This window comes from Pseudoalteromonas sp. CR1, from assembly GCF_019392235.1.
GTDB lineage: Bacteria > Pseudomonadota > Gammaproteobacteria > Enterobacterales > Alteromonadaceae > Pseudoalteromonas.
This window is the reverse complement of record NZ_JAHXRM010000005.1, coordinates 115,344-212,401: the sequence shown is the minus strand read 5'-3', so window position 1 is coordinate 212,401 and position 97,058 is coordinate 115,344. Positions and strand designations below refer to the sequence as shown.

Below are 97,058 nucleotides of genomic sequence, written 5' to 3'. Positions count from 1 at the left end.
AATCAACATGAAAACTTGTATTAACTGCAATTAATCAACAAGCATAATAGTAGACGCTCTGTTTTGAATTAAGTTCATTAAAAGATCAAATTATTCTAAATAAACTGATCTTTAGCTCATAAACCATTAAATGCTAAAAATTAGCTATAAAAAAAGCCAGTTCAAAGTGAACTGGCTTAATCATTACTAAATAAGTAACTAAATGGGGGAAATCAACATGAAAACTTGTATTAACTGCAATTAATCAACAAGCATAATAGTAGACGCTCTGTTTTGAATTAAGTTCATAAAAAGATCGAATTAATTTAAATAATACCAATCCGCTTATTTAGTGATCTATTTTGAGGATAGGTAAACGTGTTGATAGCTTGGCAAAAAACTAGTTATTTAGTTGTTCTCGGCCATTACTCCTGCATTGCTCTACCTTCTGCACCCATGCAGTCGTAAATAAGAATTTTTTAACGCAGATAGCGACACTTTTGGCCCCACAAAATGATTAAGCATTATTGCGGATTGGTATAACTTCAGCCCCAGCTAATGGGCAACTAAAAAGAAGCATAAAAAAAGCCAGTTCAAAATGAACTGGCTTAATCATTACTAAAAGTTAGTAACTAAATAGGAAATCAACATGAAAACTTGTGTTAACTGCAATTAATCAACAAGCATAATAGTAGACGCCCTAGATTTGAATAAGTTCAAAAAAGATCGCACTAATTTTAAAATAAATTAACTTTTTATAAGTGACAACATTTGTTGCTCATCAAACTGTGTAAAACTCATTGATTTATCAGTAAATAGGGCATCAACAAGTGCTTGTTTGTCCTCTTGCATTTTAAAAACTTTTTGTTCAATTGAATGACTCATTATCAACTTATAAACAAAAACAGGATTTGTTTGCCCAATACGGTAGGCTCGATCGGTGGCTTGCTTTTCTACCGCAGGGTTCCACCATGGATCGAAATGAATAACGGTATCTGCTTGTGTTAAATTAAGCCCAGTACCACCTGCTTTTAAGCTAATTAAAAATACAGACGTTTTCCCACTGGTAAACTCATCAATGACTTTATCGCGATGGCGAGTTTGGCCTGTTAATAAACTAAAGTTAATGTTTAGCTCATTCAATTGTTTAGCAATTAAATCTAACGCGGACGTAAATTGGCTAAATATAATTACTTTACGCCCTAGGCTCAACATTAAAGGGAGGTGAGTAGACAACCATTCTAATTTTGCAGAGCCTGCTTGTGTATCGGGCTCAATAAGCTTTGGATGGCAACAAATTTGCCTAAGCTTTAGTAAAGCCTCTAAAAAGGCAAGTTTACTTTTTTGAACGCCTTGCTCAGCAAATAGATCAATTAGCTTTTCTTCAAGTGCACGTGTTATTCCTTGATACATTTCTTTTTGTTTAGGCTCAAACTCAAATTCTTTAGTAATTTCTGTTTTTTGCGGTAGTCCTTGCGCAACTTGTGCTTTAGTTCGACGCATAATAAACGGCATTATGAGTGCTTTTAATTGCTCGGCACGTTCCATATCGGCTTCGCGTTCAATAGGCGTTTGAAAATGTTGTTTAAAATGAGCTTGAGAGCCTAATAAAGAGGGCATAGCAAAGTCGAGTAAAGACTTAAGCTCAAGTAAGTTGTTTTCAATTGGGGTACCGCTTAAGCACAATTTAAAATCAGCATTAAGCCTTTTTACTAATCGTGATACCTGAGCAGAATCGTTTTTAATATATTGCGCTTCATCAAGAATTATATTTTCAAAATAAAGCGGCGAATAATAAGCTATGTCGCGCTTTAATAAAGGGTAAGTTGTAAGTATACATTGTGCTTGTGCTAGGTGCTTTAATGGCTCGTTGCGATTAGCGCCAAATATGGTTATTACCTTAAGACCTTTAGTAAATTTTATTATTTCGTTTTGCCAGTTACTCACTAAGCTAGTTGGACACACAATGAGTGTAGGGCCAGCTTGTGGGCGATTATACGTACTTGTTAAAAACGCAATGACTTGCAGTGTTTTACCCAACCCCATATCGTCAGCTAAAATGCCACCAAGTTTATGACGTTTTAAAAAACTTAGCCAATCAACACCTTGCTGTTGATACTCTCTAAGTTCAACCGACTCATTTAAGCCATGCAGCGATACACTCGGCATAGCTTTACCGGTATTGTTAAGCTCCTCAAGGTAGCGCTCGAGTGAATCGTCGTGAAGCTCAACGTTGATTGCAGTATGTTTTACAAGTTCTGGCAAGTACGAAAGCGGTATATTAAATTCATCACGCGTTTTTACAAATTCAAAACGTTGCTTAAAATCAGTCAGCAAATTTATAGCTGACTTATTAATAACACCAAACTGTCGGCCAACAGGGTAGTAATGAAACAACTGACTTTGTCGATTTAACGATTGATAAAGTGGATCTTCGTCACTAAAAAGGTGCGAAAGCTTACTATTGTTAATGAGCACTTTACAGTGCATTTGATGCCCTGCAGCTCTATTAGCAATAAGTGATACTTCACTTTGTGGATTGGCGATATCCATCTTACCAATAGTGACTTTCCAACCATGCTCTTTAAAGCTCGGAAATACCTCGTAAGTTAACCAATGCAGATGAATAGCCGATTGCTTGTTGAAAGTAAACTCACTTTGTAAACCCCCTTTACAAAACTCAAAACCTAAATTAACAAGCTCATTGGTTATTGTGTTTTCAAACGCGCTATTAATTAAATTATTTGGCGCTTTACCTGCAGGGTAATTTTTATTTTTATACCTAAAGGATAAGGACAGCCTTAAACCAGCATCTCCCATAGATACTTTAATTACTGCGTTACTCGCTGTTTGCGGTAAAACAGATTGCGTATTGGTAGGGTGAGGGATAACTCCCGCACCAAAGTTATCTGCAAGCTGCTTATAAATACGATCAAAATTAGCGCTGTGTATTGCAGGCATGGTTTGTAAATGCGCTATTTCATCGCCACTTAACGGTGTACGTATGCGGCCAACTTTTAGATGGTCAAGATCAATATATGTGGGCGGTGTGGTTTTGAGCACCGCCCAATTTTTACTTTGTTCTAAGTTAACAACTAATTTTGTAAGCTCTTTTTCTTGTTGCCAATTAAAACTAAGTGATTGACCACTTTGAGGTTTAATTGCAACACGAGAGCGATGTAAAAATAAGCGCTCGGTAGCAATTAACTGCTGTAACGCACTAAATCCCCATTGACCTTTTAGCTCGAGGCTACCGACTGCATTTTGTGAGCGAATCCAGCTGTAAAGCCTAAAGTCACTTTCAAGTAAATCATTTGGCGTTATAAAGCTATTTAATTGCTGGTCGGTTAGGTTACGCCCTAACGTATAATTTTGGTTTTTATCATAATTAGCAATTTTGGGAGATATAAATACTTTATTATTTTCAACACTTAATATAAAAAGTAACACTTGGGATGGGGTTGTTAATTCGGTACTTTTAAGTGTACTTAATTCGCTGAACCAATCATTTATAAAGTAGTCTTCGCCATACTCACCAGAGTGCTCTATTTTGAGCTTTAGTAAAATGGCTGCGAGGTGTAGGCATTTTGTTTTGATATTACAGGTGCAATGGGTATCAACAGAATAACCCGCTGGTAATTTACTGATCTCAACTCGCTGGTTATACGAAGCACCGGTATCACTTTGAACAGTTGAGTCTACCACCGAAAAATCACTGTTATGTTCTAACCAAGTAATTTTACCATTTTTATAATATTCTTTTCCTTTTGCCAACACGTTTGGCTTAAACAGTTTATTTATAAAGCGTTCGGAAAGAGGAAACTGGGTAGCCTGCTCATTTTTAATTTCTTCAAAAATAGCGAGTAAATCATTTTTTGATAGGTTAGCAGACATGTCACTCAAAGGATTAATTTTTAAAAATAATTTTCCCAGTATATGCCTTATAAGCGCTGAGCTAAAGCACTATTCACAGTAATGTAAACTGGTTGGAGCTGATAGCTTGGTAAAAATTCGGTTTGTGGTACTAAATAGCCCAATAATAAAAAAATAAACAGTAACCCACAAATAACGTACAAAATATAAACACCTTTTACACAGCATGGGGGCTTTACAGATCATAATTTTACTAAGGGATAAACGGATAACTCACAGAATGGTGCTGAAGTGGTAAATAGTTAGTAAAAAAATGATCTCAGCGACGCTATTTAGGTAAAGCAGCTAAATAAACGCTATTTTAGATCAAATTTTTACTAACTGAGCAGGCTGGTAGATCATGATTTTACTAACTTATAGGACCTAGCAGATCATTTTTTTACTAACTAATTAAATGCACTAAGTAACTTAGTTAACTGCTCTAAACGCTTGTCTGTCATAACTTTATTGTTAATTTTAATTGATACATCGCCACTTTTTAAGTTTCGCTGCAACATTACATACTCGTTTTCGAGTACAGCTTCTTTTTTTGAAGCCGCTTGAGGTTCTGTAGTCAATAACTTAGTGATAGCCATAGCACGCTTGTCGTCACTTGTAATGGCGTTTACTTCAGTATTGCCAGCTACATCAGCTATCAGTCGGTTAAAGCTCTCTGCGTTACGCTCCTTGGCAGTAATAAGCTTTTTAGCGACTTCTCGACCAACGTGATTAGCGGTTGGATACAAAGCAATAACAGAAGACGGTATTTGCTCATACGCTTTTATTGCGTCTGCAATTGCGGTGTGAGATACACCTTCAATTGCAGCAATTTCGCGGTACGATCCTTTTTTACCTTGTTCGAGCAGCTCGTTTTTGGTTTGTTGGTAAGCTTGGCCTAATTCCCACAGGCTTGGTGCTATGTATTGATCGGACGATACAGCTAAAATTTTAGCATCTTGCTCTGTGAAATCGCTTGAACTTAAAACAAGATAATCTGCATTACCTAAAATACACGCCATTCGACGGCGCGAACCAGCAAGTACCAAACTTGAATCATCTTGCTCCCAAAGCAGAGCAGGATGCTGGTTTCGTCCATCCTCACGAATAGCAGGAAGGATATCCGAGACCGATTTTTCATTTAATAACGACTGGACACGACGATTTTTACCATAAACATTAGTCGTTTTTTGAATATCAGCATGCGAAATTACTTTACAAACAAGGGTAATTTGGCGCGAAGAGTCACTCGGTGCAGGCATTTTAATAACATCGCCAGCATTCGCTTGCTCTAAAAGCGCATCAAGGCTGCTATTCCCTACAGCCGTTGCAAACGGGTCTAAGCGGGTGTCGTTTTTACGTTTTTTAGCCATTGTTATTTAACATCCTTACTTAGGGGTATTTAGTTTTGATTGGGTAGATTGCCAGTTAGATCGGATCAGCATTTCAAGTTCATCAACAACATCTTTAATATTTTCTTGAGCACGCATAAGTGATTCGCGGCTTGCTAGACTGTCTGACGCTTTTTGATCAAATATGGTGTTGAAAGAAGACGAACTAGCCGTAATTGCAGAGCTATGGTTAATTGGATAACTCATAACTTGACGACCAAAAGCGCTACGTACATCTTTAACAATGTCACGCTGTGAGTGGTTACCTTTAACGTAGTTCGTTACTAGAAATTGCATAAAGTCCCAACCTTCATGGCCAAGAGCTGCAACAGTATGATAAATCTCACCTAAACGTTTTAAATATTTATTATTAGCATCAAAATCGACAGCTTCTGGGTGAACGGGAATTAACATTGCTGTTGATGCCATTAATGCATTGTAAAACATAAAGTTAAGAGTAGGTGCTGTGTCTATTAGTAATATATCGAATTCGTCTTTTACAGGATCAATGACCTTTTCGAGTAATTTATGATAATGACGAGTCTCTTCATAATTAGAGGTGTCTTTGAGTAAAGTTGCAGTTTCGTGTTCAAAGTAAAAATCATCCATACCAGAAGGTAAGACACGAATGTTTGGTATATGCGTTGGTAAAAAAGAACTTGAAACAAATTCTGGCCACGTTTCACCATCATCTAAGTCAATACAATCGCGCATTAAGTCGCCGACAGTAATGGGATCATGCTCACTCGATGGGAAAAAGCTAGACGAAGAGCCCTGAGGATCGAGATCTATAATACCAATGCGGTAACGCTTAATATTTGTAGTGGCTAATGCCGCTGCAATATTAACCATACTAGTTGTTTTGCCACATCCTCCTTTGAGAGAATTAATAACAATAACCTGTAGTTTATCGCTATTAGCTCGGTGATCAGGCTTTATATCCATTATATCTGCCATTGCAAATATATTAACCAAAGTGTAAGCATAATGGCCGTTAGCACCACGTTTGATGTTCAAATCGTCAAAGTCACCATTGTCATGACGACGTTTTAATGTACGATTGTTACATCCTAATAAATCAGCGGCTGCTTTTTGGGTGTATGTTCTTAATTCTTTTTCTTCTGATTTAAGATGAGCGCGATAATGTTGAATACGTCCTTCTAGTGACTTTTCAGCAACTTCAGCTGTTGCTTTTAAAAGTCGATAGGTATCTAGCGCATTATTATTAATTGACATACTTTCCTTCCTCAAAGTTAGGTAATTAGTATAATGTCCATTCAAATACCTGTAAACAACTATTTATGGCGACATGTGTTTTAAAAAGAAGACATCATATAATAATTTTACACCTTTAATATTGCTTAGTATAAATAAAGAAGTATAAAGGTGGTTAAATATATAAGGTAATAAAGGTTAAGGGCGGAAAATAAGTGTGTAAATACATGATAAATATAAATAAATGTTAAAAAAGTAGATCAGTATTATACGTGGTTAAGATCAGATCTTTAATAACTTACAGATCAGCATTTGATTAACTGCTAAATATATTTTGTAGTTATACACAGCTTACCCTTAAAGTTATAAACAAATACGGTGCTTAAGATCATGCTTTTACTAAGTAAATTAGAAAGTTATACACCGTTCAGTTAAGTAAATGCAGTAATTAATTGGTATAGATCTGATCTGTAGTAAGTACAGATCAGATCTATGCTAACTGACAATGCTCTTATACACAGGCCGGTATATTAAATACAAAATTTGTCGTGCTTTGCCCGCTAAATTTAGCATACTAGTGGACAAATTTTTAACTGAGTTAGTAAAAATGAGATTTGAAACACCTTTGTTAGTATAATGATGATCTTAAATTAAAGAAAAACGCGACTACTTAGTATAAAACTGATCTGAGTTGATTAATTAAAGGCAGATCACTTTTATACTAACTTAAACATTTAACTTTTTTTGTTTTATGTGTTGTTATTAGATGTCGCAATAATAAATGGAAATAAGAACAATGAGCCGAAAGGTCAACATCTCGGTAGATAACTTGCCTGATACATTAAGAGGCCAAATTCACGGGGTGGAAAGTGCAATTGATAACGAAAGTTTAGCACTATTTACAGATAACAAAGACGTTCGCATTTCTATTGAAAATGCAGCACATGGTTTACGTGCTTATTCTAATACATTTAATCATTACGATTTATGGGGACGTTTTGTTCGATCGGGTCATAAAAAACTTCCATTAGAAGAAGCGCCTAAAAAAACAATTATTACGCGTAAGATATCAGAAAAAGTAGATGGTATCTTATATGACGGCGAAATAAAAATAACACCGGCAGTTGTTAGTACTCGTAAAGACGGTGAAGATATTGAATACCTAGTCTGGCCATCAGATAGAGAAGAAAAAGTAGAACGTGCTCTTATCCGTTTAGCCTCCAAAGGTAAAATAGTAAAAATAAATTTTAAGTCCGGTATTCAATATGCCGTTGTTTTTTCTATGAACGAGTTAGCACAAGAACTTAAAGCGGTTGGTCAGTCTATGCCATATCCTGCTATTAAAGAATCGCTTGAAGCACTTCAAGGCTCAAAACTCTCGTTTAAATATTCTGCAACAGATACTAAAAATTCAGACATTGATGATTCGTTCTACGAATCAAATATGAATTTTTTATCTTCTTTACATTTTAGCGGGAAAAAGGGGCAGGGAGGCAATGTTAAATGCGTTGCGTGTTTAAATGCTTTTGTTCATAACATGATCGATAACCTTGAATATAAAGGTTATTATTTTAATAGTGCCCAAGAATTAAAGCGGGGATTATCACGCTGGATGATGTTACGTTTATACCACCTTTGGCGCTATGCGGCACCTGGCAAAACGTATCATTTCAGATTGCTTTCTATTATGGAAAAATATGGTTCGATATACTCAACCGACAACATTACAGAAAACAAATTAAAAGCATTACGTCGTGATATGACAACGACTATGAAAGACCTTATTGAAAAGGGGGCTATCTCTGAATACAGTATTACCAATGTAAAAGACGATAAAACAGGCAATATTATAGATTACACCTATGAAATGCACCCGTCAGATCAATTTTGTGATGAAATACTTACATTGAACAAGCATAATAAACGTATTGAAATTCAAGGCGGTAAACGCATCGTTGAAAACGCCGTTTTAATTGATGAAGATAAAATAGAAGAAATAGTCGAAAAATAGTTAATAATTTATTTTTGCTATTACACATACTAAAAGGCCGCTTAATGTGGCCTTTTTAACATAATTAATTTGTTACCTGTTCAAGGTAAAGTCTATCTACTAGGAAATCATACTCTCGTTTTCGAGGGTGACTAGCTGGCTTTTCGTAATCTGGTAAGGTACCAATTTTAACATCGGGCTCGGGGTTTATTAATATAAATGGTAATGCAGCACTAACGTGGTAACGATTTTGTGCAGTGTATCTGATATTAACTTGCGGGCTTACTCGAGTAGGGCGTCTTATTCTTAGTTTTTCCTTTTCACCTAAACTTGCTATTCTCATTTGTTCTTGAGCGACCAGAGATTGCCATTTTTGTTGGTCGATCATTCTTGGGTTTGTATAACCTGCAGATTTACTTAACATCTCGAGAGCCATTTTTTTAGTGAGGGTTTTGGTTGCGTGTTTGTGCATCCATGTAAATCTAACAGAAAAAGGTGATTCACTTTCACTGTGTATTTTTCTGTATGCGGCTAGGGTAATTAAATTTGGTACAGCATTATGAACAGCTTCAAAACGAGCGTCGTTGTTATCAATACTCAGAATACATTCTTTAAATGCTGCTTTAGCTGTATTTACCTGAGCAATCCTATTAGCAAGCGCCTGTTTATCAGCGTTTTTTATAATTAATAAACCAGGGTGTCTTTTAAGTACTCGACTACTTAATCCTGACTTTGTATATATATCAGTAAATGAATTAAAAATAGCTCGTTGAGCATCATCTCCCTTTATCTTTGAAACGGATATACTTTGAGGCACATTATCTTCCTCGCCAGCACTCACATCAGGCAACTTATAATATTCAGCTTTTGAATATTCACACTGCTTGAGTTCACCAATCAATAATGAGGTTAACTCGCTCATTAAATCAAACTGACTTCTTATTTTAATTTTTGAGACCACAACACACCAAGAACACATCTTACATTTATGAATAAGAATACTAACCTTGTCCTTTGATTGCAATAGTTTATATATCTTCTCATGCTGAGATTAAACTTTTAATAGTATAAAGTATGATGTGTTCTTTAGTGTTGTGTACATAGGTGACTCTTTTACATAAGATTATTAATCTTAGGGGGTCGTACCTAAACCTTGAGTATGCTTTGCTAGCACAATAATTTACAAACGCAATACTAGCGCCAACAATTACTTAACTTCCACTGTAAAGTTAAGAGTACAATGAGCGGTAATTAAGTATGATGTGTTCCTATGTATATTGCTAATAATATCCCTTACTATGCTAACAGTTCTTGTACACTATAAATCTAATGTTTTTATTTGTAATTTATTGATATTAAGCGTTTATATTACAAACTTGATGAAGTTTATTTTTCATATAAATGCAAAAATAAAGTGATTAATGTTTGTTTATAACTACCCCATAACAAAATAATTAGTAAATAGTGAATTTAGTGCTTGAATAGAGGTACTTGCATACGTTAATTTCACTACATCAGGTAAAGTAGGAATGAGGATAGAATATGCAATCGTGGAACCCAAATAGCTGGAGAGAACTGCCAATACTGCAGCAACCACAGTACCCAGATCAAGAAGTATTAAAGTCTGTTGAAGGCCAATTAAAAACAGCACCACCGTTAGTTTTTGCAGAAGAAACGCGTAGCCTATTTAAACAGCTTGAAGATGTATGTGAAGGCCGCGCATTTTTACTTCAAGGTGGAGACTGCGCAGAGTCGTTTAGTGATTTTAACGCAGCCAATATTCGAGATACGTTTAAAACAATTTTACAAATGGCAGTGGTTTTAACTTATGGCGGAAAGTGCCCAGTAGTTAAAATAGCGCGTATGGCTGGACAATATGCCAAACCACGTTCTGCAGATTTAGAAACTATTGATGGTGTTTCACTACCATCATACCGTGGCGACATCATTAACAACATTGACTTCACAGCTGAAGCGCGCATACCAGATCCACAGCGTTTGATGACTGCGTACCATCATAGTGCTGCTACGTTGAATTTATTGCGTGCATTTGCACAGGGTGGTCTAGCTGATTTACATCAGGTCAATCGTTGGAACATGGGGTTTGTAGCTGCCAATCCACAAAAACAAAAATACCAACAGTTAGCTGACAAAATTCAAGATGCACTAGAATTTATGGAAGTATGTGGTATTAATTCAACTATTGCTCCTAGCCTTAAAGAGACTGACCTTTATACATCACACGAAGCATTGTTACTGGGCTACGAAGAAGCACTAACACGACGCGATCACCTATCGGGCGATTGGTATGACTGTTCAGCGCACTTTGTTTGGATTGGTGAACGCACACGTCAATTAGATCACGCACACATTGAGTTTTTTAAAGGCATTAAAAACCCGATTGGTGTAAAAGTTGGCCCAGGTATGGACCCAGATGAATTAATACGTCTAATTGATGCATTAAATCCAGATAACATCCCAGGTCGGTTAACATTAATTACGCGCATGGGTGCAGATATACTGCCAGAAAAATTACCAGCACTAGTACGTAAAGTACAACAGGAAGGGCGTAAGGTAATTTGGAGCTCAGATCCTATGCATGGCAATACTGAAAAAGCGACCTCTGGTTACAAAACTCGTAACTTTGACAATATAATGCGTGAGATTAGCCAGTTTTTCTCTGTTCATAAAGCAGAAGGTTCATACGCAGGTGGAGTTCACTTAGAAATGACAGGTCAACATGTTACTGAATGTACCGGCGGAGCATATGGTCTATCAGACGACGATTTAGCGCAGCGTTACAAAACACAATGTGACCCTCGTCTTAATGCAGACCAAGTACTAGAGTTAGGCTTTTTAGTTGCTGATTTATTAAAAGACGCACGTAAATAAAACGCACTCATATAAAAAGCCGCTTAATTGCGGCTTTTTATTACTTTAATTATAAATAAGTTAGTACTTACGACGCTCTAAGTCAGTATCCATTAGTATTTTTGCAGATATTTCTTCAACAGAATGATGGGTTGAATTAAAGTAAGCAATTTTATGGCGTTTATAGAGCATTTCAACTTCACGTACTTCAATACGGCACTGCCTAATAGAAGCATATTTAGAATTGGCCATTCGTCTGTGTCTAATTGCAGCGAGCCTTTCTGGGTCAATAGTTAAACCAAATAATTTATGTTTGTAAGGCACTAAGCATTTAGGTAAACCTTCGCTTTCTAAATCTTCTTCAGTGATAGGGTAGTTGGCTGCTTTAATGCCATATTGTAAAGCTAAGTACAAACTAGTTGGTGTTTTACCACTTCGGCTCACACCAATTAAAATAATATCAGCCTCAGAAAAGTTTTTAATATTGCCGCCATCGTCATTCATTAAAGCGTAGTTCACCGCGTCTATTCTAAAGTCATAACTTTTCTCGTGTATAGAATGTGTCCGGTGCATTTTTGGTACAGGCGCTACCTCTAGTTCTTTTTCAATTTTTTCGCTGTACGTGGTCAAAAAATCATACGGAATAGCATCTGCTGACTTTATAATTTCGCTCAAACTGTGATTTACAAATGTAAAAAATACAAAGGGCTTTTCACCTGTTTTTGCAGCCGTTGCATTAATTAACGCTTTAATTTCGTGTGCTTTTTCTTCTGTTTCTACGAAAGGAATAGTTTTGTGATTAAAATCGATTGGAAACAAAGATAATGTTGCATGCCCAAACACTTCTGATGTAATTGCTGTTCCATCAGATATATAAAATGCAGTTCTCATAATTAACCTTTTTGTTACTTTTAATCCCTAAAATGGGTTACTCACGGTTTACGTGAGGACTGTTGCCAGTGTAGAATGAAGGTGGCCTTTATAAAAGGTTTTCTTTCTTAACTCTCACAGTTTCAACTACAATTTGTTTTTTGGAGAAAGACCCGTGCAAGAATACGTTCTCTGGTATCAAGAGCTTGGTATGCAAGATGTTCCTCGAGTAGGTGGTAAAAATGCCTCCCTTGGTGAAATGATCTCTAACCTAGCTAACGCTGGTGTACAAGTACCGGGTGGTTTCGCAACAACCGCCGATGCTTTTAATGAGTTTTTAGACCAATCTGGACTCAATGCCAAAATTCATGACATCTTAGATACACTCGATGTTGATGATGTAAATACACTCGCTAAAGTAGGTGCCGATATCCGCCAGTGGATAATCGATACACCATTCCAACCAAATTTAGACCAAGCCATTCGCGATGCATATAGCCAACTTCATGGCGACGCTTCAGCAGATGTATCATTTGCAGTTCGTTCATCTGCAACCGCTGAAGATATGCCCGATGCATCTTTCGCAGGCCAACAGGAAACATTTTTAAATGTAGTTGGTATCGATTCCGTTATGGTTGCAATTAAACACGTTTTTGCCTCGTTATTTAACGACCGCGCAATTTCTTATCGTGTACACCAAGGTTACGATCATCGTGGTGTTGCTTTATCAGCTGGTATCCAGCGTATGGTACGCTCAGATAAATCAGCATCTGGCGTTATGTTTAGTATCGATACTGAATCTGGCTTTGAAGATGTTGTGTTTGTTACTTCAAGCTACGGTTTAGGTGAAATGGTTGTACAAGGTGCTGTTAACCCAGACGAATTTTATGTACATAAACCAACATTATTAAAAGAGAAGCCTTCTGTAGTTCGTCGTAATATTGGTTCTAAAGCCATTCAAATGATTTACTCAGACGACAAAGCACACGGCAAACAAGTAGAAATAGTGGATGTTAATCCAGAACTTTCTAATAAATTTTCAATTACAGACGAAGAAGTACAAGACCTTGCCAAGCAAGCTGTAATAATTGAAAAGCATTACGGCCGTCCGATGGACATCGAATGGGCAAAAGACGGTAACGACGGCAAACTATATATAGTGCAAGCTCGTCCAGAAACGGTTCGTTCAAACGAAGACACCAACGTAATGGAACGTTTTCAATTAAACGGTTCAAGCAACATTGTTGTAGAAGGGCGCGCAATCGGCCATAAAATTGGTAGTGGTGTTGTACGTGTACTCGACTCGATTGACGAAATGGATCAAGTACAGGTTGGTGATATTTTAGTTACCGACATGACCGACCCAGACTGGGAGCCGATCATGAAACGTGCAGCAGCGATTGTAACGAATCGTGGTGGCCGTACATGTCACGCAGCAATCATAGCTCGTGAACTTGGTATTCCTGCCGTGGTAGGTTGTGGTAATGCAACCGACCTAATTAAAGCAGGACAGGAAGTAACAGTATCATGCGCCGAAGGCGATACGGGTTTCATTTACGAAGGTATTTTAGACTTTGAAGTGCTCACTTCACGTGTTGACGAAATGCCAGACCTACCAATGAAAGTGATGATGAACGTAGGTAACCCAGACCGCGCATTCGACTTTGCACGTTTACCACATTCAGGTGTTGGTCTTGCCCGTGTTGAGTTTATTATTAACCGTATGATTGGTGTGCATCCAAAAGCGTTATTAAATTTTGATGCACAAACAGATGCCCTTAAAGCTGAAATAACCGACATGATTGCCGGTTACGATTCACCTGTCGAATTTTACATTTCAAAACTCGTTGAAGGTATTTCGACATTAGGTTGTGCGTTTGCACCAGAGCGTGTAATTGTTCGTATGTCTGATTTTAAATCAAACGAATATGCTAACTTAGTGGGTGGCCAACAATACGAGCCAGAAGAAGAAAACCCAATGATAGGTTTTCGTGGTGCAGCACGTTACATATCTGAAGACTTCCGCGACTGTTTTGCACTAGAGTGTGAAGCTATTAAGCGTGTACGTAATACCATGGACATGACTAACATTGAAATCATGATTCCATTCGTACGCACACTTGAAGAAGGTAAGCGCGTAATCGAATTACTAGAAGAGCATGGCCTTAAACGTGGCGAAAATGGTCTTAAAGTAATTATGATGTGTGAACTTCCGTCAAATGCATTGCTTGCTGAAGAGTTTTTAGAACACTTTGATGGCTTTTCAATCGGCTCTAACGATTTAACACAGTTAACTCTAGGTTTAGACCGAGATTCAGGTCTAATTGCTCATTTATTTGACGAGCGAGACCCTGCAATCAAAAAGCTGCTTTCTATGGCAATTCAAACAGCCAAAGCAAAAGGAAAGTATGTAGGTATTTGTGGTCAAGGCCCTTCAGATCATGAAGACTTTGCTGCATGGTTGGTAGACCAAGGCATAGACTCTGTATCATTAAACCCAGATACAGTAATCGAAACTTGGTTATATTTAGCTAAAAAATTAGCTAAATAACCGTGTAACTATGTAAAAGCCAGCATTTTTTGCTGGCTTTTTTGTTGCTTAATTTAACTTGTTTTAATAGCGTGCTAATTTCTTATCTAAATACTGACACGATTTACTCAGTGCTTTTTGGCAAAGCGACAAATAATACCGCGCTTTTGGATAATAAAACGAATAACACAATAAACCAGCCATAAAAAATATAAGTGATGGACCAGGTACAACCGCAAATATTAATCCTAATAAAATAAATAACGCACCCATGATCTGTAATACAATTTTTTTCATATAATTGACCTCTCGTGTAGTTAACTTGATTATAATTACAGCAGCGCTCAGATCGACAAAAAGAGTGTTACAAACTGTAAATTCTTCAATTTCTATTAGCAATCAGCATGATATAATTAACCAAATGTCTAAAAGTATGCCGTTATGATCGCAACAATTACTCAGCAAGATGCCGCGTCAGACCTTGTCGCAAATTACCTAAATACATTACAAAATCAAGGCTTTACGGGTGATACCGATGCAAGTTATGCAACCCGTATTACTGCGTCAACCGACAATAGTATTTACCAACAATTGCCGCAAGGTGTTATTTTTCCCAAAAACGAAAAAGACATTCAACTTGCTTTGCAAACCGCATCACGAGACCCTTTTTTATCATTAACGTTTGGACCTCGTGGTGGTGGCACTGGCACTAATGGCCAGTCTTTAACACCTGGTATCGTTGTTGACTTATCCCGTTATATGCGTGAAATTCTCGAAATTAACGTAGAAGAAGGGTGGGTTCGGGTTCAAACCGGCGTAATAAAAGATCAGTTAAACGACTTTTTAAGACCTTATGGGTTTTTCTTTTCTCCCGATTTATCGACCAGCAATCGTGCAACCATAGGCGGTATGATAAGTACCGATGCATCAGGTCAAGGTTCACTCGTTTACGGTAAAACAAGCGATCATATATTAGGCCTTACAACCTATTTAGTAGACGGTACACCAATGAGTACCGCTCCAATAAATGTCGAAAAAGCAAAAATTATTGCAGAGCAAGACACTTTAGTCGGCTCTATATACAAAACCGTACTTAATATTGCCATTGATGAACGTGATGCTATTTTAACTAAATTTCCACGTTTAAATCGTTTTTTAACCGGCTATGACCTAGAACATATACTAAGTGATGACTTACTTACTTTTGATATGAGCCGCTTAATTACGGGTTCTGAAGGTTCACTTGGGATTGTTACTGAGGCAAAATTAAACCTAACCCCCATAGCCGAATTTAAAACATTAATAAATATTAAATACGACAGCTTTGACTCAGCACTTCGTCACTCTCCCTTTTTAGTTGATGCTCGTGCTACATCGGTAGAAACCGTTGATAGCAAAGTATTAAACCTTGCACGTGAAGATATTGTTTGGAATTTAGTATCGGACTTAATTACCGACGTTCCACATAAAGACATGCAAGGACTCAATATGGTTGAGTTTAATGCTGTGGCCGCCGACGACATAAAAGATAAAGTAGACTCCCTTTGTAAATTACTAGACGACTGTGTAGCTAATCAAACAAATGGAGTCATTGGCTATCAGCTTACCAGTAACAAAAGCGACATTTTAAAAATTTATGCAATGCGTAAAAAGTCGGTTGGTTTGCTTGGTAATGTAAAAGGTAGTCAAAAACCATTAGCTTTTGCAGAAGACACTGCAGTACCACCAGAAAACTTAGCCGATTACATTGTTGAGTTTAGAGCTTTACTCGACAGTCATAATCTACAGTACGGTATGTTTGGTCATGTAGATGCCGGCGTTTTACACGTTAGACCGGCACTCGATATGTGCGATCCAGAACAAGAAAAACTACTACGTACAATTTCAGACGAAGTAGTTAAACTCACTGCAAAGTACGGCGGCTTAATGTGGGGCGAACATGGTAAAGGCTACCGTAGTGAATATGGACCGGCGTTTTTTGGCGAACATTTATTTACTCAACTACGAAAAATTAAAACAGCGTTCGACCCATATAATCGAATAAATCCAGGTAAAATATGCACCCCAATCGATAGTGAAGACTCACTAGTCAGTGTCGATGGGCAAAAAAGATCGTGGTTCGATAAACAAATTTCAATCGACGTTAAAACGAGTTTTAACAACGCCATGACCTGTAACGGTAATGGTATTTGTTTTAACTACGATGAAAATTCGCCAATGTGTCCGTCTTATAAAGTGACAGGCGATCGTCGGAATTCTCCAAAAGGACGAGCGAGTTTAATGCGCGAATGGCTGCGTTTGCAAGAATCTAAAAACATAGATTTGCTTGGTGTAGAAAAAGAATTAAACAAAGGCGAAGTCATTACTTGGTGGGAACGATTTGTACATAGCCGCGAGAAAAAGAAAGGTCTTTACGATTTTTCTCACGAAGTAAAAGCGTCTATGGATGAATGTTTAGCCTGTAAAGCTTGCACAACGGCTTGCCCTATAAAAGTTGATGTTCCTACTTTTCGTGCTCGATTTTTAAATTACTACCACAGTTACTACGCACGTCCACTTAAGGATTACTTAGTGGGTAACATAGAAAGTAGCGCGCCACTGATGGCCAAGTTTGGGAAAATAATTAACCCAGTTGTAAATACAACGTTTGTTAGCAGCTTAATTAAAAAAACAGTTGGCTATGTTGATACACCCCAACTGAGCATTCCGGCACTTTCAAAACGAATTAACAAAGCACAGCAATTTAGCTTTGAGCTTTTAACTAACTTAAATGCCCAGCAACAAAGCGAATACGTTTTAATAGTACAAGATCCATTTACTAGTTTTTATGAAGCTGAATTAGTAGAAAGCTTTATTACTCTAATAACTCAACTTGGCAAAAAACCAATGTTGTTACCGTTTAAACCCAATGGTAAACCACAACATGTAAAAGGGTTTTTGCACGAATTTAAAATAACCGCCAAAAACGCAGCTGAATTTTTAAATAAATTAAATGATATAAATGCGCCATTAGTAGGATTAGATGCGTCGTTGGTTATGTGTTACCGTGATGAATATAATACAATTTTAGAAAATAACCGCGGTGATTTTAATGTGCAACTTGCCCACGAATGGCTAGAAACTCAATCGTTTAAAGGCTTAAGTGCAAACAAAAATAATGAAACCGAATTTACATTATTGAGCCATTGTACTGAAACCACATCACTGCCAAAGGCAGCCAATGTTTGGCAAACTATATTCTCCGATATTGGGCTAACATTAAACACAACCAATACAGGTTGTTGCGGCATGGCGGGAACTTACGGGCATGAAGCGCAAAACCAAGATAACTCTCGTGCATTATACGAAATGAGTTGGAAGCCCATTGTTGATAAAACTAAATCAGAACAACTCTTGTCAACCGGGTTTTCATGTCGTAGTCAAGTAAAGCGGTATGAGAAATTTAAACCTAAACACCCAATTGAATTACTAGCACACGTGCTCAAATAATTTAATCAAATAAAAAGGCAGCAATAAATTTATCGCTGCCTTATTATTTAAATTTTTTATATTTTTATTTTGATGTTTTTTTAAAACTCTCCGCGATTGGTTTTGTACTTATCCCATGAATAAACACACTAAAAAATATTGTGGTCATAGCTATACTTGCAATTTGAAATTTATTTTCTATTTGCGTATCAATCACCATCAAAGTAAATACTATCGATGCAAGTCCCCGTGGTCCAAACCATGCAAAGGTAAATCGCTCTTTTAGATTTAAAGATGTAAATTGCAGCGATAACATAACCGGAATAATTCTGATTAGCGTAGTACTTAGCAACGCATAAACTACAATTTCAAAATTCATTTTCGGAAAAACTAAATACGCACATGCATACCCAAATAAACACCAAATCATCAGCGACGTAAAATCAGCAATATGTTCTGAATCCTCAATTAACTCTGTACTAACTGCTTTAGTTGAAAACTTATCAAACAATAAACCTGCAACAAACACAGCTATAAATCCACTACCATGAAAATACTGTGTAATAGAAAATACAGCCATTGCAAAACCTAGCAATAAAAATGGGCTAGTGTTTTGTGCAAAGTAGTGCCGTTTCATTGCAAAGTTTAAAGCGGGAATAAAAATACTAATACTAACTGCAGCAACAAACAGTGCTAATCCAAGTTCTCGAGAAAATACATTTATAACATGAGAAGCGGTAATAGCTGACTCAGGGTTTTTAGCTAACAAAATAAATATTAAAAATACTGGAACACATAATCCATCATTTAATCCACTTTCGGTATTAATACCCTCGCGAATTTTTTCAGGAACCTGTGTGCTTGCTAATAATCCTTTGCTTAATGCCGCATCGGTTGGTGTTAATATAATTGCGATTAATGCAGATTGAATTAATGAAAGTTCAGAAAATATAAACAAGCTAACACCTATCCCCAACAATAATGTTAAGGGGAGGGCAATAAATAACAATAAGCCTGGATATTGAAAGCTATGCCTAAGTACGCTCAACTTAGATTTTGCCGCATCCGAAAATAAAAATATACTTAAGGTTAACTCTATAAACGGAAGTAATAAATCTACACCAGCTTTTAATTCACCGCCGTTATTAGGCAATACGTTAGCTAAAACAATGCCGCCCATTACAAAAAACATTGGGCCAGTGACTTCTGTTTTTTCTAACTGTCTAAATGTTATTGAATAAATTAAAAATAATGCACCTATAAAGGCGATAATTAAATAGGTCATTAAATTTTCCTTTTAACGCCAGACTTTGCTCGTTCTTTAATATTAGTTTGAATATAAATTTGATCTGTTGTCGCAATTTTTGCGTGGCCTAAATCTTCAGATAAATGCTTAAGCGGCCGCGTTTGCGCATCATGTGTTGCGCCAGTATGGCGAAGCCAATGTGCAGTAGCAGCTTCAAGTTGTTCAGCATCATCTTTAAAACCATCATCTAATAATGATTGTTGAGCCAAATCAAAACTTTGTTGTACTAAACGCCTAATTTGCCTAACAGTCATGCCACCTTGGCCCCTAATTTTATGGACCAAAGGTTCGGATTCATCAACGCGGGGAAGGGCGGGTAACCCTCTGTATAATCTATAACGTTTTAAATATTCAACAAAATCATCGCTTAACGTAACATCTCGTAATTTATTGCCCTTACCCATAATACGTAAAAACCAAAAGCCGTCATTGTCTTGCCAAAAATGCGACATAACTGGCGACCACTGCGGGCGCTCCGACAATTCAGAAATTCGTAAATATAAACCTTTTAAACAAGCTAAGGTAAATAAATTACGTTCTAAATCTGGTTTTTTCTCGCATAAATCGCGAGTAACCCCAAACACATATTCCCACTGTATATCGCTTAAGGTGTCTGGGATCTGAATTTGAGATTGCACAACTAAATACGGGCTATTTTTTTTCACAACAGGAACAAAATTAGCAAAGGTTTTTTCTTCTAATAATGAAAATTTATAAAAAACATTGAGTGCAGTAAACATAGCCGATAATGTTTGCTGACTTGCCGTTGATTCTTTTAACATAAAAGGGCGCCAATTTTGGTTTAATCGGCGGATACCTTGCTCATCTTTATAGCGCCATTGCACTGATGTTGATGCCCATTTTTTATCAGGCTCAACCATAAAATCTACATAAGCTTCTATGTCTTCACGTTTTAAATCGAACACTGATTTTTCGGCAATTAACCATGACCATAAATAAAAACGTTCAAGTTCGTTTCTAAAACGACTGTATGTTGCCTCTGATTTTCTGCCATACACATATAAAAATTGGTATAAAAATTTAAGATCAGATTCTGATTCAGTTACAGTCAAGCTAACTTGCTGTATAAAGGTAGCTAGTTCTGGGTATTCTGAATTAAGAGTGCCATCATCAAGATGAGCAATTTGATACCTTAATTGTTTTAAAGTATCGACTAACGCAACAAGCATAGTATATAAATATTCAATTAAACAAGTTAGTTACAGAATAACCTTTAAGTCCGATACTGTCTAGTATTGGACATAGTAATTAAATACTTATTTTAGACTATGCTTAAATTGCCATGCCAAATCTTATTAAGGAAAAATTATGAAACAACTTAGTATATTATTTTTACTTACACTCTCGTTGGCACTTACAGGTTGTGCGACTACCGGTAGTGCATCACCAAGCGAAAAACGGTCTTTAGTACAAAGTATGAAAAGTAACACGCTTAGTAAACTTTATACTAAAAAGCCTGATGTTAAAACGCAAATAGCAAATTCAGCAGGCTATGCAGTTTTTGATAACGCGAATGTTAACGTTATTCTTGCTAGTTTTGGTGGTGGTTATGGCGTAGTAAAAAATAACTTAACCGGTAAATCTACTTACATGAACATGGGTGAAGCTGGTTTAGGGTTAGGTTTAGGTGTTAAAGATTTTAACGTAGTTATGGTTTTTCATACCCAAGCGGCAGTAAATAGATTCATTGAACACGGTTGGGCTTTTGGCGGAAACGCAGATGCAGCAGCAAAATACGAAGATAAAGGTGGAGCATTGGTAGCCGAAGCCATTGCAGACCAAGTTACTGTATATTCTGTAACCGAAAATGGCCTTGCACTACAAGCTGTTCTAAAAGGTACTAAATTTTGGGTAGATTCTGAGCTAAATTAACCATTAATAACTCTCCTAAAAGCGGGCTGGTTTGAATAATCACGCCCGCTTTATTTTTTACCTAGCAATTTAACATAACGTAATTTATGGGCGTATATCATATCCTCCTTTTATGATATTATTCTTATTATTTCTTATTGCTCGATAAATGAAATTAGTTAAGTATTTACCAGAGTCAGCTCTTGATAGCTTTTTAAAAGATTCTTGTTTAAGATTAACACCAAGTAAATGCTTTGAAGACAAAGCTGAGTTTGGAGCACAATGTCATGAATTCATAACCAACCCTGAGTTGGATAATGTTATAAATATGCATGGAGTCATTTCTTTAACTAAAAGCGAAACCGCACCTTTGATGTGGACTAACTATGCTAATAATCATAAAGGTTTTTCGTTTGTACTTGAAGCAGATAGCTCTAACATTATAGGTTCTATTTTTTATTTGAACCCTGCAGTAGATCCTAATTTATATATTGCTAAAAATATTCAATATTGTATTGATTTAAAAAGCTTTTTAGATTTTTCTAACCCTATGGAAATCTTTGATTATTACCCATTCCAAAAGCATATTTCGTTCTTACCTGAAAATGAGTTTAGATTAATCTTACCCTATTACTATGTTGATATTATTAAAATACATAAAGTACTTTTTGAATCAGATTCATTTTTTTTAACTATTGATTTAGATTTTATATATGATGGTTGTATGTTTTACACATGTGATTTCAAAAGAGCATGTAACAAAATAGCTGATATTCATTCTTTTCAAAGGAAAAAACTTTGGTTTTATTCATTTGATAAAGGTAACCAGATTCTTTTTCTTAAAAGAATTGATTTAAATAGAGGTTCAATGGGAATATCTGTAGCAATTAGAAAACTTATTCTAGGAAATAATTTTGATTTACCAAATTTAACCTCAAATATAAAAAACTTACAAAAACATGATTTTTTCAATCGACGTTTTATTACTAGTACTCCAGGTATATACCATAGAGAGCTAAAAAATATATTTAAAATTACTAGAGGTAGCACGGGTTTATCTTTTGAAATTGTTGAGCACAAATTTATATAAAGTCATCAGCTATAGTTAATGTAATCATCAAACGCTTCAGCCAATTTTTCCGTTTCACTAAACACGGTGTTCCAATATTTAATCCGTGTATCTGCATCGAGATCGGTAAAGTCGTTTCTGTCTGGAATTTTTCCGTAAGGTAAACCGGCTATAAATTTTTTTGATGGGGTGATCATAACTACGTTGTCGTAATTAAGTGGCGACACTTTGCGTTTTAAATTTTTATCAAACCACCCTGCTTTTGGCTCGCTATTAAAATGCGGATATAAAATTAAGCCTGGGTTATTAATTTTTAAATCAAAGTGGTAGTCAATTATTCCGCCATCGCGATACATACCTTGTGGCGAGCCTGCAATATTTTTTATGCCTTGCATTACAAGTGGTATAGAGCCCGATGCAAGTAAGGCGTCTTTTAAATTAGTTTGGCTAAGTGCTATGTTTTGCGTTTTAAAATTATAACTATCGGTTATTGATAAGTTACTGTTTGGCGCGCCAAAAATAAATCGCTCGTACTGCGAGCCTAATAATTTTCGGTTAACACGGTTGAGCATATAACTTTTTGATAAACCTAAAAGCTGAACTAATTTATTTTCGCTAGCAATAAAGCCATTAGATTTAGCCACTATAAAATGCGCTTTAAAAACGGGGTTATTTATTATTTCGGTTACGCCATTATCGCCAAATACATCTTCAAGTAATGCGCGGGCTTTAATTGTGATTTCGCTAGGCGTTGGTTTATTACTAGAATAGCGCGTTTGCGAATACGATTTTGCTAAACGCTCAATGGCAGCAACCGGATCGTTTTGGGCAAAACACGCAGAGCGAAATGCGCCAGCAGATGATCCAATTAAATTAAGCGGTTGAGTGCGGTTTTTAAAAAATTCGCCAAAAATATATTTGTCTAATCCAAATAAGGTAAACCATTTAGGCCCGCCACTCGCTCCTAAAAAAGAGGTAAATAGCTCAGGTTTAAAACCTTGTTCGTTTATTATTTTTGCTGCGTTCTTCCCTGCGACAATGTCGATCATGTCTGTATTTTTACCTTTTATATATCTATTTTAAACTTTCACATGCTCTAAATATGAATAATTATGCAAAATTAAAAAGCGACTTTATGCTGCCATAAAGCCGCTTTTTATCGTTAAAGTTACTTAAAATACGCGAATCAATCCCAAATGCCGTCTTCGCATTTTCCCTGTACTTTTACGTCTTTTACTTTAAATTCGGGTTCTATGCCTTTGTCTCTTTGTGCGTGGTAATCGTGTGTTACCGACAAAATAGTTGGCGTTAACAGTATGATAGCGATTACGTTAACCACTGTCATTAATCCTAATGCTATATCGGCTAAATCCCATACTTCTTTTAATGTGGCCGATGCGCCCCAAAGCATCATTGATAAATAAAGAAATGTGTAAATACCGCGCCCTACTTTGTTATCAAGCTTAAATAAATGTAAGTTACTTTCAGCATAGGCATAGTTAGCTACCACTGAGGTAAATGCAAATAGCGTGATAGCTGCTGCTACAAAGTACACACCACCTTGTGCTAAATGCGCGGTCATGGCGCTTTGCGTTAAACGTATACCTTCCATTTCGCCGCTTATGTCTACATCGGCTAATAAAATAACGACGGCGGTACAACTACAAAGTACAATGGTGTCGAAAAATACGCCAAGCATTTGTATGTAGCCTTGTGTTACTGGGTGATTAGGAATGGGGCTTGCGCTTGCAGCAGCATGCGGCACACTACCCGCACCCGCTTCGTTAGAATATAGACCGCGTTGAATACCATTTTTAATGGCTGCGCCCATTGCACCTGCGCCCGCTTCTTGCAAACCAAAAGCAGATAAAAACACATCTTTTAGCATGCCAGGTACTTGTGGCAAGTTCATAATTGTAATAATAACGGCAGCTGCTACAAACAATATACCCATTAATGGCACTACACGCTCCGCAAAACGGGCAATGGCTTTAAAGCCGCCTAAAATAATCGACCCTGCTAATACCGTAATAACTAAACCTGAATAAAAAGTGGGTACTTCGAATGCATAGTTTAGTGCATCGGTAATTGTATTTGTTTGCATTGCGCTAAAGGTAAAGCCATAGCCTAAAAATAAACACGCGGCAAATACTATAGCAAAGGCACGGCTGCCCAACCCTTGTTGAATGTAATACGCAGGGCCACCTCTAAATTCACCGTTACTATCGCGAATTTTGTATACTTGGCCTAATATACTTTCGGCAAACCCGGTTGCCATGCCAAGTATGGCAATAACCCACATCCAAAATATGGCACCACTGCCGCCAAGCGAGATAGCCACGGCAACACCGGCTAAATTACCCGTTCCTACCCGAGCACAAAGCCCGGTACACAATGCCTGAAATGACGAAATATCGTTTTTATTACATTTACTACTGCCTTTTAACAGGCTAAACATATGTTTAAATTTAACTATTTGAATTGCTTTTAAACGCACAGAAAACCATACGCCGGTGAAAAGTAAAATATAGATGAGTACCTGACCTTCTCCCCACAACAGGTTATTTACACTTTTTACTACCGTATCGAACATTGCGAATTCCTTATTATATTTTTATAGTTATGCGCTTTAACATAGTCATTTTAAAATGTACTCGCAACGCTTACTCTTTCATATGCAATAAAGGCAACCATGTTGCCTTTAAATTTCGCCTTATTTGCTTTGTAAATGTACCCCTGCAATCATACACCTTACAGAGCCACCAGCAGATTCAATGGTAGGTATAGGCAAAGCCACTAGTTTAGCCGTTTTTTGTATCGCAATTATTTGCTCGCCCGTTAGCGCATTGTAAGCGGTTTGCGACAGCGCTAAGATTCGGCCGTTTTTACCTTTTAATTCAATGGCATTTCCGCAAAATTTATTTATTTGCTCAACTGACAGATCGATTACTTCGTGATGGCTTTGTAAAAAATGCCCTACCAGCGCACTGCGCTGCGCTTCGGGCACCATACTTAAGCCAATCATTACAAACTTGCTGGCTACGCACATTAGTACATTAGTGTGATACACCGCTATACCTTGCTCATCAGCGGCGTTAAACACAACTGGCTTAAACGAAAGTAAATTACACACAGTATTTACTACCGATCTTGTTGTGCGCTTAGATTCTACCGCATAAGCAAGTTTATAGTGGTGATCGAGTACCAATGATCCGGTGCCTTCTAAAAATGCATTTTCTTTCGCTAAATGTGCATAATCACTCACTACCGACACTTTATAGTGATCTGTTAAATAATCAATTATATCTTTACGATATTCTAATCTTCTGTTTTCAACAAACATTGGGTAAATAATTAATTGCCCATTTTGATGCGTAGAAAACCAGTTATTTGGAAAGACAGAATCGGGCGTATGTGTTTGCTCGTCTTCAAATAAATGAACGGTTACACCTTCATTTTGTAATAACTCAACCGCATTGGTAACTTCTTTAAAGGCTTGTTCGCTTTCATTTTTTGCTGCACATTCACTTTGAAACGCATTGTCGAGCATAGTTTGTGGATTAGACGTAAAGTGATGCGGACGCACCATCACAACTGCGCTCGGTGCTTGTTGTATTAGGCTCATGCTGCGTTCTCTTTATCTATACGCGGTACTTCAAGAACTGAAAATAAGTTACGCGGGTCGCGCTGCTGGGTGATCAGGTCGAGTATTTCGTATTCTCCTGATTTAATAAGTTGCTCGCGAATATACACTAACGCGGTAAAATCTTCGCTTGCAAAGCCGACACCATCAAAAATAGTAAGCTCTTTTTCGCTTGTACGACCAAGTTGCTGTTTATTAATGACTTTATGAAACTCGGTTACAGCAAAGCACCTGCTCATTTGTTGAATTTCGCCCTCGATTCTGGTTTGTGGTTCATACTCTACAAATACATTAGCGCGTTCGAGTAAAGCGGAATCAAGCTCGGTTTTGCCTGGGCAGTCGCCACCAATCGCATTAATATGAACACCTTCTGGGATCATATCGTTTGTTAAAATGGTTGCGTTTGTTTTATCGGCCGTGCATGTGGTAATTATGTGTGCGCCCTTTATTGCCTCTTCAACACTTTCACATATAGTCACGTTTAAACCTTTAGTGCTTAAGTTATTAAACGCTTTTAGAGAGGCTGCTTCGTCTATATCGTATAAACGAATGTGTGTAATACCCAATACCGCTTTAAACGCTAAAGCCTGAAACTCAGACTGAGCTCCATTACCAATCAGGGTTAAGGTGGTTGAGTTTTTTGGTGCTAAATAAGTAGCCACAAGCGCTGATGTTGCAGCAGTGCGTAGTGCGGTTAATAGGCACATTTCGCTGATCATCACCGGGTAACCGCTATCCACATCCGACAAAATACCAAATGCTGCCACCGTTTGAAGCTCTTTAAAGGTATTTTTTGGGTGACCATTTACGTATTTGCAGCTAAACATTTTGCCATCGCTTACCGGCATAAGCTCTATTACACCATCGGGAGAATGTGCTGCATAACGCGGCGATTTATCAAATTCGTGCCAACGAGCAAAGTCGTGTTTTAGTTTGTTAGTTAGGCTAACTAATACATTTTCTATTCCTAATGTGTTTATTAGCTTGGCCATAGCTTGAACACTTACAAATGGAACACCGTGTTTTGGCTGCGCTATAAAATGACTCATGACTACCTCTGTAATAACAATATAAACTAATTAAAATAAGTTTATCGACTACAGATGCCACTTAAAATGCTAATACTTTATACAAATAATGGTATTTTTTAGCAATTTGCTAGGCATAAATATAAATTTTTAGTATTTTGTATAAAAAATAATTAGAGGTAAGCGTATGCTCCCTTATATTTATGACTCATTAGATAACGCCCTAATAGCCGAATTAAGAAAAGACGGCCGTGCATCTATTTCTGCTTTAGCTGATGTTTTAAAGGTGTCGCGCGGGACAGTACAAAACCGCTTGGATCGGTTAGTTTCATCGGGCGCTATATTAGGTTTTACTGTGCGGGTGCACGAACACATAGAAACCGAAGCCGTAAGAGCAATAATGATGGTGGAAGTGGTGGGTAAATCGACCTCGCAAGTTATAAAAACAATGCGCGGCATACCCGAGCTCACTAAGTTACATACCACCAACGGCGCTTGGGATTTAGTAGCAGAAATACAAGCAGGAAACCTAAGTGACTTTGATGGCGTACTTAGGCAAGTACGCGAGATAGATGGCATTTTAAATAGCGAAACCAGTATTTTATTGTCATCTACTTAAGCATTAATGTTAACACGTGAATATTGATATCGCCTTGCTCATGTCTGATCTTACAGTTTAAGTAATTAGATTTTGACCTCATTTAACAGACAGCTATTAGCAAGAAGTAGTTAGTCAAAAATCTTAATTTCTGAAGTCAAGATTTGACCCAAGGCTTTCCTTTAATGTCTGAAGTCAAGATTTGACCCTAGGCTTTTCTAGGCTTTTAATGAATACTGTCGAGTGAGCATATAGTCGGCAATGTAATTTAAATACGCAGAGCGAGTTTTTATTTTCAATCCGTCGAATTGACGCTGTATGTATGCACAGTAATAGCTCAGTCGCTCGCATAGTCAAGAAAACGACCCAGTCGCTCGTTTTATAATGAAAAGAAAAGCGAGCACGGATGAATTTTAATAACACTGGCAATTAGTTGACAAGTTTGTTAAAAATAAACCAATAAGAAAACGAGCTACATTGTGGTAGAAATACGCGCGATTAGCTCGCTATAAACATCTTAGGCATACAAGGAAGTCGCTACCATCGAAGATTCAATTTCTGTCAAAAAAAATTACTCTAAAGCTAGCTATATAATGGCTATGTTGAGTTTATCCATGCTTGTGATATTTATCGGCATATTTAAAACAGGTTTATCTTTATATGATGTTTTCCAAACCATAAAACTTGATGGTGTGGGAGATCCAAAAGTCATGGCTGGCCACATAAGCAAATCATTAGTTAATTATGTAGTTTACTTTTTTCTGGCTTTACCAGGCTGGTTATTAGCTATGAGTGTTTTATTTTTTACCAAATATAGGTCAAAGCGCTACTACAACTTTTTAGTTATGATTTCCGTATTTTTAATTCTAGGCTTTCCATTCTCTACTTTATTTGGAGTCTTGCTTGGTATTACTTTGTTAATAAAGCGTAAGCAGTTTAAAGTATGCCTAACAAGCTAATTAACAAGGACAAAAAACAGTTTGCTGTTTTCGTTCCTCAACATTTTAGCAAACAATTTTTTGCCTGTTATTAGGGCGTTATGTTTTTCTCAAGTAAGGAGTGCTGGACATGTCAATGATTGCGTCATTGAAGAGTGTAAATGAAAATAAACTAAAGAGTTTGTTATCAAACCCTGATGGATTAACTTCATATTTATATGAAGAAGATGGGAAAGTTTGTGATGTTGATAAAGCTTGGCATGCCATTCATTTCCTATTAAATAAGGCTGTATGGGAGTTTTCATCTATTGGTGGTTCTGTTTTTTTAGGTGGAACTCCGATCTCAGATGAAGATGTTGGATATGGACCAGCCCGATACTTTACCGCGGAAGAGAGCGCCGCAATCTCAGAAGAATTAATGGAAGTTTCTGATGTTACTCTTCTGAAACATTTTGAGGCTTTGGTATCTGAATCAGAAATTTATCCAGGATTTTCAGATAATGAAGAAGATAGAGAGTACATCGCTCAGAATTTTACACACTTAAAAGAGTTTTGTTCGGAAGTGGTTAAGTCTGGAAACAGTATAATTACGTATATGTGCTAAAAATCATAACACATATGAGCCTTAACTCTGTCAATAGGCATTAGTGTTCTTTTTGACCGTTTTTATAAATTGACGGTCAATTCTAAACCAATAAACAAATTCGTTTACTTCGTCTGTCGATACGGCTGTTAAAGCTAATGGGGTCAAATCTTGACTTCATACATTAAAAACCTTCAATGTTTTCTCGCAGCACATATATGACTATCATATTTAGTTAAGGCTTATTCAGTTAAACAACCGTAATTTTTTACGGTTGTTTCTAAACTATTTGTTTTACAGCTACATTGCGTAGCTGTGTGCGTAATCTACAATCCGTGCATTTTGGCTTTTTAAGTATTCACGTCCCGCTTTTACACCAAGTTTATGATCTTTACGTAAATCGTCGTTTGTACTGCCTAGTAATTTGCTGTGCAGTGTTTCATCTGCAAAAATTTGTATAATTTCTACATCACTAGGCGGGTTTGTCATAAAGTTTAGCTCGTCTAGGTAAGCTTGTTCATGCTGAATTAGGTAGTCGAGCGTTTTTGGACAGTAACCTGCTGCCGTAGCAAGCGATCTAAGCTTTTGAACCCATGCCGATTGCGCTTGAAAATCAGCGTCTACCGTTCTTATAACCACAATCTTACGCGCGCCACGGTTGTACGCTTCGCGGACTGGTAATGGTGCAGCTAGTCCACCGTCAAGAAAAAAGTCTTCTTGAGGTTCGGTAATTGTGTTTGCTTCGTTAGCGGCTTGTGCATTTAGCCAAGGTGTTAATTTAACACCTTGTTTGTACAAAAAGGGTAATGCGCTTGACGCTTTTAATAGCTCGCGCCATTGATGCTCTTCACCTGTTGGTGATAAGTAATACGCTTTTCTGTCACGTGCGTTTGTAGCAGTAATAAGTAACTCACGTTCACCTAATGATGTTTTAGCTGTTTTAAAGTCAATTGCTCTATTTACTTCTTTGGTTTTATCAAAGTACCAGTCTAAATCAACAATGTGTTTTCCCATTAAGCCACGACCTAGTTGAAAAAAACGTTTATTACGAGACAGCCCTCTAATCAGGCGTTTAGCGTAACCTTTTTGACGAGCTAAATAGCTTGTTAAGTTTTGTGAACCTGCCGATGTGCCAATAAATAAATCAAATGGGTCGTAGTTTTGTTCTAACCACGCATCAAGTACACCTGCGGTGAAAATCCCTCGCTGTCCGCCACCTTCAGCAATTAACGCAACCTTAGGCTGTGCTATTTTAGTTACTGAAGAAGCTGTTGCGCTGTTTAGAGAGTTCACGGGATACCTGCCTTTAATTTAATAATGTTTGTTTCAATAAATACATTTTATAGAATTAAAGTAATGCCTTAAAATTGATTGTTTAAATCAATTTGATTGATAAAACAGAACGATAAATCATCTATTAATACACTTAACTAATAGTTACTAATGCGTTTTGTTTTATTTTAAATGTTTAGGCATCACATCAATTAATTTAAATTGTAAATTACTGATTGATGCCCCTACTTTAACAAGCCTTAGGTGTACGCTTGCTTAACTAAAATAAAAATGAGTGTTAACGAGTGTATTAAATAACTAAGTAACCTATTTTACTTAGCTATAAAAAATTAAGCCGTTTGTGTATTAGCTTGGCGCTCTAACTTATAGTTTTCTGAGTTTAAGCCTTTTTTCCAATAACCTGATGACACGATATTAGTACGCGGTACAGCAAGCTTACTAGTTAATAGCGTTTTCAGCTCACGTACTAATCCTGCCTCGAGTGCCATAAATATAATAGGTGGCTGTTCATGTTGCTGTAGTGTGCTTAAGGCATTAGCCATCTCAATCTCTGGCGTTGTAGTTATTAACCAATTGACCTGGCGCGTTGAATCTAAGCTGATAATATCCGCTTTATTCGGGGTATGAATAAACGCGTCAATTTTAGCGTTTATTGGCAATTGCTGAACATACCCTTTAATAGCATTCACCGAGGTTAAATCGCCTAGTAACACATAATGTGAGTGCTGGTAATTTTCAAGCTTTTTAGGACCAGGGCCTGCAATAGCTAGTTCATCACCTACTTTGGCAACTTTTGCCCAATTAGTCGCAGGGCCTTGGTGCATATTAATAACAAAATCGAGCGTAATTGCACCATTGCTTTTATTTACATTTTGTATTGTGTACGAACGCATACACGCCGTTTTTAAATTGAAGTCGGCCACACCGTTTTTTGAAATAAGCACTTTTACATAACTGCCAATGTGATCAGAGGTTAAATCTGTAAACTCGTCAGAACCTAAAACTATACGTTGTAAATGTGGGGTTATTTGCTTTGTGCTTAATACTGTTACTTTGCGTATTTTTTTTGCCATATAAATTAACCTCATTGATTAAAAATTACTGCTTTATAAAGCAGATGTTGCACAACGCCCCATTGGTTGATAAAATCAACTATAGCAATTTAATTGACATTGTCAACCATTATGGATTTATTATGTATACCTCATTAGCCAATACATTATTTACTTTAATGCAAAATTATCGCGTTACCATACGCGAAGCGATTAATGCGAGCGAGCTTGGATTAAACGCAATGCACGTACGCTGCTTTCATATTATTGCAACCACAACTCAGTGCACAGCAAACGATATTGTGAATCAAACTCAGCGCGATAAAGCCCAAATAGCACGGTTAGTGAAAGAACTACTTGCGTTAAATTTGATTAATAAAACGGCCAGTGAACACGACAAGCGTTGTTTTATTTTGTCATTTACCTCTGAAGGTCGTACGCTTTATGACAAGCTATTAACTGCCGAACAGCAAGTAAATGCACAAATGTGTAAAAATTTAAACTCACAGCAAATCAATGACTTTTTACACACGGCACAGCAAATGATCAAAAACATGGATTGATCTGCCATTCATTACTTGGCATAACGAATATAAAACACATATACTGTACACTTATACAGTACATGTGTTTTGGTTGTTTATTTATGTTTGTTATTCCTATTTATATAGAAGCAGGTATTTGCGGGTTTGAATCTCCTGCAGCACAATACACTGAGCTTGGCGTTTCCCTTGATGAGCTATTAATAAAGCACCCTGATGCCACATTTATTGGTATTGCGTCGGGTAGCTCTATGCAAGAAGTAGGGATTTTTGAGGGTGATTTACTCGTAGTAGACCGAGCAGAGCACGCTAAAGATGGCGATGTAATTGTGGCTAATTTAAATGGCCTATTTGTGTGTAAGCTACTTGATAAAACAAACGCTCGATTGCTATCGGCCTCGCCTTTATATCAACCCGTTAATATTACGCCTAGCGATGAATTTCAGCTTGAAGGCGTAGTCAGTTTGTCAATTCGTATGCACCGCCAAAGCCCTGAGTTACTTTCATGTATGCCTTAGTCGATGCAGTGGCGTTTTATGCCAGCGCCGAAAAAGTATTTGATCCCGCCATTCGCTCAAAACCTGTTGTAGTACTTACCAATAACGATGGCTGCGTGTGTGCGGTATGCCCTATTGCGCGTAAGCTTAATATTCCTAAATTTGGCCCTTACTTTAAAGTTAAGCAGTTATTAGAACAAAACAATGTGGTTGTACGCTCTAGTAACTATGAACTATACGCTAATTTAAGCGACCGAATGATGAGTGTGATTGGTCGCTTTTGTGACATCCAGCATATTTATAGTATTGATGAATCGTTTTTGCACTTTAGCGGCTATGAAAACGTTGTAAAAGATTGGCATACATACGGGCACCTTATTAGACGAACCCTATGGCGAGAAACAAAGCTCCCCGTGGGCGTTGGTTTTGGTCCAACGCCTACTCTTGCAAAAGCAGCAAATCATGCAGCTAAAAAATTAACAGGCTTTGACGGTGTTGCTGTCATAAATGACGAAGCAAGCCGCCGTGCAATTTTACAACGCATGGACTGCCAAGATGTATGGGGAATTGGCAAACGCTTAGCTAAAAAGCTAAAAATAATGAACATAAATACCGCATGGCAGCTTGCCCAACAAAACCCAAAAACTATGCGCCGCGCTTTTAGTGTGGTGGTAGAGCGCACAGTAAGCGAGCTTAATGGCTTAGTATGTTTAAACTGGGATGATGTACGCCAAGATAAACGCGAAATTTACTCAACTCGTAGCTTTGGAGAGCGTATTTATGAACCAACCGCTCTTAAAACCGCTTTAATTAACCATGTTACTATTGTGGGTAAAAAACTAAGAGCCCAAAAGTCGCTTGCAAAGCAATTATATATTTTTGCATCGAGTTCATCCCATGAAGACGTATTTTATAAAAAGTCTTATATGTATCAGTTTAGCATGCCAACAAACGATACCTGCGTTATGGCCAATGCGGTGTCTGAGGTATTTGAAAAAATTTACCAACCTGGCGTGCGGTTTTATAAGTGTGGTGTAGGTGCACTAGAACTCACCGCTGAGCAATTTCAGCAAAGTGACTTATTTGCACCACAACAAGATAACCCAAAGTTGATGGGCTGTTTAGATGCTATTAATACCCGATACGGCAAGGGTATGTTGGGCTTAGCAAGTAGTAAATTAAACGATCGCTGGCATATGAACAGAGATTTTTTATCGCCTCAGTACACAACCCGCTGGCGCGATATACCAAAAATAAAATGCGATTTATAGACGCTTTAATTCAAACTTGCACTGAACATTAGCATTTTTAATCAAGTATTCTAACTGTGTATCAGAAACAAAATTTAGCGTGCGGCTAACATCTAATATATCGTTATTACTGTCACACCGGTCTTGGCGTAAATCCATTGTTAAGCCAATACTCGTATATTTAAACTTTGTAGTTACTAGGCAAAAATCAGGGACTTTATTAGTTTGTGTGCCATTATGTAAATCAATAAAAGAAATTAAACTGCCAAGTCTAAAACCCAAATCAGTATTATTTTTATCAAGCCACATTAATGAGCCTGAATCGCAATAGCGAGCATCGCCAGAAACTAATTCATAATCGCCAACTTTACTATTAAACAAGCTAACAAACTTAGTTTTGTTACTAGGTAAAATCGTTTTAGCAAAAGACTGATTAGCAAAAAATAAACAACAAACACATAGTAAAACTTTATAATTTTTCATTAAAGAAACCTAACAAGTCACAATACAATTAGCTTAACACATTAAACCTACTTACTTATTTTAAAATTTATGCAAAAAAAATCCCTTGATAGCAATCAAGGGATTTAATAGTTATACAATTAGACTGTTGTTATTTGTAAAACAACTGTGCTCTTCTGTAAACAAACAAAGCGGTTAAGAGTAATAAGAAGAAACTGAAAGAACCTCCTCCACTTTTATCACCTTCTTTAGGTGTTGGCAGTGCAACAGGTACATCATTAACGGTAACGATAACACTTTGCTCTGTCTCCCCTTCACCATCAGAAACGCTGAGTTTAAAGCCAAGTTCACTTGTTACAGATACACTTGGTGCGATAAACGACAATGTATTTGAATTAGCATCTTCAATTGCGACTTCTATACCTTGTGTTTGAACCCAGCTGTAAGTAAGTTCAGATGACTCTTTGTCTGTTGCAGTTGCTGTAACGCTAACGTCTTTACCCTCATCAACCGATAAAGAAGATGAGCTCAACTCAACTGCTGGTAATTGATTAACGTGCATAAAGGTCACTGTATATACCTCTGTGAACTGCTCGTAACCATCTGAGATTAATAAAGTGATATCTGTAGTGAACGTTTCCTCTAATTCACCTACAGTCAGTGTCGCTTTACTGTCTGTCTCTGAAGGCGCCAGTGATAATTGAGGATGATCAATACTCCACTCAAAACTTAGCAAATCACCATCAGGATCTGTTGTTCCTGACGCATCAAGCTCAGTAGTTGAAAGCTCTTCAATGGTTGCTGGAATTGTTATATCTAAAACAGGCGCTTGGTTTAAACTTTCTTCAGCTAACTTAGCAACTAATTCAATCACACCATTAACTTCACCGTCTAAGTCAAATTCACTGCCGTCTGTTACTGCAAAAGTAAAGCAACCTGAACAAATTTGCTCGTACACGTTACCAGTTAGCTTTGCAACCGACTGCCAACCTGTATTAGATAACAAACGAATTTGCATTTCTGAACTTAAAATAGAGTTAACGTACTCTGGTATCGCAATTTCAGCGGTACCCGATGAATTTGAAAGGGTAATATGAATATTTACAATATCACTTTTAGCTTGAAAGTGAGGTTCTGTAATATCTAAGCTATCAAAGTAAGTACTTAAGTCTTGCTCTGAAATAGACATATCAGCAATCATTTGCGTTACAGTAGTCTGTTTAATGTTACCTACTGACAAGTGATTAAACTCATCGATGCTACGAACCATATCACCTGAATCTAAAACAGCTGAATGCGTAATAGAAGAGCTATCTAAGTAATCAACAATGCCGTCTTTATCGCCATCGCTCACACCTTCTTCAGCATCAGGAATACCATCACCATCAGTATCTAACTCAGGATCATTAAAAGTAACTGCGTCAATCACACGTAAACTAATTTGATCCGTTGCAACAGCTTCGCTATTTTGTTTTATAGTAAACGTAATGTCTAGATTGTTAGAGTCCGTGAGCAATTGAGGCGTAAAAGTAATATTCCACTTTGAGGGACCAATTTTATTTACAAAATAATCACCTTGTGAAGATAGCTGGAGCTCTATTGAATTATCAGCTTCTGCACTAGGTAAATTAACTGCATGAACATCAACAATAAAGTCTGACGAATCACGTTGAACCATCTTGCTTATTACTTTTCCATTTTGATATAGATTAGTAATAAATTCAGGTTTTGCAGTTTCATTTAGAAAAACTAACTGGCTAGTATCATTTCCATCGGTAAATGAATTGTTTGTCGTATTAATGCGAATATTCGACGCATTTTCAAAGAACTCACGTTCTAGCTCTACCTTGACAAGGCCATGATGGTTTGTAGATATATATTTACTAGTATTATTGCCAATAAGATCAAAGCTTACTGAACCGTATGGGCTTTTACCACTTATGAGTACATCAATAACCGCATTACCATTTTGGTAAACATACGTAGTAGGCTGGATACTGACTTTAGGAAAAACATAAGCATTTATTTCACCTGTAGAAGTATTACCCGCTCCATCAACGGCAGAAACAGGAATTAAAATATCCCCGGTTCTAAACACAAAGTTACTATCAATATCGATAATAGCCACACCCGATACACTATCGTAGATAGCATTAGAGTTAAATAATGCCGCTTTTATGTCATCGATTGAGCTTCCATAAACATTAACTGAGTAATAGTCTTGTATAACAGGTGGCGTTGTGTCAACTAAGGTTACCGTTTGAATAGCCGTCGTTTCGTTACCAACATAATCACGAGCAACCCATGTGATTTGATGTTCACCAAGGGGCAACCATGAGCCAGAGAAAGTATAAACATAAGGTTCTAAATGTCCGTTATCAGTCGCCTCAGGAACAAAAATATTTGTAAGGTTAGTATTTTGAGACGTTGCTTCAAGAGTAATAGGCTCTAAACTTGATACAAAAACAGGGGCTATATTTTCACCCAAGCTAGAATCAGTTGGGTGACTATCTTCACTATCTTGCACACCGTCGCCGTCTGTATCTGTAGAAAGCGGATTACTAGACATCTGATACTCGTTTAGATTAGATAAACCGTCGTAGTCTGAATCCTTTGATGCATCATTAGAATCAAGTGCATTTAGTCCATTCTGTGCTTCCCAATAATCTGGAATACCGTCGCCATCAAAGTCACTAACTACATCCAGCTCAGCAGTCCATGAAATATTATCAACTGAAAAAGGCATATCTGCTAAGTAAGGGCTTTCGTATTTTACCTTCACAATATTAAAACCATCATTTACCGGAATTAACAAGCGAGAGCGATAATGCTTAATATTGTACTGAGTACCGTTAACACTAATTTGGAATGATGAGTTATTGTTTGAAAAGTAATCTAAATTAATGAACCCTGCCTCAAATAACCCTGCAATTGCAAAGCCGCTTATACTACCTGCTGGAGAAGTATTTAGGCTTAAACTTGATGAACCATCCGTAGACCAGTTGGTATTAAGCTGCCATTGTGTAGTATGTTCTGCAAGCTCTGTAAATATAGCTGGCAAAAGCCCTTCTTCAAAGCTTTCATTTAGCTGAGAAAAAGACTGCACAGTTGATGTTGCGTCATTAGCAAGGCTTTGCCCATAGAACTCTTGGATATTAGTGTAACCATCAGCATCAAAATCTAAACTTGCATCCGAAGGGTCAAGTGGTAGCAAGCCATTATTAACTTCATAGCCATCACTTAACTCATCAGAATCTGTGTCAGCTGAATTTGGATTTGTTCCTAGGTTATACTCATCAAGGGCTGAAAGGCTGTCAGCGTCATTGTCAGATTGTGCATCACTTGCATCAAAACGATTTAAACCATTTAGTAGTTCCCAGTAGTCTGGTATTTGATCGTTATCAGTATCGGTTTGATCACCGACTGGAAGCATAACAAAGTTATCAAGCCATACTGCATCAGCATCAGTTGATACTGATCCGTCTTTGGTATACTTGAACTCAATCTTATGCACCCCTTCACTAATATTAACTAAAAATGAAGTTGGTTCAGGTGCTTCTAAATTTCCACGCTCAGCAAAACCAATAACTTCTTGGCCATCTATAGTCACCATAAAAAAGTCACAACAATATTCAGAATCAATTTTATAATCGAACGCTAAAACCCCTTCTTCAAATAAACCCGTGACAGTAAACCCGCTAAACTGAGAATCAGAGATATCTCCTGAACGAATACTTTGTGAGCCCTGTGTGGCAAAGTCGTCTGTGATAAACCACGGCGCACTTGAGTTTGCTGATTCAATCATCCATGTTGGAAGTGTATCGCTTTCAAATGACGTTGTGATATTTAAAGCAACAGGGTAAGAGGTATCTGACTGAGGGTCTGTATTTGCTTGAAACTCTGTAAGGTTAGTAAATCCATCATTGTCAGCATCTTGTGACGCATCTGAGGCATCCGTAAGATTTAGGCTGTTGTTATATTCCCACCCATCAGGCATTAAATCGCCATCAGTATCTGAGATGTTAGGTAAACCATTATTTAAAAACTCAAGAAGGTTAGATAAACCATCGTTGTCTAAATCAAGTGCTGAATCGTCAGTATTTATATCCAAACTATAAGATAATTCCCACATATCTGACATACCATCACCGTCAGAATCAGGGAAGCTAGGCCCAATATATAAATTATCGATAAATACAGCATCTAAACCTTCAGACACTATAACGTCTTTAGTGTACACAAACTTAACTGTATTGAACCCAGCAGGAACTGGAAAAGAAGCCACCTTCCAGTCAGTTAGGCCTGACTCATTAAGCACTAATGAATCGTTAATATAAACTTTGAAAAAGTCATAAGTTGCTTCAGTTTCCAATAGGTAGTTAAAGTTAACAAAACGTTGTTCGTCACTTAAAAATTGAAACTCAATGCTCGTTTGTTGCGAATCAGGAATATCACTGCTAGATAACACTAAGCCATCATGACCGTCATAATTAGTAATAAACCAAGGCGCTTGAGGATTTGAAGAAACTAATAATTCAGGGACAACTGCGTCATCAAAATTATAGGTAGTTTCAGGAAAAACAGAAGGTTCAGAGTTTGGATCAGTTGGGTCGCTGTTACCATAATACTCAATTAAGTTAACCCAGCTATCGGCATCAAAATCAAGTTCTGCATCAGCTGCATCAAGTGGATTAAAAGCAAAAGTGACTTCCCAACCATCTGGCATACGATCGGAATCTGAATCCGCATTGTTAGGCAGTGTCATGTAGACGTTTAATTCATCGTAATCAGATAAACTATCAGCATCAGAATCAACTAAGTTTGGAAAAGTATTTGCCAAGTATTCTTCCAAGTTAGAAAGGCCATCTTGGTCTAAATCTAAATTGGCGTCATCGGCATCTGAAGGGTCTAGTCCGTATAAAAGTTCCCAGTTATCATCCATTAAATCTGAATCAGTATCGACAAACTTAATATTATCGCAAATAACTTCTACTTCATTAAATGCTGAAATTACATCAGATGCATTATAGTTTAAGTCAATTGCAGAGTTGATTGCTCCACATGCACCATCGATAAAACCACTCGAATTAACCCAGTAGTTTTGATTTGCTTTTAGCATTATTTCAAACGCTTTTTGAGGATCCCAGCCATCAGTATTTGAAAGCAGGAAAAAAGCACGGTTAAAAACACCACTACTAAAGTGAACATCCATGCCCGGGTAAAAATCGCTGGCTTTATCAATAGAAACACCATCTAATGAAGGCGTTTCAAAGTAACGAAGAGCTGGATCTACTTTTGAAATATCCGCCCCTGATAACCAGTCGGTTTCACCACGTAAAAAATACTCTGCAGTTTCACCTGCCATATCAGAGAAAGACTCGTTAATTCCGCCTGATTGATTAGAGTAAATAAGATTGGAGTTTTGACTAGTAAAGCCGTGGCTAACCTCATGAGATACAATATCAAGTGAAACCAGCGGGTATAACCTATCAGCGCCATCACCAAAGGTCATTGCTTGGCCATTCCAGGTGGCATTTTCCCAGTTATCCCCACTGTGAACTCGCATTAACAATTGAAATGTAAGCGGTGCAGTGTTGTACCATTGCTGATACATATCAAAAACAGCGGTTCCAAATGCATGAGCGTCATTTAATGGAGAAAAAGCACCATTTATTTCCTTATGTGTATTACGATCACATGTGAATGAAAAGGCTTCACTTGGCTCAGAGCCCGATTCCATAGTGACCGTTTTTACTTTGTCATTTTCTAAAAAACAGGTCTCACCAACTTGAGTAACATTAAAGGCGTCTTTATCTGTACCGTATTCATACTGGCCAATCTTTTGATTACCACCAGGTCCTGTCCCGTCAACACTTTGAATATTGTCCCACAGTTCAAAAATCTGATAAGTCGATTCACTTATTAAACCTATTGGCATTTTTTCAATGCCATTCTCAGTTACTTTGAGTTCAATTAAGCGAACGTAGTAAGCTTTTCCATCATGAATATAAATGTAGCGCTTATTATTTATTATTTCACTCTCTAGTGAATCATCTAATTTAGACTTAGTCAGCAACGATTTAACCGCCTTTGACTGATCAAAAGTGGTGCTCGCGGTTTTATTCAAAGATGCAAAGTTAATGTTTTTAGCAAAAAAACCACTAATATGTTCAGAGTTAGATTGAACTCTAATTTGCTGCCCCCATACTGGAACCCCAGAAAAGTATTGCTGCATCTTTTTAGAAGATGCATTAACTTGTTGTGAAAGGCTCAATTGAGGTTGTTCTAATTCTACAAAATAAGAACTTGCCGAAGATGTATTGGCAATAGAAGGGTTTTGATTTAAAAGTTGCTTAACTTCTTGGGTGGATGATTTATTTATTCGCTGTGAAACAGCAGCTTGAGAACTTAGCGTGTTCAAAAAGCAAAATGCTATCAATCCTGATGAAAGTGTTTTATACATAACATTCCTATGTCGTATATTGTAATTATTCAGTGTTTATTCATTTAAAAACAGTCAAATGTAACATATTTGATAATGGAGAGTCATTCAAAAAACTAGTTTAATAGGTACAATTGTTAACTAATGTAAAAGGTAACTAAATAATTAATTGAAACTGTGATTTGAATTTTAAAGGTGAGAAAAATAAATAATAAGCATACAAAAAACTGCATAAAAATTAAACATCTACGCAGATTTCTGTTTCAAAAAGTTGTTAAGAGTAATGCAAAATTAGCGTGTTAACGCCAATATTTTGCAAATAATTGTGGATAGGCTTGTTTTAAAAATTTTGCTTTGTCTTTAAAGCGTTTGCCTGCGGGTTGTTCACCTGATGGCACGAAGGGAAGTTCATCTTCGTTGCGCTCTTCATATAATAAGCCGGCGATAAGGTCGTACTCGTCAATATATGGGTAAGGCTGTTCATTTAAGTGATAAACAGGTGTACATAATGCAATAGAGTCGGCATTAACAAGTGCATTATCAAACACGGCTTTGCCGCGTGAAATAAGCCAACATCTAAACTCACTAAAGCCGTATTCATCGTTACAGCCTGCCATAACAAATGCCGCGCCAAATAAATCCCAGGTAAAACACTTGCGCATGTTAATACCAAAAAATTTGTCAAAGGCAATAAGCTGCTCGTCAGTTAGAGCACCTAGTTTAGCTTTTAAATTCTCGCTGACACTTTCTGGGTCTAGACCTAAGTCGGGTGTAGTTACTAACTCCCAAAAAGCCTGTTCTGATAACGCTGCCATTATAAAATCTCTTTTACTCGGCCCACTTGGCCATCTTCTAATCTCACTTTTATACCATGCGGGTGGTTTGGCGATTTAGTTAATAAACGCTCAACTACGCCTTCGGTTAATGTTCCGCTGCGTTGGTCTTCTTTTAAAACGATATTAACTACAGTACCTGGTGATATTTGCGAACGAGAAGGAACAGCCATTATTTAAACCCTATATATAATTTTCTTAATTATACCGCCCAACAGCAGGCAAACCAACAAAACCCATTTTAATTAGCAAAAAACACAATATGTGACGGTTTTATCGGCAACTTAATACTCGCAAGTTGCGTAAGTATTATAGATTTAAGGTGTTCAATCTCAGAGTCAACGTTATTAAGCGCTATGGTGTCTTCAAAATAGCAGTTAACTTTTAAGGTGTTGGCTTCGTTATTTAAATCAACGGTGTGAGTAAGGTATGAAAAACCGGCCACTGAGTCTTTAATGGACTCACACGCTTTAGTCAGCGCAGCGCGTATTTGTTTATCTCGTTGCTTTTGTGTTTTAGTCATGAGGATAAATTATTTACTTTTTTCTGCTTGTTGTTTTTTAAATTCTTCGTAATTTGAGTCTTGCTCTTTAAGGCACTCATAATACTCTTTATCTGCTTTGTAATTGCACTCGTTAAGGCGAGCTGACTGCAATTGTTCAAAGCGTGCATCGGAACTACACCCAGCTAAAATAGGTAATCCGATTATAAAAACAGCCGCGGTTTTTAGTTTATTGATAACCATTAAATTTCCTTACACAATTGCGTTTAAAAAGACGTTAATTTATGACGATTATATTGTATATTAGCGCCATAAAAATCTTTGTATTTACAGGACCACTTATTATGATGTCGCAGTTACAAGCTTTGTTTCAGCGTATAGACAAAAGCAAGATATTTCAATCATTTGTTATAGCTGTCATTATTGTTTCTGCCCTAACTGTAGGCGCTCATACCTATAGTCTTCATCCTACGGTTGAGCTTGCTCTTAACTGGATGGATATTGGCATAACCGCATTCTTTTTAATTGAACTTATTATTCGCTTTGTTGCAAGTAAAGGCATAAAAGACTTCTTTTCGAAGGGATGGAATATATTCGACACCATTATTGTATTGGGTAGCTTGTACCCCGCCGCGGGCTCTACAATGCTAATAGCACGTTTACTGCGTATATTCAGAGTGCTTAGGTTAGTGTCGATGATCCCTGAGCTTCGATTACTCGTTAACTCGTTACTTAAAGCAATCCCACAAATGGGCTACATTGCACTGCTTATGTTTGTTATTTTTTATATTTACGCCGCTATGGGAAGTATGATGTTTGCCGACATTAACCCTGTGCTTTGGCAAGATGTGTCTATTTCAATGCTAACACTATTTAGAATAGCGACCTTTGAAGATTGGACCGACATAATGTACGAAACAATGGCGGTGTACGAGCTAAGCTGGATTTACTACCTGACCTTTATATTTTTAACCGCCTTTGTATTTTTAAACATGATGGTTGGCGCTATTTTAGAGGTAATGGGTGAAGAACACCGAAATGCACGAGAAGAGCAAGCTGATAACGACTCACTTCCTGCAACACAAGGGCAAGTTAACGAGTTACAAGCGCAAATAGCAGAGTTAAAAGCATTGCTGAGTAAAAAGTAACACTTTAAGCCCCACAAAATATGTTTGTGGGGCTTAAAACTCATTTAACCTGTTATTCATCTGATGTGTTTTCTATTGTTTCAAACGATATCACGTCGTCCACCTCCATTTTAAACGCGTCTAAAAACGCATTTTTTAATACTGATACCACTGCCTGAAACGTTGATATGTCGGTATTGTTTAATGTGCCGTCGATCGGTATACGCGCAGCAACTAACTCTGATTGAGCGTTCTCAAGTAAAGCACTGACAGCATCAATACTGCCTTCAAAAATAGCGGTTAACAGTCCGTCATCGTCTTTTTCTATATCTTCACGCCAAGAAAAAACACTCAAATTATACACGCCAGCTTTTGCATAACCGTTTAAAACATTGTTCTTTGCAGCAAGTTCCATTGCTCCATCTATTCCGCCCGCTTCAATATCAAACGGGGTATAGACTTTAAAAACAGTTTCGAGGTGTTTAACAGAAAAGCGCTGGACCTCTACATTAAAGTCAAAGTTTGCTTTTTCACTAAATGGATCTAATTTCCCCGTTAAAGAAAGTGCAGCTTCGCCCATTAAATCCCCCTCAACGTTCAAAGAAGTTACTAACGTTTTAGTTAGGTTTTGGGCATTGGTAATGTTTTTAATATCAGCATTAATATTTGAAATATAAGTAGGTTTATCACCCTCGCGGGTGGCATTAACTAATGAAACCTTACCGTTATCAATAATTAATGTATCAATTGAAAAAGGGACTAAATTATTAGCAAGCCCAATCCATGTTGTTTCGTTTTTAACTTGTTTGTTTTGCTCCATTTTATTAGGGGCTTTGTCGTAAACAACAATTTCAGGATGGGTAAATTGCATGTTAGTTACTAAATTCCCTTTTAAAAGTGCTGACCATGAAAGTGAAAAATTGAGTGTTGCAACACTAAGTAGCGGTTTAGGGGTTAAATTATCCTCTTTTGCATAAATTTTTATGCCGTCAATAGCATACGCACCGCGGTATAAATATAAATCTACGTCACCTACGTGGCCTGTAATTCCCTGCGTGTGTTTAATTTGTTGGTTAACATAATATTGAATAGCATGGGGCGCAGCAACGCGCAATAGTAATAAAAGCACAATGATTAAAACAAAAGTAGTAAACCATTTAGCTTGAGTAACCTTTGAAATTAACGCCATATAACCATCCTTATTTGTGTAATTATTAGCATGACGATGTGTAAAAACTACACAAAAATAAGCACAACTAAGCTGTTAAGTACTTAAATTACTAGGTGCACGCAAAATACTATTTTAACTTTGCAATGGCTATGCCACACAGACGGTTATTTAAAGGTCACAAAAAAGTGTGAAAGGAAGGAATAAAAACTAAAAAGGGTTAGCGCTATGCTAACCCTATAAAATAAATAAATTAAAAAACTGAAATTACTCAGCGTCTACAATGATACGAAGCATACGACGAAGGGGTTCTGCTGCGCCCCATAGAAGCTGATCACCCACGGTGAAAGCACTAATATATTTAGGCCCCATTGCAAGTTTACGAATACGCCCAACAGGGATGCTTAATGTGCCCGTTACTTTAACCGGTGTTAAATCGGTGGATGTAATGTCACGCTCGTTAGGAATAACTTTAACCCATTCGTTGTGCGAAGCTAATATTTCTTCTATTTTTTCAACGCTAATGTCTTCGCGTAATTTAATGGTCATTGCTTGGCTATGACAACGCATAGCACCAATGCGAACACATAAACCATCAATAGGGACAGGCTGATGGGTAGAACCTAAAATTTTGTTAGCTTCAACTTGTGCCTTCCACTCTTCTTTAGACTGACCACTTGGCATTGGCACATCAATCCATGGGATCAAGCTACCGGCTAATGGCACGCCAAATTGATCTTGTGGTAAGTCACTTGAAGCCATTTTTTCACTAACTATTTTATCAATTTCTAAAATAGCTGAACTTGGGTTATTTAATTGCTCGGCAACACTTGAATGAATAGAACCCATTTGTGCAATCAGCTCTTTCATGTTGCGTGCGCCCGCCCCCGAAGCCGCTTGGTAAGTCATTGGGCTAACCCATTCAATAAGGTCTTGCTCAAACAACCCACCTAAAGCAAGTAGCATTAACGATACCGTACAGTTACCGCCAACAAAGGTTTTAACGCCTTGCGCTAAGCCTTGAGTAATTACATCTTTATTTACAGGGTCGAGTACAATAATGCTGTCGTCGCTCATACGAAGTGCAGAAGCTGCATCTATCCAGTAACCATTCCAGCCCGACTCACGAAGTTTTGGGTAAACCGCTTTGGTATAACCGCCCCCTTGACAGGTAACTATAATGTCCATCTTTGCAAGTTCAGATACATTACTAGCATCAAGTAGCGGTTTTGCGTCACCGGATAAATCAGGACCAAGTTGACCGGCTTGTGAGGTGGTAAAAAAAGTGGTGTCTATGTTGGCAAAATCATTTTGCTTTTTCATACGCTCTAATAACACAGAGCCAACCATGCCACGCCAACCGACTAAACCTACTTTTTTCATTGTTTTTCCCACTGTTTTGTTCATAAAAAATGCCTTAATACATTAAAAATTAAATTCATTGCGTGAGATCTAATTTTCAAGTTAACAAACTAACACTGCTAGACGGCTAAAACTAGTGAATAAAATAGAACTTAAATATTTTTCATGCATCAATAAGGTATAAAAAAGCCCTGTATAAAATACAGGGCTATAAATAAACTATGTTTGAATCAATAAAGCTAAAAGTTAAAACTCGTAACTGTAGCTTAAGCTAAATTCGGTGCCAGTTTCTTGGCCCCAAAGTGTTAACCCTTCTTGCTCTATTTGCTTTTCTTGGCCTAAAATATTCTTCACTTTAAAATTAACCTTAGAGTTAAAGTTAGGAAAGTAAGAATAAACTAAATCAAGAGAATGGAACGACTTTTCTTCAGCATCTTCATTTCCACGCGTACCGGGTACGATAATACGCGGACCAAAAACGTTATAAATAACTGATGTTGAATGAAAACCATCACCTGAGTCGTAACCCATTTGTAAGTTAGCAACCCATTCAGAGTGGCCAACCAAACGGCGTTTATTATTAGTAACAATGTTTGATACAGTATCAGCCTCTAGCGCTTCTTTAAGCTGAGCTTCAAATAACGAATCGACATTATCTGAGTCATTTATACCTAAATTAACGCTTGAATCAGATAGCGTTACGTTACCCGACAAAAATGCAGACGACCAATCTTTATTAATAAAACCAAAGTCTGTTAAAAAGTCGACCTCAATACCTGAAAGTTTGCCCGATTGCGCATTCGCCGTAAGTAACTGCGGTGACGCACCACCAACACCTGCAAGCTCAACCATTTCAATTGGGTTTTCTATATCTTTATAGAATAAGGCAATCGATAGGTTGTTACCCGTTGGCATATACCATTCAAACCTAAAATCAACATTCGTTAATTCAGAGCTTTGTAAGCTAGGCGAACCACGAACCAAAAATTCAGTTAGCGGATCAACAAAGAACGAGGTACTTACATCACGCAAATCAGGACGGATTGTAGTTTCGCTCACGTTTAAACGAAACTGCATTTCTTCATCCATGATGTACGTAACAGCAAGCGATGGAAAAAAATTATTTTCGTTTATCGCAACGTCTTGAATTTCTTCAAGGGTATTTTCAAATAAATTGCTATGTGCCTGATACCCTACCGATACTTGCTTGAAATCTTCCCAGCGAGCACCGCCAGTAATACGCCACGTATTTTCAAAAAAGTAGTCAGCCATAAAGTAATAAGCATCTAACTTATGCGCTGCACTGTATTTGTCGCCGTCAGTTGTACCATCGTCAAAAATACCAGCGCCTGTGCTACTTGTATAAAAGGCGTCGTTTGATGTGTTTGCATCGGCAAAAATATCGCTAATGTTATTACCAAACGTAAACTCATCGCTTATACCACGGTGCGTTATGCCAAATTTAACATTGCTTGCATCTCGCGTTTTTTCTGAAAAATCTCCACCAATTTTTAGTTCAAGCTCGTAACCATCGCCATAAAAAGGTAACCCCATATTCCAACCAAACGTTTCTACGTCATCGTGAAGTACTTGGTATTCACGCGTAATATTGGTCGCAGCCACATCTTGAAGTTGCTCAGACTCAAATACGCCGTTATTAAAGTTTTGTTGAAAAACGACATCTAAGCCACCAGGTGCGTTTCGATTTGCGCGACTTAAACCACCATACCAATCAACAAATAAGTTATTTAAATCTGGAAAGTTATGCGTACCTTTTAGCTGAGAAGAAAACATTTCACGCTCTTCATAGCTGATATCAACACGACGAAGTTCAGTCTCACCTTCTTCGGTTTCATTGGCGTCGTAGTAGCTACGGTTACGAACACGATCGCTCATATCATGCAAAGCTATATTGGTTAACTCAAACTTATGATTTGAATTAAGTTCGTACCCTAAATTTAATGTACCGCTCCAACGAACATTTTGTTCAGTCGATGTACCATCGTAATATTGTGCAAAACATTTGTTCTCACAGCCCAAACTACCTAAGCTTGAACCACTTTGTTCTTGAACAACTTCCCACTCGTTGTCATAGGACACAGCACCAAGCACACCAAACGTACCTATTTCGCTTTCAAATCTATCGCCCACGGCAACAGAAAAGCTCATAGCTGGGTCAACATCTTCCTTGCTAATACCCACATTCCAATCAAGCGATTGAATCAGGTTTTTACGCTCATCTAGCGTAGAGTTAATATTACCTTCAAGGCCTACGTCGCTGGTAAGTGCATCAGTAAAAACACCTGATAAAGCTCGCGTACCATCATCGCGCCCCATCCAGTCATCATCACCACCTTCGTAAAAGTAACCCGTGTCACTATTTGATGTGTTGTACGCAGTACCTACTTGTACTTTAAATAAAAAGTCAGAAGGAATTGATTTAGTACGAATATTTACATTACCACCACCAAAGTGCGCTGGCATGTCGGGTGAAAAAGATTTTTGTACACTTAAGCTTTCGATTATTTCAGATGGAAATAAATCAAGAGGTACAACCGAGCGGGTAGGATCGGGACTTGGTACATACATGCTATTTAATTGTGTACTTGAGTAACGCTCACCTAAACCACGCACATATATAAATTTACCATCAACTAAGGTTAAGCCTGTAACACGGCGAAGAGCCGATGCTGCATCACCATCGCCGGTACGTGAAATTTGGTCGGCACCCATAATATCAGCAACAAACGCCTGATTTTGGCGTTCTTGCAGTACTGCACCTGCGCTCCCTTTGAGTCGTTGCCCTACTGCAACCACTTCTTCTATTTCTTGCTCTTGAATGTCGGCTTCTGCAGCAGCGGCAGTATTTACCGACCAACCAAATAGTGCAGCCAAAACGGCGCAATTTAATGTTGATAGGGCAAGTTTAGAGGGTTTATAAGAATTCATTTTTATACTCCGAAACAAAACAAGACATTAGCCGGGCTTTCGCCCGGCCTAAAGCGTTTAAGGTTAAAGACCTACTTTTACCCAACCCGCTGTCCAGTCTGTTTGTGCATCCATTGCACCAATGTAATCTACTTTATCAAAGTAACTATCTAAGCTAGACGAATCAAAACCAGCACCCAGTAATAATGACTCACTTGAAGGCATGTAACCGTTACTCGCTAGTGCAAGACTTGCAGCAGCTTGTACTGAGTTACCAGCTTGACCTAAGAACCAAGACTCAACATTGCCATCACCAATTGCTTGAGTACCAAAGTTGTTTGCTGTTTCACACGCAACCACTGAGTGAGTAATACTAAGTGAACCGTCTTCGGCACGTGGTGCTGAGTCTGAACCTACACGCAAACAGTTTGCGTAATCTGCGCCGCCGGTGACCACTACGTTTTTAAGTATGCCGGCAGTACCTGCACGTAAGCGAATACCGTTTACGCCTGCATCACCAATAATGGTTACATTAGAAATAGTAGGCATAGTAAGTGGTGATGCATCTGAATCAAATTCAGAGTTATCAGCTTCAATCGCGTTATCGCCCTCAGAGCCTGATTGCTTAATAAGTACGTATTGCGCTTTACCCGTCCAACCAAATGACCAATCTAGAGAATCGTCACCAATGTTTGTAAGCACTAAGTGGCTAATGTTTGCAGTACCACCGAAAAACTCTACGCCGTCGTCTAGGTTTTCATGAACGTGGATGTAATCTAGCTCTGTTTGGCTACCTACACCAGCCAGTGATATACCGTTAAGCTCATCACCGTTACCTAGCGTTTTGCCCGCTTGTTTTACAGCAACATACTTTAACGTACCTGAGTTATCTTCTGGGTCATTACCACCAAATTGGCCAGCATCACCTTCCGCAGATACACCACAATTTGCAAGTTCATCCGCAGTTGCTTCACCTTCTTGGTCGCCACAAGAGTTGGCCGGTGCGTTACCTAATAATACTAAGCCACCCCATTGACCAATTGTTGTTTCGCCACCCGTCACATCTTGAATAGACGTCATGGTAATTGGCTGCGTTGCTGTGCCTACCGCCTCAATTTTAGAACCACGACGAACAACTAAGAAGTCATCACCCGATTCACCAATTAATGTTGTACCAAACTGAACATACAATGTTGTGTTATCAGCGCGGTCATTACCCACAGCTGTACGTCCTTTTAAGATCCAATGCGCATCGTTTGTTAGTGTCACATCAGCGGTAAATACCACATCAGAATTTAACTGATAAACTGGCTTATCGGTAATAGCTGGGAAACTAGCAGACACATCTGTTGCAAGGCCTTGTTCTAATGCGTTTTGGATATCAGTTGGAAAGCTAGGTTTAATAGCAACGGTCCACCCTTCCATCCAGTTGTTATCGCCATCAAACGCACCAATGTAATCGGTTTTAGTGAAGAACGAATCAAGGTCAGAGGTATCAACACCTGCGCCTAGTAAAGGTGAACTAGACTTAGGTGTAAATCCATCTGTTGCTAAGCTTAAGCTTGCAGCGGTGAGTGTTTGGTTGCCCGTTTGGCCTTCAAACCACGATTGAACGTTGCCACCAGCAATCGCTTCGCTACCGAAGTTATTATCTTCATTACAGGCTACTACTGAGTTCTCAATAGAAAGCTCACCCGACTCTGCATTAGCTACCGAGTCAGAACCTACACGTAAACAGTTTGAATATCCATCTGGGCCAGTGATAACAACATTGCGAAGCACACCCGCTGTACCTGCACGTAAACGAACACCGTTAGTACCATCGGCACCTACAATAGTGACGTTAGAAATAAGTGGCTTAGTCAAAGGCGTTGCATTTGAATCAAACTCAGAGTTATCAGCTTCAATGGCGTTATCGCCCTCAACAGCACTTTGTTGAATGTAGATGTTTTGTGCACGACCTGTCCAACCAAACGACCAGTCAAATGCATCATCACCAATATCAGTCAGTACAATGTTACGTACATTAACGCTACCACCAAAGAACTCTACACCGTCATCTAGATTTTGATGAACCTGAATATATTCAACTTTAGTTTGTGAGCCCACGCCCGCAAACGAAATACCGTTTAGTTCATCACCATTACCTAGCGTTTTACCAGCATGTTTTACAACAATGTAACGAAGAACACCTGAGTTATCATCGCTGATATCACCACCAAACTGACCGGCATCACCTTCTGCCGATACACCACAGTTAGCGAGCTCTTCTGGTGTTGTTTCACCTTGCTGGTCGCCACATGAGTTAGCAGGTGCATTACCAAGTAATACTAAACCACCCCATTGACCAATATTTGTTTCACCACCCGTTACATCTTGAATAGATGTCATGGTAATAGGCGATGTTGCATTACCATTTGCGTTAATTTGCGAACCACGACGCACAACTAAAAAGTCATCACCTGTTTCACCAATTAGCGTAGTACCCGCTTGAACGTAAAGCGTTGTTTCATCTGCACGATCGTTACCTACCGCAGTTCGACCATTTAAAATCCAATGAGCATCGTTTGTAAGCGTTACATCGGCTGTAAATGTAGTATCTTCAGTTAATCGGTAAACAGGCTTATCGGTAATTTGTGGAAATTCACTGGATACATTAGTCGCTAAACCCTGCTCCAATGCATTTGAAATATCTGTTGGGAAGCCACCATTAATACCTACAGTCCATCCTTCCATCCAATTGGTTGTGCCATTAAATGCACCAATTTGTCCATTCGCAATAAGCGGTGAACCTGGAAGTGGTGTGTAACCATTATCGTCAAGCATTAAGTCTGCTGGAGTTAGTGTTTGGTTGCCGTCTTGCGCCTCAAACCACGATTTAACATCGCCGCCATTAATCGCTTCACTGCCAAAATTGTTAGCCGTTGTTTGACATGCAACAATTGAATTAGTAATAGTCAGTGTGCCGTCTTCTGCGCGAGGTACAGAGTCAGAGCCCACACGTAAACAATTTTCGTAAGTAGCGGGACCAGTTACGAATACATTGCTTAATGCGCCTGCAGTTCCTGCACGCAAGCGAATACCATTATTACCTTCTGCACCTACAATTGTTACATTAGATACTGTAGGCATAGTTAATGGTGTAGCGTTTGAATCAAACTCAGAGTTGTCAGCTTCAATTGCGTTATCACCCACGTTTGCAGCTTGCTGAATGTATACGTTTGTTGCAGAGCCTGTCCAACCGAACGACCAATCAAGTGAATCATCACCAATACTGGTTAATACAACATTACTTACATTAACTGTACCACCAAAAAACTCGATACCGTCATCAAGGTTTTCGTGTACTTGAATGTAATCAACTGTTGTAGCTGAACCGACACCAGCAAACGAAATACCGTTTAGCTCATCACCGTTACCTAATGTTTTACCCGCTTGCTTAACGATTAAATACTTTAATGTACCCGAATCATCGTCTGCAACATCGCCACCAAATTGACCTGCATCGCCTTCTGCAGACACACCACAGTTAGCAAGTTCATCTGCAGTTGCTTCACCTTCTTGGTCGCCACATGAATTGGCAGGTGCATTACCTAATAATACTAAACCACCCCATTGACCAATGGCTGTTTCGCCGCCTGTTACATCTTGAATTGAGGTCATTGTTATTGACTGGCTTACAGTACCAACCGACTCAAGTTGTGAACCACGACGAACAACTAAAAAGTCATCCCCTGATTCACCAATAATTGTTGTACCTTGCTGAATGTATAGCTTTGCGTTATCTGCACGGTCATTACCTACCGCTGTACGACCATTTAAAATCCAATGTGCATCATTTGTAAATGTTGCATCAGTAGTGAACGTTGTATCTGCTGTTAGACGATATACTGGCTTGTCTGTAATTGCCGGAAATTCGCTAGAAACATCAGTAGCTAAACCTTGAACAAATGCGTTATCAATAGTGGTAGGAAAACCAGTTGTGCCGTTTTGTGAGTCATCGCGAGATGACGTTTCACCGCCTGTGTCTGAGCCGCCTTCAACAACGTTTGTTATTGTATCGCCTTCATTAATTGTTGTGTCGCCTTCAGATACTACTAAGTCACCACCACAACCCGCTAAAGATACTGCAGTTGCAATCAAACTAACTTTGAATAAGTCAGATAATTTCATTGTTCACTCCGTTAAAGTATTTAATTATTTTGTTAGCGCTTTATAAAAACTCAAGTCACTTTAAAGCACTGAGTAATGCGCTAAGGTCACTTGAGTTATCAGCAGGGCTTACCTTACGGGAGCTATATGACACTGGAGTTACACTTTAATAAACATAACATGACAAAACTATATTATTAAAATTCAACAACTTAATTATAGAAACAATAAAAAAGCCGACTCAATTATTATTGAGTCGGCTTGCGTAGTGCGATTATGAAATAGGTATTACACACCAAAAATTTTGGCGTTTGGTTGTTTTAAATTTAAAGCAGCGCAGTTTTTAGGGTTTCTGCATGCACTTTTTCACGCTTTACATACTTGATCCACTGTTGTGCTAAACGTTGAGATTTTTTGTGTTTTTCAGCTTGTTCAAACGCTAATATAGACGCATCAAAATTTTGTAGGTTGTACTGCGCCATCCCTAAAGCAACAAATGCATTTGATTCAAAATCAAGGCCGCCTTTATCAAGGGCTTTACGAGCTGAATCAGCAGCATCGTCGTATTGCTCTATGTTTACGTAAACTTCAGCTAAACGTTGGTCATATTTACCATGCTCTGATAAATCAGCCGCCTTTACAAAATAAGTAATCGACTTTTCATCTTCTTTTGCTTGGATCATTGCTTCAGCGACAAACGCATAGTTTTTAGCTGATTGTTCGGCAATGCCTTTTTCAATTGCTTTACTCATTACTTGTGCCGCTTTATATGCAAGCCCATTGTATAAATAAACTTGTGCAAGTTGGCGTAAATCAGCTCTAGAAGTTAAAAAACCTTGTTGGTATGCTGCCTCGATGATGGCTAATTGTTTTTTCTCTTGCCCGGTTTCACCATACATACCTGAAAGTTGTACCCAATACTCTGGTTTGTCGTAAAGTTTAACCATACGTTCAAGTACTTCAACAACCTTATTGGTTTGATTTAATGAGTAAAACATTGCGCGTTGCAGCACAAGCCAGTTTTCTTTTGGCGTTTTGCCTTCGTCATCACTTAATGAGATAACTTTCGTTATATAGTTAAGCCCTTGCTTATAGTCTTTTAATTGATAATACGTTTGGGCGCGAAGTAAGTAATACCCTTCAGGGATTGGCTGAGTGTTAATTTCATCCCAACTATCTAAAAACGCAATAACCTTGTCGTAATCACTGTTTGCCATAGCCAATTGCGCCAAGCTAAAAGTGGTACTTAAACGTAATGTTTCAGGGATACCCTCTTCTGCTACTACTTTTTCGAAAGAAGCAATCGCTTTTGGTAAGTCGTTCTGATTGTAGTAAATAAACCCATAAAAATTATGCATCATGGCTATTTCGTATGAGTTCATACTTGAAGAACGTTCATTAATGCTATCTAGCGCTTCAAGTCCCGCTTTAATATCTCCGTCGTCTGCCAGTTTTTGTGCACGCGCTAATTGGCTGTACACTTTTTCACGTAGTGCAGGTACGCGTTTAGTTTTTTGCTGCTGCGCCGCTTGCGCACTTATAATAGATACGCCAGGTAACAACGTTAGTGCACTCGGTGTAACAATACTCATGCCTATCGCAGTGGTACAAAGTAGTGTTACTTTTAAAAATTGAGCTGTAGTTAGTAATTTCATAATCGCCTCACAGACTTTAAAAATTGGCTGTTATCCGCCAATTTGAAAAGATATTTTGTTCTGAACACCCGCCACTTCAACAGCTTCACCATTGACAACACGAGGTTTGTATTTAAATTTAAGGGCTGCATCCATTGCAGCTCGGTCAAATAACGACTCAGGCTCAGCTTTTAATACTTGAGGGTCGCGAACTGTGCCTTGCTTTGTAACAGTAAATTCAACAATTACATACCCTTCAATGCCACGTGATAAAGCACGACGCGGATAAACCGGAGCAACTTTTACAATAGGTAAGTATTCGCCATCACTGGTTTCCAGTGCTAAGCCACCCGCCAAATTAACATCGGCATCAACATTTGCGCCAAAATCAAAATTATTGGCGTTGGCATTGGCATCACTACTTTGCATTCGTGGCGACTCCATGGGTGGTGGTGGCTCTTTTGGCGTAGGTGGCTTTTGTGGTTTACGCTCTTTCTTTTGAACACTTTCTTCTTTTTTCAAACGAACAAAATCAAGTACATTACCTTTTGCAGGCTCACTCATAGCCCCTTCGCCGCCGGTTATAAGCGCTTGCATGCCCAAAAACAGCATAAACGTGACTACACCGGCTACTATTAATGCTACTAAATAACGCATTACTTACCCTTACGCTTCTTGAGCCGCAATTGAAACATCAAACACACCTGCAGCGCGTGCGGCATCCATTACTTTAATTAACGTATCGGTAGTCGCTTTTTTATCAGCTTGAATTACAACACTACCTTGTGGGTTTTCAGCTTTTAAGCGTTCAATATTCGCTTGCACAGCGCGAACATCTATTTGGCGTTTGTTAATCCAAATTTCACCTTTGTCTGAAATAGCAACTAAAATGTTGGCTCTTTCTTTTTTAACCGCAGTTGCAGCTTCTGGGCGGTTAACGTCAATGCCTGCTTCTTTTACAAACGATGCCGTTACAATAAAGAAAATAAGCATAATAAATACAACATCTAACATAGGCGTCATGTTTATTTCTTCTGCTTCGTCTTCTTGCATTAAGTTACCTAAAGGGGCTCTCATTTTTTATTCTCCTAATATGAGCGGGATTTATTTTGCCGCCCATAAAATTTATTTAGTGATCTAGCAACATGCTGTCTTCAAGTAGTTCTACTTCGCGTTTGGCTTTACGTTGTAAGTAGGTTGAGGCAAATACCCCAGATAACGCCCCGACCATGCCCGCCATTGTCGGAATTGTCGCTTTAGATACGCCTGACGCCATTGAACGTGCACTCCCTGTACCTGTAATAGCCATTACATCAAACACTTCTATCATGCCCGTTACTGTGCCAAGTAAGCCCAGCAGCGGACATAAAGCCACCATTACATTTATAAGCGCAAGGTTTGCATTCAAGCGCATACTTGCTCGCGAAATCATAGCCTGTCGTATTTGTTCCGCGTTCCAGCTATTGCGTTCGGTACGCGTTGACCATGTGCCTTTAACGCTGCTTTTATATCCACGAAAACCATTAAAAAAATATATAAATCGCTCGAGTATCAATAACCACATCGCGAAGATTAACACTCCAATGACCAAGAGGACTTGGCCACCGGTGTCGAGAAAATCACGGATAGCATTGATTGAGTCAATCAATAGCACCATGGTTTATTCTCCCTTCTCGCTTCGCTCTGCAATAATACCTGCGCTTTGCTCTTGTAAAATAAGCAATAAGCCTTTTGAACGTGTATTTAGTAATGTATAAATAAACACAGTTGGGATTGCGACAACTAAGCCAAGTACGGTCGTAACTAGTGCCTGAGAAATACCACCAGCCATTAGTTTAGGGTCGCCCGTACCAAATAATGTAATAGCTTGGAATGTGTTGATCATGCCCGTGACGGTACCTAGTAAGCCAAGCAGGGGGGCTACCACTGAGATGATTTTAATCAGCGTTAAGTTACGGGTAATTTTTGGCATTTCACGTAAAATTGCTTCACTTAATTTAAGCTCAAGCGTGTCGTACGCTACATTTGGGTAGTCGTCTTTTACTTTCATTACACGACCTAATGGGTTGTCGTCGCGAGCAACCGAATCCTTTAGCTGACGACGGATTTTTCCGCCAACAAGCAACAATGAAATAAAACGCTCAATAGCAATTAATAAAGCCAATAAGCCAACACCTAAAATAACATAACCAACTGCACCACCTTGGTGTACTTGTTCTGATGTATCAGGTGCTTGAACAAGTAAGCCTAAAATAGAACCGCCAGTTGGGTCTAATGCAAACGGTACAACACCGCTTTTGGCATTTTGTAAAACAGCAGCCGTAGAGGTATAACGAGATACTGGCTGACGAGTAAGCGCACTCAGTGTATTTGTCCCAGGGCTGTACTCTAAATATTGCCCCTCAGAAATTAAGTTAAACGCACCAACGCGTACAACTTCTTGCTCTGCTTTATTACCACCCTCTATAATAACGGTTGTATTAAAGCGACTTACTTTTCCTTGTTCAGTCATTTCACGTTGTAGCTCAAACCAAACTTTTTCAATATCTTCAATTGACGCTAGTTTAGACGTTGAACCCATTTTTTGAGCTAACTCATCCATAAAGTCACTACGACCCGGTAATTGAGCGGATACAACCGACGTTGCAAATTTATTGCTAGAGTCTCCAGCTACCTGCTGTAGAACACCAAATAATTCTTTAAGTGACCCCATACGTTTTGACAAGGTATCGGTTAAGTTAGCAAGTTTAACTTCATTTTCTTCAAATTGTGTTTCAAGTCGCTCTGATTCAACAAGCATTTGATTACGTTTAGCTTGTGTGTTTTTAAGCATTTGCACTTGTTCACTTTGACGAGACGCGAACTCTTGTTCACGTTGTTTGTTTTGCTCGCTTTGTGCAGACTTACCGCTCTCTAATGCTTTTAATAATGAATCTAGATCCATTGTTTCTGCCGCAGTGCTAACACCTGCAAAGCTAATGCTTGTTGCAAACAGCGCCACTTTTGTTATTTGAGTAAACAATTTCATTTTTAACCTCTTATTCTGCTGCATGTACTGGCAGAGTTAGCATGTCTGGGGCAAGTTGTTTACGCGCTATGCGTAAACCTTTATTTATTTGACTTATTGTTGAATCAGGTAAAGCTTCAAACGATTTGGTCTCTGTGTTGTAGCTACCAGCGTGTTTACCATCACGCGTTAGGTAAATCAGCTCTAATCGGCCAATGCGTAAAAAATCAACTTCACGCTCTTTACCGTTTACATCTAGCAATGCAGTGTAAGCTTCAATAGTGCGCCCGTAATCGACCTCTACCTGGTAAGCTTCAAGTACACGACGAAATTTTTCACTAGACGTAATGTCGGCACGGTCCATCATGGCTTTAAGTGATGCTAAACGCTTTGCGCGTTCGTCTTGTAAAAAAGGAATGTCTAATGATACAAATTGCTCAAGACCGGTGATCATTCGCATCATAAGCGGGGTAATTTGGCGCTCAATAATAGAAACCTGATCCATTGATAGGTTAAGCGATTCCATTTCTTCAATCTGATTATTAAGTTGTTTGGTTAACTGCGCGTTGTATACAGCTAAACCATCAATTTCTTTATTGAGTGTTTTAAACTGCTGTAAACGACCTTGCATTGAATCTGCAATCTTGTCTATTTTTGTTTGTGATTGCGCAGCTGATATATTTATTTCACTGCTTTTATCAATAACCTTGTCTAAATCGTTAGCGTGTACTGCTGCACTTGCGGCCACAATACCAGCTAAGATTAATGGTTTAACGCCTTTCATCGCATACACCTTTACTCGTTAATTAGCGGATTTGCTAGGTTGTATTTCAAACCAATAAACAGAGATTTATTGGTTTGAATAATTCAATGAAAGGAAGTTTATAGATAAAAGATGACAAGGATGTTGCGCAAAAAAGTCGCTTTTATGACAGCTGTCATAATTTGGTATTAAAGAGGTTTTGTAAATTAAAAATAAATAAACTAGCAGGCTGTTGAAGAGCGATTAATCAATAATGCTACTAATTTTGTCATAGGTACTTTGCCAATCTGTGTAATCAACCGCAATGGGGTAGTAGCTGTTGTTATGAATTAACACTAAAGAAGGAAAACCGTTAATAGGCAACGTTTTTATAAAATTAAGCTCGTCACTTAATTCATTATTTAATGATAATGACGCTAACTCATCTGCAAACGCAGTCTTTTCAAAACCGATTCCTTCAGCTAGTTCTACTAGCGTGATTTCATCTGATGGATTTTGCGCATTTAAATAGTAAGCATGCTGAATTGCTTCTATCATTTGTGCTTCTTTATTGGTTTTACGCGCGATAAGAGCTGCTCTACAAGCCGGATAAGTAGAACGACGAGGCTCGCAATTACGCCAAAAGTCATAATTAAACTCTGTGCCTAACTGCTTTTGTATTTTATGCCACGTTTCTTCAAGCATTGCTTTCATTGCTTTTTCCATGGGTTGCTGGCTATCGGGTGCTAAACCACCCACTTTATATTCAACAATAATCTTGTGCTCAAGCTGTTCTTTTAATTTTAGCCACGTAGGCGCATAGCCCCAACACCAGCTACACATTGGATCGTGTATATAAATTAACTTACTTTGAAACATAACAACTCCTAAGTAAAAGCTGAGACAACTTTATTTCGACCCGTTTCCTTTGCTTTATAAAGGCATCGATCGGCTTGTTTTAGCGCATCATTGTAGTCTGCTAGCTTATTAACTTGTGCTACACCTATGCTGCAGGTAAGTGCTACGTTTTTGCTGTCAACATTCAAAAGCGTTGTATTGGCGACACTTTCTCTAAAACTATTAGCAACTTTTTCAGCGGTTTCGATTGTTTCTTTAGGTAATATCACCACAAACTCTTCCCCACCATAACGCGCTTTTATTGAATCACGGCTAAATTGTGACTCTAACATTTTAGTAAATTCAATTAATACCGTATCACCACTGTCATGGCCATAGTTATCATTAATAGATTTAAAATGGTCTAAGTCCAAAAGTAAAATTGAGAACGGTAAATAATTATCCGGATTATCGCTAACCAGTTTAAAAAAATGAGATGTAACAAAGCGTCTGTTAGCAGCTCCTGTTAACTGATCGGTATACGCATCCTTTTTTTGTGCCAATGTGATTTCAGCAATAGACGCGTGACTTTTTTGCCTAAAAAATTCACCAATAAACGAAAACGTAAATACCAAACTAAACGAAGCCATAAAGCGTGATTTTTCAACAATGCCGTAATCGACTTGTCCAAAATTAGGACCATATAAAAGCGCTATACAGCAAAGGATCAGACTAAAACTTAGCCAAAACCCCAATCTTACTCCTAACGTTGCAAAAGTAACAACTGGGTAAAACATAAGCCAGTAAAGCGCCGTGTTTTCTTTCCCTCCCGTATATATCAGCGCAATACACATAATAAATATGATCGACATGGTCGTTATAGATACAACCTCTAGTTTACCTGTTTTAAAAAAGTAAACGGTACAGGCAATAATCGTCATATTAGCAACGAGCAAAGCGACACTGAGAATAGGTGCATACACATCATAATTAGCTAAAAGTAAAAAACCTAACACAACAATTGCGAAAGCTATCATTGCAAATAACGAAAATGCTTGACGCTGTCTGTCAGAATTGTAAACGCTATCTATGTTAATTAAATTGCGCCAGCTCGACTTACTCAAGGTTTCCTTTTCCATATTTATACTTTGAACTTTTTAACCATTTGTTCTAAATCACCGAATTGTTGCCTCAGTTTTGTGCATTCGTTTAGCGTATTATTTAGGTTGGTTTTACTTTGAATCGACAACTCGCTGATGGTTTGTATATCCGCATCAAGTGATTTAACAACTTGATTTTGCTCTTCTGTAGCGCCAGCAACAACATGATTGGCAGCGCTTATTTGTTTTATATCCTCTATTACTTGCTGCATTAATTCACCAACAGCATCCGCTTCTGACACGCTTTTTTCGCTGCCTTGCAAGCTTGTTTTCATTAACTCAACCGCCAAAGTTGACCCTTTTTGCAATTCTATAACTGTTTCTTCTATCTCTTGCGTTGATTCTTTGGTGCGATGAGCTAATTGTCGAACTTCATCTGCCACTACTGCAAAACCTCGACCTGCTTCACCTGCGCGAGCTGCTTCAATAGCCGCATTCAATGCAAGTAAGTTGGTTTGTTCACTCACGCCTTTAATCACTTCTAAAACATTACCAATGCTTTCTGTATGTGCATTTAAGCTATTAATAGTTTGTTGAGCTTGCTCTATATTGGCAGACAGTTCGTGAATCCCAGCAACGTTGTTACTTAATATTTCTTGATTTTGTGTCGAGTGTTGATTTGCATCTTTTGCAAGTGTTGATGCGTCAGACGCACTATTGAATATATCTGATGTCATCCCTGTAAATTGATTAATTGCAGCTGCAACGCTATCTGTTCGCATACTTTGATCGTCATACATAGCAAGTGATGAATGCGTTTGCGTTAGGAGGCTTGCTATAACACCATCAAGAAGGACAGTTGTATCTTTAACTTGCTCTATTGAAGATTGAATTTTTTCGATAAACACATTAAATGAATGACTTAACTCACCAAACTCATCGTCATTTTCTATTTCTAAACGACGTGTTAAATCGCCCTCTCCTTGAGAAATATCTTTAATAGCATCATTTAACCGATTCATTGGGCGCATTAAGTAACGAAGCAAAAATTGCATTAAAATTACAATGACTATCGTACCTACAATTAAATATATAAATGCTGTTTTACCAAAACTGGATACACTCTCAAATGCTTTGTGTTGATCTATAACAACCCCTAAATACCAATTTACATTTTCGATTCCACGGATTTTATTAAACGAAACCAATTTAGTTTCGCCTGCAATTTTATATTCAACAAACTCGCTACTCAGAGGTGGCTTAGTGCCAAAAAGCGCTGAAATATTTTTTAAATTAAAGCTGCTTTGCTGGTGGCTTAATATTTGACCGTTGTCATCGAGCAAAAAGCCGTAGCCTAACCCTAAGAAGTCAATGTCGTTAATAATGTCTGTGACCGTTTGCATGTCTATATCAGCGCCTGCAACCCCAACAAAGCGATCATTGTGGTTTATAGGCACAACGGCAGATATAGTTAGCTCATTGGTTGTTACGTCTATATAAGGAGTTGTAAAAGCGGTGTTGGTTTTATTTTCAACCAATTTATACCAGGGGCGCGACGTCGCATCAAAATCAGGAGGTAAAACTACTGTTTGGTCGTTTAAAATAAAATTACCGTTTGATTGGCCTATATAAGTATTTTTAAAGTCACCTGCTAATTCAGCCGTATTTAATTGAGAAAGCGTCAATGTGTTTGAATCAGATGGTTTGTGCGTTTGGGCAAACGCATTGACGATTGATAGTTTGGCATTTAGCCAGCTTGCAATGTTTTGCGACACTGACTCTGAGTTTTGTTGAAGCACCAAAGCAAGTTGCGTTTGTGTTTGGTTTTTTAAAGTGGTGTAGTTATTTACGGTAAATAAGCCTAACACCAAAACAAGTACTACTGACGCTGCTATTGTAACTTTTGTTGTGAACTTAAGTGCCCCAAACATAAATGCCCTTTATTTTTTAATTTTTAGCAGTTTAGTTTTAGCAAATATTGGGAGGATTGTCTTAGCAATTTTCGCTTTTTACGAAAATACCACTTAAAAACAATAAAAAAGGATTAGGTAAACTTGATTGTAAATTTTAAGTAATTAATTTTAGATAAGAACTCATTTTGGAATGTTCCAGTTAAAAGGAGGATTAATAATGACTGAATACGTATTCAGTCATTATTATACAGCCTGCTCTTTACCACTTTTTAGCTAAACGAACCACATTTAAACCATACCAAGCGATGAATACATAACATAGCATAGGAACAAAAAAGCTATCTTGAATGTTTACAGTATCAGCAATATATCCTTGTAATAATGGAACCAAAGCTCCACCTACGATAGCCAAACATAACCAACCAGAGCCTTTACTTGTTAGCGCGCCTAATTTTTCAATTGCGACAGAAAAAATAGTCGGAAACATAATTGAATTAAATAGACCAATTGCCAGTACTGAATATAAAGCCACGTCACCTTGTGTAAAGATAGTGATTAATAACAAAGCAATAACACTTATCGCATTAAAAGCAATAGCCTTAGAGGGCGCAATTTTCTGTAATAAAGCAGAGCCAATAAAACGCCCTACCATAGCGCCACCCCAGTAATAACTAATTAGTGCAGCGGCTGCATGCTCTTCAAGCCCGGCGATGTGTGCTTCACCAAAATAGTTAACTAAAAAACTACCAATGGCCACTTCGCCACCTACATAACAAAAAATAGCAATAACCCCCATAGTTAAATGCGGTGCTTGCATTAATGAGCGCGTTTCGGTATCAGTGCTGTCATCTTTGTGGGCTTCTATTTCTGGTAACTTAATAAATGCAAACACAATAGCAATGAGTAAAAGTGCCGCTGCTAGCATTAAGTAAGGTACTTTTACTGATTCTGCAGATGCAGCAGATGCTGCTAATGTGCCTGCCGTTCCGAAAAATAGAATCCCTCCTACATAAGGCCCTACAGTAGTGCCCAGTGCATTAAGTGCTTGTGCTAAATTTAATCGTGAAGAGGCTGTTTTGTCAGGACCAAGAGCCGCAACGTATGGGTTAGCAGACACCTGTAACACCGTTATACCTGCAGCAAGTACAAACAATGCACCTAAAAACAACCAATATTCATGAACCACTACGGCAGGGTAAAAAAGCATACAACCAATAGAGGCAACAATGAGCCCCGTTAATATTCCTTTTTTATAGCCTAGTTGTTTAACTAAAATACCTGCAGGGATAGATACAATGAAATAGGCACCAAAAAAGCAAAACTGCACCAACATTGCTTCAAAATATGTGAGATCAAATACACCTTTTAATCTAGGAATAAGCACGTCGTTTAAAACGGTTATAAATCCCCATAAAAAGAATAAGGTAGTCATGGCAGTCAAAGGAAACAGATAATTATTTTTTTGCTGTTCATTCACGCCATAGGGTTGATTAGTGTTCAGTGTGCTCATTTTTATTTTCACTCCATTAACAAGTTAAACTGATTCTACATTGTTAATAAGTTTTTTTATCACACCAAAATAAGAACGTTCCAATTCAATTCAAACTTGTGCTCGGACACTCAGCTGAAATTACATCAATTAATCGCTTAGTTTCGCCGCTATTGTTAAAGTGATATAAAGCCTGGTTAATGTCTTCAAGTACTTCAAGCCAGTTGGGTGTTTGCTTACTAATTGCAAAATACAATGGGTTATAACGAAGTGGCTTGCCATCTTGCTCTATAAAATTGAGCAACTTTGATTTAGCATTGTCATTCAATGTTGAGTATTTAACTGAATACGCCAATACAACTGGATCGCCAATAATAAGATCCACACGTTCTGCAACGAGTAGCTGCACTAGTTGTAGGTCATCTACAGCACTTATAATACTAAATTCATTGTTATCCATCATTGCATCAAACTCAGGGGTATTTTGATACCCTCTAACAACGCCTATTTTTGCACCTTTTAACGAATTTAAGTTACCTGTAAAAATACCCGGTGAGTTTTTACGCTTTAAAAAAGCAATATTCCCACCTTTAAATGTATTTGAAATACCTAATAACTCTCGTCTGGTTCTATTTTCAACAAAGTCAGAGTGGGCTGTGTCTTCTATAAAATATTCAGGCATTAAAATATCGGCTTTCCCTATTTCAACATTTCGTACAGCTCTCGCCCAAGGTAAAAACTCGATATAAACGTCATAACCTCGGCTATTTAGTAAAGCAACAGCAAAATGATAAACCCAACCTTTATTGCAAAGGCTATCGCTTATGTAAGGCGGCCAGTTCAAAGTAGCAATATGCAAAGTACGCTTATTGTTAGGTGATTTATATAATACTCCTGACTTATAACGCTGACCCTCAACAGTGGTAAGTGTGCTTTTGTTAAGATAACTCACTGATGTACTTGCAGTACTAAAACAACTAACTAACGCTAATAAAATAATAACAATATGCATATTAAAATTATCATAAATTTATTTAGTTAAGTGTAGTTCACATACGAGCAGTGAAATAAAATTTAATTAAAAGGACTCTAAGTAAGCGTTAAAAGGGGAATGTATACAAAGTTTAAACGCCAATTAATAAGGTTTATTGGCGTTTAAAGGAAGATATTAAGCTGGTTTTACCCATTTCATTTTGTTGTTAGTATCGCGCGAGCTTATTATGGTGTCATCGCTACTTTTAACGCCACCTAATTTAGCAAGCCTATCATAAAGCACGACATTACAGGTTGCTGCAAGGTTCATACAGCCAATGGTCGGTATATACACGACTTCGTCGCACCACTTTAGTACGTCTTTTGAAACTGAGCCATCTTCAGGGCCAAATACATAAAATGCATTTTCTGGGTGCTCAAACTCGGGTAAAGGAGTCGCCCCCTCAATGAGCTCAATAACAACGACAGTAGCTCCTTGCGGTTTACATTGTTCCAAACAATCCGTAGGTGTTAAGGGAATACGCTCAACCACATTTTTAGTGTCGGTATGAAACTTTTTTGCGTTAAGATAACGATTACCCGTAAAGTAAACCTGATTTGCATCGTAACACCCTGCAGCTCGCAAAACGCCGCCAACGTTGGTGGGGCTTTTTGGGTTTATTAAGCCAATACTTGCTTGTAACTTACTCATTAATCGCAATCCTTTGTTGGCCATTCTGCAATATATAAATCAAAGTCATCTAATTTTACATCACAGTCTTTCACTGTTTTGTCTTTCACTGAAATACCGAGTTCGTGCATGAAAGCTTTATCGCCGTTGTTCACTAGCGGATGCCACGATGCAAGGCCTCGTCCTTCGTGTAAACGTCGGTAACTGCAGCTTTGCGGCATAAAAAATATATCTTTAAGGTTTTCTTTAGTAAGTTTTACACAAGAGGGTACCAAAGTTTGTCGGTTTTCGTATTCACTACACCCACAAGTATTGTTATCAAGATACTGGCACACAATATTAGTGAAAATAAGCTGCTCACCTTCACGTAGCTGATCGGTTGGGGCAAAATCATCTTCGTCTTCACTATCTATAAATGTATTTAAACAACACTTACCACAGCCATCACAAATAGCTTCCCATTCACTTTGGCTCATTTCGCTCAGGCTTTTTTTAAGCCAAAATTGTGTATTTGCTAACTGTTGATCAAACATAGTGTACTCACGCCCCTTTTAGAGCGCGCATTCTACCGTAATGCATTAAATGGCGCAAAGCCAATACCTTAAAACGATACTCGCTTTGCGCGTAGTTTATTGCTGCGACTGCACCCAACGTTTAACTTTTTTCTCTAAAATAGGCATGGGTAATGCGCCATCTATTAATATTTGCGTATGGAACGCCTTAATGTCAAACCGGTTTCCTAACTCTTTTTTACAATAATCGCGAAGTTCTTTAATTTTAAACTCCCCTAATTTGTACGAGAGAGCTTGCCCGGGCCACGCAATATAACGCTCAACCTCTGCAACAACATCACTTTTAGCCATTGAAGAGTTGGCAAGCATATATTGTATACCTTGCTCGCGTGTCCATCCTTTTGCATGAAAACCGGTGTCGAGTACTAAGCGCATAGCTCGTAATTGCTCGTCGGCTAAACGCCCGTACCACATATACGGGTCGGTAAATAAACCAAGCTCTTTTCCTAAGCTTTCAGCGTAAAGCGCCCACCCTTCAGCAAAAACCGTATACCCTCCAAATTTACGAAAATCAGGTAAGCCGTCAATTTCTTGTTGAAGAGCAATTTGAAAGTGATGACCCGGCGCCGCTTCATGGATAGAGAGTGTTTCAAGCAAAAACTTAGGCTGTGCTTTTAAATTAAATGTATTAATATAAAAAATACCTGGGCGAGAACCGTCTGGGGCTGGAGCAGCATAAGAAGCACCTGCCGCAGATTGCGCACGGTACGCTTCAACGGGTTTAACAACGTAAGGGGCTTTAGGCGCAACATCAAATAACAGCGGTACTTTAGCATCTATTTTTTTCTTAACGTTTTCGTACGCTTCAACAAGCTCTTCAGCGGTATTAAAGTAAAACTCATCAGAATCACGTAAATGAGTAAAAAATGCAGGTAAATCGCCATCAAAGCCGACTGTTTGTTTTACCTGTTTCATTTCACTTAAAATACGAGATACTTCACTTAAACCTATATCATGAATTTCATCGGCAGACAGGCTAAGTGTTGTGTTTTTCTTTATTTGATATTCGTACCAAGCTTTACCATTGGTAAAATCGCTGTAGCCTACTGAAGCACGACTATTAGGAATATAGTCATTAATTAAAAATGTGTGCATGCTTTGATAAGCGGGGACTAATTGCGTCATGATCAAATCACGGTATTGGGCTGTTATTTCTTGTTTTTGCTCTGCTGTAAACGAGTCTGGTAAATTCTTGATAGGCCCCCAAAACAGTGAGTCTTCAGCCTTATTGACAACATGCGCACTAAATTGTGGCGCTAATTTTTTTGCAAGTGGCAAAGGTAAAACAATATTTTGTTTTATACCTTCAGCCATAGAAAGCTCAACACTTTTAAGCCACTTAACAAACCCACCACTACGTTTTATGAAATTAGCGTAATCGTTCATAGTTTTGAAAGGTTGTGCACTTTGGCCAGAGCCAAAGCCCGCAAAAATATTATGCGCACCCGACATTTGATTTATCGGCAAAAGATAACTAGGAAACTGCATTCCTTCTAAATTAAGTGCTAAGTCGCGCTTTAAAATTTCATAACTTAATAGCGCTTGCCCTGTTAACTGCTCAGAATCAATGTAGCCAAGGCGTTGTTGATACTTTTTATAAAAAGCCGCTTTTTTACCACGGTTTAAAACTGAGATCTCAGGCGTGAATACATCATTAAATTCATTTTTTCCGCTGTATGTAGCACGAATTGGTGCAAACGTGAGTGACTCTTCATAATATTGGTTAACTAGCACATCAAGTTGTTGCTCAGCAGATAGCTCTGACACCACAGCATTTATAGATGAAGAAACCGGTTTACTATTACTTTGTTGAGGCGCAGTGTTGCTACACCCCGTTAAAGCACCCATCACTGATGCAGCCACAAGTGCTAATTTTAATAATTTCATGTTAATCCTTTTAAAAAATACAAACCGATTATGAGCTTTAAATTAATCTAAATAAAGTAGTAACTTAGTCGTTATTTTATTGCACTTTTACTTAAGCTTGGTAAAGTCAAAATAACTTTAATGTCATATAAAAGAATTAAAAAATGAAAAAGCACCTGTTATCAGCCTCAGTCGCCATGTTATGTTTGAGTAGTTTACCCACTCAAGCAGTTACCTACATTTCTGCAAAGGCCATGTTAGATGTAGAAAATGGCACACTTATTCAATCCCCTCTTATTACTGTTGATAACGGCGTAATCACCTCGATAGAACGCAACAAAAAGCCGCTAGTTGGCAAAAGTGATGAACATATAAATCTACCGCAGTTAACATTAGTGCCAGGCTTAATGGATATGCATGTGCATTTAACAAGTGATCCTACTGTTTCACGTAGTGAGCGGTTAGGTCAGTCAATCCCACGCATGGCCGTAAAATCGGCCTATTTTGCTAAAAAAACCCTCGAAGCCGGGTTTACCACTGTGAGAAATGTTGGCGCAGATGGTTATAGTGTTATTGCGGTGCGTGACGGTATTAATGCAGGTGATATTATAGGCCCGAGAATTTGGGCTGCAGGTCCATCTCTTGGTATAACAGGCGGGCATTGTGACAATAACCGCTTACCGCCTGAGTTAAAATATACCTCAACCGGCGTAGCCGATGGGCCATGGGCCGTTAGAACAAAAGTGCGTGAAAATATAAAGTATGGAGCCAATGCTATAAAGTTTTGCGCAACAGGCGGTGTATTTTCAAAGGGCACAAAAGTAGGTGTACAACAATACTCACTTGAAGAAATGAAGGCCATTGTTGAAGAAGCACATATGCGCGACCTTCCTGTTGCTGCTCATGCACATGGTACAAGTGGGATTAAAACAGCCATTATTGCCGGTGTTGACAGCGTAGAACATGCAAGCTTTTTAGACGATGAAGCCATTGCCTTGGCTAAAAAGCATGGGACTTGGCTTTCAATGGACATATACAACACAGAATATACATTAAGCTTTGGCGAACAAAATGGTGTAGACGAAGAAAACTTAAATAAAGAACGTCAAGTTTCAAAAAAACAAAGAGATAGCTTTAGCAGAGCAGTTAAAGCCGGTGTAAATATGGTCTTTGGAACCGATGCGGCCATCTACCCACATGGTGATAATGCAAAGCAATTTTCACGTATGGTTGAATTTGGCATGACTGAACTGCAAGCCATTCAATCAGCAACTATAAACAGTGCCAAGCTTTTAAAAATGCAAAATACGCTCGGGCAAATAAAAACCGGATTTGCCGCGGATATTATTGCAGTTGAAGGAAATCCATTAAAAAACATTTCTACATTAGAGCAAATTCCTTTCGTTATGAAAGCGGGTATTGTTTATAAAGCTGAAAAATAAAATTTAACCAAAGGCTGGTCATTAAGATCAGCCTTATTTGGTATTAAACACATCGTTTACATTTCAGCAGACTACTTAATGAATATTTAGTAGGTCATAAAAACTCGATATTAAAAAAATGAACGCTAAATTTTACATCTAAGCTAAAAACCAGTTCCTATCGCTTGTACCTTTATTTTTCAAAATAACAATTACCTAAGTTTTACCTTGATGCAAAACAAACTCTATTTTTACCCATTTCCTTCGCTACATATAGCTGTTTATCAGCTTCTTTTATTAATGAATTTAAATCTATATTGCGTTCACTAGAGAACTCAACGGCTCCCATTGAAAATGTTATGTTAGATAAGTCACCTAATTTAACCTTAGATAATTTATCAGAAAGCCGATTAAATAAATTCTTTGCCTCTTCCATTGATGTAGCGGGCAAAATAAATAGCCACTCTTCTCCCCCCCAGCGCCCAAACTGATCATTTGCTCTCATATTATCAGATGCAATATTGGCAAAAGTTTTCAATACAAGATCACCTACATCATGTCCATAGATGTCATTAACCGATTTAAAATCATCTAAATCAGCCAGTAATATAGTTAAGTTGTGACCTTTGCGTTGAGCCATAGCTAACTCTTGGGCTGCTTTAAGAGTAATTGCGCGTCTATTCCACGCGCCGGTGAGGGAATCAATCATTGCAAGTTTTTGCAATTCAATTTTAGACTTTCGGCCTCGGTAAATAATAATCGAAAATAAAAATAACGCTACAGACAATGTAATGACAAACAATATTAAAATATAATTTTTTTGCTTTTCATTTTCTGTTTCTAATTCTATTAGTTGAAGAGATTGTTTTAACATTTTGCTCGCCGCCTTTTGTTCTTCAACTTTATATTCTAAAAGGAGTTGATCTAATTTTTTTTGTGTTTTATCGTCTTTAGCAATTAAATTAAGGTAATACTCATCTTTATACTTCAGGGCATCTTCATAACGCTCTTGTGACGAACTAAGCTCAAAAAGCCACCCGTATAACTGTTTTTTCTGGAAGCTATCTAATGAGTCAGCATAATCATAAATTAGTTTTTTGATCATGGACTCAGCTTTTGAAGCTTCTCCATAATCTATTAACAATTCTATATACAACATAGAGCCGTCTATAACCGTTCGAGTAACACCAAATTCTGACAGTATTTGGATTGCTCCCTCTAAAACAGTTAAGTTTTTCTGCTTTTCTTCAACTTCTAAGTATCCCCAAAATAGCATTACTTCTGCTTTGGTCACGCAAGGGTCCACAGAATCAAGCATGTTCATCCATTTATCTTTTTTTCTTTTATACTCGACTGCACTATCGGTATTCGAATCAGGAAATGCTTCACCACCTCTTCTAAAGTTCACGTATAATTTTAATTCAGGGTCGCCAATTTCATTTGCTTTAATTTCAGCTTTATCAAAATAATCATTTTTTTCTTTTTCTATACTCGACTTGGCATTATTAAAATAACCCCCTATCAAAGAAAGCACTCTTACTTCTATGGGGTTTTTCGGCTCACTTATAAAATAGGAATTGTATTCACTTAATAATGAAACTGCTTTGTCTGATTTTGTATCCCAAAACCAGCTTTGAGCCAATACATATAAATGCCATACAAAATGAGAATTACTTTTATCCAAAATCTTTGAAGCAGTAATTTTATCCCTGAGCAGTTCTATTTTACTTCTATCATTTTCTGCATCAGCGATTGTCAGCTCACTAAACAAAAGGTGGATTTCAATATCGTTGTCTGCACAATGGAGCTTTAAATATTCATTTATTGATTTCAACTTTTTAACATTTAAAGCCTCAATTGAAGTATATAAATTAGAAATAACAGAATCATAATTTTCACAACGATTATCTTGCGAATTGACATAGGGAGAGGTGAAAGCCACAACTAAGAGGCTGAAGATAATTGAGAGTTTAAAATTCATTGTGACTTACTGATTATTACGTTAAATGACGGATTTTGATTAAGGTTAACAGAAAGATTTAAAGTTACTACAAATAGTCATAAAAATTTATAAAGTCTAAAAACAACTCAGTAAGTATTAGCCGTATCACGTTTTAAGCTCATTCTTTTTATGTGAATTCGTTTATATTCAGTCATATTAGTTACTTGATTAAATAACCAGCAAACGGTTCCATATATTATAGATTTATTGAACTTTTAGTTTATTTTGCAAATAATAATCATTACTATTGCCGCACTTTATTAAATGCGAATGATTATCATAATGAAAAGTTTCAATTACTCATTACTCACCCTCGCTTGTTTAAATGCGCAAGCCGTTTTAGCACAAGCCACTGCAAATCAAGATATCGAACATATAAGTGTTTATCAAAAACAAAACCAAGTTGTTATGAGCTCAGGGCTTGCAACTAAGTCAGATATGTCGTTAATGGAAACCCCAGCACCTGTCGTTATTATTGACCGTGAACTGATTGAATCCCAAGGTGTAGATAGCCTGCAAGAGCTTGTACGTAATGTAAGTGGATTAACCCAAGCAGGTAATAACTACGGGATTGGCGATAACTTAGTTATTCGAGGTCTAGATGCTAATTATACTTACGATGGGATGTATGGCGGAGCAGGCCTTGGTAACACCTTTAATCCAACGCGCTCATTAACCAATGTTGAGTCGGTCGAGGTGTTAAAGGGTCCAGCAACAGGCTTGTATGGTATTGGCAGCGCTGGTGGTGTAATTAACTTAATTGAAAAAAAACCTGAATTTGAAGAAAAGCATAAAGTAGCCATAGAGCTTGGTCAGTGGGATAGCTATTCACTTGCCTTTGATAGCACCAATGCAATTACCAATGACTTAGCATACCGCGTGATGGCTAAAACAGCATCAAGTGATGGTTTTCGTGATTTAAAAGAAGACCGAGACGAAATATATACATCACTTAAATACATTTTGAGTGATCAACAAGACGTTATGGTTTCTGCTGCATACATTAAAGACTCAATAGCGGTGGACTCTATTGGTCACCCTATTCGAATTTATAATGCAGACTCTGCTAATGGTTTAACAGCCTCACAAGTAACAGGATCTGATTTAGTTAACGATCCTACGGGTAGTGGTTTACAGCTTAGTGAATCTCAGCGCAATGAACTGGCAAACTCATTGTCAGATAACGACGGATTAACACCTTATCAATTTGGAACTAACGGAATTATTTCGCCAATGGCTGATGATAACGAAGGTGAAGAGTTGCGCTTTAAGCTTACGCATAATTACTTTATTACTGACGACTTATTTTTAAATCAACAGTTACAATACCGTAATTACACATCAAGTTTCGCACGTCAAACGGGGGCTTATAACTATGTTTATTGGAATCGTCGTGGTGTTATTAATCAAGATCCACGTTCACCGTTAGTCGTTGACGATGTGCTTTACCCTTTTGCTGCTCGTCGCCAAGAATACCGCCAAGTTGAGGCTGATGAAAAGTCATGGCAGTACTTTTTAGATTTGCGCTACGACTTTATGTTGGGTGATATTGATAACGAACTTTTGGTTAATGCTAATTATGAAGATCGCGATATTCGTTTTAAACAATATTCTATATGGGATAAAGATTACGTTATTACAGATACAAACAACGAAGTAACATATCAAGGTTCCCTACCCTATATATTTGATATACGAGATCCCAATTGGCCAACAGGTAATTTTTACGATTACGATCCTCTTAAAACCAGTGACTACAATAAAAAAGTAAAGGCCTGGGGTTTGGGCCTCCAACATGTTGCCTATATTAATGAGCAATTAACAACACGCGTAGGTGTTGCTTATAACAGCATTAAACAAAGTTATGAACATTTTGGTGTAGATGAGCGTTATAGCGCAAGTCGAGCAGAACCAACACCAGAGGCTGACACTTCAGACAGTGGTTTAACGTATAATTTAGGCGCAACATATCAACCCACTGAAGACTTTTCTATATTTGTTAATCACGCTAAAGGCCGCACTGCATATAGTGTATTAGGGTCCATTGCTGGTAACGAAGCGGATAGAGAAGACTCAGAATCAATGAGCAATGACTTAGGATTTAGATATAAAGCGTTTGACGACCAACTACTTGCCTCTTTCGTTGTTTTTGAAAGTGCGCGAACCAACCTAGAATACAGCAATCCACTTTATGAAGCGGGCGTTTCGGCACCAGATGTAGTTAAAAGCTTTTATGATGGGGAAGAAAAAACAAAAGGAGTTGAGCTTGATTTAAATGCGCATTTAAATGAGCAATGGAAAGTAAATATAAATGGTGTTTATCAAGATGCAAGAAACCAACTAAACCCTAATATAAACAATCACGCTACACGTAAAAAAGGGGTTCCTTATATAACTGCCAGTACGTGGGTAACTTATTACGCAACTGTTTTTAGTTTGCCTGAAACGCTAAATATAAGTGCAGGTGTAACTTATGTTGATGATAGGAGTACCAACTCATCAAGTTTTGGTATTCCTGATGGCCATGTACCAAGTTACACGGTTCATGATGCGGCTGTTTCATACACAACAAACAAATGGCATATGCAACTTAACTTAAACAATATATTCAATAAGCAATATTATTCTAAAGCGATGTTTTTAGGTGGTATGCCGGGTGAAGAACGTAACGCTAAGCTAAGCTTTAGCTATACACTGTAGTTTGCTCATGTATAAGCGCTTGTATTTGTGAGCGCTTTTTAATCATAACGGATAGATTAGCCAAGGACATTAGTTAAGTTTAAGGTTTTACCTTAAGCTGTATTTTAATGAGTCTAATTCCTTGCTATCACTAACCAACATGCTAGCATTTAGTTTCTGAAATTACTGAAAGTTAATGATATGACTTTATCTGAGAAAAATTTTACCTTTGTAATGCATTGCGGCGAAATGGGAAGCCGCTGGGGTTTTAACCGTACTATTGGTCAAATGTGTGGATTACTTATTATCACTAAAAACCCAATGACCGCGAATGAAATTGCCGATTCACTGAGTATTTCACGAGGCAATGTGAGTATGGGCATTAAAGAGCTTCAGTCTTGGCAATTAATTAAAGTTCAGCACATTCCTGGTGACCGTAAAGAGTATTATGCACCCGCAGGCGATATTTGGGATATGGCAAATCGTGTATTTGAAGAGCGTAAAAAACGTGAAATCGATCCAACACTTAGCCTATTGCGCGACAACTTATTAGACGAAGCAAGTAATGAAGAAGAAATCTATGCACAAAAACAAATGGGTGAAATTCACAACTTACTTGAAACAGTGACTAAATGGTCTTCTGAATTACAACGTTTAACTCCTGAGCAACTCAATAAACTAATGAAACTCGGTTCTGGCATTGGCAAGGTAATAGACCTAAAAGATAAGATTTTTAAAAAAGAATAAAGCCGCACTGTGCGGCTTTATTATTAATTAAATATTATATTTTTGGATAGCCAATTCGATCAGATAAATAACCGACACTCGTTGCAAAATAATACGAGCGGTTCCAATGCATTAACACTTTATAGTTATCGTAGGCTAAAAACATACGGCCGTTAATATCATCAGGCATCACTAACGCAGCACGCACGTTTACATTAGGTAAAGCACTGCCGTCGACTTTTCTCAACCCTAGTGCCTGCCAATCAGCAAGTGAACGCTCTGAATCATCCCAATATTCAAGCCATTGCTTACGCGTTTTGGTACCACGTACTAAGATATATTTGTTATCGAATCCATCTGGAAGTTTGACTTGACGGCCCCAAGTTAATGAATCGTTCCAGCCCTCTTGCTTTAAATAATTAGCAATAGAAGCAAACGCATCTTCTTTAGTCGTCCAAATATCTTTACGACCATCGTTGTTATAGTCAACGGCGAAAGCATTAAAAGACGTAGGCATAAATTGAGTTTGCCCCATTGCGCCAGCCCAAGAGCCTTTAAATTTATCTAAGGTAATATGGCCCGATTTTAAAATGTCTAAAGCTGCCCATAATTGGCGTTTATAAAGAGCTTCACGGCGGCCATCAAAAGCAAGCGTCACTAATGATGAAATAACATTGTGCCCCCCTTGAATGGTGCCAAAGTTACTTTCAAGCCCCCACAAAGCCACTATAAAACGCGCTTGTACGCCAAATTCTTTAGCTACTTGCTCAAGAATGTCTTTATTTTCCGCATACAGTTTACGAGCACGGTCAATTTTCCATTGCGGAACACGTTTTGGTAAATAGGTTTCAAGTGTTTCTTTAACTTCAGGCTGGTTTTTGTCAGCCGATACTACTTTTTCTTTGTAGGTCGCTGTTGCAAACGCACTATCAATTAACGATGTTTCGTAGCCTTTTGCGATTGCTTCTTTTTTTAAGTTTGTTAAGTAATCTTTAAATTCGGCTTGTGTTTTTGCAACCACTGACGAACTTAAACATAAACCACATAATACAATTGCCAGTTTTTTAATCACGATCGGCTCCATTTTGTTTTCTTAATTCAGTAAGCAAATTATCTTCCGGTGGTGGAAGCTGTAAATAGTAACCTTGATCGGTTAATGCACCCTTAACAGTCTCTAAATCAGCACCACCTAGGTGTTCACGTTTAGCCAAATTAATAATCATCACATAGTGGGGTTTGCCAAACATAGCCATTAGAGGTTCTGGAACTTTGCTAAAATCATCTCTTTTTTCAACAAATAAGAAGGTATCCGCTTTTTTCTTACTTTTATACACCGCAGTTAACATTATGACCCTATAAATTCTTGCACAACAATGCCGCACACTATACCATGAGAGTAATAATAAGTTAGAAAATTTAGATTAGAAATTTCGATAAACGCCTTATCCAGCCTGTGTTTATCTAATTACAATTTCTTATCATACAATTCAATTGAGCGTGTATGTCGGACCAAATTTTTGAGTTAAAAGGGAATCTTTTTACGTTATCAGTTTTACATCTTTATAGTGCTGATATTAACCTTTTAGCAGAGCAACTCTACGTAAAAATAGCCCAAGCTCCCCGTTTTTTTGAGGGAGCGCCTATTGTTGTTAATTTAGAAGAAGTAAAAAGCAGTTCTTTGGACTTTGTTCATTTAAAGTCACTTATAGAGCGAATGAGCTTTAACGCAGTGGGTGTATGTAATGGCTCTGAAGAGCAACATACAAGCGCAAAAAAAGCTGGCTTCTCAGTTTTAAATTACTCGCAAGACGTAAAAGCAGAGCCCGTTGAAAAACAACCAAACACATCAATTGTTGAAAAAAACATTATACTTCCTGCACAAATAATTAACGGCACGGTGCGCTCAGGTCAACAGGTTTATGCAAAAGACCGCGATCTTATTGTACTAGGCGCTGTTAGTCATGGTGCAGAAGTAATAGCAGATGGCAACGTACATATTTACGGGACCCTTCGCGGTCGCGCTATAGCGGGCGCAAAAGGATTAGAAAACGCACATATATTTTGCCAAAAGCTAGAAGCGGAACTTGTTTCCATAAATGGCAACTACTGGATCAGTGACTCTCTACAAGGTGAGTTTTGGGGCAGTGCTGTGCAAATACAACAAAAAAATGAATCATTAGAAATTTCAGCTTTGGTTAAAGGATAAATCTCATGGCAAAAGTAATTGTCGTTACCTCGGGTAAAGGTGGTGTTGGTAAAACAACATCAAGCGCCGCAATAGGCACAGGCTTAGCATTAAAAGGCTACAAAACGGTTATTATCGATTTTGACATCGGTTTACGTAACCTTGATTTAATTATGGGGTGTGAGCGCCGTGTTGTTTATGACTTTGTTAACGTTATAAATGGTGAAGCAAACTTAAACCAAGCACTTATTAAAGATAAGCGTGTAGAAAAGTTATTTTTGCTTCCAGCATCGCAAACTCGTGATAAAGACGCACTAACTCGCGATGGTGTAGAACGCGTTTTAAACGAGCTTAAAGAAGATTTTGATTATATTGTATGTGACTCGCCAGCGGGTATTGAAGCAGGTGCGATGATGGCAATGTACTTTGCTGATGAAGCGATTGTAACCACCAATCCAGAAGTCTCATCTGTACGAGATTCTGACCGTATATTAGGTATTTTGCATAGCAAATCTAAACGCGCTGAAGAAGGCCTAGAAAACATCAAAGAGCACCTGCTATTAACACGCTACAACCCTGAGCGTGTAGCTAGAGGTGAAATGCTTTCTGTAGAAGACGTACAAGACATATTAGCAATCGATTTGCTCGGTGTTATTCCTGAGTCACAAGCAGTATTAAGTGCATCAAATTCAGGCCAACCGGTCATATTAGATGGTGAATCAGATGCTGGCCAAGCATATGCTGATGCCATAAACCGCTTACTTGGTGAAACCGTCGATTTTCGCTTCTTAGATGTAGAGAAGAAAGGCATTTTTAAACGGATTTTTGGAGGCTAATGTGTCGTTACTTGACTATTTCCGCTCAGAAAAGAAAAACAGTGCGTCTCTTGCAAAAGAGCGATTGCAAATAATTGTCGCACACGAACGTTCGCAGCGTGGAACACCTGAATACCTACCACAATTAAAACAAGATATTTTGGATGTAATTCGAAAATATGTGAACGTTAATAGTGATGCAGTTCAGGTACAATTTGATCAAAATGAAGACGATTTAGCTGTATTAGAGCTAAACGTTACTTTACCTGACGAAGAGAAAAAATAAATGAAGAATGGGCGCACTAAGCGCCCTCTTTATAAATAATAACAACTGAGAGGTTAACCCTTTAGGTATCCCACTCTTTTAGCGCGTCTTTAATAAAGTTATAACGCCAAGAACTCATTAAGTCTGGCTTTATATGCGCCTTTTTTTGCTCTTCTGTTAGCTTCCAGTTCCAGCTAATTAGCTGATTTACTTGCTTTTTAGATGCCATAACATCTTCAGGAATAGCGTTAGCTTTAGCAACTTTGGTTATTTTTTGCTTAATATCTTTTGCTGTTTGTTTGTAATTAGTAAAATCAATTAACCGTTTTAATGCTTGCGGGTGCTCGTCAACAGCAATTGCCTTCGCTTTTTCTATACACTTTAAAATCTCAACGCCTGAGCGATTAACTTCAATCGACTCCACGCCCGGTATTTGACGTAATGCATTTAAACTAGAAGGCCCACGCTTAGCAATTTCAGTCATGTTATGTTCTTTCAACACAAAGTTAAGAGCTAAATTTTTGCGAATTGCTTTATTACGGCGCCAAACGGCTAACTCTTTTAACACTGCTAGTTCGTGTGGCTTTAATTGCCACGCATTTTTTATATCTTTATAGAGCAATTCATCTGGTGTTTGAAACGCGCGTTTATTAGCAATTAATTCGCTCTCATCCAAAACAATTTCAAAAAAGCCGGCTTTTTTAATACGCTCTATGATCAATTCAAAACACGGTAATAAATGAAATGTATCAGCGGCGGCGTAATCTAGCTGCTTAGTGGTTAACGGGCGCTGTAGCCAATTAGTACGTGATTCGCTTTTATCTATTTCAATACCAAGTAATGTTTTAACCATAAGGGCAAAGCCCATACAATTACCTTCACCCAATAATTGCAAAGCAAATTGAGTATCAAATAAAGGAGCAGGAACAAACCCAGCATATTTTTGAAATACTTCAATATCTTCAGAAGGTGAATGCAATACTTTTAAAACTGCTGGATCTTTTAATACCTGCCAAAAATCAAATAACGATAATTCAGCTAAGGGATCAATAAGTGCTAGGTGCTCACCGTCAAAAACCTGAATGAGTGCAACTTCTGGATACAAAGTACGACGACGCATAAACTCAGTATCAATAGCTAAAATAGGCTTACTTTGGATCTGCTCAACAAAAGTATTGAGCTGAACTTGTGTTTGAATTAATTGGTATTGCACTTAGTCTCCTACAATAAAAAAGCCGGCTAATGCCGGCTTTTTTATAGTTTTCTAATCTTTCAAGGCTCGTCTGAGTATTTTACCTACGTTAGTTTTAGGTAACTCATCCCTAAACTCAACGAGTTTTGGAACCTTGTAATTAGTTAAATTATCACGACAATGGTTTATTATATCTTTTTCAGTTAAAGAAGGGTCTTTTTTAACAACAAAAACTTTAACTTGTTCACCACTTACATCGTGAGGAATGCCAACCGCTGCTACTTCAAGCACTCCGTCGTGCATTGCAACAACTTCTTCGATCTCATTTGGGAAAACATTAAAGCCAGATACTATAATCATGTCTTTTTTTCGGTCTACAATGTAAAAGAAACCTTCATCATCATATGTTGCAATATCGCCTGTAGCAAACCAACCGTCTTTTAAACATTCAGCAGTTGCATCTGGGCGCTTGTAGTAACCAAGCATAACCTGGGGACCTTTAACACATAACTCACCAGGCTCACCTTTAGCTGCCTCTTCTCCATTTTCAAGAATTAGCTTAATATCAGTATTGGGTGCAGGTAAACCAATTGAGCCATTGTAAGACTGTAAGTCGTACGGACTAATTGTTACAAGCGGTGCACACTCAGTAAGGCCGTAGCCTTCCATTAGTTTTGAACCCGTCACTTTTTGCCACTTTTCGGCAACAGGACGTTGTACTGCCATACCACCGCCAAGTGACATTTTGAGGTGACTAAAGTCAAGCTCATCAAAACCTGGGGTATTTAATAAACCATTAAATAATGTGTTTACACCAGTGATTGCTGTAAATTTAGTTTGGCTTAACTCTTTAACGAAACCCGGCATGTCACGCGGGTTAGTGATCAATAAGTTCAAACCACCATATTTCATAAACGTTAAGCAGTTAGCTGTAAGTGCAAAAATATGGTAAAGCGGCAGTGCCGTAACAACAACTTCAGTACCACGGTCTAACACTTTATCTAAACAGCCAGAAACCTGCTCAAGGTTGCCAACCATATTACCATGGCTCAGCATAGCACCTTTAGATACACCGGTAGTACCGCCTGTGTATTGTAAAAAAGCTAAGTCAGATAAATTCAATTCAGGGCGTGTGTACGCATTTTCGTCAGCATTCAATAAATCTGAAAATTTAATGGTGTTCGGTAAGTTGTATTTAGGCACCATTTTCTTAACGTGCTTAACAACAAAGTTAACAATGTGCTTTTTAAGACCACCCACCATGTCACCAACTTGAGTAACAACGATGTGTTTTACGTCTGTTTTAGCAAGTGACTTTTCAAGCGTATCTGCAAAATTTGCAAGGATAAATATGGCGCTTGTATCTGAGTCTTTTAATTGATGTTCTAATTCGCGAACAGTGTAAAGAGGATTAACATTAACAACCACACAACCGGCGCGTAAAATACCTAAAATAGAAATAGGTGTTTGTAACAAGTTAGGCATCATTACGGCAACTTTTTCGCCCTTTTTGAGACCCAAATCATTTTGGATATACGAGGCGACTTTTTTAGTTGCTGTATCAATTTCGTCATATGACAAAGTTTTACCCATGTTTGTAAATGCAGGTAAATCTTTGTAATCAGAAAAACTTTTTTCGAACACTTCGAGTAACGAGTTGTAATGCTCAGGATCGATTGTTTCAGGCATACCCTCTGGGTAGCGCTTAAGCCAGATTTTTTCCACTCTTAGCCCCTGTTTATAATTATATTTTTATTAACCTTAATCTAAGTAAGGCACTTTAACAATTGAGCAAATACTCTAATGCAAGGATAATCCCACATTTAACGTCAATATACAATTAACGTGCACCACTTTGCACCATAAATGCTTGAATGTGTTCATAACATTCTTTGCTACTTTGCATATGGCAATGGTGTCCGCCTTCTACATTAATTACACTCAAGTGGTTGTAATAATTAATATACTTTTCTAAATTTTGTTTTACAAATGGGTAACCTTGGTTACCTAAAATTAATTGGCATGGTGCATGTAATTCTTTTATTGCACCAATACATTGCACTTCATCAAACCTAAAACCTGAATGATTTTTGAGCTTGGGATCGGTTGTTAATGTAAAACCGCTGGGAAGTGCTTTTATGTTTCGCTGCATTAAAAGCGAAATTAGTTCATTATTTAAATCAGTTGTTTTAGCACGTGCCTCATAAATATGCGCTTTACTTTGGTAAACTCGCGCTTTTTTATTATGCGTTCTAGTACGATTGAGAACTGCATTTTTCAGTTGCTCAGTGACTTGCTCGCTAGGTGTTGTCACACAGCCAATACCCTCAATAAAACTAACTGTTCTTACCCTATCACTAAAACAACTTGCAAAAAGGCCAGCGACCATAGCCCCCATAGAATGCCCAACAAGGTGAACTTTATTTACACCAATAGCTTCAATAAATTGATAAACATCGTCAATATAATCAACAAAATAATAATGTGCATCATCACTTCGCCACGATGTTAATCCATGTCCTGAAAAATCAATACAGTACCATGTTTGTTCAGGAGTGTGCCCATTAAGCATAGGAGTAAAACTATTGCAGTTGTCTAACCAACCGTGAAGCGCTACAACAACCTCTTCTCCGGAACCTATTTTTAAGCCATGAATATTTAAATTACGTGTTTGAATATTAAATGGCTGCACATATGCTCCTTCTTATTTTATAAATATATAACATACAAGTTGTCAGACCACTAAATAGTTTACCTAAATGTTTATTATTTTAGTAGTCAAAAGCACAAGTGCAAACAACATTATGAATAAAAACCTTTTTATTCATAATGTTAATTTTATAAAGTGCCCTATTTACTCAGTGCTAATAAACTTTACTCATTGAGAGTTCAATATAGGCGTTGATGTATCCATACGTTAGACTATAACGCATCAAAACAATGTTTAATCGCACTAATCAGTGATTTGTCCCAATCTATTAATTTATTTATCATAGTTAAGGTATACAATAATTTAGCTATTAATAAAGTACATTCATAAGGTACGAAAAAAATGAAAAAACAGATAAGTATGCTGGCACTAATGTGTACAGCGTCTGGTGCAATGGCCGAAACCGCACCTAAAAATGTAATTTATATGATTGGCGATGGCATGGGGCCCGCCTACACAACGGCTTATCGTTATTTTAAAGATGACCCAACAACAAAAAATGTTGAGCAAACCATTTTTGATACCATGCTCACAGGGATGGCACGCACTTATCCTGACGATCACACAGTTGTAACCGATAGCGCCGCAAGTGCAACAGCATTGAGCAGCGGACATAAAAGCTATAATGGCGCAATTGCAGTCGATACCGATAAAAAGCCGCTTAAAACAATGCTAGAAATTGCCAAAGAACGTAACATGACCACAGCTTTAGTAGCTACATCACAAATAAACCATGCAACACCAGCAAGCTTTGCAGCTCATAATGAATCACGTAATAATTACGATGATATTGCTGATGACTATATAGATAATAAAATTGTAGGTAAGTTACCTGTTGATTTAATGCTAGGCGGCGGGACTCAATACTTTATACGTGATGACAGAAATTTGGTAGACGAATTTAAAGCTGCTGGTTACCAATATGGCGATAGCATTCAAAACCTTGATCAAATTACGCAAATTCCTGCCATTGGTTTATATGCCGCTAAAGGCTTACCTTTTGCGTTAGACAAAAACCCAACAAGGTTAACGCAGCTTACCTCCAAGGCACTCAACTTATTAGACAATCAAAACAAAAATGGCTTTTTTGTGATGATTGAAGGCAGTCAAATTGATTGGTGTGGGCACGCAAACGATATTGCCTGTGCTATGGCTGAAATGGATGATTTTGCATCTGCTATTGAAAAAGCAAAAGCATATGTTGATAAAAATAAAGACACCCTACTTGTTATAACTGCTGATCACTCCACTGGGGGGTTAACATTAGGTGCACATGGCCAATACAAGTGGGAAGCTAATGTTGTTCATGGTGTAAAAGCAACAGCAGGTAAAATTACTCAACAGTTACTCGACTCTGATGATCTAAAATTGGTGTGGAATAAATATACTAATATCGAATTTACCCCTGAAAATAAAATAAAGCTTGAACAAGCTAAATCTATGGGTGACAAAGCACTTAACTTAGCCGTTAAAAGTATTATAAGTGATACAAGCTTCACAGGATGGACAACAGGTGGACATACCGCAGTAGATGTTCAAGTTTTTGCTTATGGCAAAGGGAGTGAGCAATTTATTGGTTCTCAAAACAACACCGACATCGCAGATAAGTTAATCAATTTCATTAAACACTAAACAGTTAGTAAAACAAAAAACCCGAACATTGTTCGGGTTTTTTATTATTGGAGATTAACTACGTTCAAGCGTAAATATCTACCCCAATTAAGTTTTGGACTTCTGCTCTGCGTTCTAAGTTTGCAAATTCAGTATAAGTAGAAATTGCTTTACTATTTTTTGCAGTCGGTTGGTCGTAAATTGTTTGGCTGTAGTCGTTACTCTTGGCGGTACTTTTAAACAATTGGTTAGCAAGCTCAACGCCCTCTTTACTGCTTTTTACATAATCAGTATTTGTTTTTTGAACAGAACCCTGTTCAACCAAACCTTGTGGTTTTGCAGTCACTCCCTTCGCAGGGATTATTCTGCCTGGAATATCACCTGTAAAAAAACCTGAGCCTATAGGCAGCGTCATCACGCTTCTCCACCCTTGAACATATCTAAAATTATGATTTAAAAATAGCCAATTTGCAAATTAACCTAACACGGCATTACTCGCGCCCCGGTAACTTTTTCCATGTTACAGTATCACGAACATACTTTGGTTGGGCATCACTTGCTCGAACGCCCTTGCCTGCAATAAATGCTGCATCAACAAAGGCAAGCATATAGCGTGCATCTGGTAATGTTATATCTGTATTAATCGTAATGTTTTCAAAGTTTGACAATGCATCAGGGTAAGTTTTAAAGCCAGTGCCTACTGCAACTGATGCCTCATTGGTTGTTATATACTCACTAGTTAATAGAGCAGGCTTAATAACGCACTCGTTATTAACTAATTCCATTAAACCATTATGTAATTTGTATTGTGCAAAGTAAATTTCACCCATGCGCGCATCTATGCTAGGAAAAACAAGTGTGTTGTTGTTTTGCTCATAGGCTTGCTGTGCCATAACTGCCAGTGTAGAAACCCCTACAAGAGGTAAATTAGTTGAATACGCTAACCCTTGAGCTATGGCCACACTTATTCTTACGCCAGTAAAGCTGCCGGGGCCTTGCCCAAAACCAATAACATCCAGTTCTTTTAATTTACAGTTTGCTTTGGTCAATAACTCATCAATCAAAGGTAGAATTTTTTGACTGTGCTGCTGTGGGCACTCTTCAAAATGATGAAATGTCTCTCCCTTATAATGTAAAACAAGTGATAGTGCTTCTGTTGAAGCATCAAGGGCAAGAATATTACTTTTGATCATTTTATTACTCTAATTAATTTGTTGTAAAAATGTATTAGCGACTTCTAAGCTTCGCGTACGACGCATTGCAGGCAAGCTTTTTAAGAACACTTGGCCATATTGTCGAGTCACTAATCGGTTATCACATATAACAAGTACGCCTTTGTCTTTGCTGTCGCGTATTAAACGCCCTACACCTTGCTTTAATGCAATAACTGCTTGCGGTAATTGAATGTGTGCAAATGGATCTTTGCCCTGCATTTGGCAATCCTGCATTTTAGCTTGTAGCAAGGGGTCGTCAGGTGCTGCAAAAGGCAATTTATCAATAATAACACAGCTAAGCGTACTGCCTCTCACATCCACCCCTTCCCAAAATGATGCCGTACCTAATAAAACGGCATTACCATGTCGGGTAAATTTTTCTAAAATAATTCGCTTAGACATTTGCCCTTGCATGTAAACGGGGTAGTCAATTTGTGTTGTAAGCCCCTCAGCGACTAAATGCATCATACGGTAACTTGTAAAAAGCACAAAACAGCGCCCTTGTGCTGACTTTATAAGCTCAAGGGTTAATTTAACAATAGCATGAGGCATATTATCAGCATGTGATTCTGGTAAGTACCTGGGTAAACACAATAATGCTTGATTTGGGTAGTCGAACGGACTGTCGACCATCATGCTTTGCTCTGGCTTTAAGCCTAAGCTGGCATTAAAGTGGGTAAGCTTATTGTCGACCGACAGCGTCGCTGAGGTAAACACAAACGCAGCACCGGTATCTTTCATCATTTGCGCAAATTTTACAGACACATTGAGTGGTGTGATATTTATAGTTAAAAAGCGTCGTGTTGTCTCATACCAATAACTAAAACCAGTTTGTGCGGTATCAAAAACCCGTTCTAACTGCCCTTTAAATGCTAAAGCCCGTTCGAATGGATGTTCTATTTTATCGCTTCTGTCTAAGCACAGTTTTAGCACTTGATAAACAAAGTCCAAATCGCTGATAACGCGATGCAGTGCTGCACATATTTGCTTATCACTCAGCTTTTCTCGCCAATCTCCTCGGCTACCATCTACACCAAACTGTAAACGTAAGTCGGCAACACTGGTTTCTAATTTATTTAAGCTTTTACCGAGTTGTAACATGTCAGGAATTTCAGCTCTGTATATAGCGCGTAAATCAGTAATTAAGTCCACCAGCTTTTTAGTACTCACACTTTCACCAAAGTAGTCGCTGGCAATTTCACTTAGTTGGTGGGCCTCATCAAAAATATAGGCGTCGGCTGTGGGCATCAATTCGGCAAAGCCACTTTCTTTAACTGCCATGTCTGCAAAAAATAAATGGTGATTAATAACAACTACATCCGCCTCTGCAGCAGTTAAACGCGCTTTACGTATGTAACACTCTTGAAAGTCTGGGCATTCTTTGCCTAAACAATTATCGGCAGTTGAATTCACATAAGGTAAAACTTTGGCGTCGTCTTCTATACCAATACAATCAGCTAAATCGCCTGATTGTGTTTCGCTTGCAAATTTTGCAACCATAGCCAGATGATGCATTACATCGGGATCGTCTGTTGGTACATGCGCAACATGTTGATTTAAACGGTATGTGCATAAGTAGTTAGCACGCCCTTTTAGCAATGCCGTTTTTTTTGTCGCACTGAGTGCTTTAACCAATTGAGGTAAATCACGATGATACAACTGCTCTTGAAGTGCTTTAGAGCCGGTAGAAATAATTGTTCTACCTTTAGATTTTAGGGCTGGCGCTAAATAAGCGAATGTTTTACCTGTTCCTGTCCCCGCCTCAACAACGAGTTGTGAACTGTTTTTTAATGCTTGAGCAACTGCGACAGCCATATCAATTTGTGGTTGGCGTGGAGTATAGCCATCAAAAGATAACGACAAAGGGCCGGTTGCACTAAACAGTTGTTTGATAACAGCAATCACTTTTCAAAATAATAATAGTGTGATTTTACGTAAGGCTTTAACCAAGGGCAAGCAAATACAAGCCTATGCAAGGTATAAAACTAGTCTAGGTTTTGAACATAATTGAATAACATTGTCTGTTAATCTTTCCTATTCAAAATCAGGTTATGCTTTACCCAAACAAATGAGCGTATGTTTGAGCCCTTTTCGTTTATGTATTATTAAATATTGTTGAAATTAAGATTTAAATGTGGGTAATAAAACTCACAGTTTTGGTTAATAAACGCTGTTGGCATTGCAGCATAGTGACCATGATCTTTTAAATATTCCATATGCTTTTTACCATCAGTGGTAAATTGATGGAATAAAGAGTGATTTAATCCGTCAAATTCTAGCGGTTTTATATTAACTAAGTCGCATAGTTCCTTGTTAAAGGCTGGGGTTGATTTAACCCATTTCCCTTCAATAAACTGTTCTACATAGGCATGCATTGTAAATACCTCATTTTTTAGTAACTCATCTAATTTAGGGGTACTTAAATGATTACGCACATCAGCTAAGCCCAATCGCGAAGGAATGTTACAAGCCCGACTTAATGCTATTTGTAATGATGCTTTGGGAATACAGTATGCTGCTTTGTTGTCTAAGCAATAATCGCTGCTGAGTGACTTTGCACCATCTAAAAGTGTAAAGGGATCATATTTAATTCCGTCTCTTACAAGGTAATAAATTGAAACGGCCTTAGCGCGTTCACCGCTGCCTTTTACCATTTTTAACCAGCTGCTTATTTCATGATGATTTTGATTAAAAAAAGTATCATTTTGTAAGTACTGCTTCAAACCTGCCACCTTAATAAATATATTTATTGTAATTGCTTATATTTAAACTATATCTTTCAATAGTAAAAAACATTTTAAAACAACAACTTTAAAGATAAGTTAGTCTTTAAAGTATGTTTTAATGTTACTTCTACAAAAATTAAAATAATATGTCTGCACAGGTATTTATAACAGTCCGATTAGGCCAAATGAAATTATGAAGAATATAGCAATTATTGCCTACGAAGGCTGCTGGGCCGTTAGCGTATTTTTAGCAAAAGATTTTTTTACTATTGTTTCTCTACTCGACTCGCATTACTCATTGCCTCAAAGTTATAACATAGAAATAATAACGACCGATGGTGCACCTATAACAAGCTCGAGTAATTCACTGGTTGTTGCCGATAATTCGCTTTCTGACAAATCCTATGATTTGGTGATTATTCCGCCTATAGAAGGCTCTAAATTAAAAAATATGCCATTGGGCACTGACCTAATTATTGAGTGGCTAAAACCAAAAATACATAGTAATACGTCTATTCTTAGTTTAAGTACTGGCTCATATTTTTTAGCAGCAACAGGTAAATTAAACAAAACGGTGATAGCTACTCACTGGAGTTTAGTTAAACCACTCAGTGGATTATTTCCTGATTGTGAATTTATTAGTCATAAATCGTATTTAAAAATGGGGAATATCTATACAACAGGCTCTTTTGAGGCGGGTATTAGCGTGCTTTTAGGTGTTGTTGCTAAAGACAAAGGCGATCGCTTCTCTCAACAATGCGCTACTCATTTGCTTATTTCTGACTCTGGTAAGTTAAATCTTATTTTGCCTCAATTTAATAATCATAAAGACGAAAAAATTAATGAGATACAAGATTGGATTCATAACCATTCAAGTGGGTTAATCACCATAAATGAGCTGGCAAAACAATTTAATTTTAGTGAACGCAATTTAAAAAGACGATTTACGCAAGCAACAGGAATATCAATCAATAAATATGTGCAAGAAGTACGAATAGATAAAGCCAAAAAGCAGTTATTAGCAACAGATAAAACAGTGAACGAAATATCAGAGGAAGTAGGATATGAAAACAGTAGTTTTTTCTCTCGGTTATTTAAAAAAAGTACAGGGTTAACCCCTGCAAAGTGGCGTAAGAATGATTGAGTTACTTAGTTTAAATGATAATCTAAGCCCATGTATCTAAGTGTTCTATCCCATCATCGTCTTGGGTAACACTGTTTTTTTTGACTTGTGGCTTGGTTTGATCTTCTATGACACTGAGTTTTTTCTTCTTTTGTAATTCACGTTTTTTTTTGTTTTCACGTTCTATTTTTTCGCTAGCAGCACTGCTTTGCACACCCGCGATATAAAATGCACCTTTTGACTCAAGTGACAATCGGGTAATTCTACCCAAGTAAGGTATCATCATATCCATACATACATCCTTAAAGGCAATCGCTTAGTTGTGAGCAAAAATCAAACAATTGATATAATACAAACTTATGTCGTTATATCCATAGTATCGGCAGTTATAACTTATGCTTTAATTAAGCTAAAAAAAACTTGCTATAAGCATAGATAATATGTTTTTATAGCTTTGAAAATTATTGAAACAGATTAAAGCTTAACGCTCACTAAACAGCGCTAAGCAAAATAGGATTATTAAAATGCGCTTAAACCTGACAACAGTACATCATCACCACCATTCACCGGAATAACCTGTCAGGTCTTTCGCTGAGAGGTTATTCCTAAAAGGAACCTCTGGCGATTCAAAACATATTGATTCATTTTCGCCCTGAGGTTCCCCTCGGGGTTTTTAGTTTTTAAATTAAAGGAAAATGAATAATGAGTAACACAAATCGTCTACGTATCGCCATCCAAAAAGGCGGTCGCCTGTCTAAAGATTGTCAAGATTTACTAAAGCAACTAGGTGTTAAATTAAACCTACGTGAGCAACGCTTAATTGCACACTCAACTAATATGCCAATTGACGTACTACGTGTGCGCGATGACGATATTCCGGGCTTGGTAATGGACGGTGTATGTGATTTAGGTATTGTTGGCGAAAACGTACTAGTAGAAGTACAAGCAGAACGTGAACGCCAAGGTGTACCAAGCGAAGTTAGCAAACTAGCTAAACTAGATTTTGGTTACTGCCGCCTTGCACTTGCATGGCCACAAGAGCTTGGCCCACGTGATAAGAGCTGGTTTGAAGGTAAGCGTATTGCTACAACCTACCCAGAAATTTTAACGCAGTGGTTAAAGCGCGAAGGCATTAATGCAAGCACTGTAATGCTTACAGGGTCAGTAGAAGTAGCCCCTCGTGCCGGTCTTTCTGATGCAATTTGTGATTTAGTATCTACTGGTGCAACACTTGAAGCGAACGGTTTGATGCAAGGTGAAACAATTTTAGAATCAAACGCCTGTTTAATTCAAAATAAAGACCTTCAAGATGAAGACAAACTAGCGCTAATCAATAAGCTTATGCCGCGCCTTCGTGGTGTTAAACAAGCTAAAGAAAGCAAATACATTATGCTACACGCGCCAAAAACTAAACTTGATGAAATTTGCGAAATTTTACCAGGCTCAGGCCAACCTACCCTACTAGCACTTGCTGGTAATGAAGAGTACGTAGCGCTTCACATGGTAAGCAGCGAAACATTATTTTGGGAAACAATGGAGCAGCTTAAAGCCCTAGGCGCTAACTCTATTTTAGTAATGCCAATTGAAAAAATGATGGAGTAAGTACCATGCTTCGTTGGAATGAGGAATCTTCACAAGTACAAGCAGCGGCGCTAATGCGCCCTGCGGTTTCTGCCAGCGCAAAGGTTGAAGCAATATGCCAAACAATTATGAGCGATGTTAAAGAGCAAGGCGATAAAGCCTTACTTGATATGGCTAAAAAGTTTGATAATAGAGCTAACCCTCGTTTACGTGTACCGCTTGATGAAATAAATGCATCAGAGCAAGCACTAAGCGCAGAGCTTAAATACGCAATTGACACCGCTTATGCAAACGTTAAACGTTTTCACGAAGCGCAATTGCCTAAAGATATTAAGTTATCAACCCAACCTGGTGTTGTATGTGAACTGAAATATCAAGCCATCGAAGCTGTGGGTATTTATGTACCAGGTGGCAGTGCTCCACTGCCATCATCGGTTATTATGCAAGGTGTACTTGCACAATTAAGTGGTGCTAAAACTGTCGTACTTGCAACCCCTGTGCAAGGTAATGAAAGCATTAACCCTGCGATATTATATGCAGCTAAGTTATGTGGCATTACAACTTTAATTGAAAGTGGTGGCGCAGGCGCAATAGCCGCAATGGCCTACGGCACTGAATCAGTGCCTAAAGTGAACAAAATTTTTGGCCCAGGTAATAGCTTTGTAACGATGGCAAAACAGCTTGTTGCGCAAACAATTCCTGGTATGGCAATCGATATGCCAGCAGGCCCGTCTGAAGTATTAGTAATAGCAGATGAGCGAGCAAATCCTGAATTTATAGCAGCAGATTTACTCTCACAAGCTGAGCACGGCGCTGACTCGCAAGTTATTTTATTGTGTAACAGCGAAAGTATCATTGAGCAAACGCAAAAGGCCCTTACTCGCCAACTTGCAAACTTAAGCCGAAAAGAGACAGCCGAGCAAGCACTGGCTAATTCATCACTTATTTTAGTAGACTCTGTTGAACAAGCATTTGACGTATCAGCGCAATACGGCCCTGAGCACTTAATTTTGCAATTAGCAGATTCAACACCTTATTTAGATAAAGTAAAAAATGCAGGCTCAGTATTTGTAGGCGACTACACGCCAGAGTCAGCGGGCGATTATGCATCGGGTACTAACCACGTTTTACCTACCTACGGTTACAGTGCAACTTACTCGAGTTTAAACTTGCTTGATTTTTTCCGTACGTACACAGTGCAAACTATTAGTAAAAGTGGCTTAACACAGCTGTCAAAAGCTATTTTACCACTTGCAGATGCAGAAGGCCTTGATGCACACGCAAATGCGGTTTCAATTCGTTTAGAGGCAATTAAAAATGAGCAATGAGAGCGCACAAGCGACAAGCTTATTACCACAAAATATTGCAGCACTTGCTGCCTATAGCTCTGCTAAAAGTGAAAAGCTATCAGGGACAACGTGGTTAAATGCCAACGAAAGCCCTTATGCTAAAAACCTTGAACTGAGTATTGAAGATTTAAATCGCTACCCAGATCCCCAACCGCAACTAGTGATTGACCGCTACGCTGCTTATACAGATCTTGAAAGCGAAAACGTATTAATGACGCGCGGCGCCGATGAAGGCATTGAGCTTTTAGTTCGCACTTATTGTGAACCAGCTAAAGACAGCATTGCGTTATTTTTACCAACATACGGTATGTACAAAGTTACGGCTGATACTCATAACGTTGCCATTAATAGCCTAACGCAAGCGCTATTACTTGATGGTAGTGTAGATGAAATAGTAAAGGCTGCGGGCAACTCGAAACTGGTGTTTATTTGTAATCCAAATAACCCAACAGGTAGCCTAACACCGCTTAATAAAGTAAAAGCAATTGCAACAGCGCTTGCGGGAAAAGCACTCGTCATTGTTGATGAAGCCTATATTGAATTTTGCCCAGAGCAAAGCGCCACAGCACTTATAAACGAATTTAGTAATGTAGTGGTACTACGCACATTATCTAAAGCGTTTGCACTTGCAGGCCTTAGAACGGGTTTTACACTTGCACAAGAAAGTGTACTTGCGCCAATTCGTAAAGTGATTGCGCCGTATCCGGTATCGGGTGTGGTGGCAAGTATTGCAGCTCAGGCAATTGCACCTGATGCAATTACATCAATGCGCCGCCAAGTGACTATTTTAAATAGCTTAAAAGCTAAACTTGTACAGTGGTTAAACGCCTCCCCCGCTGCATTAAAAATCCTCACTGGTGAAGGTAACTTTGTTACCTTAAAATTAGCCAACAAAAACTACTTTAAAGTAGCCCTTGAGCAAGGTTTAGTAATGCGCGCGTTTACCCTATACGGTGAAGACGATTGGCTACGAATTTCAATTGGTAGTGAACAAGAGCTCGAACAAGTTAAAATTTGGTTAGATGGCTTACAAACGCCGACTACCACAACACCATTAGCAGGAAACGAAGTATCATGAGTAACCCCTATTTATTTATTGACCGCGACGGCACCATAATTGAAGAGCCAATTACCGACAAACAGGTAGACAGCCTAGAAAAACTTGCCTTTTTACCAGGTGTAATTCCGGCTTTATTACAATTACAAGCCGCCGGTTACCGTTTAGTAATGGTATCGAATCAAGATGGCTTAGGCACAGACAGCTTCCCGACTGCTGACTTTGATATAGCACAAGATAAAATGATGGATATTATGCAAAGCCAAGGCATTAGCTTTGACGAGGTATTAATTTGTCCACACTTTGACGAGCAAAACTGTGATTGCCGTAAACCTAAAACAGGTTTATTAACTGAGCTTATGCGCTCTGGCAAAGTTGATTTAGCACGTTCATATGTAATTGGCGATCGCCAAACAGATATTGGCCTTGCACAAAATTTATGTTGTGAAGGCATTTTGTACGATGGCAGCTGGCCTGCCATTGTTACCAAGCTAACCACAGCCAACCGCGAAGGCCGTGTTACGCGTAACACCAAAGAAACCCAAATTGATGTAGCCATAAACCTAGATCAAACTAAAAATGGCAGCATAGATACTGGCCTTGGCTTTTTTGATCACATGCTTGATCAAATTCGCACGCACGCCAACATTGGTTTAAACATTAAAGCCAAAGGCGATTTACACATAGACGAGCACCACCTTGTTGAAGACATTGGCATTGCCCTAGGTGTTGCGCTTAAGCAAGCGCTTGGTACTAAATCGCAAATAGCGCGCTATGGTTTTGCACTGCCAATGGATGAATGTAAAGCAGAGGCACAAATTGATTTATCGGGCCGTGCATCATTTGTATTAAACGCTAACTTTAGCCGCGAAAAAGCAGGCGATTTAGACGTACAAATGGTTGAGCACTTTTTCAAAAGCTTAAGCGATAATGCTGCTATTAGCCTTATTTTATCGGTGAGCGACGGTAACTGTCATCACCAAGTAGAAGGCTTATTTAAAGCGTTTTCACGTGCCCTTCGTATGGCAGTAGCACAAGACACGACCCAACAAACAGCCAGCTCTAAGGGATGTTTATGATTGCCATAATAAATACAGGTTGTGCCAATATAAATTCAGTACGTTTTGCCTTTGAACGCTTAGGGCAAACGCCGACAGTCATTACCTCGCCAGAGCAATTAAAAGGCTTTGAGCGGGCAATATTACCTGGCGTTGGCCATGCATCTGTTGCCATGAAACGCCTAGTAGATAACGGCTGGCAACAAGCTATAAACGAATACCAGCGCCCACTGATGGGAATTTGTTTAGGTATGCAGTTACTGTGCGAAAGCACAGAAGAAGGTAACGTACAGTGCTTAGGTAAAATACCTGGGCAAGTAAAAGCCCTCGATGTTGGCAGTTTAACGTCGCCGCACATGGGTTGGAATAACTTAAGTATTAATAAAGAGCATGCACTTACTAAAGGGCTAACACAAGACGAGCAAGTGTACTTTGTACATAGCTTTGCGCACACTGTAAACGACGCAACACTTGTAAGTGGCGAGTACGGCCAAACCTTTTCAGCTATTGTTGCTAAAGACAACTACGCTGGCATGCAATTTCACCCTGAGCGCAGTGCAAAAGTAGGCACCCGTTTATTACAAAATTTTGTTGATTGGCAGTTATAAACTGCCCATTAACTAACAATAAAGAGATTATTTGTGATTATTCCAGCATTAGACGTATTACAAAATCAAATTGTTCGTTTATACCAAGGTAAATACGACACCGCTCAGTTTTACCCTTTTGAGCTTGGTGCACGTTTAAAAGAATACGCCGACAGCGGCGCAGGTAAGCTACACCTTGTAGATTTAGAGGGCGCACGCGATCCAAGTAAAAAGCAGTGGCAACATATTCAAGCCGCAACTAAAGCGCTTAACGTACCGTACCAAGTGGGCGGCGGTATTCGCTCAGAGCAAGATGTAAGTGATTGGCTAAAAGCCGGCGCTAACCAAGTTGTTATTGGCTCAATGGCGGTAGAAAAACGTGAGCAAGTAAAAGCCTGGATTGAACAATTTGGCGCAGAGCACTTTGTTATTGCCCTTGATGTAAATAAAACAGCCACTGGCTGGGCACCTGCTACGCACGGTTGGTTAAGTGAATCTGAGTTTGGTTTACTTGAGCTTGTTGATTTTTATGTAAGCTTGGGCGTTATTGACTTTTTATGTACGGACATCAGTAAAGATGGCACCATGACAGGCCCATCGTTTGAATTGTATGAAGATTTAACTCGTCACAACAGCACCATTAAAGTACAAGCTTCTGGTGGCGTAAGTTCACTTGATGACATTAAAAAACTTAAAGAGCTTGGCGTAGGCGGCGTTATTTTAGGTAAGTCACTGCTTGATGGCGCATTTAGTGTTGAGGAGGCGTTGGCATGTTATCAAAACGCATAATTCCGTGTTTAGATGTTAAAGACGGCCAAGTAGTAAAAGGCGTTAAATTTAAAGGCCATGAAGTTGTTGGTGATATTTTAACAATGGCAAAAGCATACAGCGATGCTGGTGCTGATGAACTGGTTTTTTACGAGATCAGCGCAAGTGTTGAAAAACGCTTACTTGATGTTAACTGGGTAGAGAGCATTGCCCGCCACATTGATATTCCATTTTGTGTGGCTGGCGGTATTAAATCGGTAGCCGATGCAGCACGGGTTTTAGAGCGTGGTGCCGATAAAATAAGTATCAACAGCCCTGCTATTGCACGCCCTGAACTCATAAAAGAGCTACACGATGAATTTGGTAAGCAATGTGTTGTTGTAGGTATTGACAGCTTTTACGATGAAGTAACCGGCGAATACTTAGTGTATCAATTAACCGGCGATCCTAATGCATCAAGCCGCACCCGTTATAAAACCGAAGAATGGGTTAAACGCGTACAAGACTTAGGTGCAGGCGAAATCGTTTTAAATTGTATGAACCAAGATGGTGTTCGCAACGGTTACGACAACGAGCAACTAAGTAAAATGCGTGCATTATGTAATATCCCACTTATCGCCTCTGGCGGTGCAGGCAGCATGCAAGACTTTGTAGACGTATTTAAACAAAGCGAAGTAGATGGCGCATTAGCAGCCAGTGTTTTTCACAAAAATGTGATTAACATTGGCGAACTAAAACAATTTTTAACCGATAACCAAGTGGCAGCAAGATTATGCAATTAACACAACAAAACCAAACTCAAGTTGATTTTGCTAAAAGCGAAATGATCCCTGCTATTGTTCAAGATGCTCGCTCTGGTGTTATTTTAATGCAAGGCTTTATGAACAGCGAAGCACTAAAGGTAACGCTTGAAAGCAACAAAGTAACCTTTTATTCGCGTTCTAAATCGCGCTTATGGACTAAAGGCGAGTCATCAGCAAACTACTTAAATGTGGTGTCGGTTCATACCGATTGTGACTACGACTCAATTTTAGTACTGACAAACCCTGAGGGCCCAACGTGCCACTTAGGCACACAAAGCTGCTTTGGCGATGATGCTAAACCAAGCTTAAGCTTTTTAGCACAATTAGAAGATGTCATTGTTGAGCGTAAAAATGATGACCCATCAAAAAGCTACACCGCTTCATTGTTTGCTAAAGACTTAAGCCGTAGTTGTCAAAAAGTAGGTGAAGAAGGCGTAGAAGTTGCCCTTGCCGCAATGAAACACGATAACGATGAGCTTACCAACGAATCGGCCGATTTGTTGTATCACCTTGTTGTACTATTACAACGCCAAGGGTTAGAACTCACTGATGTAGTTGCTTGCCTACAAGGTCGTCATAAGTAAATACAACGATTACTGTGTGCGCCATTATGTGGCGTACATCGTTATAACAAGCCATAATTTTTCTTTTTTAATTCAGACTCTCAATAGCATTTATTCTCTACCTTAAGTATCCTTGGTAGCAATTACAAAAGGATAGCGCACTATGAAAACTTATCTAACGCTTATACTCACGGGCCTTATTTTATCTGGCTGTAGCAGTTTAACCAGCGAACAAAAAGCCAAATTAGACAGCTTAACGCCCTGTGAAAAAATGGATGGCTTAATAACCGAATTCGATAATCGCTTTGATGCATTAAAAGACACCAAAGTACAAAACTCATATTTAGATGTGTGGACTGCAAAGTACAATGTATTTGGCGATAACTGCCAAGTGACTAGTTTTAACAATAAAACTGTGACCTATCAATGCCAAGAAAGCTACAAAGATCAACAACAAGCGGTAGCTATGCATCAACAAGCAGTTGAACTCACTCGCCAATGTTTAACTAAAACAAACAACTGGTTAGAAACACAAAAAGAGTCAGAAACGTCGCTGCATACCACCTTTGTACTTGATGATAAGTCGCCGGTTATTTCTGTTTATACCAGTAAGACGTTATCAAAAATTAAAACTTGGTCGACCTATTTAGAAGTAGGAAAGCCCGTCGCCACTAAATAATAACGAGAGAATGTATGCGCCAAACACCCAGTAAACAATCCACTCATTTAAAAACAGACTGTATCGGTGAATGTTATAGAATGAATGGCTACTGCACTGGGTGCGGGCGCACTAGCGACGAAATATTCGACTGGATTATTTTAACTGACGAACAAAAGCAAGCAATATTGGCCTCCCCCCGCGAAGACGCAAACAAAGACTAGCATAAATTTATCAACTGTTAGGGCGCATTACGTTGTGATGGGTCTCGT

Annotated in this window: 81 protein-coding genes (1 of these 81 only partly in view); 31 read left to right on the top strand and 50 right to left on the bottom strand. The window is 38.2% G+C overall.

Annotated features, from left to right (window positions below; genetic code table 11):
- Nucleotides 1-726: 726 nt before the first annotated feature.
- The 3 genes from KZZ04_RS07050 to KZZ04_RS07040 all read right to left on the bottom strand — a co-directional run bounded on the left by KZZ04_RS07050 (nt 727) and on the right by KZZ04_RS07040 (nt 6,515).
- Nucleotides 727-3,873, bottom strand: a complete 3,147-nt coding sequence (locus KZZ04_RS07050) for a DEAD/DEAH box helicase (protein ID WP_219422259.1) — start codon at nt 3,871-3,873, stop codon at nt 727-729.
- 425 nt (nt 3,874-4,298) lie between these two features.
- Nucleotides 4,299-5,261, bottom strand: a complete 963-nt coding sequence (locus KZZ04_RS07045; RefSeq protein ID WP_219422258.1) for a transcriptional regulator — start codon at nt 5,259-5,261, stop codon at nt 4,299-4,301.
- A gap of 15 nt (nt 5,262-5,276) precedes the next feature.
- On the bottom strand, nt 5,277-6,515 hold the full coding sequence (locus KZZ04_RS07040; RefSeq protein WP_219422257.1) for an AAA family ATPase: 1,239 nt from the start codon (nt 6,513-6,515) through the stop codon (nt 5,277-5,279).
- Nucleotides 6,516-7,290: 775 nt separating this feature from the next.
- Here KZZ04_RS07040 and KZZ04_RS07035 point away from each other — a divergent pair.
- A complete protein-coding gene (locus KZZ04_RS07035; protein WP_006793243.1) occupies nt 7,291-8,505 on the top strand; it encodes a hypothetical protein in 1,215 nt (404 codons plus the stop codon).
- Nucleotides 8,506-8,569: 64 nt separating this feature from the next.
- Here KZZ04_RS07035 and KZZ04_RS07030 read toward each other — a convergent pair whose 3' ends face one another.
- Nucleotides 8,570-9,445, bottom strand: a complete 876-nt coding sequence (locus KZZ04_RS07030) for a DNA replication terminus site-binding protein (RefSeq protein WP_219422256.1) — start codon at nt 9,443-9,445, stop codon at nt 8,570-8,572.
- Nucleotides 9,446-10,026: 581 nt separating this feature from the next.
- Here KZZ04_RS07030 and KZZ04_RS07025 point away from each other — a divergent pair.
- Entirely contained in the window at nt 10,027-11,376 is a 1,350-nt protein-coding gene (locus KZZ04_RS07025; RefSeq protein WP_058405349.1) for a class II 3-deoxy-7-phosphoheptulonate synthase, read from the top strand.
- Between the two features lie 60 nt (nt 11,377-11,436).
- On the opposite strand, the gene KZZ04_RS07020 is transcribed toward KZZ04_RS07025, so the two are convergent.
- Entirely contained in the window at nt 11,437-12,246 is an 810-nt protein-coding gene (locus tag KZZ04_RS07020) for a pyruvate, water dikinase regulatory protein (protein ID WP_058405348.1), read from the bottom strand.
- Nucleotides 12,247-12,400: 154 nt separating this feature from the next.
- On the opposite strand from KZZ04_RS07020, the gene ppsA reads away from it, so the two are divergent.
- The gene (gene ppsA, locus KZZ04_RS07015; RefSeq protein ID WP_138528249.1) at nt 12,401-14,776 is read left to right on the top strand and encodes a phosphoenolpyruvate synthase; all 2,376 of its coding nucleotides are present in this window, start codon (nt 12,401-12,403) and stop codon (nt 14,774-14,776) included.
- 63 nt (nt 14,777-14,839) lie between these two features.
- On the opposite strand, the gene KZZ04_RS07010 is transcribed toward ppsA, so the two are convergent.
- Nucleotides 14,840-15,052 carry a PGPGW domain-containing protein gene (locus KZZ04_RS07010; RefSeq protein ID WP_219422255.1) on the bottom strand — a complete coding sequence of 71 codons (213 nt, stop codon included), beginning with the start codon at nt 15,050-15,052 and terminating at the stop codon, nt 14,840-14,842.
- A 144-nt stretch (nt 15,053-15,196) separates the two neighbouring features.
- Here KZZ04_RS07010 and KZZ04_RS07005 point away from each other — a divergent pair, with 144 nt between their 5' ends.
- Entirely contained in the window at nt 15,197-18,244 is a 3,048-nt protein-coding gene (locus tag KZZ04_RS07005; protein WP_219422254.1) for an FAD-binding and (Fe-S)-binding domain-containing protein, read from the top strand.
- A gap of 64 nt (nt 18,245-18,308) precedes the next feature.
- On the opposite strand, the gene KZZ04_RS07000 is transcribed toward KZZ04_RS07005, so the two are convergent.
- Both KZZ04_RS07000 and KZZ04_RS06995 read right to left on the bottom strand, forming a co-directional pair.
- Nucleotides 18,309-19,508, bottom strand: a complete 1,200-nt coding sequence (locus KZZ04_RS07000) for a sodium:proton antiporter (RefSeq protein WP_219422253.1) — start codon at nt 19,506-19,508, stop codon at nt 18,309-18,311.
- Nucleotides 19,508-20,719, bottom strand: coding sequence for a tyrosine-type recombinase/integrase (locus KZZ04_RS06995; RefSeq protein ID WP_219422252.1), 1,212 nt, complete (start codon nt 20,717-20,719; stop codon nt 19,508-19,510). Before KZZ04_RS06995 ends, KZZ04_RS07000 begins: the two co-directional genes overlap by 1 nt.
- Before the next feature lie 139 nt (nt 20,720-20,858).
- Between KZZ04_RS06995 and KZZ04_RS06990 the strand changes: the two genes are divergently transcribed.
- A complete protein-coding gene (locus KZZ04_RS06990) occupies nt 20,859-21,422 on the top strand; it encodes a YSC84-related protein (RefSeq protein WP_058405342.1) in 564 nt (187 codons plus the stop codon).
- Nucleotides 21,423-21,570: 148 nt separating this feature from the next.
- Nucleotides 21,571-22,491, top strand: coding sequence for a DUF2971 domain-containing protein (locus KZZ04_RS06985; RefSeq protein ID WP_219422251.1), 921 nt, complete (start codon nt 21,571-21,573; stop codon nt 22,489-22,491).
- Nucleotides 22,492-22,496: 5 nt separating this feature from the next.
- Here the strand turns inward: KZZ04_RS06985 and KZZ04_RS06980 are convergent, their stop codons facing one another.
- The 4 genes from KZZ04_RS06980 to KZZ04_RS06965 form a co-directional block, all read right to left on the bottom strand.
- Nucleotides 22,497-23,519 carry a patatin-like phospholipase family protein gene (locus KZZ04_RS06980; RefSeq protein ID WP_219422250.1) on the bottom strand — a complete coding sequence of 341 codons (1,023 nt, stop codon included), beginning with the start codon at nt 23,517-23,519 and terminating at the stop codon, nt 22,497-22,499.
- Between the two features lie 137 nt (nt 23,520-23,656).
- Nucleotides 23,657-25,063, bottom strand: coding sequence for a sodium:alanine symporter family protein (locus KZZ04_RS06975; protein ID WP_219422249.1), 1,407 nt, complete (start codon nt 25,061-25,063; stop codon nt 23,657-23,659).
- Between the two features lie 120 nt (nt 25,064-25,183).
- A complete protein-coding gene (gene ctlX / locus KZZ04_RS06970; protein WP_219422248.1) occupies nt 25,184-26,095 on the bottom strand; it encodes a citrulline utilization hydrolase CtlX in 912 nt (303 codons plus the stop codon).
- Nucleotides 26,092-27,162 (bottom strand): ornithine cyclodeaminase, encoded by a 1,071-nt coding sequence (locus KZZ04_RS06965; RefSeq protein WP_219422247.1) that lies wholly within the window; start codon nt 27,160-27,162, stop codon nt 26,092-26,094. The genes ctlX and KZZ04_RS06965 overlap by 4 nt, the downstream gene beginning before the upstream one ends.
- Before the next feature lie 166 nt (nt 27,163-27,328).
- Here KZZ04_RS06965 and KZZ04_RS06960 point away from each other — a divergent pair, with 166 nt between their 5' ends.
- The 3 genes from KZZ04_RS06960 to KZZ04_RS06950 all read left to right on the top strand — a co-directional run bounded on the left by KZZ04_RS06960 (nt 27,329) and on the right by KZZ04_RS06950 (nt 29,281).
- Entirely contained in the window at nt 27,329-27,760 is a 432-nt protein-coding gene (locus KZZ04_RS06960; RefSeq protein ID WP_058553230.1) for an Lrp/AsnC family transcriptional regulator, read from the top strand.
- Between the two features lie 572 nt (nt 27,761-28,332).
- A complete protein-coding gene (locus KZZ04_RS06955; protein ID WP_138528229.1) occupies nt 28,333-28,698 on the top strand; it encodes a hypothetical protein in 366 nt (121 codons plus the stop codon).
- Between the two features lie 109 nt (nt 28,699-28,807).
- Nucleotides 28,808-29,281 carry a YfbM family protein gene (locus KZZ04_RS06950; RefSeq protein WP_058405333.1) on the top strand — a complete coding sequence of 158 codons (474 nt, stop codon included), beginning with the start codon at nt 28,808-28,810 and terminating at the stop codon, nt 29,279-29,281.
- A gap of 279 nt (nt 29,282-29,560) precedes the next feature.
- Here the strand turns inward: KZZ04_RS06950 and KZZ04_RS06945 are convergent, their stop codons facing one another.
- Both KZZ04_RS06945 and KZZ04_RS06940 read right to left on the bottom strand, forming a co-directional pair.
- Nucleotides 29,561-30,553: a patatin family protein gene (locus KZZ04_RS06945; RefSeq protein WP_138528227.1), complete on the bottom strand. Its 993-nt coding sequence runs from the start codon at nt 30,551-30,553 to the stop codon at nt 29,561-29,563.
- 329 nt (nt 30,554-30,882) lie between these two features.
- Nucleotides 30,883-31,626: a siderophore-interacting protein gene (locus KZZ04_RS06940; RefSeq protein WP_219422246.1), complete on the bottom strand. Its 744-nt coding sequence runs from the start codon at nt 31,624-31,626 to the stop codon at nt 30,883-30,885.
- A gap of 122 nt (nt 31,627-31,748) precedes the next feature.
- Between KZZ04_RS06940 and KZZ04_RS06935 the strand changes: the two genes are divergently transcribed.
- From KZZ04_RS06935 to KZZ04_RS06925, 3 genes are all read left to right on the top strand, one after another.
- Nucleotides 31,749-32,168, top strand: a complete 420-nt coding sequence (locus tag KZZ04_RS06935) for a MarR family winged helix-turn-helix transcriptional regulator (RefSeq protein WP_219422245.1) — start codon at nt 31,749-31,751, stop codon at nt 32,166-32,168.
- 83 nt (nt 32,169-32,251) lie between these two features.
- Nucleotides 32,252-32,665 carry a translesion error-prone DNA polymerase V autoproteolytic subunit gene (gene umuD / locus KZZ04_RS06930; protein ID WP_010556176.1) on the top strand — a complete coding sequence of 138 codons (414 nt, stop codon included), beginning with the start codon at nt 32,252-32,254 and terminating at the stop codon, nt 32,663-32,665.
- Nucleotides 32,653-33,915 (top strand): Y-family DNA polymerase, encoded by a 1,263-nt coding sequence (locus tag KZZ04_RS06925; RefSeq protein WP_219422244.1) that lies wholly within the window; start codon nt 32,653-32,655, stop codon nt 33,913-33,915. Before umuD ends, KZZ04_RS06925 begins: the two co-directional genes overlap by 13 nt.
- On the opposite strand, the gene KZZ04_RS06920 is transcribed toward KZZ04_RS06925, so the two are convergent.
- The 6 genes from KZZ04_RS06920 to KZZ04_RS06895 all read right to left on the bottom strand — a co-directional run bounded on the left by KZZ04_RS06920 (nt 33,910) and on the right by KZZ04_RS06895 (nt 42,376).
- Entirely contained in the window at nt 33,910-34,377 is a 468-nt protein-coding gene (locus tag KZZ04_RS06920) for a hypothetical protein (RefSeq protein WP_058405329.1), read from the bottom strand. The two genes, KZZ04_RS06925 and KZZ04_RS06920, sit on opposite strands and share 6 nt — an antisense overlap.
- 130 nt (nt 34,378-34,507) lie before the next feature.
- Complete coding sequence (locus KZZ04_RS06915; protein WP_219422243.1) at nt 34,508-40,819, bottom strand: M4 family metallopeptidase; 6,312 nt, start codon at nt 40,817-40,819, stop codon at nt 34,508-34,510.
- A 278-nt stretch (nt 40,820-41,097) separates the two neighbouring features.
- Complete coding sequence (locus KZZ04_RS06910; protein WP_219422242.1) at nt 41,098-41,613, bottom strand: DUF4240 domain-containing protein; 516 nt, start codon at nt 41,611-41,613, stop codon at nt 41,098-41,100.
- Nucleotides 41,613-41,804, bottom strand: coding sequence for a YwbE family protein (locus tag KZZ04_RS06905; RefSeq protein ID WP_006793492.1), 192 nt, complete (start codon nt 41,802-41,804; stop codon nt 41,613-41,615). The genes KZZ04_RS06910 and KZZ04_RS06905 overlap by 1 nt, the downstream gene beginning before the upstream one ends.
- Before the next feature lie 68 nt (nt 41,805-41,872).
- Entirely contained in the window at nt 41,873-42,154 is a 282-nt protein-coding gene (locus KZZ04_RS06900; RefSeq protein WP_058405326.1) for a hypothetical protein, read from the bottom strand.
- 9 nt (nt 42,155-42,163) lie between these two features.
- Complete coding sequence (locus KZZ04_RS06895) at nt 42,164-42,376, bottom strand: hypothetical protein (RefSeq protein ID WP_058405325.1); 213 nt, start codon at nt 42,374-42,376, stop codon at nt 42,164-42,166.
- Between the two features lie 101 nt (nt 42,377-42,477).
- Between KZZ04_RS06895 and KZZ04_RS06890 the strand changes: the two genes are divergently transcribed.
- The gene (locus tag KZZ04_RS06890) at nt 42,478-43,281 is read left to right on the top strand and encodes an ion transporter (RefSeq protein WP_219422261.1); all 804 of its coding nucleotides are present in this window, start codon (nt 42,478-42,480) and stop codon (nt 43,279-43,281) included.
- Nucleotides 43,282-43,333: 52 nt separating this feature from the next.
- On the opposite strand, the gene KZZ04_RS06885 is transcribed toward KZZ04_RS06890, so the two are convergent.
- The 18 genes from KZZ04_RS06885 to KZZ04_RS06800 form a co-directional block, all read right to left on the bottom strand.
- The gene (locus KZZ04_RS06885; protein WP_219422241.1) at nt 43,334-44,449 is read right to left on the bottom strand and encodes a DUF748 domain-containing protein; all 1,116 of its coding nucleotides are present in this window, start codon (nt 44,447-44,449) and stop codon (nt 43,334-43,336) included.
- Between the two features lie 246 nt (nt 44,450-44,695).
- Nucleotides 44,696-45,835, bottom strand: a complete 1,140-nt coding sequence (gene asd / locus KZZ04_RS06880; protein ID WP_219422240.1) for an aspartate-semialdehyde dehydrogenase — start codon at nt 45,833-45,835, stop codon at nt 44,696-44,698.
- A 201-nt stretch (nt 45,836-46,036) separates the two neighbouring features.
- Nucleotides 46,037-48,739 (bottom strand): TonB-dependent receptor, encoded by a 2,703-nt coding sequence (locus KZZ04_RS06875; protein WP_219422239.1) that lies wholly within the window; start codon nt 48,737-48,739, stop codon nt 46,037-46,039.
- Nucleotides 48,740-48,802: 63 nt separating this feature from the next.
- Complete coding sequence (locus KZZ04_RS06870; RefSeq protein ID WP_219422238.1) at nt 48,803-52,891, bottom strand: hypothetical protein; 4,089 nt, start codon at nt 52,889-52,891, stop codon at nt 48,803-48,805.
- A gap of 305 nt (nt 52,892-53,196) precedes the next feature.
- Nucleotides 53,197-54,525: a CDC27 family protein gene (locus KZZ04_RS06865; protein ID WP_219422237.1), complete on the bottom strand. Its 1,329-nt coding sequence runs from the start codon at nt 54,523-54,525 to the stop codon at nt 53,197-53,199.
- A 30-nt stretch (nt 54,526-54,555) separates the two neighbouring features.
- The gene (locus KZZ04_RS06860) at nt 54,556-55,161 is read right to left on the bottom strand and encodes an energy transducer TonB (protein ID WP_219422236.1); all 606 of its coding nucleotides are present in this window, start codon (nt 55,159-55,161) and stop codon (nt 54,556-54,558) included.
- Between the two features lie 9 nt (nt 55,162-55,170).
- On the bottom strand, nt 55,171-55,581 hold the full coding sequence (locus KZZ04_RS06855) for a biopolymer transporter ExbD (protein WP_006793481.1): 411 nt from the start codon (nt 55,579-55,581) through the stop codon (nt 55,171-55,173).
- A gap of 52 nt (nt 55,582-55,633) precedes the next feature.
- Nucleotides 55,634-56,161: a MotA/TolQ/ExbB proton channel family protein gene (locus KZZ04_RS06850; protein ID WP_138528197.1), complete on the bottom strand. Its 528-nt coding sequence runs from the start codon at nt 56,159-56,161 to the stop codon at nt 55,634-55,636.
- A 3-nt stretch (nt 56,162-56,164) separates the two neighbouring features.
- Entirely contained in the window at nt 56,165-57,532 is a 1,368-nt protein-coding gene (locus KZZ04_RS06845) for a MotA/TolQ/ExbB proton channel family protein (protein ID WP_219422235.1), read from the bottom strand.
- Nucleotides 57,533-57,542: 10 nt separating this feature from the next.
- On the bottom strand, nt 57,543-58,295 hold the full coding sequence (locus KZZ04_RS06840) for a DUF3450 domain-containing protein (RefSeq protein ID WP_058405315.1): 753 nt from the start codon (nt 58,293-58,295) through the stop codon (nt 57,543-57,545).
- Between the two features lie 222 nt (nt 58,296-58,517).
- Nucleotides 58,518-59,132 carry a DsbA family protein gene (locus KZZ04_RS06835; RefSeq protein ID WP_058405314.1) on the bottom strand — a complete coding sequence of 205 codons (615 nt, stop codon included), beginning with the start codon at nt 59,130-59,132 and terminating at the stop codon, nt 58,518-58,520.
- An 8-nt stretch (nt 59,133-59,140) separates the two neighbouring features.
- Nucleotides 59,141-60,229 (bottom strand): GGDEF domain-containing protein, encoded by a 1,089-nt coding sequence (locus KZZ04_RS06830; protein WP_219422234.1) that lies wholly within the window; start codon nt 60,227-60,229, stop codon nt 59,141-59,143.
- A 2-nt stretch (nt 60,230-60,231) separates the two neighbouring features.
- Nucleotides 60,232-62,121: a methyl-accepting chemotaxis protein gene (locus KZZ04_RS06825; protein ID WP_219422233.1), complete on the bottom strand. Its 1,890-nt coding sequence runs from the start codon at nt 62,119-62,121 to the stop codon at nt 60,232-60,234.
- A 241-nt stretch (nt 62,122-62,362) separates the two neighbouring features.
- Nucleotides 62,363-63,613 (bottom strand): L-fucose:H+ symporter permease, encoded by a 1,251-nt coding sequence (gene fucP / locus KZZ04_RS06820; protein WP_138528915.1) that lies wholly within the window; start codon nt 63,611-63,613, stop codon nt 62,363-62,365.
- 85 nt (nt 63,614-63,698) lie between these two features.
- Nucleotides 63,699-64,604 carry an ABC transporter substrate-binding protein gene (locus tag KZZ04_RS06815; protein WP_219422232.1) on the bottom strand — a complete coding sequence of 302 codons (906 nt, stop codon included), beginning with the start codon at nt 64,602-64,604 and terminating at the stop codon, nt 63,699-63,701.
- A gap of 156 nt (nt 64,605-64,760) precedes the next feature.
- Nucleotides 64,761-65,276: an RNA methyltransferase gene (locus KZZ04_RS06810; RefSeq protein ID WP_058405309.1), complete on the bottom strand. Its 516-nt coding sequence runs from the start codon at nt 65,274-65,276 to the stop codon at nt 64,761-64,763.
- Entirely contained in the window at nt 65,276-65,788 is a 513-nt protein-coding gene (locus KZZ04_RS06805; RefSeq protein ID WP_219422231.1) for a YcgN family cysteine cluster protein, read from the bottom strand. The genes KZZ04_RS06810 and KZZ04_RS06805 overlap by 1 nt, the downstream gene beginning before the upstream one ends.
- Before the next feature lie 96 nt (nt 65,789-65,884).
- Nucleotides 65,885-67,714 (bottom strand): DUF885 family protein, encoded by a 1,830-nt coding sequence (locus KZZ04_RS06800; protein WP_219422230.1) that lies wholly within the window; start codon nt 67,712-67,714, stop codon nt 65,885-65,887.
- A gap of 143 nt (nt 67,715-67,857) precedes the next feature.
- Between KZZ04_RS06800 and KZZ04_RS06795 the strand changes: the two genes are divergently transcribed.
- Nucleotides 67,858-69,135 carry an amidohydrolase family protein gene (locus KZZ04_RS06795; protein ID WP_138528921.1) on the top strand — a complete coding sequence of 426 codons (1,278 nt, stop codon included), beginning with the start codon at nt 67,858-67,860 and terminating at the stop codon, nt 69,133-69,135.
- A gap of 202 nt (nt 69,136-69,337) precedes the next feature.
- Here KZZ04_RS06795 and KZZ04_RS06790 read toward each other — a convergent pair whose 3' ends face one another.
- Nucleotides 69,338-71,095, bottom strand: coding sequence for a GGDEF domain-containing protein (locus tag KZZ04_RS06790; RefSeq protein ID WP_219422229.1), 1,758 nt, complete (start codon nt 71,093-71,095; stop codon nt 69,338-69,340).
- Nucleotides 71,096-71,398: 303 nt separating this feature from the next.
- Here KZZ04_RS06790 and KZZ04_RS06785 point away from each other — a divergent pair, with 303 nt between their 5' ends.
- Both KZZ04_RS06785 and KZZ04_RS06780 read left to right on the top strand, forming a co-directional pair.
- Nucleotides 71,399-73,816: a TonB-dependent siderophore receptor gene (locus KZZ04_RS06785; RefSeq protein WP_219422228.1), complete on the top strand. Its 2,418-nt coding sequence runs from the start codon at nt 71,399-71,401 to the stop codon at nt 73,814-73,816.
- Nucleotides 73,817-73,996: 180 nt separating this feature from the next.
- Nucleotides 73,997-74,542 (top strand): GbsR/MarR family transcriptional regulator, encoded by a 546-nt coding sequence (locus tag KZZ04_RS06780; protein ID WP_058405304.1) that lies wholly within the window; start codon nt 73,997-73,999, stop codon nt 74,540-74,542.
- A gap of 34 nt (nt 74,543-74,576) precedes the next feature.
- On the opposite strand, the gene KZZ04_RS06775 is transcribed toward KZZ04_RS06780, so the two are convergent.
- The gene (locus KZZ04_RS06775; protein WP_219422227.1) at nt 74,577-75,593 is read right to left on the bottom strand and encodes a lytic murein transglycosylase; all 1,017 of its coding nucleotides are present in this window, start codon (nt 75,591-75,593) and stop codon (nt 74,577-74,579) included.
- Nucleotides 75,586-75,867 carry a YcgL domain-containing protein gene (locus tag KZZ04_RS06770; RefSeq protein WP_058405302.1) on the bottom strand — a complete coding sequence of 94 codons (282 nt, stop codon included), beginning with the start codon at nt 75,865-75,867 and terminating at the stop codon, nt 75,586-75,588. Before KZZ04_RS06770 ends, KZZ04_RS06775 begins: the two co-directional genes overlap by 8 nt.
- 155 nt (nt 75,868-76,022) lie before the next feature.
- Here KZZ04_RS06770 and minC point away from each other — a divergent pair, with 155 nt between their 5' ends.
- The 3 genes from minC to minE are packed head-to-tail and all read left to right on the top strand — an operon-like array spanning nt 76,023 to nt 77,807.
- Nucleotides 76,023-76,727, top strand: a complete 705-nt coding sequence (gene minC, locus KZZ04_RS06765; protein ID WP_058552296.1) for a septum site-determining protein MinC — start codon at nt 76,023-76,025, stop codon at nt 76,725-76,727.
- Nucleotides 76,728-76,732: 5 nt separating this feature from the next.
- Nucleotides 76,733-77,542: a septum site-determining protein MinD gene (gene minD / locus KZZ04_RS06760; RefSeq protein ID WP_219422226.1), complete on the top strand. Its 810-nt coding sequence runs from the start codon at nt 76,733-76,735 to the stop codon at nt 77,540-77,542.
- Nucleotide 77,543: 1 nt separating this feature from the next.
- Nucleotides 77,544-77,807 (top strand): cell division topological specificity factor MinE, encoded by a 264-nt coding sequence (minE, locus tag KZZ04_RS06755; RefSeq protein WP_006793461.1) that lies wholly within the window; start codon nt 77,544-77,546, stop codon nt 77,805-77,807.
- Nucleotides 77,808-77,868: 61 nt separating this feature from the next.
- Here minE and rnd read toward each other — a convergent pair whose 3' ends face one another.
- The 3 genes from rnd to KZZ04_RS06740 all read right to left on the bottom strand — a co-directional run bounded on the left by rnd (nt 77,869) and on the right by KZZ04_RS06740 (nt 81,670).
- Entirely contained in the window at nt 77,869-78,999 is a 1,131-nt protein-coding gene (gene rnd, locus KZZ04_RS06750) for a ribonuclease D (RefSeq protein ID WP_138528927.1), read from the bottom strand.
- A gap of 51 nt (nt 79,000-79,050) precedes the next feature.
- On the bottom strand, nt 79,051-80,703 hold the full coding sequence (gene fadD / locus KZZ04_RS06745; protein ID WP_058405299.1) for a long-chain-fatty-acid--CoA ligase FadD: 1,653 nt from the start codon (nt 80,701-80,703) through the stop codon (nt 79,051-79,053).
- A gap of 115 nt (nt 80,704-80,818) precedes the next feature.
- A complete protein-coding gene (locus KZZ04_RS06740) occupies nt 80,819-81,670 on the bottom strand; it encodes an alpha/beta fold hydrolase (RefSeq protein WP_219422225.1) in 852 nt (283 codons plus the stop codon).
- 360 nt (nt 81,671-82,030) lie between these two features.
- Here KZZ04_RS06740 and KZZ04_RS06735 point away from each other — a divergent pair, with 360 nt between their 5' ends.
- Nucleotides 82,031-83,320, top strand: a complete 1,290-nt coding sequence (locus KZZ04_RS06735; RefSeq protein WP_138528931.1) for an alkaline phosphatase — start codon at nt 82,031-82,033, stop codon at nt 83,318-83,320.
- A gap of 64 nt (nt 83,321-83,384) precedes the next feature.
- Here KZZ04_RS06735 and KZZ04_RS06730 read toward each other — a convergent pair whose 3' ends face one another.
- The 4 genes from KZZ04_RS06730 to KZZ04_RS06715 form a co-directional block, all read right to left on the bottom strand.
- Entirely contained in the window at nt 83,385-83,714 is a 330-nt protein-coding gene (locus tag KZZ04_RS06730) for a hypothetical protein (RefSeq protein ID WP_058405297.1), read from the bottom strand.
- Nucleotides 83,715-83,790: 76 nt separating this feature from the next.
- On the bottom strand, nt 83,791-84,492 hold the full coding sequence (tsaB, locus tag KZZ04_RS06725) for a tRNA (adenosine(37)-N6)-threonylcarbamoyltransferase complex dimerization subunit type 1 TsaB (RefSeq protein ID WP_058405296.1): 702 nt from the start codon (nt 84,490-84,492) through the stop codon (nt 83,791-83,793).
- Nucleotides 84,493-84,501: 9 nt separating this feature from the next.
- A complete protein-coding gene (locus tag KZZ04_RS06720; RefSeq protein ID WP_219422224.1) occupies nt 84,502-86,418 on the bottom strand; it encodes an ATP-dependent DNA helicase in 1,917 nt (638 codons plus the stop codon).
- A gap of 200 nt (nt 86,419-86,618) precedes the next feature.
- A complete protein-coding gene (locus KZZ04_RS06715) occupies nt 86,619-87,236 on the bottom strand; it encodes a transglutaminase-like domain-containing protein (RefSeq protein WP_058405434.1) in 618 nt (205 codons plus the stop codon).
- Between the two features lie 196 nt (nt 87,237-87,432).
- Between KZZ04_RS06715 and KZZ04_RS06710 the strand changes: the two genes are divergently transcribed.
- Entirely contained in the window at nt 87,433-88,383 is a 951-nt protein-coding gene (locus KZZ04_RS06710) for a GlxA family transcriptional regulator (RefSeq protein ID WP_219422223.1), read from the top strand.
- Between the two features lie 22 nt (nt 88,384-88,405).
- Here the strand turns inward: KZZ04_RS06710 and KZZ04_RS06705 are convergent, their stop codons facing one another.
- The gene (locus KZZ04_RS06705) at nt 88,406-88,654 is read right to left on the bottom strand and encodes a hypothetical protein (protein ID WP_058405293.1); all 249 of its coding nucleotides are present in this window, start codon (nt 88,652-88,654) and stop codon (nt 88,406-88,408) included.
- A gap of 410 nt (nt 88,655-89,064) precedes the next feature.
- On the opposite strand from KZZ04_RS06705, the gene hisG reads away from it, so the two are divergent.
- The 10 genes from hisG (at nt 89,065) to KZZ04_RS06655 (ending at nt 97,010) form a co-directional block, all read left to right on the top strand.
- Complete coding sequence (gene hisG / locus KZZ04_RS06700; RefSeq protein ID WP_058405292.1) at nt 89,065-89,964, top strand: ATP phosphoribosyltransferase; 900 nt, start codon at nt 89,065-89,067, stop codon at nt 89,962-89,964.
- A gap of 5 nt (nt 89,965-89,969) precedes the next feature.
- Nucleotides 89,970-91,271, top strand: a complete 1,302-nt coding sequence (hisD, locus tag KZZ04_RS06695) for a histidinol dehydrogenase (RefSeq protein ID WP_058405291.1) — start codon at nt 89,970-89,972, stop codon at nt 91,269-91,271.
- On the top strand, nt 91,261-92,370 hold the full coding sequence (gene hisC, locus KZZ04_RS06690) for a histidinol-phosphate transaminase (protein WP_058405290.1): 1,110 nt from the start codon (nt 91,261-91,263) through the stop codon (nt 92,368-92,370). The genes hisD and hisC overlap by 11 nt, the downstream gene beginning before the upstream one ends.
- Nucleotides 92,367-93,428: a bifunctional histidinol-phosphatase/imidazoleglycerol-phosphate dehydratase HisB gene (gene hisB / locus KZZ04_RS06685; protein ID WP_058405289.1), complete on the top strand. Its 1,062-nt coding sequence runs from the start codon at nt 92,367-92,369 to the stop codon at nt 93,426-93,428. The genes hisC and hisB overlap by 4 nt, the downstream gene beginning before the upstream one ends.
- Nucleotides 93,425-94,015 (top strand): imidazole glycerol phosphate synthase subunit HisH, encoded by a 591-nt coding sequence (gene hisH / locus KZZ04_RS06680; protein WP_058405288.1) that lies wholly within the window; start codon nt 93,425-93,427, stop codon nt 94,013-94,015. Before hisB ends, hisH begins: the two co-directional genes overlap by 4 nt.
- Nucleotides 94,016-94,048: 33 nt before the next feature.
- Nucleotides 94,049-94,783 (top strand): 1-(5-phosphoribosyl)-5-[(5-phosphoribosylamino)methylideneamino] imidazole-4-carboxamide isomerase, encoded by a 735-nt coding sequence (locus KZZ04_RS06675; RefSeq protein ID WP_006793444.1) that lies wholly within the window; start codon nt 94,049-94,051, stop codon nt 94,781-94,783.
- Complete coding sequence (gene hisF / locus KZZ04_RS06670) at nt 94,765-95,544, top strand: imidazole glycerol phosphate synthase subunit HisF (RefSeq protein WP_058405287.1); 780 nt, start codon at nt 94,765-94,767, stop codon at nt 95,542-95,544. Before KZZ04_RS06675 ends, hisF begins: the two co-directional genes overlap by 19 nt.
- Nucleotides 95,535-96,149, top strand: a complete 615-nt coding sequence (gene hisIE / locus KZZ04_RS06665; RefSeq protein WP_219422222.1) for a bifunctional phosphoribosyl-AMP cyclohydrolase/phosphoribosyl-ATP diphosphatase HisIE — start codon at nt 95,535-95,537, stop codon at nt 96,147-96,149. Before hisF ends, hisIE begins: the two co-directional genes overlap by 10 nt.
- Nucleotides 96,150-96,291: 142 nt before the next feature.
- Nucleotides 96,292-96,807 carry a hypothetical protein gene (locus KZZ04_RS06660; protein ID WP_058405285.1) on the top strand — a complete coding sequence of 172 codons (516 nt, stop codon included), beginning with the start codon at nt 96,292-96,294 and terminating at the stop codon, nt 96,805-96,807.
- Nucleotides 96,808-96,821: 14 nt separating this feature from the next.
- The gene (locus tag KZZ04_RS06655; RefSeq protein WP_082653630.1) at nt 96,822-97,010 is read left to right on the top strand and encodes a DUF1289 domain-containing protein; all 189 of its coding nucleotides are present in this window, start codon (nt 96,822-96,824) and stop codon (nt 97,008-97,010) included.
- 17 nt (nt 97,011-97,027) lie between these two features.
- Here the strand turns inward: KZZ04_RS06655 and KZZ04_RS06650 are convergent, their stop codons facing one another.
- A protein-coding gene (locus KZZ04_RS06650) for a hypothetical protein (protein WP_235591490.1) crosses the window boundary here: on the bottom strand, nt 97,028-97,058 show its final stretch. The gene runs 128 nt beyond the window's last position; 31 of the gene's 159 nt are visible here — the last part of the coding sequence; its start codon lies beyond the right edge, outside the window — the gene reads right to left on this strand; it ends in the stop codon at nt 97,028-97,030.

What these genes read in the sequence shown, in the direction of transcription:
- KZZ04_RS07050 (WP_219422259.1), bottom strand. Translation starts at nt 3,873, where the DNA reads ATGTCTGCTAACCTATCAAAAAATGATTTACTCGCTATTTTTGAAGAA.
- KZZ04_RS07045 (WP_219422258.1), bottom strand. Translation starts at nt 5,261, where the DNA reads ATGGCTAAAAAACGTAAAAACGACACCCGCTTAGACCCGTTTGCAACG.
- KZZ04_RS07040 (WP_219422257.1), bottom strand. Translation starts at nt 6,515, where the DNA reads ATGTCAATTAATAATAATGCGCTAGATACCTATCGACTTTTAAAAGCA.
- KZZ04_RS07035 (WP_006793243.1), top strand. Translation starts at nt 7,291, where the DNA reads ATGAGCCGAAAGGTCAACATCTCGGTAGATAACTTGCCTGATACATTA.
- KZZ04_RS07025 (WP_058405349.1), top strand. Translation starts at nt 10,027, where the DNA reads ATGCAATCGTGGAACCCAAATAGCTGGAGAGAACTGCCAATACTGCAG.
- KZZ04_RS07020 (WP_058405348.1), bottom strand. Translation starts at nt 12,246, where the DNA reads ATGAGAACTGCATTTTATATATCTGATGGAACAGCAATTACATCAGAA.
- KZZ04_RS07010 (WP_219422255.1), bottom strand. Translation starts at nt 15,052, where the DNA reads ATGAAAAAAATTGTATTACAGATCATGGGTGCGTTATTTATTTTATTA.
- KZZ04_RS07005 (WP_219422254.1), top strand. Translation starts at nt 15,197, where the DNA reads ATGATCGCAACAATTACTCAGCAAGATGCCGCGTCAGACCTTGTCGCA.
- KZZ04_RS07000 (WP_219422253.1), bottom strand. Translation starts at nt 19,508, where the DNA reads ATGACCTATTTAATTATCGCCTTTATAGGTGCATTATTTTTAATTTAT.
- KZZ04_RS06995 (WP_219422252.1), bottom strand. Translation starts at nt 20,719, where the DNA reads ATGCTTGTTGCGTTAGTCGATACTTTAAAACAATTAAGGTATCAAATT.
- KZZ04_RS06990 (WP_058405342.1), top strand. Translation starts at nt 20,859, where the DNA reads ATGAAACAACTTAGTATATTATTTTTACTTACACTCTCGTTGGCACTT.
- KZZ04_RS06985 (WP_219422251.1), top strand. Translation starts at nt 21,571, where the DNA reads ATGAAATTAGTTAAGTATTTACCAGAGTCAGCTCTTGATAGCTTTTTA.
- KZZ04_RS06980 (WP_219422250.1), bottom strand. Translation starts at nt 23,519, where the DNA reads ATGATCGACATTGTCGCAGGGAAGAACGCAGCAAAAATAATAAACGAA.
- KZZ04_RS06975 (WP_219422249.1), bottom strand. Translation starts at nt 25,063, where the DNA reads ATGTTCGATACGGTAGTAAAAAGTGTAAATAACCTGTTGTGGGGAGAA.
- ctlX (WP_219422248.1), bottom strand. Translation starts at nt 26,095, where the DNA reads ATGAGCCTAATACAACAAGCACCGAGCGCAGTTGTGATGGTGCGTCCG.
- KZZ04_RS06965 (WP_219422247.1), bottom strand. Translation starts at nt 27,162, where the DNA reads ATGAGTCATTTTATAGCGCAGCCAAAACACGGTGTTCCATTTGTAAGT.
- KZZ04_RS06960 (WP_058553230.1), top strand. Translation starts at nt 27,329, where the DNA reads ATGCTCCCTTATATTTATGACTCATTAGATAACGCCCTAATAGCCGAA.
- KZZ04_RS06955 (WP_138528229.1), top strand. Translation starts at nt 28,333, where the DNA reads ATGGCTATGTTGAGTTTATCCATGCTTGTGATATTTATCGGCATATTT.
- KZZ04_RS06950 (WP_058405333.1), top strand. Translation starts at nt 28,808, where the DNA reads ATGTCAATGATTGCGTCATTGAAGAGTGTAAATGAAAATAAACTAAAG.
- KZZ04_RS06940 (WP_219422246.1), bottom strand. Translation starts at nt 31,626, where the DNA reads ATGGCAAAAAAAATACGCAAAGTAACAGTATTAAGCACAAAGCAAATA.
- KZZ04_RS06935 (WP_219422245.1), top strand. Translation starts at nt 31,749, where the DNA reads ATGTATACCTCATTAGCCAATACATTATTTACTTTAATGCAAAATTAT.
- umuD (WP_010556176.1), top strand. Translation starts at nt 32,252, where the DNA reads ATGTTTGTTATTCCTATTTATATAGAAGCAGGTATTTGCGGGTTTGAA.
- KZZ04_RS06925 (WP_219422244.1), top strand. Translation starts at nt 32,653, where the DNA reads ATGTATGCCTTAGTCGATGCAGTGGCGTTTTATGCCAGCGCCGAAAAA.
- KZZ04_RS06920 (WP_058405329.1), bottom strand. Translation starts at nt 34,377, where the DNA reads ATGAAAAATTATAAAGTTTTACTATGTGTTTGTTGTTTATTTTTTGCT.
- KZZ04_RS06915 (WP_219422243.1), bottom strand. Translation starts at nt 40,819, where the DNA reads ATGTATAAAACACTTTCATCAGGATTGATAGCATTTTGCTTTTTGAAC.
- KZZ04_RS06910 (WP_219422242.1), bottom strand. Translation starts at nt 41,613, where the DNA reads ATGGCAGCGTTATCAGAACAGGCTTTTTGGGAGTTAGTAACTACACCC.
- KZZ04_RS06905 (WP_006793492.1), bottom strand. Translation starts at nt 41,804, where the DNA reads ATGGCTGTTCCTTCTCGTTCGCAAATATCACCAGGTACTGTAGTTAAT.
- KZZ04_RS06900 (WP_058405326.1), bottom strand. Translation starts at nt 42,154, where the DNA reads ATGACTAAAACACAAAAGCAACGAGATAAACAAATACGCGCTGCGCTG.
- KZZ04_RS06895 (WP_058405325.1), bottom strand. Translation starts at nt 42,376, where the DNA reads ATGGTTATCAATAAACTAAAAACCGCGGCTGTTTTTATAATCGGATTA.
- KZZ04_RS06890 (WP_219422261.1), top strand. Translation starts at nt 42,478, where the DNA reads ATGATGTCGCAGTTACAAGCTTTGTTTCAGCGTATAGACAAAAGCAAG.
- KZZ04_RS06885 (WP_219422241.1), bottom strand. Translation starts at nt 44,449, where the DNA reads ATGGCGTTAATTTCAAAGGTTACTCAAGCTAAATGGTTTACTACTTTT.
- asd (WP_219422240.1), bottom strand. Translation starts at nt 45,835, where the DNA reads ATGAACAAAACAGTGGGAAAAACAATGAAAAAAGTAGGTTTAGTCGGT.
- KZZ04_RS06875 (WP_219422239.1), bottom strand. Translation starts at nt 48,739, where the DNA reads ATGAATTCTTATAAACCCTCTAAACTTGCCCTATCAACATTAAATTGC.
- KZZ04_RS06870 (WP_219422238.1), bottom strand. Translation starts at nt 52,891, where the DNA reads ATGAAATTATCTGACTTATTCAAAGTTAGTTTGATTGCAACTGCAGTA.
- KZZ04_RS06865 (WP_219422237.1), bottom strand. Translation starts at nt 54,525, where the DNA reads ATGAAATTACTAACTACAGCTCAATTTTTAAAAGTAACACTACTTTGT.
- KZZ04_RS06860 (WP_219422236.1), bottom strand. Translation starts at nt 55,161, where the DNA reads ATGCGTTATTTAGTAGCATTAATAGTAGCCGGTGTAGTCACGTTTATG.
- KZZ04_RS06855 (WP_006793481.1), bottom strand. Translation starts at nt 55,581, where the DNA reads ATGAGAGCCCCTTTAGGTAACTTAATGCAAGAAGACGAAGCAGAAGAA.
- KZZ04_RS06850 (WP_138528197.1), bottom strand. Translation starts at nt 56,161, where the DNA reads ATGGTGCTATTGATTGACTCAATCAATGCTATCCGTGATTTTCTCGAC.
- KZZ04_RS06845 (WP_219422235.1), bottom strand. Translation starts at nt 57,532, where the DNA reads ATGAAATTGTTTACTCAAATAACAAAAGTGGCGCTGTTTGCAACAAGC.
- KZZ04_RS06840 (WP_058405315.1), bottom strand. Translation starts at nt 58,295, where the DNA reads ATGAAAGGCGTTAAACCATTAATCTTAGCTGGTATTGTGGCCGCAAGT.
- KZZ04_RS06835 (WP_058405314.1), bottom strand. Translation starts at nt 59,132, where the DNA reads ATGTTTCAAAGTAAGTTAATTTATATACACGATCCAATGTGTAGCTGG.
- KZZ04_RS06830 (WP_219422234.1), bottom strand. Translation starts at nt 60,229, where the DNA reads ATGGAAAAGGAAACCTTGAGTAAGTCGAGCTGGCGCAATTTAATTAAC.
- KZZ04_RS06825 (WP_219422233.1), bottom strand. Translation starts at nt 62,121, where the DNA reads ATGTTTGGGGCACTTAAGTTCACAACAAAAGTTACAATAGCAGCGTCA.
- fucP (WP_138528915.1), bottom strand. Translation starts at nt 63,613, where the DNA reads ATGAGCACACTGAACACTAATCAACCCTATGGCGTGAATGAACAGCAA.
- KZZ04_RS06815 (WP_219422232.1), bottom strand. Translation starts at nt 64,604, where the DNA reads ATGCATATTGTTATTATTTTATTAGCGTTAGTTAGTTGTTTTAGTACT.
- KZZ04_RS06810 (WP_058405309.1), bottom strand. Translation starts at nt 65,276, where the DNA reads ATGAGTAAGTTACAAGCAAGTATTGGCTTAATAAACCCAAAAAGCCCC.
- KZZ04_RS06805 (WP_219422231.1), bottom strand. Translation starts at nt 65,788, where the DNA reads ATGTTTGATCAACAGTTAGCAAATACACAATTTTGGCTTAAAAAAAGC.
- KZZ04_RS06800 (WP_219422230.1), bottom strand. Translation starts at nt 67,714, where the DNA reads ATGAAATTATTAAAATTAGCACTTGTGGCTGCATCAGTGATGGGTGCT.
- KZZ04_RS06795 (WP_138528921.1), top strand. Translation starts at nt 67,858, where the DNA reads ATGAAAAAGCACCTGTTATCAGCCTCAGTCGCCATGTTATGTTTGAGT.
- KZZ04_RS06790 (WP_219422229.1), bottom strand. Translation starts at nt 71,095, where the DNA reads ATGAATTTTAAACTCTCAATTATCTTCAGCCTCTTAGTTGTGGCTTTC.
- KZZ04_RS06785 (WP_219422228.1), top strand. Translation starts at nt 71,399, where the DNA reads ATGAAAAGTTTCAATTACTCATTACTCACCCTCGCTTGTTTAAATGCG.
- KZZ04_RS06780 (WP_058405304.1), top strand. Translation starts at nt 73,997, where the DNA reads ATGACTTTATCTGAGAAAAATTTTACCTTTGTAATGCATTGCGGCGAA.
- KZZ04_RS06770 (WP_058405302.1), bottom strand. Translation starts at nt 75,867, where the DNA reads ATGTTAACTGCGGTGTATAAAAGTAAGAAAAAAGCGGATACCTTCTTA.
- minC (WP_058552296.1), top strand. Translation starts at nt 76,023, where the DNA reads ATGTCGGACCAAATTTTTGAGTTAAAAGGGAATCTTTTTACGTTATCA.
- minD (WP_219422226.1), top strand. Translation starts at nt 76,733, where the DNA reads ATGGCAAAAGTAATTGTCGTTACCTCGGGTAAAGGTGGTGTTGGTAAA.
- KZZ04_RS06735 (WP_138528931.1), top strand. Translation starts at nt 82,031, where the DNA reads ATGAAAAAACAGATAAGTATGCTGGCACTAATGTGTACAGCGTCTGGT.
- KZZ04_RS06730 (WP_058405297.1), bottom strand. Translation starts at nt 83,714, where the DNA reads ATGACGCTGCCTATAGGCTCAGGTTTTTTTACAGGTGATATTCCAGGC.
- tsaB (WP_058405296.1), bottom strand. Translation starts at nt 84,492, where the DNA reads ATGATCAAAAGTAATATTCTTGCCCTTGATGCTTCAACAGAAGCACTA.
- KZZ04_RS06710 (WP_219422223.1), top strand. Translation starts at nt 87,433, where the DNA reads ATGAAGAATATAGCAATTATTGCCTACGAAGGCTGCTGGGCCGTTAGC.
- KZZ04_RS06705 (WP_058405293.1), bottom strand. Translation starts at nt 88,654, where the DNA reads ATGGATATGATGATACCTTACTTGGGTAGAATTACCCGATTGTCACTT.
- hisG (WP_058405292.1), top strand. Translation starts at nt 89,065, where the DNA reads ATGAGTAACACAAATCGTCTACGTATCGCCATCCAAAAAGGCGGTCGC.
- hisD (WP_058405291.1), top strand. Translation starts at nt 89,970, where the DNA reads ATGCTTCGTTGGAATGAGGAATCTTCACAAGTACAAGCAGCGGCGCTA.
- hisC (WP_058405290.1), top strand. Translation starts at nt 91,261, where the DNA reads ATGAGCAATGAGAGCGCACAAGCGACAAGCTTATTACCACAAAATATT.
- hisB (WP_058405289.1), top strand. Translation starts at nt 92,367, where the DNA reads ATGAGTAACCCCTATTTATTTATTGACCGCGACGGCACCATAATTGAA.
- hisH (WP_058405288.1), top strand. Translation starts at nt 93,425, where the DNA reads ATGATTGCCATAATAAATACAGGTTGTGCCAATATAAATTCAGTACGT.
- hisF (WP_058405287.1), top strand. Translation starts at nt 94,765, where the DNA reads ATGTTATCAAAACGCATAATTCCGTGTTTAGATGTTAAAGACGGCCAA.
- hisIE (WP_219422222.1), top strand. Translation starts at nt 95,535, where the DNA reads ATGCAATTAACACAACAAAACCAAACTCAAGTTGATTTTGCTAAAAGC.
- KZZ04_RS06660 (WP_058405285.1), top strand. Translation starts at nt 96,292, where the DNA reads ATGAAAACTTATCTAACGCTTATACTCACGGGCCTTATTTTATCTGGC.
- KZZ04_RS06655 (WP_082653630.1), top strand. Translation starts at nt 96,822, where the DNA reads ATGCGCCAAACACCCAGTAAACAATCCACTCATTTAAAAACAGACTGT.